Here is a 115,343-nt window from a genome sequence, read left to right on the forward strand (position 1 = left end):
CTGAACTGCCGCACAGCTTCGTTTACATCACTGCCCAAATCTACGATATTGGCACCGTCCTTTAACGAGATAGACAAAACCAGCGCCTCCGAGCCATTAATCTTAACCATGGATTGACGTGGAGAAGCATAAGCCCGCTCCACTTCCGTGATATCCCCCAGCATAACTGTTCCGCCCTTATTGCCTATGGGTATAAGCATTTTCCGTATGTCCTCAACGGACTCAAAACTACCCGATGGCTCCAGTATCAGGCGTTCGTCCTCATAATTTACTTCTCCGGCAGGTATAATAATATTGGTTGATGAAATAATGTTGCGTAGCTGGCTGCTGGTCAGGCCCAGCTGGGCAAGCCTGGCATTGTCGAACCGGATGAAAACGGGCTTCTCCTGCACACCAACAATTTCTACCTTGGCCGAGTTTTCGAGCTTTATGAGGGTGTCGCGTAAGCTTTCGGCGTAATCCTTCAGTTCGGTGTACTCGAAGCCATCGTTGCTAAGGCCCAGTTGGATGCCATAGACCACCCCGAGATCCTCATCGTTAACCGTGGGGCCGTGAATGCCTGCGGGAAAATCGCCCCTGATGGTTTCAATTTTTCGTCGCAAACGATCCCATATAGGCTGCAGGTCCCTGGCAGGGGTACTTTCTTTAAGCGATACCGAAACCACGGAGAGGCCGGTACGCGATTCGCTGGCAATGTAATCCACCTCGGGAATCTCCTGCGCCACCTTTTCAATCTTATCGCTGATCAGCATCTCTATCCGCTCCGGACTGGCTCCCGGAAATGCCGTAACCACAGTAGCCACCCGCACCGTATAGGGCGGCATGCTGTTGCGCGGCAAGTCGTTGTAACTCGCAATGCCCAGAGCGATAATTAAAAAAAGAAGCGTATAGGTTATCCTGTTTTTTTTTATGGCTACACCTGTAATGTTCATCCTGTATCGGTTATCAGTAATCGGTTATCATTAATCAGCCCGTCCGGCTATTGACGGTTAAACGGTAAAACGCCCGGGAAGGAACGGTTCTGTATGGCTGTTTTTAGAATCAGAACCGTTTCTTTAATTTCTGGCAAGCCATTACAGAACGGTTCTGATTTGCAGCTTTCCTATACAAAACCGTTCCCGAAACGCCTCGCTAATCCTTAATCAACTATAAACTTATCTACTTTAGCAACATCACCTTACGCCCGTCGTACAGGGAGTTTACGCCGGCAACGGCTACCACGTCGCCTTCGTTGAGTCCGGATAGGGCATGGAAACCGCCCGAAAAAAGAGCACCTGTTTCAACGATGGTTTTTTTGGCCACGTAATGGTCGCCCTCTGCCTTGAGCACAAACACAAAGTTTCCCTGAAAATCCTCTGATACGGCCTTAAAAGGAACCGTGAGTAAAGTTTTGTTGGTTTTATCGCCAAAACTAAAAGTTACATTGGCCGGCATACCCGGCCGAATATCGTCCGAAGGATTGGAGAGTTTAACCACAACGGGATAGGTAAGCGATTCGCCGATGGAATACCCCACTTCGGAGATGATGCCCTCAAACGATTTATTTTGTATGGATCTAAAAGTTACCGAAACGCTTTCGCCCTGTACTATTTGTGCAATATACACCTCGGGCACCCCCACGTTAATTTCAATATCATCAATACGCGAACTAATGACCACAACGGGGGTTCCGGCCTGCACAAACTCGTTCACTTCAGCATTTACCGCTGTTACAATGCCGTTGGCAGGTGCAATAATACGGGTGTATCGGAGTTGAGCCCCTTGCAGATCCAGGGTCTTTTGAGCTGTTTGAAAATTGGAACGGGCACTCGAAAATGCGCCTTTGGCCTGTTCGTAATCGCTTAGCGAGGCATTGCTGGTGGCGTAAAGCTGTTTGGCCCGCTCCAGGCCCGAGGCGGCGGTCTGCAATTGTATCCTGGCATTATCCAAACCCGCCCTGGCTTGCTCGTAGGCAATTTGCGTATCCTTAGCGTCGATACTCGCGATGAGCTGCCCTTTTTTTACTTCGTCGCCAGCCCTCACGCCCATGGCAAGTATAAGGCCGCTTGTCCTAAAGCTGAGTTTTGCCTCAGAGCCCGATTGCGATACTCCAATAAAAGTACGTTCCTGAATGCCCCCGGTCATTTCGACCCTGGCATATTTTACCGGTTTAAGTTGTTCATCCTCCTGCTTGTCCTTGCTGCCGCATCCCGACAAAAAAATTGCGGCCAGCAAAAGTGTATAGAGGGAATGTGGAAATGAGCTATTTTTTTTCATATGTTAGATAATAGATTGTTAGACATTAGACTGTTAGATAATACTTTCAGCCGACAGGTTGGGACTACTAACACAACTTGTTCCGCCTAAGCGAAAGAGGCACTATGACGCAGAGCTTTTTCCTTATAATTATCTCCTTGTGTGTCTACCCCAACAGATCATTAATTATTTAATAAGATGAAGCCAAGCTACGCATCCTAGTTCGCACCACTCGCAGTGGTACTATTCGTTCTGCACGTCATATTGTTCTATCATAGATTGGTTAAACCGTTGGTTGAGTTGGAATATGGCTTCCGGTGATTGCAACAAACTGAAAAATCCGATGGCATGTTCCATTTGGATATGTGCCACCAATAACTTGTATATGGAAAAGGCATAGGCCTGCTTGGTTTGCAAGGCTGCTTTTTGTGCATCGATAAGCTGAGTAATGGATACCGTTCCCTGCTTGTAATTTTCCTGAACCAGTTCAAAGTTTTGTTGCGCATTTTTCGACGACAGTTGCGAAAAATGTAAATTGGTATGCGCAACGGTTAGGCGAAGGGCTTTTTCGCGAACATTCAGTGCCAAGTCGTTGTTCAGGCGTTCTTCCTGCATCTCAATCTGCTCGCGGTCGATGATGGATTTTTTTAGGTTGATACGCCTCCGGTTACCACTAAACAGTGGGTACGAAACGCTAAGGCCTATGTTCCACGACAGATAGTTAAAGGAAGATCCCGGCGGTGCCGAAGATGCCTTGCCGCCGCGCCACCAAACATCGTCGGCTTGCGATTGGATGGCCACCGTGGGAGTATAAAACTTCCGTTGGCTGATGCTCCGTTGCCGTTCTATAACATCCATACTGGCTTCAATCTGCTTTTTGGCAGGATGGTTTTGCTGGGCTTCGCCGATCAAAAATTGCGTTACCATCTTTAATCTTTCGGGCGTATTAAAATACTCCTCCCCAAAATTACTCACATGTTTTTTGTAAAACTCGCCCCTAATGGACATATCCTCAATTTTAAAATCCTCCGCCAGCGTATTGTTCAACAAATTATTAAGGTTTAAGTGGGCCAGCATTTCGTTGCTACTTGCTTGTATAAGTGTTTGGTTGGCATTGGCTACTTCACTTTTCCAACGGAAAACATCGGCATTACTGCTCGAACCTACGTTTACCCTAATTTGTGCCAGCTCCAGGTTTTGCTTCGACGATTGATAATTCTCCTTTTGGATGAGCACGTTGGCCTTGGCCTCCAAAATATTGAAGTACGCCACAAAAACATCTAAAATCACATTGTTTATTTCTTGCTGGCTGGCATACTGTTGGGCCTCGCTAAGGTATTTTTGTATTTTAATGTTGGCGATAGCCTCGTCCGAATAAACCAGCTGGCGCAAACTTGCCGTACCCGAAACGCTTTGTTCCGATTGCCCTATCGCTGCCATGGCTCTTTCCTGGTTTATTTGCATGGCCGTGGCCGATAGGTTTATGTCGGGCAAATATTGCGATCGGGCGGCTTTTATTTCCTGGGCGGCATATTCATCATCCTTTTTGCTGATGCTTATATTCAGGTTGGTGGAGATGGCTTTTTCGATTACCTCTTCGATGCTGTATTCTTTCCGTCCATTCGCTAACCCATCTTCCAAAAGCTCGGCCGAAAACAGCACATCAAAAGAAGGTGAGAACCCGATTTTTTTTGCCGTGGACAGGTTCAGATAAATCTGTTCCCGGGTGTTCAGCGCCACGGGCATATTAGCCATATCCTCGCCCCGCAGCACCCCATCTACCATTACAGCCGTTTTCTTTAGTAACTGATCCATACCCGTATTGCCCGATATGGAAGCCATAAGCCCTTCGTTCACTTGCCATTTGGTCATCGTAAAAGAGGGAAGGTTCCTTTCTATCAGGTAATCGGCAATTTGCTGTATCTCATCGCCCGGAAACTTGTAGGGCATGGCAATATAGACCCCTTGCGTTTGTGCGGGCATCTTATTTAACGAGTTGTGAATATCGTTGAGCAAAACAGGGCTAATGTTTACTTTCAAACCTTCATCTTCCATAAGCAATTCAACCTCTTCGGAAGTCTTGTTATCGGCGATGGCGTTGTGGGTTGCACTATCGAAAAGTATGGTGATGTTATCGATACGGGCCAAATTTTTAAAAGCAACCAGCTCCTCCCTAATGTTTTGCGAGGCCAGCAAATAGCTAAAGTTGGAGATGCCGGACGTTCCTGTCAGCGAATGAGGAACACCTTGCACGTCAGGATCGATAACGCCCAAAACAAGAGTGGGTACGGGATAGTTTTTGATTTGCAAAATGCCGTTGAGGCTCACGGCCCCCATCACAAGTATGATGTTACAACGGGGGGTAAGTTTTTGGTACGATTGCACAACAGCTTCGGGTGTGCGCTGAGCCATAAAAAGGTTGTCGTCCTCTAACTGGATGCTGTATGCACTGCCCACCGTTTTTTGAATCTGACCGATTAATTCGGTGTGCAGAAAATCCGACATGACACCGGCCATCTCAAAATCAGATACCACCCCTATCTTAACCGTAGTTTGCGAGTGCGTAAAAATAGGAAACAATAATAGGAGGGTGGTCGTGAAAATTAACTTCATAGAAAGATGGATGACAGGTGCGATAGAAAGATAGTAGAATTTAATTTACGTTCAAATAATTTGTTGTTTTTATTATGTCAAAGTTGAAAGCACCATGAAAAAATAACAGAAAATAATTGTGCCCGGGTTTAGTATAACATTGCCTAATCAGTCCCAGATATTCTTCACTTCCGAGTTCTCCATTGACGACTCCATTTTTTCATCCGCTCAAATTACAGTTTACTAACGATACGTAGCATTATTTTCGCCCGTGAATGGACTCTCCTGTTTGTGAACAGACAAACTGCCACCCGAAATGCGTTCGGGACGACCTGTCCGGCCATATTTCGGGAACTTGTGGCAGACAAAACATCCGCTGAATAAAACAGAGGAAAGCCCTTGGTTTATCAAGGATAGTTTGTATTTTTAAAGCTCTGCAACAGTTTCCTACATTGAAACAGTTTTCCGATATTGTACTTTACTAATGAAGTAGGTCAGAACAGCTGCAACTGATGGTAATACTCGCTAAAAATGAAAATAATATCTTAAAATATTTTGAATAATTAATAATCTCAGCTATGTCGCAACTTACAAAAGAAATGAAAGAAATGATTGAATCTCAGCAATGCTTCCATGCTACAATTAGCAAAGATGGGATTCCTAATAACGCACCAAAGCGTTCTACTCGTGTATTCAATGATACCACGTTAATTTTTACGGAAGGGATTGGCGGTAGGACATATCAGAACATTCTGGATGGTTCAAAAATTGCGGTAGCAGTTGTTAACCGTGAAAACATGGATGGATACAGGTTTATTGGAACACCTGAAGTATTGACCAGCGGAGAGATTTACGACAAAACAGCAGAAATGTCTCTTCAGGCGGGAATGCCAAAACCCAAGGCCGCAATTTTAATAACAATTGACGAAATTCATAGCCTGAAACCCGGGCCAATGGCAGGCAAGATAATAGGCTAACAAATTCCTAATTTGTACGAAATACGGTTTTTATGGAGCTTCCTTTTAATAACGGAACCCAGTTGAAAGGACTCCTAAAAGCGAGCATAATCTTAATCATAAATTAAAAGACTAATCAGAATTAATAAACCTTGATAAGTCAAAACAGACAGTAAAATGAGACAGATACTTTTAATCACATTGACCTTTGGGCTTTTTGCCTGTAACCAGCAGACAGACAACACAAAAATTTTGCAAAACCGTATTGACAGTTTGGAAATAAAACTTGCAGACACGTACAAACCCGGCTTCGGAGATTTTATGAGTAGCATACAAGCACACCACTCTAAATTATGGTTTGCAGGACAAAACGAAAATTGGAAACTTGCCGACTTTGAAGTAGTTGAAATAATGGAATACTTTGAAGCCATTCAGAAATTTCAATCTGAACGAAAGGAAACCCAAGTGATAGGAATGATAATTCCTCCCTTAGATAGTGTCAATATTGCTATTCAACAAAAAAATCCCGCTTTATTCAAAAGTAGCTATATCTCATTGACAAATGCTTGCAACAAGTGTCATCAAGCTGTGGAATTTGGATTTAACGTAGTAAAAATACCCGATAGTTCACCTTTCAGTAATCAGGACTTTAGACCGGTTGAATAAAAGATGAGTCCTTTCATGATATCATTTCAATATTAAGCCTAAAGAAAAGAGTACATACACCTAATCGAATTATAATTTAAATGCGTCTCTCAAAAAAGCGTAAGAAGTAAGCCCTCATTGGTGATGTAATTAACAAATTGCAGAGCCTAATACTAGTCAAGCCGGGGCTGCCACTTTGCACCATAGCAGAGATGGATAAAAATAGCCTTAAAGCTGTTACCAGACTTATTATAATCCTTTGATGGCAGAATAAAATAAGCTATATTTAATCCAGAATCCTAGGTCGCTTACACAAATTATTGAAAGATACCACTCCAAAATAAGATAGGATTAAAGCGAATAATAAGGATTTAAAAGAAAGGATGATAAAGTGAAGAAATATAAATTAGCCATTGTAGGTAGTGGATCGCTGGGTAGCATTATTGGAAAAGTTATTTCGCAGGATTTGGATGATAAATATAACCTATTAGGAGTATTAAGCGGAAAAATAGAAAATGCAAAGAAGTTGGCATATGAGCTGGGTTGTAAGGCATATGGTACTTTAAATGAAACAATTGACGACAGACCAGATTATGTTATCGAAGCTGCCTTTCCGGATGTGCTCAAAGATATAGGGGTTAAAATATTAGCACATGGTATTAGTATCATACCATTGTCCGTAGGAGCTCTTGCCGACAAGGAATTTTATAATAAGGTTAAAGAAACAGCATTGGAAAATAATAGTCGCGTTCACATACCATCTGGAGCAGTAGGTGGTTTTGATGTTTTACGTGGATCCATGCTAATGGAAGATGCCGAAGTAAGTATTACCACAGAAAAATCACCAAGATCATTAAATGGGGCGCCATTATTAAAGGGCAGAAAGCTTTCTGAAGAAAAAGCCGAAGAAATATTCAGTGGCTCAGCGAAGGAAGCCATAGAACATTTCCCCGAAAATGTTAATGTTGCAGTAACCACTGCCATAGCAACAACCGGTGTTGATAATACCAAAGTATCTGTTAACAGTATTCCCGGATTTAAAAGCAACAAGCATACGGTAAAACTATCAGGAGAAACAATAAATGTTAATATAACAATAGAGACTACACCGTCTGAGGACAATCCTAAATCAAGTTCACTGGCTGCTTATAGTGTAATTAGCTTACTTAAAAACTTAGTATCACCCATCACTTTTTAATATTTTATAGCCAATATATTTATACAGTCCACCATAAAATAAGGGAAAAACATTAAGCCGGGTATAGAAACTTTTGTGTTTTCATATTTATCAAAGTTCTGGGTTTATTTCCTCCGCCTGTTAATGGTAAAAAATGCAACAGCGGTAAACATGAGCGTTACACCTATCCTAAACGCCATTGCCCCAACTGTTTTAACTTCGTACAGCCCCCCGGATTTGATGTGTGCAAACAAGCCGGCGTAGGCCACCATAAGAATAACAGCAGAAGCACCCAGCACCTTGGCAGTCCATTTTTCTTGTTTAACAAACCCGTAGGCCGAACTTAAATAGAGGATACTGCTAATAAAATTTGCCCACACCACAAACGGTACAAAATTGCCTTTCATCTCCCTAATCCCAAATAAATCGAGAATAATCGATGTGCTTAAAAACAGGGTAAGCAAACCAAAAATGGCCAGCACGGTAACGGAGGAATAAAGAATTATTTTTTTCATTTTGTGTATAAATTAGTAAGTTTTTCGCATCCGAGAAGCCATCGCCATAACGCATTCACCCCCATCCCTACCGCTGCGCGGCAGTACTTCCCCCTCCCATCAAAAGGGATGGGGAAGAGCCGCCGTTGGTGTTATTTTATCCATAAAACAAATCTAAGCATCTTGTCATTCCCCTCATTTTTCAAGGAGGGGTGGATGACATGAGGTACGAAATGTCAGACGGAGTGGTTATTAGGGAACAATCCGAAAGTATCCTATCTATAAAACCCTAAGCGTTTGTAATTCCCGAATCATCTCATTGATAAGGTGCTCATCCTCAACAAACGAACGAAAACTTAATATTATGCTATTAACCAACAACTGGGTCGACTGCTTCGTTTTGAATCGCTTTTCCCGTTTTCCTTCATCAATTATCTTCGATAGGTAATACTCCACGCTATCCCTTATGCGCATAAAGGTTTTAGCTATATTTTTATTTTTTCTATACAGGCTATCATCAAAAATAATGGATCGATAATGGGGATTTTTCTCAAATATAAAATACAAACGCCTAAAGAACAGTTGCAGCTCTATGTCGGGCGACTGGTTTTCATGGCTCAACTCCCGGGTTAGCTTAATGAAATTAGCTTCCAGGTCGAGAAGAAGCAACAGAAAAACATCATCATCCTTAGTAATAAAAGGAAGCAAATCATTTTCACCCACATCCAATTCACGGGCCAGTCTCACAACCGAAAGTCCCTTTGTTCCATGCCTTCCTACAATCTCCCTTGCTTTTTCTATTATTGTGTTGTTATCTATTCTCATCATGCTTTCATTTTTTGCCATCTACCATTAGACTATACAATTGATTGAAATTGAAATAGATCCGGGCGTTTACCTGCTAATTCCCATTATAATCTATATTCATTTTCAAGCCTCTAACATTTCTCGTTTAAATTCATACGCCTTAAATTTCACCTTATAAAACAGACTATAAATAACGGGCACAAAAAACAGCGTGATAATGGTGGCAAACAACAGTCCCGATATGATGGCCAGCGTAAGGGGTTCCCACAGCAATCCGCCACCAAAATACAGTGGCAACATACCCAATGAGGTGGTGAAAGTAGTAAGCAGCACCGGGCGGAAACGATTATGTACGGCCAACATAATAGCATCGCGGCGATCCACGTCAGGGTTCTCGGCGATCTCCACATCAATGCGGTCGATGAGTATAATAGCATTGTTCACCACAATGCCGGCCAGGGCAATAACGCCCAGTATGCCAAAGAAGCTCACGAACGATCCGCCGATAAACCAACCCGCCACCACACCTATCATGCCCAGAGGTATGGCCAACAAAATAATGGTCGTCTTGCGTAAGGAGTTAAACTGCATCACTAGCAACATTACGATTAGGAAAAATGCCAGTGGCAAATTTGAGAAGATAGCGCCCAGATTTTCGTTGGTATCTTCATCTTCACCCCCAAATTCATATCCGTAGCCATTGGGCCACGTGGCCTTTTGTTCTTTCATCCATGGCCCGATGGCTTCAAAAATGTCGTCGGCATTGTATCCCGGTTGCAGGTAAGCACCCACCGTCATGGTTCGTTTTAAATCTTTACGTATGACCTTGGCAAACTGCCAATCAACCTTTACATCGGCCACCTGAGCAAGCGCTACGTTTTGGCCGGTTGCAGCCGAGTAGATATTAAATGCCTTGATGGTAGCAATGTCGTGTTCGGCGCTGTTCCTGTCCTTCATATAAATGGGAATGCGTTCGTCTGTATCGCGGAAATCATCAATTTTAATACCTGACAATCCCGTGTTCAATGCCATAGCAATCTCCATATTGGTAAGTCCGGCACGTTGCGCTTTGTCAGGATCTATCTGCACCATCAGTTTTTGTATTTTCGGCCCCCAGTCATCGGTAATATTTCTGGTTCCTTTGATGGTCACCAGTTTACTTTTCACTTTATCGGAAATGAAAGCCAGCTGCTCGGGATTACGGCCCGAAATACGTATTTCGACGGGCGTGCCCGATGCGCCTGCACCCGTAAGGCGGTTCACGCGGATATCGGCATCAGGAATATGGTTAAAACAGAAACTATCTACCTTCGCAATGATGTAATCGTTATCGGTATCGCCGGTGGTGTTAAGCAGCATGTGTGCATAATGCGATACAGCTTCATTTTTAAAATAGCCCAAATCATAGGGTTCCGGGCCTTCGCCAATGAATGACGAAAAGTCGAGCACGCCGCGCTTGCCTTTATGTTTTTCGGGTTTTACCAGCAACGAATCCAAGATATAAGCACCGATGGCATCTACTGCTTGCTCGGTATATTCAATCTGCGTGCCTTCGGGGAATATGATATCCACCGTTACCAGGTTACGGTCACTATCAGGCACCAGCTTAAACGGAAGCAATGGCATAAGCGACAAGGCTACTACGAATAGTGCCACAATAATTCCAACAAATAAAAGCGGTTTTTTTAAAACCCGATAGAGCACACCATTGTACCATAAGTTTACTTTGCGCATATTCCGGTCGACGGCATTCTCCTTTTTTGTACCACCGGATTTATTTGTTTTTATAAGTACCAGCGCCAGCAGCGGGATAAAGGTGAAAGCCATAAACCATGAACTAAGCAAGGTAACGCTGACCACCCAAAACAGAGGCGACGATATTTCGCCCATGGGTGTTTCGGCCAATGCAAAAGGCAAAAATGCCGACGAGGTGGTCAGGGTTGAGCTAAGCAGCGGTACGATCAACACCTTGCAAGAGTGTACACCCGCCTGAAAGGTGCTCATCCCCTTGCCCATGGCCACCATCATGGATTCGGACATAACAATCCCGTTATCCACCAATAGTCCCAGCGATATGATGAGGGCCGCCAGCGATACTTTGTTGAATCCCAAATTGAGCACGCCCAAAAAGAAAAAAGCGGAGAGGATGACCATGGGTAACAAAGCGGCCACCAATGAACCCAGCCGGAAACCCATGAAAAACAACATGACGGCCAGCACAATAAGCACACTTTGCAGCAGGTTGATCAAAAAATCGTTTACCTGACCTTCAACTACCTTATCCTGAGAGGCTGACCTCACCACCTCCACCCCTAAGGGTAGTTTAGCGTTGATGCGGGGCAGCGCCTTGTCCACATCTTCACCCAGGCGCACAATATTAGCCCCGTCTTTAAGTGAAATAAAAAGTGCGATGGCCGGCTTACCGTTGATACCCACAATTTTTTGGCGCGGCGATACATAATCGCGATAGATGCGCGTGGTAATGTCTTCTAAAAAAACGGTAGCTCCTGTGGATGTGGGTATCAATATTTTTTTCAGGTCGTTCAGGGAATTAAAATTACCCGAGGGCATAAGCGAAATACGTTTGCGCCCCATATTTATCTCACCGCCGGGATAAAGTATGTTGGTGGCCGAGATGATATTCCGCAATTTTGCGGCATTCAAGCCGTAACGCGACAATTGTTTATCATCGAACTCAATAAAAATACGTTCGTCCTGCACGCCACCGAACTTTATTTTGGAGGCATCGGGTAGCAGCAACAGTTCCTCACGTACCTCTTTGGCATAGCCTTCGAGTTGGTTATAAGGCACCCCGTCGCCGGTAACACCTAGGATGATGCCGAACACCGTACCTATATCTTCCGTTTTTATCATCGGCCCCATAATACCCTGTGGCAGCAGCGGCTTAAGGTCTTCCACATTATTCCGCAGATGATCCCAAACGGACTGGAGTTGATTTTGGTTTACCTGAACCTTCAGCTCTACGGTAATGACCGATATTCCATCGCGCGATTCGCTCCCGATGGTTTTTACTTCGGCTATCTCGCGTATCACCTCTTCCAGGGGGTCGGTCACCAGCGCCTCTACCTGGCGGGCATCGGCACCCGGAAATTTTGTGACCACCGTACCAATGCGTATGGTATAAGGTGGCATACTGTCGCGCTCCAGTTTAAAATAATTGGCAACACCGATAATGGCCAATATTAAAAAAACAATGAGCGTAAAGCGCGTATTTTTTAAGGCGATATTTGTTAAGTTCATAACTATACAGATTTATGAAATAGTTCAGTCTTTATTTTTAAATAAAGCATATTAGATATCTATTATTTAAACTTCTCTACTCTCCTAAAGACGGAGGGGCTTTTACTTTTTTTCTACAGCCAAAAAAAGTAAACAAAAAAGCCCGCCGACCGCACCACTCGCTTACCCACTAATGTTTTGACGATGGAACAGAAAGAACTCGTTGCACTCAAACAGCTTTCTGTTCTTTCATCGTCTTCAACAAGTGGGTCCCAAGCTACGTTGCTGATGTCGGTGACCAGCCTTGGAGGGTGACTTAAAGATTCTTGAGCATAACAAAAACATGAAGTGAATTATCCTCAACATGTTAACATTAGTTGGTTTTTAAGAGCTTAATTAAAACAACTTGTGTCATTTACACTAATCATTCATTATCATCGATAAGCTTCACCTTCCGCCCTTCGTACAAAGCGCTAAGGCCGGCCGTAATCACAATGTCGCCTGTTGAAAGGCCTTCCAGAATACCGTATCCATCAGGAGTCAGCTCTCCGGTGATAACATCCTGCCTGGCGACCATATACCCATCTGATGCTGCATCCTTTCGAGCCAGATAAACAAAATCTTTGTCATCGGAATGGCTCACCGCATCGGTAGGTATTATCACGGTTCTCTTGCTGTTAGTTTGTGTATCCAAAGGGATATGGACCGTTCCTGTCATGCCCGGAAGCAGTTGATCCGTCGGCTCCGAAAGTCTGACTATTACCGGATAAGTGGAAGCCATGCCTGTACCTGTGCCTACCTCCGACACAGTTCCGTTAAACACCCTGTCGGCCAATGTGCCAAAGCTTACTGTCACCCCCTGTCCGCTTTTCACCTGCCCGATTACATTTTCGGGCACGGCCGTCCTCACCTCCATATGATTTGTGGAAGAAAACGCCACAACAGGATGCCCGGCTCCGGTCATCTCGTTTTCACCGGCCATGATGGCCGTTATGGAACCATCGTAAGGCGCTAAGAGAATAGTGTAATCCAGCTGGTTCTTGGCGGCACGTACCTGCGCATCGGCTGTGCTGGCCATGGCCACCGCCGACTCGTACTGTGCCTTGGCCCTTTCGTAATCGCTGAGCGAAGCATTATTACCGACATACAGGTTCTCAATCCTTTGGTATGCCGACCTGGCCGCTATCAGTTGCACTTGCGCATTTTTTTGCGACATAACGGCTTTGCTATAATTAATATGGTAGTCAGTGCTGTCCAAACGCGCAATCACCTGGCCTTTTTTTACACTGTCGCCCAGTTCAACGGCTATCGCTTCGATGTTGCCCCCTACCCTAAAGCTCAGTTTTGCTTGCTTGCTGGCTTGCGAAATACCGGCAAAGGAACGTACCTCGTTTACCGAACCCTTTCCGACAACCTGATAAAAAACCGGGCGTATCTGTTCCTCAGTTTCTTGTTTACCTCCGCAAGCCGTTAGTAGCAGAGCGCATAAAATGATAAGATATGTTTTCATTTTTTTAGATTATTAGATAAGAAATTAGAGGTTAGAGGTTAGAGGTTAGAGATAAAAAATTAACAGTTACTATTCGCAAGCCTGGATAGGCACAAACAGAGGGCTTGATTTACAACTCACTAATCATCGTAACTGCTTCTTTCTCTCCCCCTTTGGGGGAGCCGGAGAGCCTGCTCCGATGATTTCGGAGGGGCTTTTTTCTCTCAATTCCTGCACATAAGCATTTTGTTCTTCCTCATCTTCCAAAAATATAAAACGCCCGTATAAACGTTGGGTATGGATATGATCCAGTACATACTGATAATAGGAGCTCTGTGCCATAAGCTGTGTTTTTACCATCATATTTTGTGCATCGATAAGCTGCACTACGGTCGCCATTCCTTGCGAATAGGCATCGCGCACCACCTGCAGGTTATCCGCAGCTGCCTGTGCAGCATTTTGCGAGAGGTCCAATTCGCGGTACGAAGCTTTGAGCAATTGCACATTGGCTCGTATGCCCTGTTCCAGGGTACCGAGCAACTCCTCCTTTTGCCAGGTAATTTTGTCCTGTTCAATGGCGGAGCGTTTGACCTCGGTGCTTTTACGGCCTCCCGTAAATATGGGCAGACTCAGGCGTAGCCCTATGTTCCAGGTGATATCGTCGGGCGGCGGAGGAATGGGGAGCTGCGGGTTGCTGATGGTTCCATCGCGTACAAAAGCCTGATCGGCGCCACCAAATAATGCCAATTCGGGGATGAACATTTGCCGAATGTTCATGGCTCTTTTTCTATCCACCATACTACCCGCCGTGTGCAGCTGTTGTAACTCGGGCGACCAGTTTTGCATGCCTTCAATCAAAAAATCAGCATACTTTTCCGTGAGTTCCGGGCTCTCGAAAAACAGGGACAGCAAATCGTGGTCGGGCACCACCGTTCCATCCACATTGATTGAATCGGCGGTGGCAATGTTGTTGGCAATGGGATAATTCAGCAATTGATTAAGCTGATACATGGCCGCCCTGTATTTAGCCTGTGCATCGTTCAGCGTCATTTTATTTAAATTAAGCTCACTGGTCCATCTATTTACATCCGATATACCCCCTTCGCCGCTCTTCTCCTTTGCTTTGGCCATCTCAAGATTTTGCAGAGTAGCATATACATTGTCGTTGCTTATTTGCAACTTACTTTTGGCAAACAGCAGCGAAATATAGGCCTTGGATACGTCGGACACGATATTGAGCATGGTTTGCCTATTGTACTGGCGTGCTGTTTCGGCAGCCAGTTTTTTAATGGCAATATTAGCAAAGGCGGCCTCCGACCAGATCACCTGCTTAAGCGATGCCGAGCCGGTGATGGTGAACTCGCCCCTTTGCCCCATGGAGGCTTCCACCAGATTCCGGCTCAGTTGAACACCGCTACCCGAAACCTCTATTTGAGGCAATACATTGGAACGGGCGATGCGTACATCTTTTTGCGCTATCAACAAATCCTGATCAGCTATTTTACCTTGCAGGTTGTTCTCCAATGCCCGGGCAATGGCCTGCCGCAAGCTCAGCTCTTCACCGGGCATCTCTGCCACGTTCATCACTATGGCATTGGCCATGGCCCACCATTGGAGAAATTTGTTCATCTGCCTGAGACTCTGCATATTTATAACCGGAGTACGTGCTACTTTGTCATTCATACCATCCATCGCCACCGGTATATCCATCAAATTAGTGCCTTCGCTTACCTTTAATACGCACAAGGCTACCTGCCGTGCCATTTGCTGAAAGCTTAAATGTGGGGTAAGGGTAAGGGTGGCTCCCTGCTCCAGATAGTCGGTTCCGGCCAATGCCAGCGACGGAATACCGCTTTGGTTCAATTCGGTAAAAAAAGCTTGAATCTCTTTCCGCTTGTGCTGAACCAAAGGAAATAACATGGCCGCATCGGTATTTTCAGGCATCTTGGAAAAAGGGTCGCCCCCTTCCTCTGCCGTAACAAACGATAGTTCAAAAGGCAAAGCATCTTCGGTCAGGAAGCCCTTGATATCCTTAAACTCTTCATACAATGGCTTTGGCACCACAACGGTCAGATGGCTGATCTGGAACATCCGGGCAAATTCCAACATATCACTTTTAAAACGTACCCACGATTCGATATAACTAAAGTTGGAAATACCACTGCTATTATCCGGCTGCAAGGGCAAAGCCTGAAAAGTACGGTCGAGGATAGTGCCCGCAATAACGGGTTTACGGTAATCGTTCAAACGGGCGGCTGCCTCTGAGGATAGCAGACCAAGGGTAAGCACGATGTCTACCTCGGCATCATTTAAAAAAGCCTGTATATTCTCATCCACCTTGCCGGGTTTCCATTGCGCATTGAGCTCCTTAAAACGCACCCCATCCCGGGCGGAGAGCAAGGCTTCAATTTCTGATTTCACCTCGTTGCTGAGCGCTTCAAACTCATTACCGGAGGCATCCTTCACAATACCCACCGTAAACGGTTTTTGCGCCAAGACAGCAATGGGAACAGTTAGTGAAACTGTTATCACAATTAATATGGTACGAATTGTTTTCATTATTTTTGAATTTAAAGTTCCCGCCTAATTAAATTTTAAGTGGCGAGATGCCACTTCATGCCTGCGGCAGGCATGCGTTCCATTTGAGTTCAGGTTTGCCCTTTTAAATCGTTTAAGTTTGCGTTTATTAATCCCCATCCCCGCACCTGTGGTGCGGTACTTTCCTTCCGAAATAAATTCGGAACGACCTGTCCCGCAGACTTGCGGGAGGCTCTCCTTCAGTATAATGTGAGAGGGAAGAGCCTTCTCAGAGTAAAAAAACTCCATAAGTTAATTTTACTGCCTACTGATTATCTCTCTGGAGCTCGACAGACGGATTACTTTTTTTCCATGTAACTGTTTTTGAAAAAAACAACTTAGAAGCCTCTGCTATGGCGGCCGTATCACTTACCGATTTCACCTTCAGGTTCACCGTTATTCCCTTTTCGGGTGCGTACATGCTGCCATCGGTCCATTGTGCGATGGTAGAATTGTATTGCAAACCTTTAACAATTACTTTACCCAGGAGTTGCTTATGCCGCTCTCCCCTATCCGGATTATTCTCATCTTTAATTTGTCCTTTTTCAAAATTATTGAGCGCTACGATTTTACCTTCATACACTTTCATCCCTTCCGAATCGGTTTTGGGATAGATTTCAATTTCGAGCTGATTGGGCAAGCGGTAACGGCCAAGTAGGTCATCGCCTTGCTTTTGACTGTTAACTCTCATTTGTAGCAGAAATAGCAGCATCAAAATTGTTACAGATGTTTTATTGATTTGCATGCTTTTAAATTTTGCGATAGTTAGAATTACAAAATAGTGAATACTCACTAACTTTTGGTTTGTATTTTATTTACTCCTTTAGTTTACTCCTTTCATTATTTATATGATTCCTATTTTAGACTATGTAAATTGACTACTAGTTCTTTAAAAATAAACTTGTAGGTTTAGCTTAGCATCTTCAAAATCGTATGTATCAGCGTTTTTCCTTTATCGGCCAAATCAAAATCGTAATTACCCATCTTCCATTTGCGCACCAAAAGCCTCACTGAACCAAACAGCAAGGTGGTAAGTAGTTCCGGATCCGTACTTTTTAATTTATGGTTGAGCGCAACACTTTTAAGCATTGCCATTATTATTTTTTCATTGTCCTCCTGTATCTCAAGTACTTTTTCAGTAAGCGCTGGTTCGTTTTGAAATATTTCCTCGGCAAAAATTACCGAAACCAAAGCAGGGTTTAAACTAAACATCATAAACACCATACTAAAAAACTCCATTATTTGCTCTTCCGCCGAAACAGTTTCCTCTTTTTGTTTCCGTTGATGATATGCATTCATACCCTGCTTAAAAGTATCCAGTATCGTGCTCAATATCATTACCTTGCTGTCGAAGTGACGATAGATGCCGGGCTCCGATATACCAATTTCTTTTGATAAGTTTTTAATGGTAAATCCCTGTATGCCTTTTTGATCGATAAGTTCAATGGAGGCTTCTATGATTTGTTGCTGTCTATCTGTGAGCATACTGCCAAATGTTAGTTAGTGTTCGCTAACAAATTAAGGACATTATTTTCAATTTTGCAAATATCCATTAAAAAAATATCTGGTGGAATAAAAAAAACCTTCAATTTACCTTGCCCTTAAATATTCCGGTTGAGCTTGATACTTGTGGGAATTCAACTTTTTTGTACATTTGGTACACTTTAATAGAAAACACGAACACTTTCTACAAAAATTTTAAACTTGCAACTAGTAAATCCTATCGAATGACGCATATAGATAAATCCAAACCGGTAATGATAACAGGGGCAACGGGATATGTGGCCGGTTGGCTGCTCAAAAAATTGCTTAAAAAGGGTATCACTGTCCATGCAGCAGTCCGGAATCCGGAAGACGAGGAAAAACTGGTTTTTTTAAATGAACTGGCCGTAAATTCGCCCGGTAAAATAAAATATTTTAAATCGGATTTATTAAATTATGGCTCTTATGCCCAAGCTATGGAAGGGTGCGAATTGGTATTTCACACGGCTTCCCCTTTTGCGTTGGACGTAAATGATCCGGTAAAAGATTTGATTGAACCGGCACAGCTGGGTACCCGGAATGTATTGGAACAAGCCAATAACACCCTCTCTGTAAAGCGGGTAGTGCTAACCAGCAGTTGTGCTGCTATTTTTGGCGATAATGCTGATCTGATGCAAACGCCCAATCATATTTTTACCGAAGAAATTTGGAACACGAGCTCAACACCAAAGCATAATCCCTACTCCTATTCAAAAACATTGGCCGAAAAAGAAGCCTGGCACATCCACGATAAGCAGTCACGTTGGGATCTGGTAGTTATCAACCCGTCCCTTGTATTGGGGCCGGCCGTAAACCCGCTGGTCAATTCCTCGGAAAGCTTTAAGATTATCAAGCAATTCGGCGACGGAACTTTTAAAACAGGAGTGCCTAAACTGGGTTTTGGTATTGTTGATGTTCGCGATTTGGCTTTTGCCCATTATCAGGCAGGTTTTGTGCCCGAGGCCAAGGGACGACACATCGTATCAGGCCATAACACCTTCTTTTTAGCGATGGCCAAAACCTTGCTACCCAGATACGGCAACAAATATCCCATCCCCCAAAAGGAAGTTTCCAAATGGTTGATTTGGTTCATAGGCCCAATGCTAAACAAAGCCTTGACTCGTAAATTTATATCCCGCAACGTGGGATATCCCTGGATAGGAGACAATAGTAAAAGTAAAACGGCTCTTGGTGTAAGTTATCGTCCGCTGGTAGAAACCATGACGGATACTTTTCAGCAGCTCATTGATAATAAAATATTGTAAGAACCTCGTTCCACCCTTCAAAAAAAGGCCTTTGGGTATGCATACTATTTTTAAAACCAGTCAAAAAGTACATTCGAATACACGGTGCTTTTTTTATACTTAATTTTCGGCGTTTAAAATATGGGCCACATGTTCCGATAAGGCAGGCAACACCTCCTTGTTAAACCATGGATTTTTCTTTTGCCATCGGTTGTTCAATGGCGACGGGTGAGGCAAAGGAAAATATTGGGGCAAATAGTGTTTGTATTGCTTTACGGTTTCGGTTAGGTTTTTAGCTGTGTTTTCTTTTAAATAATATTTTTGCGCATACTGGCCTACCAGTAGTACTAATTTTACATTTTTCATATACCTAAACAACTGTTCGTGCCATTGAGGGGCACATTCCTTCCGGGGTGGTAAATCACCGCTTTTTCCTTTGCCGGGATAACAAAAACCCATGGGTATGATGGCAAAAAGACGGGTATCGTAAAATTGCTCTTCACTTACCTTTAACCACTTTCGCAGGTTATCGCCACTTTTATCGGCCCATGGAATACCCGACTCATGCACTTTAATACCTGGCGCCTGCCCCACTATCACAATTTTACTATCGCGATGAGCTGTTAAAATTGGCTTACAACCGAGTGGAAGGTAATCCTTACATATACAGCATTTTTTTATTTGTTGTAATAGATTTTCCATGTTAAAAACAAATTCAAAATTGTAATTACTCAGCCAGCACCGCTTCTCGATAATCAAGGGATATATAGTTCCTAGCTTTATGCGCACAAAGTGGTAAAAAAAGTAACCACAAAGGGCACAAGGTATGCACAGCGGACACTAAAAAACATGGTGAACATTGTGTTGCGTTTGTGTACATTGTGGTTGAAAATTACAAACAATTAATGACAAATTACACATTTATCAAAAGAACCTCAGCTGTAACCAAAAATTAACAGTAAAGATAATACTACTTAGGGATTGATTTTATTTACTAATATCCGCCAAGCTGCCCGCAACATTTTACTCAATTTTGTTAGTTTTGTGGCTCATTTAATAATCATAAAATAATAACAAGATGAAAATTATGAATTACATTACCAATGAAAGCGTAATGCTGTTTAAAAAATGGCAGGGAACCAATTATGCCATATTTAATTCCTTAAACCGATATGTACGGATAGGTATGCTGTCGGCGATATACTTTACCTTTTTAGGATATGGACAAACCTTTGCACAGACCGACACCGCCTCTGTTAGCAAAAAAATAAAGTTGGAAGAGGTAAAAGTGTCCGCCCGCAGGGTACCGGCACTTTATTCCGAAATAGGGAGGGTTGTCACGGTCATCACCAAAAAGGACATTGACGCGCTTCCCGTGCAAAGCATCGACCAGTTGTTGGAGTACGTTGCCCATGTGGATGTACGCCAACGTGGAGTTTTAGGGGTGCAATCGGATGTGAGCGTTCGAGGCGGGTCTTTTGACCAGGTGATGATTTTGCTCAACGGCATCAACATTACCGATCCGCAAACGGGACATCACAATTTGAATCTGCCGGTCGATTTTCAGAGCATCGAAAGGGTTGAAATACTCGAGGGCCCCGGAGCACGCATTTTTGGATCCAATGCTTTTAGTGGAGCCATCAACTTTATTACAGGTAGCAATAAAGACTCCCAGATTAATGCCAACATAATGGCAGGTGAGCATGGCTTGTATAAACTGGGGGCCAGTGGCACTATAGCTCACGGTAAAACCAAAAGCTTTTTGGCTGTTAACAAAAGTGCCACCGATGGATATATAGCTAATACCGACTTTGAAATTTACAACCTTTTTTATCATGGTCAGCTCCATACAGACAGCGAGCACTTAGAGTTGCAGCTCGGATACACCGATAAAGGCTTTGGTGCCAATTCATTTTATACTGCCCGCTACCCTAATCAGTACGAGCAAACCAAAACTACCTTTGCCAGCTTAAGCTTTGCATCAAAAACAAAAAATCCCATAAAATCATCCGTTTACTGGCGCCGTCATCACGACCGCTTCGAATTGTTCCGGGGAAACCAGGGAGCCGCCACATGGTACACGCACCACAACTACCATTTAACCGATGTGCTTGGAGCCAACCTCAATACCGTAGTTTCCTCTGCGATTGGCAAAACTGCTATGGGTGCCGATATACGCTCAGAAAGTATATGGAGCAATGTACTGGGCTTTGATATGAAGGATACCTTAAAAACCCCGGGCGAAAAAGATGGCTTTTTTACAAAAAAACACAACCGAACCAATACCTCTTTCTTTTTAGAACACAGCTATACCCTTAACCGCCTATCGGTATCGGCCGGTTTAATGAGCAATTTAAATTCCGATTTGGGATGGAGTTTTGATATATTTCCGGGGTTCGACATCAGTTATTGGCTCAATAACAACTTAAAAATATATGGTAGCATCAACAAATCGCTGCGCATGCCCACCTATACCGACCTATTTTATTCAAGCTCCACCATTATAGGGAATCCGGATTTAAAACCCGAAGAAGCCACCACCTACGAGGGCGGAATTAAATTTAAAAACAATGGGGGTATAAGTGCCAATATTTCGGCGTTTAGCCGCCGAGGTAAAAACATGATTGATTGGGGTAAACCTTCCGATGCACCCGATGGAACCAAATGGACCACTTCTAATATTAATGATATAAACACCTTTGGCTTGGAAGCCGTAATCAATGCCAACTTACAGGAAATGATAAAAGGACAACATTTTTTGCAGGGTATAAACCTCTCCTACTCCTGGTTAAACCAAGATAAATCCTTGCCAAGCGGGTATGATTCGCGCTATGTATTTGACTATCTCAAGCATAAATTCTCGGGGAGTCTGCAACATGCATTGTTTTGGGACATGCATGCATCCTGGGCTGTTCAGTATCAGGATAGGATGGGTAGCTATGGCGAATATGATATTAGTTCGGGTACCGAAATAACGAAGGACTACGAAGCATTTTGCACCTTGGATTTAAAGTTGACCTGGCAAAAACCCCGATACACTCTTTATGCCGAGGCCACTAACCTACTGGATAAAAAATATACGGATATCGGTCAGTTATATCAGCCGGGCCGATGGGTAAAGATGGGGGTAAAAATACACCTATCTCTGTAAAAGCAATAGAATGTTAGATATTAGAGGTTAGATATTAGAGATTAGACTTATTTACAAACACGATATTAATAAGGTGTTAGAAAAAAAATCATAACTCAGCATAAGCTCTACTATTCATATACTTACAAAAACACAACGAGGTGTTGTAAAAAAAATGGCATCCGGGTTTGTACCGGATGCCATATATCATTCAACTCTGCAAAAAAAAATTCGATTATATGATCATACCTGCTGCTACTGTTTCATTGGTTCCTTCGTCCACTAAAATAATGCTGCCCGTAAAACGGTTTCTAAAATAAGGATCTACATGTAAGGGCTTGGTAACACGCAGGGTAATTTTAGCTATATCATTCATTCCTATATTCAGATCATCGGTATCCTTTTCCAGGGTATTGATGTTCATCTTGTGCTGAACACCTGTTACCATGCAACGTGCTTCGGCTGAGGTGTGTCGAATAACATATTTTCCTCTTGGAACAAGGTTACGCTCGTTAAACCAGCAAATCATTAACTCCAAGTCCTGCGTTGTGTTGGGCAAATCGTCCGACTTCACCAACATATCGCCGCGGCTGATGTCTATATCATCTTCTAAGGTTATGGTTACCGATTGTGGAGCAAATGCTTCGTTCATGGTATCGGTAAACAAATCGATAGTCTTTACTTTTGAGGTAAAGCCCGAAGGCAGCACAGTAATCGGATCTCCCACTTTAACGGCTCCACTCATTATACGGCCACCGTAGCCCCGGTAGTCCGGAAAATCAGGCGATTGCGGGCGTACAACATATTGTACCGGGAAACGGAAATTAGTACGGTTTACATCGCTGCTAATATGGATATTCTCCAATAGGTGTAGCAGGGTTGGCCCCTTGTACCAATCATCCATCTTCTCCGAGCGATCCACTACATTATCGCCCTTGAGGGCACTGATAGGCACAAAACGAATGTCTTTAACACTAAGTTTTGATGTAAATCCGTCAATATCGCTCCTTATCTTTTCAAATGTTTCTTGCTTATAATCCACCAGATCCATTTTGTTCACACAAAATATCACGTGAGGAATTTGTAGTTGGGAAGCAATATAAGCATGCCTTAGGGTTTGCTCTAACACTCCCCGGCGCGCATCCACCAATATAATGGCCACATTGGCTGTACTTGCACCTGTAACCATATTACGGGTGTACTGAATATGACCGGGAGTATCGGCAATAATAAACTTACGCTTAGGGGTAGCAAAATAACGATAGGCCACATCAATGGTTATACCCTGCTCACGCTCGGCTCGCAAGCCATCCGTCAGCAATGCCAGATTTACCTCCTCGTTGCCCACGCGCTCACTGGCTTTTTCTATAGCCTCCATCTGGTCTTCAAAAATAGCTTTACTATCGTACAGCAATCTTCCTATCAAAGTACTTTTACCGTCATCTACACTACCTGCTGTGGTGAAGCGTAAAAGCTCCATATTTAAATATCCTGAATTTTTATCGCTCATATCAAATTGATGCTTAAAATAGTTTTAAAAGTACCCTTCTTTTTTACGGTCTTCCATCGCCGATTCCGATCGTTTGTCGTCGGCTCTACCACCGCGTTCTGTTGTTCTGGTAGCGGCTACTTCCTGTATGATGTCTTCAATGTCGTCGGCCTTTGAAAGGGTTAAGCCGGTACAAGTGATGTCGCCGATGGTTCTGCAGCGCACATCCAGCTCAACCAGTTCTTCGTCGGGTTTAAGTTGCATAAAAGGTGCTTTAAACATCCATACGCCATCCCGGTTAAAAACCTTACGTTTATGGGTAAAATACAAATTAGGTAAGTCGATGTTTTCCATGTAGATATATTGCCAAACATCCATTTCGGTCCAGTTACTGATAGGAAAAACACGAAAGTGCTCGCCCATGTTTTTACGTCCGTTAAAGATGTTCCACAATTCGGGGCGCTGGTTTTTAGGATCCCACTGTCCAAACTCATCTCTATGCGAGAAAAAACGTTCTTTGGCACGGGCTTTCTCTTCATCACGGCGTCCGCCCCCCATTGCTGCATCTGTTTTAAGCTCTTCTAATGCATCAAGCAGGGTTATGGTTTGCAGCTTGTTGCGCGAGGCACTTACGCCTTTTTCTTCAACAGCTTTGCCCTTATCTATCGAATCCTGCACATATCTGACAATGCATTTTGCACCGGTCTTTTTCATCAAATCGTCGCGATAATCCAATGTTTCCTGAAAGTTATGCCCGGTATCGATATGTAAAAGTGCAAAAGGTACTTTTGCCGGATAGAAGGCTTTGCGAGCCAGATGAAACATCACAATCGAATCTTTCCCTCCGGAAAAAAGCATCACCGGTTTTTCAAACTGGGCGGCTACTTCGCGAATCACGAAGATGGATTCGGCCTCGAGTTCCCTCAGGTGATTAATTTGGTATTTATCCATAATTGTACAATGATTTTAAACTTACTAAAAACGCTGCCAAAGTTAATGTTTTTAATGATACTTTAAAATTATACTTAAACCCCCAAAAACAAAAATCCCGCCTTTGAGGCAGGACTTTTAAAAGATATTTAAATAGATATTAAATCAACTGATTAAGATTAATAAAAACTAATCGAGTGATTCAATATCATCGGTATCAAAGCTTTTGTTGTACTGTGTCATGGCTCTTAAGCTCATACCCACGTTGGAAAACCCACCATCGTGGAAGAGGTTTTGCATGGTCACTTTCCGGGTCAAATCGCTGAACATAGCTATACAATATCCGGCACATTCCTCGGCCGTGGCATTACCCAATGGCGACATACGCTCCGAGAAATCCATCAGTCCGTCGAAACCTTTTACGCCACTACCTGCAGTGGTTAAAGTGGGCGATTGCGAAATGGTGTTGATTCTCACCTTTTTCTCGCGCCCGTAAATGTAACCGAAACTACGCGCTATGGACTCTAAAAGTGCTTTAGCATCGGCCATATCGTTGTACCCGTAAAACGAACGCTGGGCGGCAACATACGACAAGCCCACTACGGACCCCCACTCATTAATGGCATTCATTTTAAAAGCCACTTGCAACATTTTATGAAATGAGATAGCGGAAATATCCAGTGTTTTATTCAGGTAATTATAATCCAAATCGTGATATACTCTTTTTTTACGAACATTGAGCGACATACCGATGGAATGCAAAACGAAATCAATTTTACCGCCAAGCAATTCGGTAGATTTGGCAAATACTTCTTTCAGGTCGTCAACGCTTGTAGCGTCGGCAGGAATTACCGGGGCATTACACTTTTCTGATAGTTCGTTTAATGTTCCCATTCTACAAGCTACCGGAGTGTTGGTAAGCGTAAAAACAGCACCTTGTTCGTGAGCCATTTCCGCCACTTTCCATGCAATAGACATATCGTTTAATGCACCAAAAATAATCCCTCTTTTTCCTTTTAGTAAATTATATTCCATTTTAATTTTCTGTTTTGAGGGTACAAATATACACCATTAAGCCATTCGGCGAAACTATCGTATTCAAATTATTAAGAAATAAATGAGATAAGTATTTTTTAACAACCGAAAAAAGAGAATGCACCATATCGCAATCACCTGATACGGTGCAATTTACACTCTTAGCAATACTCATAACACTTAAATAAGACAATATTTTTTTATTCTTACTAAATTTAAATATCCCATACAAAGTGCCATTCAATTGAAAAAATCTTCAATTTAAACTTTAAAATTACTGAAAACTTAAGATGTTACGCAACGATTAATAATTGACGATACATTTATGCCTTGCATTGTGCTTATAAGGGTGAACCGGGCTATCAACGGACTTGTGTTGTGCATACGCCGCGCACTACATCACAAAATAAAAAGGTATACGAAAAAGTTTCCGGGAATGCACCTTGAAGACAAAAAAAACGGCACCCGGATAATAGTTCCGAATGCCGCTTTTTTAATTAAGATAATGACCAGTGCTAATCAATCTGATAAAAGCATTACTCAAACCAACTGTCAACCAAATCCTTGTGCTCCATGTACCATTCTTTGGCTGCTGCCGTTTCGTTACCTGAGTTCTCTTCTATTTTAATCATTAACGAACCCAAAAGCTCATCATTCATTTTAAAATTTCTAAAGAAAGTAGCCAACTCCGGGTTTTTTTCCGACCAACCTTTGGTGGCGATCACCGAAATGGTTTCGACAGCACCCATCGTTCCCTTAGGATCGTCTAATATTTTAAGGTCGAAACGGGCAAATTTAGTGTGTGGTTTCCAGCCGGTTACGGCAATCCACTCCTTTTTGTCGTAAGCCTTTTTTAAAGCTGCCAACATACCTGCTTCACTCGATTGTACCAATTCAAAATCCAGCTCATAATCTTTAATTACACTTTCTGTAATACCCATGATTCCGGCACCCGGGTTTATTCCTGTAATTTTGCCATCAAATTTTTCTTTATGAGCCTGAAGCTCATCAATTGAATTTATATCCACATAATGTGGCACTACAATTCCCAGTTGGCCATTATCGTAAACGGAACCTAGGTCTTCCACTTTACTTCCGTACTTCTCGAGGTACGATTTATGGGTAATTGGTTCCCATACCTCCATAAACACATCGGCATCGCCGGTGGCTACGGCCGAAAAAACAAGCGCTACTTCGGCATTAATCAAGTTGACGTTATACCCTCTTTCCTCGAGCACTGCTTTGGTTAAATGGGCATTGGCTATACATTCAATCCAATTCACCATGGCCAGATTTAACTCTTTGGCATCATCGGCTTTTTTGCTTGTATTACATGCGCTAAAGAGCACTACAAAAAGGGTAATAATAAATAATAATGTTTTTTTCATCTCTTTAAAATTATTTGTTGATATATGGTGTTTTCCTTATTAACGATTAATTATTTATAGCATTCGAAAGAGCTTCGTTTCGATAAAACCCGCCAGAAAATACTTAACACCTCCGTTATACGGTACAGGTTATATCAGCAGCTTTTCTTATAGCTTGCCGCCTTGTTCGGGGGATCGTTTTATCATTTCTAATGCTATTGTATAAGTGTATAAAACTTTACCTATGGCTGTATCAGCCATTTTTCTTACCCAGGCTTTGGGTAATCCTGTCCAGAATAATGGCCAACAGCACCACAGCCAAACCACTTTCAAAACCTAAACCAATTTTTAGCTGGCTAATACCTTGCAGCACTATCACTCCCAATCCTTTGGCTCCAATCATACTGGCAATAACCACCATAGAAAGAGCCATCATTATGGTTTGGTTTATACCCGCCAATATAGTAGGCATAGCTAGGGGTATCTGTACTTTAAACAACAATTGACTTGGGGTAGCGCCAAAAGCGGTAGTAGCCTCCACAATATCCTCAGGAACTTGCAATATACCGAGTGTTGTAAGGCGTACTACAGGTGGCATGGCAAAAATAATAGTGGCAAAAGCTCCCGGAACGGTACCCAAACCAAAAAACAACACGGCGGGGATTAAATACACAAAGGCCGGCATGGTCTGCATAAAATCCAACACCGGGCGTACAATGCTATTAACCGCTTTATTTTTCGCACTCCATATTCCCAGGGGTATACCCATTGCCAACGCCATTATCGCCGATGCCAGCACCAAAGCCAAGGTTTGCATGGTCTCGTCCCAGAAACCCGCAAAATAAATGTACACAAGTCCCAACAAGGTAAATAAGGCTGTTGATCTGCCGGCTTTCCAATAGGCCAGTACGGTAAACAGTGCTATAACAATATAAAAGGGTGTCCACAGCCAAAATGCCTCAATACCACTTACCAGTGCCGATACAAAATCGCTTATACCCTCAAACACTCCCGAAAAGTTCTCCGTGAGCCAATTGATAGCGTCTTCAATATATTCTCCTAAAATCATAATTCTATTGCCTTTTGAATGATACTGTTAATTTCTCCTTTATCTTTCCCGGTGGTTTCGGCAATCAGCGAGGTAAGACTCACCACACCCATTAGATAGTTCGATTCGTCCACAACCGGTATGGCATGGTTGGTTTTACTTAATAAAGGTAACATATCCTGAATAAGCGTATCGGGCGAAACACACATCACCGTTTCCTTAACAGCGGTCTCAATACTTTTTGCGCCCTCATTTTTTAACTTCAGTACATCCTCAATATGGATAAAGCCTAAAAAAGTCCTGTTGGTTCTAACCACGGGTAGAATGTTGGTACCGTTCTCGCGCATGGTTTTTAATACCAGCGAGGGACCGTCCTTTTTAAGTCGTGCCAATTTGGGTTTTGAGAACATGATCGAGCTTGCGGTGGTAATTTTGGTACGATCCACATTTTCAACAAACGACTTCACATAATCATCCGCCGGGTTGGTAACAATTTCCTCTGGTGTACCTATCTGAACCACCTCGCCATCTTTCATTATTGCAATTTTGTCGCCCAACTTAATGGCCTCTTCGAGGTCGTGTGTAATAAAAACAATAGTTTTTTTCATTGTTTCCTGCAATAGAAGCAGTTCGTCCTGCATCTGTGCCCTTATCAATGGATCCAATGCCGAAAACGCCTCATCCATAAGCAATACCTTAGGGTCATTAGCCAGCCCACGGGCCAGCCCAACCCTTTGCTGCATGCCTCCTGAGAGCTCACTCACTTTTAAATCTTCGTAGCCTTTTAGGCCCACCATCTCAATGGTATCGCGGGCATGTTTTTCTCTTTGTTCCTTAGGCTGTCCCTGCAGTTCTAAGCCAAAAGCTACATTACTCATCACTGAGCGGTGGGGCAAAAGTCCGAAATGCTGAAATACCATGGCCAGCTCTTTTCTTCTTGCATTAAGGAGTTCCTTGCTGTCCATTTTGGTTATTTCCTTATCATCTACAAACACTTTACCCATAGTGGGTTCTATCAACCTATTGATACACCGGAGGAGGGTGGATTTTCCGCTACCGGAAAGTCCCATCACCACATATATCTCGCCTTGTGCTATCGAAAGATTGGCATTTCGAACGGCCACGTTACATCCCGTTTTACTAAGTATCTCGCTTTTGCTTTTGCCCTCTTCAATCATTTTGGTGGCCCTGGCCTTGTTTTTGCCAAAAATGAGCGAGAGGTTTTCTATAGTAATTTTATTACTCATCACATTATTTTTTTGTTGAATTTAGACACGAAAAATATCGTGTAAGTTTCAACACATTAAAAATAATAACCTATATTAACATTAAAACGCTTGTTCCATTCCGCATTCGGATCGCCTGCACCCAAGCCCTTGCCAAAACTTGAATTTAACCAAGGCTGATTTTTACCCATCGCATAGTCAACATAGGTATAAACAGGTCCTGCCGATATCAAAACACCGGGCACTAAATGCTGCATATCTTCAAAGTCGGCCTTTGTTTTATCAACATAGGTGTAATCTACATAAAACTGCAGACTTTTTATGGGTCCAAAGTCAGTTTTAACCGTTTTTGCAATTCCGGCAGCATAAGTATTGGCTTTAGCCATAACGCCGTACGACGATCCGTAAGCACCCATAGGAACAATGTCTAGCACTCGTCCGTCATCGGCTTTTGCTTTGTAGTTATGGCTTATCCATGAGCCTTTAAAGTTCCATCCTTTACCCCAGTCAGCCACAAGGTGCGCAGCAACAGCTGTACTCCACTCCGATTCATTGTGTATTGAGTTGTAAATGCCACCCACTTGCGCCGATGCCCCAACTTCTAGGGCTTGGCTTAAATGATACGCGGCACGTAAATTAAACTGGTTTAACTCTCGGATACTTGCCTGAACCGTTTCGCCATCTATCATTACGGATCCCGGCGTTATATCGTAGGAATATCTTCCTGCGCCGGCATTCCCATAAGTTACCCCTCCGGCAGAAGGTCCCTCGGGTTCGGCCTGACGAAAGTAAGCAAAGTTTAAATCCAGTTTATCAATACCGGCGTAATCAAATTTAATACCCATATCGTAGTCGTCTTCCAATCCAAAATAGTATTGGCCTTGAAACCACCAGGAATGCGATGCGAATTTACTGATACCAAAAGGCACCTGCACCACCCCTAATTTCATATATAAGTCATCACTTAATCCATAGCCCAGATAACCGTGATGAATAAAATGCGTGTCAAACGTAGGGTAAAAACGATATTCAAAACTAAAATCGATACCTCCCTGGCTACCATCTACATTGAGCCGCCAGGTATCCCAGGTCATTTCGGGCTGTGTTTTGTTTTCTACCCAGCTTTTATTCATCAGGTTAAAGCGAACCGCTCCTCCTATTTTAAATGAATTTTCGCTTTGTTGAGCGTTGGAGGTATTTACCATTACAAACAGACCCAATAGCATTGTTAAACACTTAACCATTGGTTTGGTTAGTTCTTTTTTTTGCATAAAAAATTCTTGATATATATTAAAAAATTGAAAAGATTACGGCAAGAAGTAATTATTGTTTCTATGCGACAAAATAAGAAAAAATAAATGGAACGACCAAATAGTCTATTCTATTGAATCACTCCAATAGCTTGACTTTAAAGGATTTTTAAGAATATTTTTTTTACTTATTTTGCAATTCTTGCTACAGATATAGTTGTGTAGAATAGGTCAAGGAAGTAAGCGATTAGGTGCTAAAAAAGAAACCAGGGCCAATGGCTTCAAAAAGTCGGTATTTCTTGTCGTTTAACAGTACGGTAAGCTAATTACGAGAGTCAACAGCTATCGCATCAGGAGATATTATTAGAAAAAACACCTGGCTTTTAAGGTTTCCACACCACCGGCTCCTTTTAAACCGGCAGAAAACCAATCCGCTTTGGTTTTGATTTTATTCCGTGTAAAAAACAACATTACACCCTTACGCCACATTCATATCCGGCTGTAATTAAAAATATAAACTGCTCAAAATGCCTGTTTTATCAATGATTTTATCGAAAGATGCAAAGAAATGCAGTTACGTATTTTGAAATTTTCACAAAACAACTACATTTGCGTTGCAATATTAAATAATAATTCATGTCGAATAAGAAAAAGGATTATGCTACGGAGTCTAGCATGGAAAACGTTGAGCAAGCGTTAAGTAAAACAGAACAGTTTATTGAGGACAATCAAAAACTTCTGACTATTGTTATGTTTGCCGTTATTGTTGTAATTGGCGGATACTGGGCAGCAAAAAAATTATATTTTGCCCCACGTGCCCAACAGGCTCAGGTGGATATGTTCCCCGCACAAAATTATTTTGAAAAAGACAGTTTTAATTTAGCTTTAAATGGCGACGGTATGAACATGGGCTTTTTGGACATAGCCGATGAGTACGGCATGACAAAACCCGGAAAACTGGCTAAGTATTATGCGGGTGTATCGTTTCTGAACCTGGGGCAGTATGAGGATGCCATCGAGTATTTAAACAGCTTTTCGAGCTCGGATGAATTACTCGACGCAACGGCCAAAGGTGCGCTTGGCGATGCCTACCTCGAAAACGGCGATGTGGACGCAGCCATAAGTAACTACAAGAGCGCTTCTGGTATTGATAATTCAATTATAGCGCCTACCTATTTATTAAAATTGGGTTTGCTGTACGAAGAGCAGAATAAATATAGCGATGCGCTAAAGGCCTACCAAAAAATTAAAGACGATTACTCATCGTCCATGGAAGCACGCAGCATAGATAAATACATTACCCGTGCCAACATTTTGGCCAGCAAATAATCAATAAAATAAAAAACTCCATAGAAAGGGTTGCCAGTATTGGCAACCTTTTTTAATTTTATATCCAAAATTTAATTTTATGGCAACCAATTTAAAAAACCTTTCGGATTACAACAAAAGCAATGTGCCATCGGCAGCCAATATGAAATTTGGTATTGTAGTATCTGAGTGGAACGAAGAAATAACCGAAGCACTGTACCAGGGTGCTTATAATACCTTAGTGCTAAACGGTGCCAACCCCAACAATATTATTAAAAAATATGTTCCTGGCAGCTTTGAGCTTACCAAGGGGAGCAAATACATGGCCGAATGCACCGATGTGGACGCGGTTATTTGCTTAGGATGCGTTATTCAGGGCGAAACACCACATTTTGATTTTGTGTGCAACGGTGTTACACAGGGTATCACCCAATTAAATTTAGATTATAATGTACCATTTATTTTTGGCCTGCTTACCACGCTCGACCAACAGCAAGCCTTAGACAGGGCCGGTGGCAAACACGGCAATAAGGGCGATGAGGCCGCTGTAACCGCCATTAAAATGGTACAAATGGGGCGTAGCCTAAACAGATAATCCGTTTTTTATCAACATCAGGAGATCACAAAGTGCTTATGCACAAGCTACTTTAATTCCGCTGCTTAGCGGCGGACTCCGCTCTCCTCCTTACTGCCGACATACCATGAAATTAAAAAAGCTAATACCGGAACTGGTTTCCGGAATCATCAATGCCGGTTTCGACAAGGCGCCCAGAGCAATTCAGGAACAAGCGATACCTAAAATTAAATCAGGGGCCGATCTGCTCCTCCTCTCCCCCGCCGGATCTGGCAAAAGCACTGCGCTGGTCATGGGTACCATCCAGCAGTTGAAAAAACCATTTGAAGAGGCACCCCGCGCTATTATCATCACCTCAAGCAAGGAAAAAGCATTTGAAATGGAAGCGCAATTTGCTACCCTGGGCAAGGAATGCCAACTGCGCACTTTTGTGGCATTCGACAAAGGCATCATCCAATACCAAAAAGACGAAGTGTACGATGGACTGGACGTGCTGATATGTACGCTGAAAAGATTAACTGAATTGATTAACATCAACGGCGTACCCATGACCAAAATTAACCTGATTGTGCTAGACGATGCCGACAGCCTGATAACCAACCGCTACCATGCCATCATTTATCGCATTGCCGATGGCGTTAAAAAAGCTCAAATAGTGGTTGCGGCAGACCGTTGGCACCATAAATTAAACGATTTATCAGACAGGATAATGAAGACCCCACAAATAGTTGATTTGGGCGCCTAAACCCATAAAGCGCAATTGGAATAAAAAACATAAAAGCTTCCTTCGGATATATTGCAGCACAACAACCTATACCTAACCAATGCGGTATTGCCGACTATTGTTTTTTATGGCCAGCACCAAACAATACCCCAATATTTAAAGTTATTCGGACGTTTCCCTGCGAGCCGGGCTATCCGCTCTATCTTTTTTAAGCTTATATGCACCTATTCCCAGACGAATATATCTGGTATAGCTTATAACTATGCGAAGCGGAAAATTTTCCGTACCACCGTTCTCCAACTCGTTGATGTCGGTATCCCCAATTGGCCAGCTTGTGCTACCGGTTCGGAGTGCTATATTTCTTTAAAATCCCCGGCACGGCATCCCTACATTTACTGGCCTGCTCACAAAGCAACTTGTAATAGGCATAAATAATGAAAAACAAACTTTATTTCTTTTAACAACAATTTTAAGCTATAATTACCACGATCGAACAACTTATGCTTCCCATACAAAATTTTGTTTTAAACGCTATAAACACTTATTTTGGAAACGAAATGCTTTTAATTTAGAACTGAAACGAAGTACATTATTTTTTACCAATATTCTTCAGTATGAAAAATCTTACTTACCTATTAAAAATCAAGCTGTATTTACTGCTAGTATTTATTTCTTCACCTAATTTATTTGGGCAGGTAACTGCACTAAAAGTAATCCCCGAGGTGCAACAGTTTGTTGCCAAAAACGGAAACTACACCTTACCTGGTTCTATACAAATAAAGGTTCATACCGGTAAAAACGACAGCTTGATGCTCATTGCCACACAGTTAAAGGAGGAGTTGCAAAGTATGTTACAAATTAATGCCAGCATATCCGCTACATCTGCCCTAAAAGCCGCGTCAAAAAATGAAATTCTCATCAGCTACAGCCACACAGCACTTAAAAATACAGAAGCCTATACGCTGGAACTGGATACCAATACCGGTATCACCATTCAGGGCGCTTCCCGAAACGGTGTATTTTGGGCAACACGTACCCTGTTACAACTAGCCAAAAACCATGAAAAAACTATCCCCTGCGGCATTATTACAGACTATCCTGATTTTCCGAATCGTGGATTTATGTTAGATGTTGGCCGGAAATTTTTTACGATAGATTATTTAAGAGACTATGTAAAAATTCTGTCGTATTATAAGATGAATGAATTTCATGTTCACTTAAACGACAATGGTTTTAAAGCCTACTACGATAACGACTGGTCGAAAACCTATGCAGCCTTCCGCCTGCAAAGTGATACTTACCCCGGTTTGGCAGCAAAAGACGGGCATTATACAAAAGAAGAATTTCGCGACCTGCAACGCCTGGGCATGCAATACGGTGTTAATGTAATTCCCGAAATTGATATTCCTGCCCACTCCCTGGCGTTTACACGTTATAATCCTGATCTGAAAGCCTCGGCACCTTATGCTGATGATCATTTGGCTATACTTGATGATGAAAAACTGCCCCATATCTATCGTTTTTTCAATCAGCTTTTTGACGAATATATTAAGGGTGATAATCCTGTTTTTATAGGTCCCGATGTGCACATTGGTACTGATGAGTATATAAAAGAAGGCAAAGGCCGAGATGTGGATAATAACCAGGCAAAGCGCTTTCGTGAATTTACCAATTATTATATCAATTACATTGCCAATTCAGGTAAAACGCCACGACTCTGGGGCGGATTAGAGTGGCTCAAAGACAAGCCATTAACCGAAGTTAAACCTGCCGGGAATGCAGTGATGAATGCCTGGAGTAAAGATTGGGTGAATGCCGAAAAAATGCTTGCAGATGGTTTCAGAATAATATCTACACCCGACACCTGGTTGTATATAGTGCCAGCGGCGGGTTACTATAGAGATTTCTTAGATACGCAATGGCTTTATACCAATTACAGACCCGAAAAAGTGAATAGCGTGGTCACCTTACCCAACTTTCAACCGGGACTATTGGGCTCAACTTTTGCCGTGTGGAATGACATTTGTGAAAATGGAATTTCTCAATTAGACGTTCATTACCGCACTATGCCTGCCATAAAAGTAATGGGATCGAAAAATTGGAAAGTAGCACCTGCCAAATCCTTTGAAGCATACCAACTATTGGCTCATAATTCTTCCGACGGCCCTGATGTAAATTTAAGCGGTATTTATAGCCAGCATGAGCTACAGGCTATTGCCGCCAAATTAGGCAATAAGGCAATAAGTTTTAATGGTAAGAAAGAGGTGATCCTTGGAGGAACAGATTTAGGATACAATTATGACCTGTCGTTTGATATTAAACCCAAAAACAACAACAAAAATAATGCGATCCTTTTTCAGAGTAGCTATGGAACTTTGAGCGTTAACACCAATGGTTCGGAGAAATTAGGATTTTCGCGCGATGGTTATACCTATACCTTTAATTTTATACCCAATAACAACCGTTGGCAAACCATCCGATTGGTTGGCGATTATAAAAGTGTTACGCTTTATGTAGATGGAAAAAAAACAGATCATTTAACGGCCTACAAAAAAACCGAAGGCCTGCCCAAGGGGTTCAATTTTCAGCAAACTCTCACCTTCCCTTTAGAGAAAATAGGGGATGCTAAAAATGGATTTATAGGTGAGATTAGAAACTTACAGTTAAGCTATATCAAGGCGCAAATGTAATATAATTTAACCTTAGCTCATTTTTAAAAGTATGATATATAAGGGATTGACATGTGTCATAGTATTCTAATATAATAGTGACGTAATTTAATGTGGTTAAACCATTAATATAAGCGCTGCTATGAAAACTATTTTTTTTCCTTTGCTACTCTCTTGTTTGGTTATGTTTGCACTTGCCTGTAATAAGGATAATGAACCAAGTGCGCTTTCTCCGGAAGAATACCAAGTTAGCGGTAGAGTTGAAAAAGGACCATTTGTTAAAGGTTCGCAAATAAATGTGTACGAATTAACTGCCGACCTTAGTCCTACAGGTCGTAGCTTTACGGCCAGTATTACCGACAATAGCGGGAGCTTTAATTTAGGACAAATAGAACTGGCATCACCTTTTATAGAGTTGGTGGCACAGGGTTATTTTTATAATGAATTCAGTGGTGAGTTATCTGATTCGCAAATTACATTACGATCGGTGGTGGATTTAAGAAATAAATCCTCGGTAAATGTAAATATCATAACTCACTTAATGAGAGACAGAATTATAGCACTTTTTGCGAAAGGGAAGTCCTTTTCGGATGCCTACGTGCAAGCGCAAATGGAGGTAATGAAAGCCTTTGCCTTACAACAATTCAGTGATAAGGACGCAATAACTTTTTCCGTGGTATCTGGCACGGATCAAGCGGCTGCATTAATTGTTGTTTCGGCAACATTGCTCAAAGATAGAGCGGAAGGTAGCTTCACCGAATACATGGCAGAACTGCAGGCACAACTTAAAGTGGACGGTGCTTTTTCCGAGAAAAACAAGCAGGAGCTATGGTCCAACGCTAGTAGTCTTAAGTTGGATGCTATCGCAAAAAATCTTGTCAATCGTTATACCTCAATTGGAGAGCAGATAACTGTTAAAGATTTAAACTACTTTGTAGATTGGGATGGTGATGGTATTGCCGGCAACGAAATGGGCAATCCCAATGAAGAAAAACATCTTGCGTTCGAAACAGACACTTTAAGAATTGGCAAAGAGGGTGGAGACTTTTCTGTGAAGATCAGGGCAAATTTGCGCTATAATTTTAAGGGACCCCAAAATCAAGAAGAGTCTTTAGTGCTTATTGAGCCCAGCACTTTTAAGATGGGGATAGGCACAAAAGACATGAATCTTACCAGAACACTCAATATTGAGGATAACACACTGAATATTAAGATTGAACCGGCATCGAGCGCTTTTATGAATGATTCATCCATCACCGTCTACAGTAGCAATGGTCTGTTTTCTTCAACTCTTGTGTTAAGGCAGGAGGGAGATATGGATAAATTTGAGGTGACCGAAACGGTAAAACAACATAGTCATGGCTTACTGTTATCTCTGCGCAAAGCCACCGACAACCTTTATGCCATGGAGGCATTTTATAGCAGAAGCTACCCAGAGCCCGGTTACCATCTTTTCTATCCTTTTTACAACCATTCCAATGTGATTGGCACAAGTGTACTTCAAACCGCTTGGGGTCGCAGTTATGCAGCCATCAATCAAATTAATACATTCATCCGTATAATCGGTAACGAACATTACTCACCTGTTTATAAAACTATTTTTGGTAATTTAAGAGCAATGATTTACTACCAGCTGGCTATCCTCTGGGGCAATGTTCCTTATGTTGATCGTGTTGTTAATATGGATGAGGCATTCAACATCCCCCAATTGAGCGAGACGGAAATTTTGGATAAACTTGAAAATGAGCTTTCAGAAGCGTATAAGCTGTTTCCTGCACAAAGCGCCGACAAACACATATATCCCTCGCGCGATGTTCCTGCAGCACTATTGGCTAAAATACATATGCAACGAGGAGCATATCATAAGGCATTACAATATATTAATTACATTATAGATAGCGCCAATTATGCCCTTAATACAAATGCTTCGGATACCAAAAGTGAGCTGAGTACCGAGCTTATTTATGCTTTTGACATGAGACAAAGCAACAATTTGTATGTTAATTATGTAGAGAATATTGATTTCCTTCCAATTTCGCGATACAGCGAAATATTACTTTTGGCTGCGGAATGTAACTACCGCATAAACGATAAGCAGCAGGGGCTTGCATACCTCAATATGATTAGAAAACGAAATAAAATGGCTAATGCAACAATCAGCAATTTTGAATTGTTACTTAAACAGACCTGGAAAGTAGAATTGAAAGGTGAATTTTCGTATTTTGCATTCCTTAAACGTAATAACATAAGTCAACAAGAGTTAGGTATTGAGCCCTATCAGGAATTATTTCCTTTGCCCCAATCCGAGATTTATGCAAACCCGAATTTACACCAAAATCCGGGATATTAATAGGTCTTCGTTTGCTGGACTTTCATCAGCTTGAACCTTTAAGCTTGATAGCAGGTAATCATCGGACCATTTAAAATATAAACCATATGAAACGAGCCCTCTCCTACTTTTTATTGCTTCTGCTGGTGTTGCCGGCTTACGCGCAAGACCTGCAAAAACCCATCATAGGCTTATCTTCTACTTCGGGGGGTGGCACCTCTACATCGGTGCCCCTCACCTATGTTCAGGCGGTGATCAGGGCAGGCGGTGTACCCATGATACTTCCCATCACCCACGACCACGAATTGCTTAAGCGGATGCTCGATAACATAGATGCCCTTATCCTTACAGGAGGAGAAGACGTGGATCCTTTAAAATGGTACGGCGAAGAGCCACTGCCCGCATTGGGTGGCATCGCTCCGCGGCGCGATTCGTTTGATGTAGCTCTGGCTCGCTTGGCAGTGGAACGTAATATCCCGCTTTTAGGTATATGCAGAGGTCATCAGGTAATTAACGTGGCCTTTGGTGGAACGCTGTATCAGGATATCCCCTCACAGGTAAAAGATGCGCGGGTTAAACATAGGCAAAATGCAGCTGCCAATTATGGAACACACAGCATCCGTATAGAGCAAAACTCCTTGCTCCATCAGCAAATTGGCACACAACACATTGCTGTCAATTCCTTTCATCATCAAGCCGTTAAAGATGTAGCACCCGGGTTTAAGGTAACGGCCACATCCGTTGATGGCGTGGTGGAGGCCATGGAAAAAACAGATTCCGACCAGGTATATAGCGTTCAGTTTCATCCCGAAGGTTTTATCGCTAATGACATAAATACCTTTTTGGGTATTTTTGAATATCTGGTAAAAAAGGCGGAGCAACATGAAAGGAAGAAAAAGCAATAGCTACTCATTATTAGGCAACTACAAGGTTATAACAATAAAAGCACGCGAAGCTTCGCTTAGGATGCTACTAATTTTTTAAAAAACAACCCATCTACATATCTAATTATTTGCATATATCAATTATTGAATTTATATTTGTCCCATCAAATCATATAAACAAACAGTAAATCTGAGTATGACTATGCAAATAAAAGGAATTCTATTAGCCACCCTTATCTTTTATCTGGGAGCGCTACCACCAACAAAGGCGCAAAAGGGTGACACGAGCCATGTTTTTACACTCGACCAAATATTAACTATGGCCAACAATAATAACAGTGAGATACTAAAGAGCATGGCCGATTTAAAAAGCGCCCGGGCCGATAACCAGCAGGCCAATGCCATGTATCTGCCTTCGGTTGAACTATCCAACACCTATTATGCTACCACTGATCCGCTTAACGCATTCGGTTTTAAGTTGCAGCAAGCCACGGTAACGCAGGCCGATTTTAATCCTGCTCTGTTAAACGATCCGGGCACCATAAACAACTTTCATACGCAAATAAAAGTGGAGCAACCATTAATAAACGTGGATGCCTGGATGGGTAAAAGCGCCGCTGCCAAAAAAGTAAAAGCCATGGAGCTGAAAAGTGAATACACCCAGGCACACATCCATTTTATTATTAAACAAACCTATTATGCGCTGCAATTGGCCAAAGCGCGAAAAGCAGTAGTAAAAAAAGCATTGAAAGCATCGGACGCGTATTTACGTATAGGTGAGGACAATTTGGAGCAAGGCTATATGAAAGAGGCCGATTTGTTGGCTATTAAAGTGAGGAAGCTGGAGCTGGATGCGGAAATGAAAGCGACCGAAAATCAAGAGAAATCAATACAAGAAACACTCAACTTTTTAATTGGAAGGGATATTAACCTCCCCTTAGAGGTGACCGATTCCATCGAACAAGTTAGTTTTTCACTGGCAGGAATGGATAATGTAAGTAACCGGGCCGATGTGCTGGCCATGCAATATGGCATGCAAGCGCGCCATATGATGAAAAAAAGTGGTGCTTTTAGCTTTGCCCCGCGCATCAATGCTTTTGGCATGTATAATATGTACGATGCCGATTTTGGCGGATTCGATGCCGACAGTTGGATGGTAGGCATCAACCTCACCTGGAAACTCTTCAACGGTGGTCGTAATCTGGGTAAATTCAATAAATCAAAAGCCGAATTTATCCGATCCGAAATTGAATACCACGAGTACCTGAACAAAGGTAACATGGAACTGATGCAGGCCAAACGCGACATAACCGTAAACCAAAGCCAACTACTTACGTACCGGACAGCAGTAAAACAGGCACAGGAATCCTTGCGTATCCGCACAAATCGTTATAAGGAAGGTATGGAACGCACCTCGGATCTTTTAATGGCCGAAGCCAAAACCGCCGAGAACGAACTGAAACATCTGAACGCCATTTACAATTATAACGTATCCGTTTTTAAGTACGAGTTGCTTTCCTCAGAGGCCAATAAGTAGTGGCTATGAGAAAACGGAACAATTCTCTTTTAAATACCCTCTAGCTCCCTAAAGGGAGAACGATAACTCCCCGTGGAGAGCTAATTCCTCTTTAGGGCTTAGAGCCAACTAAAAAGTTTTCTTTCATACACTAAAAAGCGTACAACAATTTATTTCGTAAATAATAAAAACTCAAAATAACTATGAATCTTTCAAACACATTCATGCTTTTAATAGCCGGGGCAATGCTCCTCCAAGGCTGTGGCAACGATAAAAAAGAAACCGACCGGGAAACAGGTGTTCCCGTGCGCACATCTCAGGTAGTGGCTTCGCCGGTTCCCAACACTTATCAGTATTCGGGAACGGTATCCTCACTTAAAAAATCAACCTTGAGTACCCGCATCATGGGGCAAATTGACAAGGTATATGTAAGTGAAGGCAACAAAGTAAAGAAAGGACAATTATTACTGTCGATCCGCAGCAACGATATCATGGCCAAAAAAAGCCAGGTAGAAGCCAACATTGTTGAGGTAAGCGCCGGACTCAAAAATGCAGAGGCGGATTACAACAGGATAAGTGCACTCTACGAAACCAAGAGTGCCACAAAAAAAGAACTGGACGATATTACCACCCACCTGGATATGATGCAAGCCAGACTCAATGCGGCACAAAAGGCCAGGGCCGAGGTGGAAGAAATGATGACTTATGCCAATATACGTGCACCCTATACAGGTGTGGTAACCAACTTATTTGTTGATGCCGGCGACATGGCCAACCCGGGAATGCCACTCATTGCTGTGGAGGGACCCGGAACATTTGAGGTGATTACAAGAATACCGGAATCGGAAATTGACCTGATTGCAACAAACGATACCGTGTACGTAAATGTAAAAAATGTGGAACAGCTTATACAGGGAGTTGTAAGCGCGGTGAGCACCTCCAGCAGGCTATCGGGTGCCCAATTCGAAACCAAGATACTGCTTATGCCCAATGCGCGGCAGTTAAAAGAGTTACGGAGCGGAATGTTTGCCCAGGTTACATTGTCCAAAGGCGACACAAAAAAAATAATGGTACCTAAAGCATTAATTGTACACCGCGGACAGTTAACAGGTATATGGACCGTTAGCGAATCTAATACAGCATTGCTCCGCTGGGTGCGACTGGGCAAAAGCATCGACCAAAGGATAGAAATCCTATCGGGCTTATCCGTGGGCGACCGATTAATACTAAATAGCGAGGTGCGATTGCACGACGGAATGCGCCTGGAGCTTAAATAATAAAGTAGCAGGTAGCAGGATATGAGTATCAAATATAAATAATCAAGAACACATAATAATGAAACTATCAAGATAAAGCACATACCTATCAATTGGATGTCCTTTCGCTTTAGCGAAATAAAAAATATCCATCCATCTTGATACTTGACGCTTACGTGTTGATACTAATTTCATAATTTCAACTATATGAAAACAGGATTTGCAGGGTCTTTGGCCCGAATGTTTATAAACTCGAAGCTGACCCCCTTGTTAATGGTCGCGTTCGTGATAATAGGTATGTACAGTTCGTACCTTACCCCCCGCGAGGAAGAACCGCAGATAGATGTGCCTATAGCCGATATATTTGTGGGCTATCCCGGTGCAAGCCCCGAAGAGGTAGAATCGAAAATAGTAAAGCCGATAGAAAAAATTATCTCTAACGTAACTGGCGTGGAGTATGTTTATTCGCAGGCCATGCCCGAGCAGGCCATGCTAATCGTGCAGTTTTACGTGGGCGAAGATGTAGAGCGCAGCTTGGTGAAACTATACAACGAGCTGATGAAAAATATGGATCGTATGCCGGCCGGTATCACGCTCCCGCTGATTAAAACAAGGTCTATCGACGATGTTCCGGTAGTGGGGCTAACCCTGTGGAGTGAGAATTACAGCGACTTCCAGTTAAAACGGGTAGCACAGGAACTAAACTCGGAGATAGAAAAAATAACCGACATAGCTGAAACCAAAATATTGGGCGGAAGAAACCGTGAGATACAGGTTATCCTGAACAGAGACAAAATGACCGCTTACCAGGTAGACCCCCTGATGATAGCCCAACAGTTAGAGGTATCCAACACCCAGTTTTCGTCGGGATCCTTTAACCAAAACAACAATGAGTATGCGGTAAGCACCGGCAAATTTTTACAAACTGCCGAGGAAGTGAGCAACCTGGTGATAGGTGTAAACCAAAACAGTCCTATTTATTTACATCAGGTGGCCACTGTGGAGGACGGCCCATCCATACCTGATTCCTACGTTTCCTTCGGATACGGTCAAGCCAGCGAAAACAAGGAAATTCATCCCGGCGAATACGGTGCGGTAACCATATCGATAGCCAAACGAAGAGGTGCCGATGCCATGCGCCTGGCCGAACTGATTGAGGATAAAATAGAGATACTGCAAGGCGAACTGTTGCCCGCCGACATACATGTTGAGGTAACCCGCAACTACGGCGAAACGGCTTCGGAAAAAGTATCGGAATTGCTGATGCACCTTTTGGGCGCTATTATAGCGGTAACCATAGTGGTGATGCTGGCCATGGGATGGCGGGGCGGATTGGTGGTGTTTATCTCGGTGCCCATTACCTTTGCCCTCACCATGTTCAGTTATTACTTTTTAGATTACACCCTGAACCGCATTACCCTATTTGCACTGGTGTTTGTAACCGGTATCGTAGTGGACGACTCCATTATTATTGCCGAAAACATGCACCGCCACTTTAAAATGAGGCAATTACCCTTTTTTCAGGCAGCACTTAAATCCATCGACGAGGTAGGCAACCCTACCATACTGGCCACGTTTACGGTGATAGCTGCGGTTATACCCATGATATTTGTTTCGGGTATGATGGGACCCTACATGAGTCCCATGCCTATTGGCGCCTCCATTGCCATGATATTCTCGCTACTGGTGGCACTAATGATAACGCCTTGGTTGGCCTATCGTTTGTTAAAACATGATGATTCCAATGATAGCCAAAAAAACTACTCCCTGGAAGATTCACTGATCTACAAACTTTATAACAAAACCATGCGCCCCATGATTGACAATGCCATGAAACGATGGGTGTTCATTATAGGTGTTACGCTATTGTTATTTGGTTCGGTAAGCTTGTTTATGTTTAAAGTGGTAACCGTAAAAATATTGCCCTTCGACAATAAAAATGAGTTTCAGGTGGTAATTGACATGCCCGAGGGCACAACCCTGGAGCAAACGGCCAATGTTACCAAGGAACTGGCGACTTACCTGCGCGAACATGAGCTGGTTACCAACTATCAAACCTATGTGGGCACCTCGGCACCCATCAACTTTAACGGCCTGGTGCGTCATTACGACCTGCGCAGGGGTTCCAATGTAGCCGATATACAAGTGAATCTGGTTTCCAAAAACGAAAGGAGCCTGCAAAGTCACGACATAGCCAAACAACTGCGACCGGGATTGCAGGAAATTGGTAAAAAATTTAATGCCAATGTAAAAGTGGTTGAAGTACCGCCCGGTCCGCCGGTAATGTCAACTATGGTAGCGGAAATTTACGGTCCCGATTACGAAGCACAAAAAGATATTGCCCGTCAGGTCAAGGAGTTGTTTAAAACAACCGAGAGTGTGGTGGATGTAGACTGGATGATGGAAAGCGATCAGGAGGAATACCGTTTTGATGTGGACAAGGAAAAAGCCATGCTGGCAGGCATTGCCCCTCAACAAATCGTACATGCCATCAGCATGAACCTGAGAGGTGCCACGGCAACGCATCTATACGCCGAAAACGACCACGACCAGGTGGGCATCACCCTGCGCATGGCAGAGGAAGACCGTACCGGCATCCAGGATTTAAAAAAGATAAATCTGATGTCGCAAAACGGAAATATGGTGGCTATAGGCGATTTGGTAAACATTAAAAAAACCATCAAAGCAAAAAGCATATACCGTAAAAACCAAAAGCAAGTAGTGTTTGTTACCGCCGACGTGGCCGGAACACTGGAAAGTCCTGTGTATGCCATCATGGACATCTCGGACCGCATGGACGAGATACAATTGCCCAAAGGTTACGAGATAAGTGAATACTATAGCGCACAGCCTTTTTCGGAAAGCGAGTTTGGTTTAAAATGGGATGGCGAATGGCAAATTACCTACGAGGTATTCCGCGATTTGGGAACGGCCTTTGCCGTGGTGCTCCTTATCATTTACATGTTAATAGTGGGCTGGTTCCAAAACCTGAAAGTACCCTTTGTGATGATGATTTCCATTCCCCTGTCGCTGGTAGGTATCCTGATAGGACATTGGATGTTGAACGCCTTTTTTACCGCCACCTCCATGATAGGTATGATTGCACTGGCGGGTATTATGGTACGTAACGCCATACTGCTCATCGATTTTGTGAACATACGGCTGGCCGAGGGAGCACCCCTTAAGGAAGCTGTTATTGAGGCCGGTGCCGTTCGTACAACCCCTATCCTATTAACTGCGGGTACGGTGGTGATAGGCGCAGTAGTTATTTTGTTCGACCCCATTTTCCAGGGCCTGGCTATTTCACTGATGGGCGGAAGTATAGCATCCACCTTTTTAACCCTACTGATTGTTCCGCTGGTTTATTATATGGTAGAGAACAAGGCTGCTAAAAATAAAGAGGCGGCAAAAGTAATGGTAAAAACAGAAACAGAAACAACAGAACCTGATACAAAAGATTAATTTGAGTACGAGTGAGTTTTACCCTTCCCATTAGCTTCGGCTTTGGGAAGGGGTTTTAACCCCTCTTTTTTAGCTCAGCCCAATAAATATAAGGTTGGGTTAAAGCCCGATGTAAATGTAATTTAGGTACCCCGGGATAAATCCCGAGGCTAGTTATAATTAGCTTTTTTATAAAAATCCTATGACTCGCTTTAATAGTGATATGAATGTAGGTATTTATCTACTGACCTATAAAACTTTAAACTTTGTACTTGCAACTTAATTTTAAATCTCAAAAAAAATGAAACTATTAGTAGCTATCGCAGTAGCGGAATATCGCGAAAGGCTGGAGCAGTTTTTCAGCCATCAAAATGTAAAATCATACAATATGTTTGACGTAACTGGTGTTATCAAACCGGATAAAGCGCCTCACCGTGCCGGTAACTGGTTTGGCAGTAATGCCCCCACCATACAAAACGTAGCCTTCTTTACAGTGGTAAGCGAAGAACAGGCCAAAAACATCCTGAAAGAGCTGGACCATTGCAAACAAGAAATGCCCGACTGTAATATCAATGCGCACATCCTGAACATTGAGGATATGCTTTAGTAAGTTGCTCAGTTTTATTATTAAGGAGTAATACGTACGGTTAGGTACACCATATGGATAAAAAAAATCATTAAAACCATAAAATTATGCAAGAAAGAGTAGTAAGAGCTGTAGCCGGTATTTTTATATTGGCCAGCATTGTTTTAACCATTTATGTAAATATCAACTGGCTGTTCCTGACCGGATTTGTAGGCCTCAACCTGTTACAATCGTCCATAACCAAGTGGTGTTTGCTGAATCAAATACTAACTAAACTGGGGGTGCCTAAATAAATAAAGTAGATACAATAAAGGAACAAAGAATAATACCTCCATTATGCAGGATTATGGATGTTATTGACCGTGACATTTTTTTTAATCCGTCATTAATTGTTATCTTTGTGCCCTTAACAATACTACCATGGGGCTGACTTGGACTTGACAGCAGGCGAAAGTGGTATGTAAGCATGCAGAGCACAGGAATTCCGGCTCTTTAATCCTGGGTTTCAACTTTTTAATTGGCGAAAATAACTACGCTCTTGCTGCGTAACCGAAGTATAGTAGGTTAAGCACTCGTCCGGTATAAGATGCCGGAACAAGACACCTCCCGAATGCTATCGTCCTGAGGCGGTTCGACATGGAGGTGCTGGAAAATCGGGAATCGGCCTTGGCTTGCTTCGCGTCAAGGTTTAAATAAAGAAGATAAGGTAGCGGTCGGTGGCTTTGATCCAGCCGTTGCTCGAAAATCAAGTCAGAGCTAAGCATGTAGAAAGCATATGGCTTCCTTGACTGGACCAGGGTTCGAAACCCTGCAGCTCCACAAAAAAACCACTCTTAAAATTAAGAGTGGTTTTTTTTATTTTTACACCGTTTGTTTTTCCAGTGCTCTTTTCATAGTAATGCCCAATTCTGCAGGTGATTCCACCACATGAATGCCACATTCCTTCATCACCTTCATCTTGGCAGCAGCGGTATCTTCTGCCCCACCGATGATGGCACCGGCATGTCCCATCCTACGTCCTTTGGGTGCCGTTTGACCGGCAATGAAACCTACCACCGGCTTAGTGCCATGTTCTTTAATCCATAAGGCAGCTTCGGTTTCCATACCACCGCCTATTTCGCCTATCATGATGATGCCCTCGGTACCCGGATCGTTCATCAACAGCTCAACGGCCTCCCTCGTGGTAGTGCCGATGATGGGGTCGCCGCCTATGCCTATGCAGGTGCTTTGTCCCAGCCCTTGTTTGGTAAGCTGATCCACCGCCTCGTAAGTCAAGGTACCCGAACGCGATACCACGCCTATTTTTCCTTTGGCATGGATAAATCCGGGCATAATACCCACCTTGGCCATTCCGGGCGAGATAACGCCGGGACAGTTGGGGCCCACCAAGCGGGTATTCTTATCCTTTAAATAATCTTTCACTTTTACCATATCGGCCGTTGGGATGCCCTCGGTAATGGCAATGGCCACTTTAATGCCCGCATCGGCCGCTTCCATAATGGCATCGGCAGCAAAGGCAGGCGGTACAAAAATAACCGATACGTCGGCATTTACCTTTTCTACGGCTTCCAGTACAGTATTAAAAACCGGAAGATCCAGGTGTTTTGTACCGCCTTTGCCAGGCGTAACGCCTCCCACTACACTGGTTCCGTATTCAATCATTTGTGAAGCATGAAAAGTGCCTTCACTCCCGGTAAATCCCTGGACTATCACATTCGATTTATCTGTAACTAATACGCTCATAAGTCATTTTTATCTTATAAAATTTTGCACAACAAAGTAGGAATATTTTAGATAACTGCCAAGGCAAAATAATGTTTATGCTTATAGGCCCTCATAAATCATTAGAGCAGGCTCTCCTAACTCTCCGGCAACTGCCGGAAGAGCTAAAAACCGCTCTGTAAGCACTTCCGGCATGACGGTATCTACTCACGGGGTGATTATATAAATGCTGTAAATAATCACCCCATGAGTAAGACAACACGTATCAATCCCCATCCCTACCGCTATGCGGTAGTACTTCCTCCCGCAATTCTGCGGGACAGGCTTTTTTTGCCAAATAAAAAGGGGAAGAGCCGCGTTCCTTTAATAACTTCACCAAAGACCTAAATTACACGCCATACAGGTTCTTTCCCGGTTACTGAAATACTACCGACAAGCTATTTCTCCAAAAGAAAAGCGAAGAACTGATTTACAGCGGGGGAATATTTGACTTATCAGACAAAATCCCACATGCAACGATTCCCCACCTTTTTCAAGGAGGGGTGGATGATATTGAGGTACGAAATTTCAGACGGGGTGGTTGTGAGCCTTGCCGAATAAAGAGCCTCGCTCACAAAATACAAACTAAATAAATCCTCATCCCTGCAACTACGTTGCAGTACTTCCCCATTTTCCAAAAAAAAGGGGAAGAGCCGTCTCCGAGTGTAAACCGCTTCATTTTTTTAACGTGAAAAATGCACTCATTTTTCACTTCCGTACTATCCAACTCTAAGCCAAAAAAGGAAAGCATCTAATTTACAGCGGAGTAGGTTTCATATCACATAAATTATTACACGCACCGATTCCCCACCTTTTAAAGGCGGGGTGGATGATATTGAGCCACGAAATATCAGACAGGGTGGTTGTAAACCTTGCCAAATAAAGAACCTCACGCACAAAATACAAACTAAATAAATCCCCATCCCTACGGATTTAAAATTATCCTTTCATGCTCTGTTTGTTAAAAACAAAACACTTTTACGCATAAACACATTTATTTTGCAAATAGTCCTTCTTAATCATTGTATTCTGTAAATTTGCGGCTAATATAGAAATCCAATATTTAATTGAGGATTCTGAATATTTTCAAACATAAAGCTATCACTATGATAAACCTCAAAGATACCATCGTAGCCATATCCACCGCCCAGGGGGCCGGCGCCATTGCCGTAATCCGCCTCACGGGCCCAGATAGCATTACTATTTGCGATAAGGTGTTTCAATCTATACGCCACGGGAAAAAGCTCATAGACCAAGCTGCCCATACCGTTCACTTTGGTTCGCTCATGGATGGCGACAAGGAGCTGGACGAGGTGCTGGTGAGTATTTTTAAAGCCCCCCATTCCTTCACGGGCGAGGACACTGTAGAAGTATCGTGCCATGGCGCACCCTTTATTCAACAGAAGGTGCTGGAGCTCTTTATCCAGAACGGTGCCCAACTGGCCGCGCCCGGTGAGTTTACCCAACGCGCCTTCCTCAATGGCAAGATGGACCTGTCGCAGGCCGAGGCCGTGGCCGACCTGATAGCCTCCAAAAGTGAAGCGGCCCGACGCGTGGCACTGCAACAGATGAAAGGGGGGTTCTCCAATGAGCTGGTGCACCTGCGCGAGCGACTGCTCAATTTTATTTCGCTGGTGGAGCTGGAGCTGGATTTTAGCGAAGAGGACGTGGAGTTTGCAGACCGCGCACAACTCATTGCCCTGGTGGACGAAGTGGAACAACTGCTCACCAAATTGATCAACTCCTTTTCGCTGGGCAACGCCATCAAAAATGGTATCCCCGTGGCCATCGTGGGCCATACCAATGCGGGCAAGTCCACACTGCTTAACACCATCCTGCAAGAGGATCGCGCCATCGTGTCCGACATCCACGGCACCACCCGCGATGCCATCGAAGACACCCTTAACATCAAAGGCATCACCTTCCGCTTTATCGATACCGCCGGCATACGCAAAACCACCGACGCCATCGAAAACATCGGCATAAACCGTACGTACAGCAAAATGGGCTCTGCCTCCATCGTCATCCTGATGCTCGACATCAACGACCCCGACCCCAAGATTCATGAAGCCATAACAGAGGTGAAAGGAAAAATGAACCCCGACCAAAAATTGGTGGTGGCCATTAATAAGATTGACCTGATAGACAGCGGCGAGACAAATGCCCGCTTCACCCCCGAAAAGTTCCCCGAACTATCGGACAACGACGCCATCGTGCCCCTGTCGGCCAAAAAACAAACCGGCGTGGATAACTTGCTGAACGAGCTCATAGATACCGTGAACCTGCAGGCCGTTGACAACGACGAGGTAATCGTTACCAACGCCCGCCATTACGAAGCCCTGCAACGTTCGCACGAGTCCATACGCCGCGTACTCGAAGGTCTGCATAGCGGCCTCTCCGGCGACTTTGTGGCCCAGGACATACGCGAAGTGCTATACTTCCTCGGCCAGATTACCGGCGGCGAAATACAAACCGACGAAGTGCTCGGCAACATCTTTAAGAACTTTTGTATCGGAAAGTAACTTTAATTCATTGGTAATCAAACATATACATAAGTATAACACATCTACCAATTTACACCAACAAACTAATTAGTGCATCTAAGAAAACTCGAATAATTTTGTGTGGCTCGATAAGAAAACGCCAAAGACAAGGCATTCGAGTCTTGAAAATCAAGGAGTTTACTGTTGTAAATGACTGTTTTCAAGATGAGAATAACGTAGTATTTGGCGTTTTCTTATAGCCACTAATTATCAATCGATTAATCTATTAAATAGTATTTTCCGCGGTAATATTTTCAAATAATTTATTTTTACATCTTTGCTATATGAACACCTCTTTTATGTATGTGAGAATTTATTTAGAATTACCAACATAATTTTCAACTGACTCTTCTATATCTAATTTAATCAACTCCCAATGCTTATCTTTTAAGCAAATTGGGTCTAAGTCGGTATCCGCTTCTTTAAAATCAGTTAGTTTATTAATAATTTCCTCCCTGGTGTGACTGTAAGGGTATCTTTTTTCATAAAAGTTCAACATCTCATCCCAGGTAAAAGATTCCATTAGCTCGTGTAAATCCCAAAAGTCTTTTTTTCTGCCATTATTGCCAATAATTTCTAATTTCATGGCAACAACCTCTTCTAATTGAGATAATCTAATACCATTATAGTCTAAAATTGCGTATTGAAACGGGTCTGTATAAAACAAATCAACTTTTATAACTTCATCTTTATTATCACCAACAAGGTATGATTTCCCCATGCTATCATTACCACCAAAGCAATAATCTACAAATTGAAAATTTGCTAGAAACAAACTATCAATCTCATCAAAATCAATTGACTTATATTCGGCATCTGTAAATAAATCAATATCCACAGAAATTCTATGCCCAAGAAGCAAACTCAAAGACGTCCCTCCTACCAACCTAAAAGCATCCAGTTCTTTAAACTGCATTAATTTTATAAGAGTATCCCAAAGTAAATCCGAAACTGTTTCTTTATGGATAGTCATAATTTAAGATAAATATTTTGCCACATTCTTGCTAAACGAATCTAAATAACTGCTTCCTATATTGCGTATTTCATGCTTTACATCTGCTGTACCATAGAAATTTAACATTTCACGAATCTCAATATCGTTGCCTCTTTCGAAAATACGCTTTATAATAGCTCTTCTATTTTTCAACCAATCTATTTTGTCAAAATCGGTATCCCAAAAAATAGCCTTTCTAATCAATTTAAGATTAGGGATTCGTTTATTACTTGTTTCTAGGTAAGCCTTTTTAACATCATAACTGGCTTGCAAAAGCATAAAGTAATCTTCTTCTGTCCCTAATTGTTTTCCCAACCTAATAGATAGTTTAGGGTTGACACTTCTTTTTTCTTTTATTATGGCACTAATTGTTTGAGCATGCTCATCTACCATTAAAGCCAAATCCTTATTTTTCAGACCTCGCTTTTTAATCTCTCGCTTTAGAATGGCTCCTGGATGAATACCTTTTATCTTATTTATATCTGGTAACATATTCAACGTTTTAAATATTCAAAATTACAAAACCATTCGATTATAAACAAATCTGTTTATTTTTTAATTCTGATTGATAGCATTTAGAAAATTTTGTATCGGAAAGCAGCCACGCGACGGCAACGGATAATGATTTACAGCTTGCTTAGCCGTGCGGCCGTGCGACGGCAGCGGGTTAGGATTTACAGCTTGCTTAGCCGTGCGACGGCAGCGGATTAGCTATTTACAGCTTGGTTAAACAGGCCACGAGGTGGCTGCGGATAAGGAATTACAGATTGGTTAACAGAAAACCGATTTGCATGATCGATTGAATTTTATATTGCCCCTCAAATTACCTTACATGGGCATCCCCATTTACCTAATCTTTGTAATCCCAAACACCTACCCTAAACAACCAAGGGTCGATTCCAGTATGGCATCGACCCTTTCTCACTAAGCTACTTCAAATTGATCCCCCTTCAAATTAATCCCTTTCCTGATGGCATGGCGCCACCGAACAATAATTGATTTTACTTAACGGTAATACCTACCTTTTCCAGCTCCTGGTGATCGTTTCCATGGTAAAATAAATTCAGGCACTCACGCAAATCGCTACAATAATTCATAAACTCCTCGAACGACTCTTGCTTTTTAACGGTGGCCCTTTGGGCTTCCCCATCCTCTTTTTCGGCGCTTAGCCTAAGCTGCTCCAGTTTAGCAAGGTCAGCTTTCATGGCGGTAATCTGCTCGGATGGCAAATTTATTAAGGTCAGCTTTTCCTGAACAACAGGCTGAGCTTCAATCGCCGTCAAGGTTAAGTCAATCATAGTTCGCCATTGAGCATAGTTGGTAGGCATCTGTTTATTCATCTGTAATTTGTTCATCAGGGCAGGGTCGGCTTTAAAAAAATACCTTATCCCACCACGGATATTCATAAACCGGTCATGAACACTTCCCTTCAAGTCGTTAAACTGAAGTGTTGCAGCAGTACTCTCACTCTTTTCCACGTCCTGGTCTTTACTGGCTCCGTAGGCTGCCTGATAGAGTTCCGTACCATGGGTCAATTTTTTGTCGTTGTAAATTGCCGCAATGCGTGCTTTTATGGATGCATCTTCCGAAACACCATAAACCAAAATCCTTCCGTCTTCAAGACGTGCTTCAATTGTTCTGTTCATAATATCTGAATTTTAAATCCGGCAGAAAAAGTATAGCTCAGCTTGATGCACCGGAATGGTTTAAACTGTAATGGATCGTAATTTCTGGCATCTATATTATAATCATGGGGAGTTAAACACAACTGTGCCATATCATTGTGTCTTTGCTTGTTAATGAGTTGTTCAATTTACATATATTTATTTTTCTAAACAAAATAATAATTGAAATTTTTTGAATATTTTATTTAACTAAACACATTTTTGCCTGACAATGTGTCGCTTTTGTGCCTCCACGTAGCACTCCCGAGCCATTATGCAGCATTTTATCTGTCAATGTGTCGCCTTTAAGCCTCTGTGCAGTGCTTTTATCCCTTTATGTAGCACTTTTGAGGCTTTATGTAGTGCTTTTAAGCCTCCGTGCAGCGCCTTTGCGGTACAATGTAGCTCCCTTAAGCTTTAATGCAGCACGATTATAATTTATCGCGATGTATTTGAAGGTGTAAAATATACTTCTGAACCCCTATCACTTTCTTATTGGGATAAGGTGAATTATTTTCATTATCTTTAATAGCGGTAAAAACAGCATACTATGCCTAAAATATACGACACACCTCCACAGTACATCGCCGACGAAATAAATAAGCTCCGTATCCGTTTAGATACAACCATCCCCGGCAAACAAGATGACAATATCCTTATTGCAACATGGAATATCAGGGCATTTGGTAAGTTGACAAGTAAATGGGTAGCCGAACCGAAGGACAGCCCCAAACGCGTTTTTGCATTCCTTACTTTGTATTATCGAAATAATTAAAAGTTTTGATATCATCGCCGTCCAGGAGGTAAAGGATGATATAAAATGCCTGCGGGATACGCTGCGTATGCTGGGCGACGATTGGAGTTTTATAATGACCGATGTAACCAAGGGCGACCGTGGCAACGGCGAAAGATTGGCTTTTATATTCAACACCACCAGGGTAAAGCTCTCGGGTTTGGCTTGCGAAATAGTGGTTCCGCGAAAACAACTTGAGGATATCGGGATCGATGCGCTGGACAGGCAATTTGCCAGAACCCCTTATGCCGTAGGATTTCGGGCTAAAAATAAAACTTTCGTCCTATTGACGCTCCATGTTTTGTATGGAAACAACTCGGCACATCGCGTTCCCGAGCTTAAAGCCATTGCCGAATGGATGTACGCCTGGGCCAAACAACTTAAACGCTGGAACCAGAGCCTGATAACACTCGGCGATTTTAATATAGAGCGCCAAGGCGATCCGGCTTATAATGCCTTCGTTTCAAAAGGCCTGTTTATACCTCCCCAAATACGCGATTTGCCGAGCACCATTTTTAAAGACCTGAAACTGTACGACCAGATAGGCTGGTACAAAAACAGCCACGGAAAATCGCAAATAGCGCTGGAATTTAATACAGGCGGCATCTTCGACTTCCGCGACCACCTGCTCATAAACCGTAATTATTCCCTGTCGAAACTATCGCACCGGATATCGGATCACTTTCCGCTGTGGTGTGAGTTTATGGTGTAGTTAACCCATAGTAAAAATGGTAGTTCAATTAAAGAACCTATATCTTTTGCCAACCCAGCAGTTCAACAGTATGAAAAAAAGGAACTCCTCCTGCCCGCACCACTGCCCTACCCCTTACTTTCCGCGCCTGGTTTTCTGTATTTGTGGTATCTGTTTTTCTCCCATCTTATTGTTTTTAACCCTTGCTTGCTGTTGGTAACTTTATTTCCCCTTTTCAAAGCCAAATAGGCTTTTCTTTTGTATTTTAGTCCGATTATGACAAACAGTAATCGAGTACGCATTTTTTTAGGCCAATGATAATTGAAATTGAAGGAGGCACACAATCCGCTTTTTACAGCCAAAGTGGATGCCGCACGCATCTGCAAAACTGAACTTGGCGAACGAAAAGCGAAGCGCGTATAGGTCATATAGCTGGCAAAGATATTTGTGGTTGATAAAGAAGAATTGCTGACACTTTGCTTAGCAGGGCAAGTGTATGAGCTGGCAAAAGGACAAAGAGCAAAAGACGCATTAACATACCATAAAAGTAAATGATAGCTTTAACACACAACATTGGAATTAAAAGTTAGTAAGAGAAAATTAAATATGACAAAAAATAAATTAACCCTTTCCCAACTTGAGCAATACCTGTCAAAAGCGGCCTGGATTTTAAAAGGTCCGGTAGATGCTTCGGATTTTAAGGTATATATTTTCCCTTTGCTATTCTTTAAGCGATTATCTGACGTTTATGATGAAGAATATCAGCAAGCACTTGAAGAGTCTGATGGTGATGTTGAATATGCTTCGCTCCCTGAATTTCACCGATTTGAAATACCGGAGGGTTGCCATTGGAAGGATGTGAGAGAAACAACTACCAACGTTGGTGTAGCTATTGAAAAAGCATTACGAGGAATTGAACAAGCTAACCAGGATTTATTGTATGGTATTTTTGGCGATGCGCAATGGAGCAACAAAAACAAACTCGCCGACCGCTTGCTCCTTGATTTAATTGAGCACTTTTCGCAATATACTTTAGCCAACTCCATGGTTGAGTCCGATTTATTGGGTAATGCCTACGAATACCTGATAAAACATTTTGCTGACTTAACCAACAAGAAAGCCGGGGAGTTTTATACACCCCGCTCTGTGGTGCATCTTTTAGGACTTATTTTGGATCCCCATGAGGGCGAAAGCATTTACGACCCCGCTTGTGGTACAGGAGGTATGTTGCTGGAATGTGTGGACAATTTAAAAGAAAACAACGAAGATTACCGCACCTTAAAATTGTTTGGACAGGAGAAAAACCTGACATCCAGTTCCATTGCACGTATGAACATGTTTTTACATGGCATCGAAGATTTTCAGATTTATCGTGGCGACACCCTTCGCAGCCCGGCGTTTTTTGTGGCCGATGGTTTAAAAACTTTTGATTGCGTTATCGCTAATCCGCCTTTCTCGTTAAAGGATTGGGGAGCCGAAAACTGGGCCAACGACCCTTACGGACGTAATATTGCCGGAGTACCGCCCAAAGGGAATGGCGATATGGCCTGGGTACAGCATATGATAAAATCGATGAACAGTACCGGGCGGATGACGGTAGTATTGCCGCACGGTGCGCTTTTCCGAAAAGGAGCCGAGGGACGTATTCGTGAAGAATTATTAAAGCAGGATTTATTGGAAGCCGTGATAGGTTTAGGTTCAAATATATTTTACGGAACCCAATTGGCGGCTTGTGTGATGGTTTTTAAGCAAAACAAAGAAAGCCATAAGAAAGGGAAGGTACTGTTTATTGATGCTGCCAATCAGGTGCGGGTGGGCCGCGCTCAAAATTTCCTGGAGCCAAACCATGTGCAACAGATTTACTCCTGGTATGGTAATTATGCGGATGTAGAGAATCAAGTAAAGATTGCCACCCTCGATGACATCATAGAAAACGATTACAACCTGAATATTCCGCTGTATGTGGAAAAGATAATTGAAGACAATTTGCCTTCGGTTGAAGAAGCCATGAGTGATTTGAAGATAGCATGGGCAGAGAGTTTAAAAGCGGAAGAGAAGTTTAAAACAATACTAAAAAGGTTTACCACAGATAACGCAGATTAACACAGAATTAATCCGTGAAAATCTGTGCGAATCCGTGGTAAAAGATATGAAGCGTGGAAAGAAAGTATAAAGCAATACTCGAAAGGTGCACCACAGATAACGCAGATTAACACAGATAACAATTCGTGAAAATCTGTGCGAATCCGTGGTGAAAAATATTATGATGGAACTAAACGATATATCATACAAAATTATAGGATGCGTGTATAAGGTTCATACAGAACTTGGTCCGGGATTGCTCGAATCGAGCTATGAAGTTTGTTTAGCGCATGAATTACTGAAAGAGGGCTTAAAAGTAGAGCGCCAAAAATCATTGCCCGTGGTATATGATGGTATTAAACTGGATGCCGGATATCGGATTGATTTATTAGTTGAGAATTTGATTATACTCGAATTAAAGTCAGTGGATGAAATTGCACCGATTCATAAAGCACAGTTAATGACCTATCTGAAACTTTCCGGATTAAAATTAGGGCTTCTGCTGAATTTTAATGTGCTGGATATGAAAAAAGGAATAAACAGAATAGTAATGTAAAAAAAATCACCGCAGATAACGCAGATAAATAATCCGTGGTAATCTGTGTAAATCAGTGGTAAAAAATAAAAAGCATGGATAGAGAGTTTAAAACAATACTTGAAAAGTTCACCACAGATAACGCAGATTAACACAGAAAAATAATCCGTGTAAATCTGTGTAAATCCGTGGTAAAAAAATTAATATGACCCAACAACAACTCGAAAAATATCTCTGGGGTGCAGCAACGGCCTTGCGCGGTACCATTGATGCCGGCGATTACAAACAATATATTTTCCCTTTGCTGTTCTTTAAGCGTATATGCGATGTGTACGACGAAGAGTTTGAAAAAGCCCTGGAGGAGAGTGATGGCGATATGGAATATGCAGCCTTTGCCGAAAACCATCATTTTATAGTGCCCCGGCACGCCCATTGGAACACGGTGCGCGAAACCACCACCAATGTGGGTATGGCGCTGCAAAATGCCATGCGCGAAATTGAAAAAGCCAACCCCGATACCCTATACGGTATTTTTGGCGATGCCAGCTGGACCAATAAGAACCGACTGAGCGATGAAACCCTCATTAACTTAGTGGAGCATTACTCGCAGTATAAACTCAATTTGAGTAATGTAGCCGACGATAAACTGGGCAATGCCTACGAGTACCTGATAAAAGAGTTTGCCGACGATAGCGGACATACCGCAGCAGAGTTTTATACTAACCGCACTGTGGTAAAGTTGATGACCATGATAATGGACCCGCAGCCTGGCGAAAGTGTGTACGACCCTACTTGCGGCTCCGGCGGCTTGTTATTGAACTGTGCCTTGCATTTAAAGGAAGAAGGCAAAGAGTACCGTACCTTAAAACTGTACGGACAAGAAATTAACCTGATTACCTCGGCCATTGCCCGTATGAATATGTTTATGCACGGCATTGAGGAGTTTAGCATAGTACGGGGCGATACCCTGGCACAACCAGCATTTTTAGAAAACGACGAATTAAAGAAATTCAACGTCATTCTGGCCAATCCACCTTACAGTATTAAAGCCTGGGACCAAAAAGCCTTTACCAACGACCCGTATGGTCGTAACCTATGGGGAACACCTCCGCAAGGCTGTGCCGATTATGCCTTTGAACAACATATTCATAAGAGTATGGATGAATCAAATGGAAGGTGTGTACAACTTTGGCCGCATGGAATTCTTTTTCGTGATAACGATAAGAAAATGCGAAAAAAGATGATTGAAACAGATACCGTTGATTGCGTAATTGCATTGGGCAAAAACCTTTTCTACAACTCATCCATGGAGTCTGCCTTATTGATAAGGAGAACAAATAAAGAGGAAAAGAAGAAAGGAAAAGTGTTGTTTATTAATGCTTTTAATGAAGTTAAAGATGAAAAAACAATCTCACACTTGTTAGACAAGCATATTGAGAAAATATTTAATGCTTATAAGGATTATAAGGATATCGATGGTTTTGCAAAAGTGGTAGAAAATGAAAAAATATTAAAAAAAGATTCTTCTTTATTAGTTACAAATTATATACAATCATCAAGAGTATCAGTGAGTGATATTAAGCCTTTCGAAGAAGCTTACAAAGATTGGGAAGAATCATCTTCTGTTTTAAAAAATAGTATTTCTCAATTATTTAATGAATTAGAAAAATGAAGTTGAAGATTGATAAAAATAATTGGGAGAAGGTAAAGCTTATTGACGTTTTTACAAAGCGTGAAGAGAATGACAAAGTAAATGCAAAAAAAAGATTTGATAAGTTTTTGAAGGTTGAACATATGGATAAGGAGTCACTGCATATTAAAAGGTGGTCCAGTCAAGAGAAGGGCGATGAATTAAATCCATATTTCTATAAAATTTTCAGAAAAGGGCAAATACTCTTCCCTACCCGGAATCCACATTTAAGAAGAACTGCATTAGCTTCATTTGATGGAATATGTGGGGAAAAGACATTAACATTGGAACCGAATGAAGAGTTCATTATTCCGGAGTTTATACCTTTTTTATTTCATAGTGAAAGTTTTTATGCTCATACAACTGGTGTAATAATAGGCTCTACAAATCCGCATTGTAGATGGAGAGATGTTGCCAACTACGAATTCCTCCTCCCACCCAAAGACCAACAAAATCAACTGGCCGAACTCCTTTGGGCTATGGATGATGTGATTAAGAAGGAAAGGGAGGTGTTGGAGAGGTTGAATGAGGCAAGTCAAATAGCATTTGAAAACGAAATAGAAAAATCCTCGGGAGAATTAATCCCTCTTTCAGAAGTTCTTATACCCAAGAAAGCGAAAAGCCAAGTACCGCATAAAATTAATAGATATATCGGGCTAGAACATATTGAGTCAGGTGCTTTTTCATGCATTGAATTTGGTAATTCAAATGAAGTTTTGGCACAATGTAATATTGTTGAAGAAGGTGATTTATGCTATAGTAAATTAAGACCTTATTTAGATAAAGCCTTCATTGCAACTTTTCAAGCAGTTTCTACGACAGAATTACTTATTTATAACACTCATAAGCTTTCAAAAGAATTCGTGCTTTATCATTTACACAGTAAACCATTTATTCATTTTGTAACAGGGAAAGGGTTTGGAACAAAAATGCCTAGAGTAAGTCATAAAATAATTGGAGAGTATAAAGTAAAGCTGGTTGATGATGAAGATAAAATTTTAGGTCTAATGAGAAACTTTGAAAAAAGTAAAACTAATATGAATACTAAAATCATCAATTCCAAAGCCTTACAAAAGAGTTTAATTAATCAGATATTTTAGGCCTTCGCTAAAGCTTCGGCCTACACGGTAATGAGTACAAAACAAGACATAAAGCAGTATTTTAAGCCAGATAGCAGATGGGAGCTGTGCCGATTATTTTAAATCTGTGTTATCTGTGGTGAAGAGAAGAGGATGTAAAAAATATAGCCCATTGCAAATAAATACCAACCTGATATTCCATATTCCGATATAGAATAAAACTCTTTAATTTCTTGTACAACAGATTGCAAATGGTTAATATTGCATATTCGAATATGGAATAAATGAAAATGAAGCAACAAATAATGAGTCCACACGACATTGTAATTCTGCTAAAAATAGTGAGTTACGGTAATGAGCAGTGGTATCAAAAACCATTAGCAGAAGCCTTAGGCATTAGTCAATCAGAAATAAGCAAGTCGCTCAACAGGTCAAAATACGCAGGTTTACTGGCTCCTAACGGTAAAACAGTCATGAAAATGGCCTTGATGGAGTTTTTGCAATACGGTTTACGTTACGTTTTTCCGCAAAAACCGGGTGCTGTGGTGCGTGGTGTATCAACTTCACATTCGGCAAGCCCTTTAAAAGCAGATATTCAAAGCACAGAAGATTATGTATGGCCTTATGGCAAAGGAACTGTTCGCGGGCATAGCATAGTGCCGTTGCACCCTGCGGTACCAGAGGCGGCCTTGAAAGACGAAAAATTACACGAGCTGCTGGCTTTAGTAGATGCCTTGCGTGTAGGCAGAGCTCGAGAAAAAGAATTGGCCGTAATAGCACTTAAAAAACGTTTGGGACTTGGAGAATAGAACCATCAATATTGCCGTAGTGGCCGCAGTGGCCGCAGCCTTAAAGGATATCAAGCAAAACATGGTGTTTGTGGGTGGTGCGGTGGTGAGTTTATACGCCGATGATCCGGCTGCAGATGAGATACGCCCAACGCAAGATATTGATATAGCCTTAAACATAGTCAATCTTAGCCATTGGCAAGAGGTTCAAGAACAATTAGGTGCACTTGGTTTTCATCCCGATCCATTTGGCCATGCCATTTGCAGTTACAAGTACAAGGATATTCCTATAGATATTATGGCTACCGAAGCTGGCCCGCTTGGCCCGGCAAACCGTTGGTATAAAATAGGCTTCAATAATTTATGGACTGCTAAAGCCAAAGACCAAGAAATAAAAATTCTTTCCGCACCGTGTTATTTGGCCACCAAATTCGAAGCGTTTAACGATAGAGGCAGTGATTACAGAATCAGTCACGACATCGAAGATATTATCTATGTTTTAGACAATCGTACCACAATTGCAGAAGAAGTGGCTCAAGACGATAGTCGCATCGCCAATTTTATAAAAAAACAACTTCAAAACATAAGCTCAAAAGACCTAATGCAAGAAGTGCTAATGGCGCATATTCACCCACTAATGCTGGAAGAACGCATGCCTATTGTAGAAGAAAAAATTACCCAAATACTAAATCATAATTATGGCCTTCAACGAACTAAATAGCGTAGAGCACTACATTATTCACCAGTTAACAGGGGTAAATTTAAATGCTAGCGAGCGGGCAGCTGAACCGCCTGGTAGCTATGGTGCCGCCTGGAAATATGTGGCGCCGCAAAACTTACAGCGTAGTGTAAACGAAGTGTTGTTAGAGGGCCATTTAAAAGAAGCCCTGGTTCGTTTGAATCCCGAAATTAAGGCCAAGCCCGAGCTGGCCGATGAGGTGATTTATAAACTACGTGCCGTGCTTATTGCTGTGCCACAGGTAGGTTTAGTAAAGGCCAATGAGGAGTTTTTTAAATGGATGTGTGGCGATAAAACCATGCCCTTTGGCGAAGGTAACCGTCATGTGCCGGTGCGTCTTATCGATTTCGACGACCTGTCGCAAAACACCTACCTTGTCACCAATCAGTTCAGGGTGCATCACCGCGAAACCAAGATTCCGGATGTAGTCATGTTTATAAATGGTATTCCGGTGGTGGTGGGCGAAGCAAAAACGCCCATACGTCCATCCGTCAGCTGGCTCGATGGTGCCCACGAGGTGCGCGATATTTACGAAAATGCCATCCCACAATTGTTTGTATCCAATATATTATCCTTTGCCACCGAGGGCAAAAAATTGTTTTATGGTGCCATTCGTACGCCACTTCAATTTTGGGCGCCCTGGCGTTTGGATGGCGATGAGGATGCTTTAGCCAAAAGCCTGGGATTGGACGAGATAGGTAAAGAAATACACCACTTGTTAAGCCCTCAACGCTTATTGGATATACTGCTCAATTTTTCGTTGTTTACTTCCAATAAAAAGAAACAACGCATAAAAATAATTCCTCGCTTTCAGCAATACCACGGGGCCAATAAAATTGTGGAACGCGTAGAAAACGGCCATATTAAAAAAGGTTTGATTTGGCATTTTCAAGGTTCGGGTAAATCCTTATTGATGGTATTTGCCGCACAAAAACTACGACGAAACCCCAAGCTCAAAAGCCCTACGGTAATTGTACTGGTGGACAGAACCGACCTGGACACGCAGATATCCGGCACCTTTAATGCAGCTGATATCCCCAATGTGGAAACCACGGCCAACATTAGCGAGTTACAAAACCTACTGGAGCGCGATACGCGTAAAATAATCATTTCGATGATTCATAAATTTAGGGATGCCAAACCCAATATGAATACCCGCGAAAATATTATTGTGCTGGTGGATGAAGCGCACCGAACGCAGGAAGGCGATTTAGGACGTACCATGCGGGCCGCCTTACCCAATGCCTTTATATTTGGCTTAACCGGAACGCCTGTAAACAAAGCCGACAAAAACACTTATTGGGCCTTTGGTGCCAAAGAGGACCAAGGCGGTTATATGTCGCGCTATACCTTTCAGGAGTCCATCCGCGATGAGGCTACGCTGCCCTTGCATTTTGAGCCTCGCCTGGTAGAAGTGCATCTGGATAAGGAAACCATCGATAAAGCTTTTGAAGATTTTAAGGAAGAATCGGCCTTGAATGATGAAGAGGCTGATGCCTTAAACAAAAAGTCCGCAAAGATGGCAGCCTTCCTCAAGTCGCCCGAACGGGTGGCTAAAATTGTAACGGATATTGCTACCCACTTTAAGGAAAAAGTGGAACCGCATGGTTTTAAAGCCATGATTGTGACGCCCGACCGACATGCCTGCGTGCAATACAAGCGCGAATTGGATAAGTATTTCCCCACGGAAGCAAGCAGGGTGGTTATTTCTACCACTGCCAACGATCCCGAAGATTTTAAAAAGGACTGGGGCATAGATAAAAGCCAGCAGGAAAAGATTGTGGATGAATTTAACGATGCCCAATCCGAGTTAAAATTTATCATTGTAACGGCAAAGTTATTAACGGGTTTCGATGCGCCCATTTTACAAACGATGTACCTGGATAAATCCATCAAAGACCACACCTTATTGCAGGCTATTTGTCGTACAAACCGTTTATATACCAATAAAAATTATGGCCGGATTGTGGATTACTTTGGTGTTTTTGATGATGCCGCCAAAGCACTGGAATTTGATGAGCAATCCATGCGCCATATCATCACTAACCTTACGGAGCTAAAAGCAAAGTTGCCACAGGCCATGGCCAGTGCTTTAAGCCATTTTAATGGTGTGGATCGCTCCATAGAAGGATTTGAAGGTTTGGAGCTAGCACAAAACGCCATCAATACCGATGATAAAAAAGATGCCTTTGCCGCCGATTTTAAGTTTCTCGCTAAGCTATGGGAATCGCTCTCCCCTGACAGGATACTGGATGTGTATCAGCCCGATTACAAATGGTTGTCGCAGGTATTTGAATCGGTTCGTCCGGCGTCGGATGGTATCGGTAAGTTACTGTGGTTTGCCTTAGGGGCACAAACTACGCGTTTAATACATGATAATATTCATGTGGGCGGGGTGCATCAGTTGGAAGGGTTTTTATTGGATGCCGATGTTATTGAAGATATATTTAATAACCCCGATCCTAAAAACGCCAAAAAGTTGGAGAAAATACTCATCAGGCGATTTAAAAAACATGGCGATAATCCCAAGTTTAAAAAGCTGAGCGAACGCCTGGAGGAATTACGAGATAAAGCGGAAAGAGGGCTCATCACCTCCATTGAGTTTGTAAAAGAACTCTGTAAAATTGCCAAGGAAACCATTCAAGCCGAAAAAAAATTAGAGCAGAAGATCCAAGAGAAAACACCTAAGGCGGCACTTACAGAATTATTTCTGGAACTAAAAACCGATAAAACGCCTGCCGTTGTGGAGCGAATTGTTAGCGATATTGATGCTATTGTTCGTGTTGTAAACTTTCCGGGTTGGCAAACAACCACATCAGGAGAAAGAGAAGTTCAAAAGTCATTACGCAAGGCTTTATTAAAATATAAGTTACATAAAGACCAGTTGTTGTTCGATAGAGCGTATGCGTATATCAAGGAGTATTATTAAAACTATTTGCGCTTTGGTACGTGCCACTCCCCTATCTTTCATTGCTGCCTTAGCGTGGATTTAGATAAGCCACCGCCATAGATGCAATTCTACCAAATGATTCCTATCTTCGCATTTGGTTCAATTGATTGCTTCGACAGGCGCGGCAAGCCCCTGCGCCCGCCAAAGCGCCGCAACACATAAACAGAACAGATGTACACCTTCCACTCCATAAAAGAACTGCTCAATGCCCTTACCATGGGCAAAGACCTGCTGGGGGAGCTGTTTGGCAAACGCAAATCCTTCGATTACCGTTACGAGCAGGCCATTGAGCTGTTGGACGAAGGCAAGGTGCAGTCGCTGATAGAGAAAGGCCTCCTGGTGCGCAATGGGCGTTATTTGGAGATTGACGATCAGCTCCTTACTTTTTTTGAGCAGATACTGGATGTAAATGAGGAGATTAACACCTCGCTCATTAACGAGCATCTGACCCAGTTGAAGCAAAACATCGATTACTATCTGGCCGAGGACAACGAATACCGTCGCCACAAATACCTGAAGTTGGTGAAGGGCGCCTTGCGCAAGGTGGGCATTATCTGTATTCGCAATATTGTGGATTTGAACCGCAATATCGACAATGCCTTTAAAACGGAACCCAACTACCGCATCAAAATCAAGAAGCTCGAAAACTACGATCAGCGTCGCCTCGACATCAAACAACTGATTAGTCGTACCGATAAACTGCTGAGCGGCGATGAGCTCACCTTTTTTGCGACGGCGCGCGACGAGGAGCTGCAAAACATCACCACCGGGCTGCGCCTGCTGTTGCAGGAGGCAAGGCATAACCTGATAGAAACGGAGAAGCAGATCATCGATTTCCTGAACCAGGTGAAGCACCAAAGCAAGGTGATGGAGAAGATACGGCAGGTAAAGTATTTAAAGGATCAGTTTGAGCTGGAAACCAAGTCGGATATTGTGGAGCAACTGCGTAATTCGAATGCCCTGGCTTTCGAGACCCGCCCCGTCTTCCCGCTAAAGCTGGGGCTCGACATCCTGCAGGAGGACGACACCTACGCCCTCATACAAGCGCTCAATCAAAAGATAAAAAGCAAGGTAACGCTCAAGGTGCCCCTGGCCGGCGCCATCGGCGCTTCTTTCTTCAGTGATACGCAGGAAACGGGTGTTTTTATCGATATGGAGGTGATGAAACAGCATTTTGCCGCCTCGGGTTATCACCTGCTCCATTTTGTGCTTCGCTACGATTATCCCAAGCCGGTGAGTTTCGAGGAAATGGTAACTTGCTATTGTCAGCTCATATCGCTTTACGAAGCGGAATTTCGTTTTACCGATGAATATATTACCCATAAAAACACGGAGTTTTCGGTGGTCTATCCAAAATAAAACATAATCAAAGATGGCAACACACAATTTTAAAAAAGATGTTTTTGAAGCCCTCAGCAAGGGCGGTTTTATTTGTTCCAACAGCTCAAAGCCGTCCATGCAAAAACTCTATACCTATATCGACGAGCACTTCGAGCACCTGTACGATTATTTCGTCGAGATAAACTACCTGTTGACCGCCGGCGACGAGTACTATCATTTTACCCGTCCCGAGCAGAAGGTGGATATTTCGCGTAAGCTGGAGCAGGCCTTCCGTTGGATCGATATCGTTGATTTTTTTAAAAGCTACGATGCTTCCTTTGGCTCGGGATATCGCTTTGAGCCCCACGAGATAGCCGTGAGCCTAAAGGTGAATGCCACCCTGAAAAGCAAGCTGAAAGCCCTCCGGAAATACACGCAGACGGACAATGAGCTGGAGGGCATCCGCAAATTGGTGGAACGCCTGCGCAGCGACGGTTTTGTGGAGCTGGAGAGCGATATTTCGGATTCGTACAAAGTGCTGGCTGCCTTTCAGTACCTCGAAACCCTGATTATGAACATTAACCTGAGCGAAGAGACAGACCATGAGATACCTGAATAAAATCGTGTTTATCAACAGTGCCACCATCCCCTATGCCGAGGTACTGCTGGATGGCAACATCCATTTCATCGGTACCCAGGGCGTGGGCAAAAGCACCATCCTGCGGGCTATTTTGTACTTTTACAATGCCGATTCGCGCAAGCTGGGCATCCCCAAAGGGCCCACGGTAAAGAGCTTTGCCGACTGGTACCTGCGCTATGCCAACTCCTACCTGGTATATGAGGTAGCCCGCGAAACGGGGGCCTACTGCGTGCTGGCCTTTAAATCGCAAAACCGGGTGTGCTACCGTTTTATCGACACGGCCTATCAAGCGGCTTATTTTATGAACGAGGCCGGCGAGGTACACGGCAGTTGGGATGCGACACGCCAAAAGCTGGATGCTGCCCGCGTAAATGTATCGCCCATAGTAAACAGCTTTGAGCAGTACCGCGATATTCTGTACGGCAATTTTATGGGCAAAAGCACCTTTAAAAAATATGCCCTCTTAGAGGCCCGCCAGTATAAAAACATCTACCGCACCATTCAAAACGTGTTTTTAAATACCAAGCTGGATGCCACGGAGATTAAGCAAACCATTATCTCCTCCATGGAGGACGAGCAGATCAGCATCGACCTGGACCAGTACGATCATCACTTAAAAGATTTTGAAACCAACCTGAACGACATCAGGCGCTTTCGCTACCCATCGGTACAAAAACAAGCCGCAAGGGCCATTGAGATGCGCTCGGCCATACGCCATTTAAAGCGGGAGCAGGAAACACTGGCCGGCCAGTTGCGCTACCGGCTGGATGCCATGGAAGCGCAAAAGCCGCAACTGATATCGCAAAAAACCCGGCAGGAGGATGCCTTGCGAGCCGAAAAACAAACACAGCAGTACGAGAGCAGCCTTTACCAAAAACGCAAGGACCGGCTAAACGATCAGGTGAGCCAGCTCAACGGCAAGCTCAAAGAGGCCGATGCACAACGGAAGTATTACGCGGGCAGGAATATAGATGATGTACTGCGACGGGTGGAGCGCAACCGGGATTATAAAACCGAGCTGGAAGCCCTGCGCAAGGAACGCGACCTGCTCACCCACCAGTTTAGCGACATCCGCCATACCTACGAGGCCCTGATAGCCCAGCAATCGCAGCAGATGCAAGGCTATACCAATCAAAAGGCGTCCGAAAAAGTGGTCATTGAAAAAGAGGAGCTGCATTTTATTTCGTCCCTGAACGGCGAATACGAAAAGCTGCTCATCGCCCTGGAGCAGGAGCACCGGGCCCGCATAGAAGAGCTGGAGGCCACCCTTCGGCAGGCAGGCGAAAAGGTACACCGCCTGGATAAACAGCAGCTAACGGCCCGCCACCAAAAACCCTATGAGCAGGAGATGGTACAGGCGGCAAATACCTTGGGCAACCTGCGTTTGAACCTTAAAGAGGAGGAGAACAAGCTTCCCGTCAAGAAACAACAAATAGAGGCGCAGCAAGGCAAATGGAATTACGAAAAAGCCGATGCCCAACATAACAACAAGCAGCAGCGCGAAAAAATACAAGCCGCGCTACGCGAAACACAAGCGCGCATCAACGACATCGAAGACCGCATTACGAAGAGCCGCGATTCGCTTTATGGATGGCTGAACCAACACAAGCCGGGCTGGGAGCAAACCATAGGCAAGGTGGTGGATGAGCAGTTGCTCTTCCGCGATGGCTTGTCGCCCAGCATGCAGGATGAGGGAAGCACCCTGTATGGCCTTAGCATCAGCCTGAGCGATTTGGAGTGCAAGGTGAAGTCCATGGACGATTACCGCTTTGAGCTGGAGCAACTGAACGCCACGTTGATCCGGCAACGCAGTGAAGAAAACCAGTTGGCTGCAAACCTGGAAAAAGAACTGGATAAATTACAGCGGCGCAACCTGCCGGGCATCAAAGCGCTCAAGGAAGAAATGCGCCAATCCGAATACCACTGCGAGCAGTTAGGGCGCGAGATAGAAAAGGCGCTACTAAACCAAAGTGAGCTGGAAGAAAAGGCCCGAAAAGAGCAGGACGAGAAGTTGGAGCAGCTTCAACAGGCCCTGGATAAAGCCGTGACGGAACGTGGCGAGGCAGCCGGCAAACTGCAAGAGGCCAAACGGCAACTGCAAAAGCAAAAGGACAACAAACAGCGCGAGAAGAATCGCCGCATCAAACTAACGCAGACCGAGAATAAGCAAAAAACAACGGCACTGGAAACGCAGGTCGCAGCAAAGCAGGCACAGGTTGACGAGAAAATACAAAGCCTAAAGGATGAACGCAACAATGTGCTGAACCAACGGGGTGCCAACACCGGCCGGCTTACAGACCTGGAGAAACAGATGACCACCATAGAAAATGAGCTGGCCTACATTGAGCAGCATCGCGACCTGGTGAGTGAATACAAGAAGGACAAGCGGGAACTGTTCGACCGGGAAAAGGATTTTAAAAATGAGAAAAACCTGCTGGCGGATAAACTGGAACAGCTCCGGCAGACTTTTGCCACGCAACAAGAAGCCTTAGCCCAGCAGGAAGCGCGCCTACAACAACAGATTAAGGCCACCGATGAGCAGCTCCGGAAAATTACTGCCGACGAGGAGAAATTTCAGCATTTTGCCAAGTCGTCGGCCTACCGGGCATTTGAGGCTGCCCCCGATACAAGCCCGGCCGAAAATGAGTACACGGCCATCTTCCTGATCGATGCCATCGGCGACCGATACTACCAGGGCAAAGAAAAACAGGAGGAATTGAAGATCAGTATCGACAAGTTCCTATCCCATTTTTCCGAGGGCAATATCTTTCAGTTCCCTACAAAGTTGATTGAAACCGATGCCTACCTGAACTGGGCCGTAGAGCTGAACGACTTTATCGAGGAAGATAAAATCGACGAGTTCGAGAAGCGCACCAACGAGCGTTTTGCCGACATCATCAGCACGGTAGGTAAAGAAACCACTTTGTTGATATCGAAAACCGGCGAGATAAAAAAAATCATCAATAAAATTAATGCCGACTTCAAGGGCAAGCGTTTTTTGGAGGCGGTAACCAACATAGAGCTCGACATAAAAGACAGCAAGCACACGGCCGTGCTGCTGCTCAAACGAATCAAGGATTTTAACGATGATAACTTCCAGAGCCTGGGCGCCAGCAACCTGTTTTCGGGTACCGACCACGATAAAAACAACAGCAAGGCGGTGGAGCTGCTGCGGCAGTTGGTGAAGGAAATAAACCAAACGCGCGATTCCGTGGTGCGCCTGGCCGACTCCTTTGAGCTGAGCTTTCGGGTGGAGGAGAACGGCAACGATACCGGATGGGTGGAGAAACTGTCCAACGTGGGATCGGAAGGCACCGATGTGCTGGTGAAAGCCATGATTAACATTATGCTGCTGAATGTGTTTAAAGAAGGGGCCTCGCGGCGGTTCAAAGATTTCAAGCTGCATTGCATGATGGACGAGGTGGGCAAGCTGCATCCCAATAACGTGAAGGGAATATTAAACTTTGCCAACGATAGAAACATCCTGTTGATTAATGGCTCCCCTACGGAAAGCACCCCACTTAATTATCGCCATATTTATAAAATAAGTAAGGATGCGAATAAGAATTCAAGGATAAAACGTATTATTTCAAATCCTGTTTTGGCCCAATAAGCATGGAAAAAATATCCCTCAACATAGCGAAAAGAATACAGTTGCTGATTCAAGGCGAAAGCATACCCCATGGCCAATTGAAAGCTAAAGTTATCGACCAGATGCTGGAGGAAGGGATACTACATTTGAAATTGCAAGGCAGGAGCAGGAAAACTGTATTTGCCACAAATGCAGGGGCTATCGCTAATTTTTTAAGCAGCCACCTGGGAATAAACGACCTGAACAATTATATCGCCAACCTGGAGCATGGGACTTCCCGGAGCGAAAACATTGTTGCTTCCTCCGATTCCAAATCATCTGCAAGAAGAACATTTAAAGGCTTCCTTGTGAATTGCTTTTCTCCGGTAAAAACTAAAATGAACGGCCAGGATTTTTTGATTAAGCCACAAGAAGGTGCATATACTTACATCCATGATTTTGAAACGTTCACCATTCCTCCCGATACACTTATTGTTGGCGTAGAGAACCCTGAAAACTTCAGATTTATTCGTAAGCAAGCAAAGCTATTTAATGCTGAGTCCATTCTCTTTGTGAGTCGCTACCCGCAATCCAACGATTTAATAACCTGGCTGCAGGGCATCCCCAACAGCTACCTGCATTTTGGCGATTTCGACTTCGAGGGCATACGCATCTTTAAGGACGAGTATTATCAATACCTGCAAAGCCGGGCCTCTTTTTTTATTCCGGAAAACATCGAGGTGCTAATCCGTACGTATGGCAACAAAGCCTTGTACGACAAACAGTACAAAACCAATACCACCGAGACCTTGGGCTTCAATGCAGCGTTACAGGAACTCATAGCCCTGTATCATCGTTACAAAAAATGTTTGGAGCAGGAGGTTTTGATCCAAGTAAACTCAACTCATTAATATAGTGTGAAGTCAAATGTAAAATAAAAAAAGATTACTGAACTGAAAATCGACATCCTGCCCGCTAATTTTATTCCTGGATGTCAAACATTAAAGAAGTTAAAAAAGCAGCCAAGCAAACCATCGACGAACTGAAAGCAGAGAAACTAAAGATTGAACGCTGGCGCGAGAGCCGCCAAATAACCGCCGCCATAAAAGGCATGATATACAACCGGCTCCTGTGGCTGCCCCAAGAAGCCTACACCGAAGAGGAAGTCAGCCAGAAAACAATAAGTGTATATCAGCACATCTATAGCAACTACAGCGGCGGTGGGGTGAGTGTTTATGCGTAGTAAAATTTAAAACCAATATAATGAATGAACTAAAGGAATTTTATGGAGAAAGTGCTAGATAAGCAATGACCTACCATACCTTACTCAATGAATATACTATCTGCAGCACTATCTAAATGCATTATCTGAAAACATTCGATACCCATTTTTTAAATTTTGAAGAATCAGAAATTGCAATCTCAACTAAGTTATTCTTTGAACCAAAGCTATGAGTAATTATATCATTCGTATTGCGCTGAACAATACCATTGTCGCAAACCAAATTGCTTTTGTTTACTCTTATGTGGCTCACGTTATTCGTAATCAATATATCTTCGGCTTCTTTTAATAAAATCTTAAGTCCTTTTATGGGCGCACTATCAATAAAATGCCAATTGGTATATTTTCCTTCAGAGCTTACGTAGGACAATTTATGTTTTGAAATAAAAAACTGATTTCTTATACCATCGTTAAGTATTATTTTATCCCTTGTGCTTTTCTGGATTTCCTTAGTAGGAATAAGTTTCAAACAAATTTTTTTCAAAACCTTTTTATTTATTGGTTTTGATAGATAGCCCTGAATTATGGCTGGTCCATCATGATTAATGATATCTTGAATTGGGCTAAAATGGCTTGTTATAAAAATAACTTGGGCCTCATAATCCAATTTACGAAGAATATCTTTGCCTGATATTCCGGGCATCTCATAATCCAAAAAAATTACATCAGGTTGTTTGTTGATAATAAAATCTAAGGCCTCAAAAGGATCGGACAAAAGAGCTAACTTAGTTAAAAACGGGTACGTCTGCAGGTTTTCTTCTATTTGTTTTAAGTAAATAGGTTCATCGTCAACGGCAATGTAATTAACAGTAGTCATATGGCAATTTTTAGTTTAGCGATATACGTATTCATCTTAATTTCATTTGTAATAGTAAAATTAGCGTTAACATGCCTTTGTAATAATTTTTCAAAATCATGATTACCTATACCCCCCAAGACCTTCTTATCCATCTTCGGATGTATAGGAGATACAACCCTATATTCGAGCATTTTATCGGCATAACTCAGGTGTACATTCAATGTCTTATTTGTATGGAAATATCCATGTTTCAAGGCATTATCGATAAAATTGAAAAATATTGATGGCGGGATATCGAACTCAGATTGATATATCGCATTCTCTATTTCTATTTTTATTCCTTTATTAATTTCAATTAATTTACAAAATTTTGTTAAATGAGCAATTTCCATATCAACATGCACCTTATCGGCAGATATACCATAAGTAAGATAATTTAGTATTTCGACCAATAATGAAAGGCTTTCGTTTAAATCGTTATTGAAATATTTAATATTTCTTTCTAATCGTTTTGCGGAGAAATACTTATTGCCAAAAAAACTAAATGATGCTTTTGTGCTATGGATATCAAAATTGACTTTAGACTCTAAAAATACCTTGTTTATTATATTTTTTAAAAGGTGAGGTGACAATCTATATCCCAAAAATTGCTGTTCTTTTAATTGTGATTTTGTATTGTTTTCATTGAGTTGTTGGTATAAAGCAGAGTACTTTTCTTGATACTTGGTTATTTCTTCATTTAGTTGCTGATTGCTAGCATATAATTTATCTTTAGCACAGATAAGCTTCTTTATCTCTCCACTCTTCTTCTCCACTAGTACATCTCTACCTTTTACAATTTCAATCGTTTTACTTAGTTGAAAAGCTGTTTTTTCTAATTCCTTACTCACATCAACTAATTCATTTTCCAACTCCTGATTGGCTCCTTCAACAAACAGCTTTCTGAGGTACGAAATAATTAATAGCACGATGGCAACAAGAGCCACGATGGCATATCTATTTCCATCAAACGCATCAACAAATATTTCCTTTATTACTTTCAAAATTGCCATTTCATTACTTTTTACTGTGAGTTCATTTCTTTTTCTCTATACGCAACTGTGTAAGCATTAGTTTTGATTAATCATTCAAAAAATATAACTATGGAAATATCAAATCCCATTTTACCATCAGTAAATTTTCATTTATGGAAATCCTGTAACATGCGATGCAATTTTTGCTTTGCCACCTTTCAAGATATTAAGGAGAGCATCTTGCCCAAAGGCCATCTTACAAGGGAAGAATCCTTAGGAGTAGTGCACGAACTAGCTAATGTAGGGTTCAAAAAAATCACTTTTGCTGGTGGCGAACCTACCCTGTGTCCTTGGTTACCAGATTTAATTAAAACTGCCAAAAATTTGGGTTTAACAACTATGATTGTAAGCAATGGCTCCATACTCAACAGTAACTTTTTAGAAGACAACAAAAATCATCTTGACTGGATAGCGATTAGCGTAGATAGCCTAAATCCGGAAACGAATAGAAAAATTGGTCGCCTGGTGAATGGAAAGGAACCTATGAGCATCGATACCTATAAATCGATGGCCAATATGATTAAACATTATGGATATGGTTTAAAAATAAACACCGTTGTTAATAATGCCAATAAAACAGAAGATATGAATACGTTTATCCGTTACACCAAACCCCAAAGATGGAAGGTCCTCCAAGCCTTATCTATACAGGGACAGAACGATAGGAATACAGGAAGGTTTGAAGTAAGCAATCATGAGTTTAGCGGCTTTATAGATAAACACAAAACACTTGATGGCATTGTAAATATGGTGGCAGAATCAAACGACGCCATGATAGGCTCCTATGCCATGGTTGATCCGGAGGGACGATTTTTTGATGATGTTGACGGTAAGCATGGCTATAGCGATCCTATAAATAAGGTGGGTGGCTTAAAAGCGTTAAAACAAGTACGTTACAATTATGATAAATTTATTGAGCGAGGTGGCCAATATGAGTGGGAGAAAATAACAACTAAACCTAAGCACATAACTCTTTCTGGTGAAACAGCATAAGGCAAGAGTACAATTAAGAAATCGCATGGCAAAAAATTAAATGATGTGAACGTCTAAACTTACATCCAATCATCGCTCAAATACAAAGCGAAATTATTTACATAGGAATATAGTAATCAATCAAATAGTACTTATTAATCTTTAAAATTAAAAATCATGGCAAAATCAAGTGGACTCAAAAATGCACCAAGCACAACAGGTAAACCTTCTGGCGGAGGAAGAGGTAATAATCCTAGTGGAGGTTCAAAAGGCGGCTCCAAAGGAGGAGGCAAGAAATAATTAGTTGGTCAATAAAAAATCGGATTGAAAAATACAATCCGATTTTTTTCATTTCAATTCTGTAAAGCTATTCATACTGTTGAGACAGAATTCCAATAAGTGGAGAACTGAATGGGTTGACTGTGGAATTAAAGCGATAAACGTAACGGCTAAATAGCCAAAAGATGATTGTGGGCTGGAGGAAAAACTTTTATAAAACACCTTTCGCTTTCATGCATGATTCGCCTGCCAGCCACCCGGTAGAATAGGCAATTTGCAGATTGTATCCTCCCGTCTCGGCATCAAGGTCAATCATTTCCCCCGCAAAATAGAGTCCTTTTACAATTTTGGATTCCATTGTCTTTGGATATATTTCCTTGGTGCTTATGCCTCCGGATGTTATGATGGCTTCGTTGAAAGAGCGATGATTTGCTATTTCAAATGAGAGATTTTTTAAAAGATGGAGAATCTTTTTCCGCTCTTTTGAAGAAACCTGATTACATTCCTTCTCCGTATCCATATTCAGCAAGTCGGCATAAACAGGAATCATACTTGCCGGTAACCAAAGCTTAAAAACATTAATAAGCTTTTTGTTTCCATGCTTATTTAAGTCGTGTATTAATTTGTTATCCAACTTCTTGTCATCAAGCGCAGGTTCCAGGTCAATGACTACCTGGACCTTGTTTTTATCCTGTAATTCACTTACCACTGCTCTGCTTAAAGTGAGTATAATGGGTCCCGACAGGCCAAAATGCGTAAAAATCATCTCTCCAACGGCCTCTGCTTTTTTCCTGCCATTCACCCATACCATGGCCTTTACATCTTTCAGGTTCAGGCCTTGCAGTTTTTGGGCCACATCACCCTCGGTCTCCAGACCTACCAGAGCCGGCCTTACCTTTACAACAGCATGTCCAGCCTGTCGCGCCAGTTCATACCCTTCGCCATTTGATCCGGTTTTAGGGTATGATTTCCCTCCTGTTGCCATAATAACATGATTGCTCATGAATTTTTGCCCGTTTGCCTGAACCCCTTTGATGGACTTGTCTTCAATGATCAACGCTTCTACTCTAAAACCGCATCGTATCTCTACACTACAACGCTTTAACCATAGTAACAGTGCATTTAGTACATCTTTAGAACGATTGCCGGCCGGAAAATAACGACCATCACTATTCAATACAGCTTCAACACCATGCATTTTAAGCAGTTCGATGATATCTTTAGAAAAAAAATGAGAAAAAGCGGGGCGCAGAAAACGTCCGTCGGGATATACATGTTTTATAAATTCACTGATAGGTGAGTTATTGGTGATATTACATCGTCCTTTACCTGTAATAAGCAGTTTACGTCCTTCCTGCTTCATTTTTTCAAGCACCAGCACCTTGCCGCCCAACTCTGCTGCCCTGCCTGCTGCCAATACCCCTGCTGGTCCCGCTCCTATAACAATCACGTCAAAATAGTTCATCCTTAAAAATGTTGTGATTAATATGCACTGTGTAATGCTTGTTTTTGCTTCATTTTTGAAAAGCGCACAAAATACAACTTTCCTGTTAATGGAGTATAGAAGTATTCCTGTTTATCTTCTTTTATCCGTAGTGACCGGCTAATATTTTAAAAAGTTCCTCTCCGGCAACAGCCGCTCGAAATATCCGGCTTGTGCCGTTAGTGTCAAGTCAAGCATAGGCTGATGGCCCAAACCTTGCTCTTTCTGCCTTGTGCTTCTCAAAAAAAAGACTCACGTAGCTCAGGCTATGCTCACTTTTTTGTTGATTTGCACAAGGCGAGAGATAGCGGCGGCTTAACCGACACCCTACACCTGACTTGACACTAGGATACGATGAAGGATTGATTTTTTATAACAAATAAACCATTAATCATAAAATTTAATCCAATCCAGGCATAACTCAAAGCTGCCCGCTTGCTTATCGGCAATTAAAAAACCCATTTGCGCCATATCGCCCGAAATCAAGGGCGGTTTATTTTGTAGGGTTCTGCCCCGGTACACAGGCACGAAATCGGTAAAAGGAATTTTGAACGCTTTCCATTCCTCCTTTTCAGTTTTTATCTTGGCCTGATAGGCGTACCCATCGAAACTCCGATTGGTCCTGAAACGGATGTTGTATATATTTCCATCTCCTTTTAAACGCACCATTACACCTTTAAATTCTTTGGGGGGTATTGAACTTAATGCAGTCCTAACGGAAGCGAAGCCACCCTTATTTTCCAAAGATACCTCACCGCTGAAAGTGGCTATGCCGTCGGCGTTTAAAGTTATGTTGCTTTGTGATATACCACCCATCACACCATCATTTACAATGTTCCATTGCCCCGATGTTTCTGGCGAATTAAAATCGAACAGGGTAGTTTCCCCTTTAGGTATCATTAATCCCATAAGTACAAATATTAAAAACTTCATTTTAAATGTTTAATTAAATAGCCTTAAACATTAAACATTATTCCTTCAAAAAAGTTAACCGTAAGCAAGCGATTTTTAATCATTAGTAAAAAAGCAATATGGATTTAGTTACACAAACAGTTTTAGGCGCCGCAGTTGGAGAGGTAGTGCTGGGCAAAAAAGCAGGGAACAAGGCCATATTATGGGGTGCTGTAGGTGGTTTAATCCCGGATTTAGATGTGCTTGTTTCGCCATTGTACAACACGGTAGATGGTCTTTTTGTGCACCGTGGCTTTAGCCATGCCTTGCTGTTCTCCTTTTTGTTGGCCCCGCCGCTTGGCTGGCTCATCCATCGTATCCATCGAGAAAAAGAAAGCATAACGGTTCGCCAATGGGCTATGCTCCTATTTTGGGCGGCCTTTACACATCCCCTGTTAGATTACTTTACGACCTACGGCACCGGTGCTTTTCTGCCTTTTTCCAACTATAGGGTTGAATTCGGCACCATCGGCATTGTAGATATATTTTATACGCTCCCATTTATTTTTGCACTTTTTGTTATTCCTTTTTTTAAGCGCAGCTCTTTGTTCCGTCGAAGGCTTATCCTAAGCACTGTATTTGTCACCTCGTTTTATTTGTTGGCGACGGTAGCCAATAAAATGCATGTAAACACTGTTTTTAAAGCCGCGTTTGCCGGGCAGCAGATTAATTATGACAGGTTTAAAACAGCACCTTTGCCGCTGAGCAATTTTTTATGGATGGGAATGGCCGAAACCGATTCGGGGTATTACATGGCTTTGTACTCCAACTTTGACTCCGAAAAGCCCAAGTATTTTATGTATATCCCCCGAAACGAAAAAAAGCTAAGGGAAATTTCAGGAAATGAAGATCTAAAAAAGCTCATCCGCTTTACCAAAGGGTATTATCATGTTGATGAAGATAAAAACGGGCTGTACCTGGCCGATTTGCGTTTTGGTAAAATGGGTATAGATGAAAACGCGGATTATATTTTCAAGTTCTATCTTAAGGATAAAAACGGTAGGGTAGATATTCAAAAATCCACGCAATCGAGGTCTGTGGAGGATGCAGCACTGTCTCAATTAATTTCTCGCATTAAAGGCATATAAATTACATCTAAAACCCTACCGTGCAATTACTTAAGCGTTTATTTAATCACAATATAACTTCGCAAATATTACGCAATGCTACCTTTAACTGCACCAATTTCAGGCATTCTGCATTCTAATTTCGAACTAATTATTGCGCAAAAGGACCGTTGTTAATGTTCGAAAGTAGCTCGTTAATTTCAAAAATGCGGCCACGAATTTCTGAATATCCCATTTGGCTCAGTCTTTCCGAGTGCATAGCTAAATATTTTTCGGCATTCTCCCGGCTGTTAAATAAATATACTCCACCAGCTGTTTTATCTGCCTCATTTTGCGTCCAGATTTTCCAAATCATGCCTGGTTCATTGTTAATACTTTTTGCAAGTCCGGACATTTGCTTTGCCATTTCCTCTCCAAACGGTCCTGCATGAGGAAAATCAACATACATAATTACTGTCATTGTTATAAAATTTAGTTATAGTCTTAAAAAGTTGCATTACAAAGATAGCACTTAAAAGTGCACTTCTTCTAATCGAATTAGAATACTTTACCAACACCCTAAGCTCCAGCACAAAAAAAGGAGGATACATTATTTGGCTTATCTAAGCTACCAAATACACATAAAGGCGATGAACAGAAGCATATATCTGTGGGTTTATTTTTATAAAATATTAAACAAAAAATGCTAAAATGATACTAATGATGCTTAACTTACATCTTTTTCTGTACTCATGTAACCCGAATTTTTAAGGCCAATGCAATACATACTATTAATATACCTGTTATTCGCTTTGGGAATATTTGTTATACCCAGCCGTTTAAAAAAGCATTTGGGTGTTATTTTAGCCTTAATTCAAGCGGTATTTTTTGTTTTCTTCTTTTCTAAAATATCTGAAGCAACAAGCATAGGCGGCATATTGATTGTTATTCATTGGATACCTCAGTTAGGACTCAATCTTGCGTTTTGGTTGAATGGTTTAAGTTTAGTTTTTGCCCTGCTCATAACGGGCATTGGCACCTTGGTGTTTCTGTATGCATCGGCCTATATGAAAAGTTACGAGGGTACAGATAAGTTTTATTTTTACCTTTTTCTTTTTGCGGGTGCCATGTTAGGTTTGGTACTGTCGGCTAATCTAATCCAGCTTTTTGTTTTTTGGGAACTCACCAGCTTTCTTTCATTCCTTCTCATTAGCTTCTTTCATAAAAAAGAATTGGCACGCAAGGCTGCTTTCCAGTCACTTTTTATCACCGCAATTGGTGGTTTGTTGCTGTTGTCGGGTTTTCTGTTGTTGGGTAGTATTGTGGACAGTTATTCGGTTGCCGATTGGTTAAAGAGCGCCCAAGCTATAAAAAGTAGTAAGTTGTACCTGCCGGGATTGCTTCTGATATTGGCAGGTGCATTTACAAAATCGGCTCAATTTCCTTTTCACTTCTGGTTACCCGGAGCCATGCAGGCACCAACGCCTGTGAGCGCCTATTTGCACTCGGCAACCATGGTAAAAGCCGGTGTTTTTTTATTGGCATTGCTTAATCCCGTGCTTGGCGGAACAAACGAATGGATATATATTATCACCCTGGTAGGTGTTATCACCTTTTTTTTAGGAGCCTATTTTTCCGTTACACAAACCGATTTAAAAGCCATACTGGCCTACACCACCATCAGTGCCCTGGGCATTTTGGTACTTCTTTTAGGTATCGATACCACACTATCGATAAAAGCGGCTATGCTGTTTTTATTTGTACATGCCTTTTATAAGGCGGCATTATTTATGGTTGCCGGTTTAATCGACAAAAAAACCGGCACAAGGGAACTAACTAAACTGGGCGGACTGTATAAGCACATGCCCATTACCTTTATAATCAGCATTCTGGCTTTGCTATCTATGGCAGGCCTGCCACCCATGTTGGGTTTTATGGGTAAAGAACTCATTTACGAAGCCAAGGTACAATCGCCCGGTATTGCCTCGTTGGTGCTCATATTGGGCGTGGCCGGCAATATACTTATGGTTACTATTTCCATGTACTTTTTATTTAAAGTATTTTTAGGTAAACAAAAAAACTATCCCAAGCTGCCAAACGAAAAAGGATATCTGTATTTATTGGGGCCGGGCGTGCTTACCCTGCTTAGTCTGCTCTTGGGACTCTCGCCTAACCTACTGGGTAATTACCTTGTAGAGCCCGCACTGAGCAGCATCCGAAAACAATGGATTGATGTGGAACTTAAATTATGGCATGGATTTAATGATGTTTTATTGCTGAGCCTATTTACGGTAATAATGGGCATGATTATTTTTATTATTGCCCTCAATAAAAAGCATTTTCTTGCAAAGTGGCGGTCTGTTAACAAGCGTATTTTTATTATTAAGTTTACCGATATATTTAGTCAATTATTAGATGATTTTTTAAATTTTTCTGCCAATAAAACCAAACGATTACAGCACGGTTATCATCGCTTTTATCTTCTCACCGTAATTGTATTTACTTCTCTGTTTCTTTGGTTTCAGATTTACATTACCCGCAACTGGGTATTTGACAGCCAATTTAGTTTAACCCCATTATATATTTCAGGTTTGGTTGTTATCATTGCCTGCTCTACCTTATATGCCGTGCTCGCCCGATCGCGCATTGCCACAATCATTGCCATGGGAGTTACCGGATATGGTATTTCTTTAATATACCTTTACTACAGCGCTGTTGATTTAGCCATAACGCAAATATTAGTCGAAACACTTATTGTAGTCATGTTTGTTTTGGTGTTGCAACGTTTGCCGCGTTTTGCCACACTATCCTCTAAACTAACCCGATTACGTGATTTGATAATCGCTCTTGTCTTTGGCAGTGCAATGGCTGTACTGGCACTCAAAGCCTTGCATGTGGAGTTCAATCATCCCATATCTGATATGATGTTGGAAAATAGCTTAATTAAGGCCTATGGTAAAAATGTGGTTAATGTAATATTGGTAGATTTTAGGGCACTGGATACCTTGGGTGAGGCTACAGTGCTGGTTATTGCCGCTATGGGTGTTTTTGTTTTACTTAAAACCAAAAAAGCATGAATTCAGTGATACTTCAATTGGCAAGTCCCTACGTAAGGAGCTTATTGATATTTTTTTCCCTTATAGCCCTGTGGCGTGGACACAATAGTCCGGGTGGTGGCTTTATTGGTGGACTTCTGGCGGCACTTGCTATCGTGTTTTATAGTTTCGCCTTTGACCGGCGCCAAATTCAAAAAAAATTAAAAATTAAACCCGAGGGATATGTTACTATCGGCTTAGCTTTAATACTAACCAGTATTTTGCCCAGTCTTTTTACCTCTCAAGCGCTCATGAAAGGCATATGGATAAATATTCCGATGGGCTTATTGGGGGAGCTTAAACTAGGATCACCCCTACTTTTCGACGTAGGGGTATTTATGGCCGTGATAGGGGTTACCTTAATGCTTTTTTTCATCTTAACAAATCGTAAGTAATGGAAATATTATTAGCCGTATTGGTTGGAATACTATATACTGCCGGGGTGTACATGGTTTTGCGTCGCAGTATTTTAAAATTTATTATCGGTATTATGTTTATAAGTAATGCGACCAACTTAATTGTATTTTTGGCTTCAGGCATTGTTGCGGGTAAACCTGCTTTTGTTGATGATACGGTAATAAATGCAGGCGAGATAGCCGATCCACTTCCACAGGCCTTAGTGCTAACAGCCGTTGTAATAGGCTTTGGCATAGTAGTTTTTGCCCTGGCACTGAAGCTCAAATTTTTTGAACTTACCGGTACCGATGATTTAGATCAATTAAAAAAAACTGATAATTAGTTCTATGACAGCCATAGCTTTACCTATATTATTACCCTTTTTGCTCCTACTGTTATTTGTAGTGATCAAATCGAGTCGCATGGCACAGATCATCGGCGTTATTGGCAGTGCTGCCTTGCTGGCTATTGCGGTGTATCTGTTTATACAGGTTAAAAATCATGGCATTTTAACATTGAATATGGGTGGCTGGGAGACTCCCATGGGCATAACCTTAGTGCTGGATTACCTGAGTGCTATCCTGCTTATTGTTGCATCTTTAATTGTTTTTGCCCTATCCATCTTTGCCATTGGCTTTATGATTGGTACGCATAAAAAAAATAAGTTTTATATATTTTTCTTTGCCCTTACCATGGGAGTTAATGGTGCTTTTATAACCGGCGATGTATTTAACCTTTATGTATGGTTCGAGGTAATTCTTATATCGTCTTTTGTGCTTGTCACCATCGGAAATTCAAAAGAGCAGTTGGAAGGGGGCATTAAATACATGGCCTTAAACCTGCTGGGATCCATGCTGTTTTTAGCCGGATTGGGTTTATTATACGGCCAAACCGGAACTTTGAACATGGCTCATTTGGCTCAGATACTGCGAGAGGATGAACAGTCGATACTAATTAACTCCTCCACGGCTTTGTTTTTTATCGCCTTTGGAATAAAAGCGGCAGTATTTCCCTTATTTTTTTGGTTACCCGCCTCGTACCATACTCCCAATATAACTGTCAGTGCTCTTTTTGCCGGCTTGCTAACCAAGGTGGGTGTATATGTCCTCATCCGTTTTTTCACCCTCTTTTTTGTTCAGGATCAGGATTTTTGGCTTACTCTTTTGTTAGTGGTGGCAGGCCTTACCATGGTAATTGGAGGCATGGCCGCCTCGGCACATTACGATATCAGGCGTATCCTTTCCTATCATATTATAAGCCAAATAGGATATATGATTATGGGTCTGGTTATTTTTACGCCCTTAGCCATTGCAGGAGCCCTATTTTTTATGATTCACAATATGATCGCTAAAACCAACACATTTTTAATAGCCGGTATGATCAATAAATTAAAGGGTACTTTTTATCTCAAAGATACAGGCGGCTTGATAAAGCAGAGTCCACTACTGGCAGTGCTGTTTATTCTCCCCGCATTCGCTTTAATGGGTGTACCTCCCCTATCCGGATTTTTCGCAAAATTTATTCTGTTTAAAGCCGGTATACAAAGTCATCATTATCTTATTGTGGCAGTGGCTGTGCTCACCGCCATGCTCACCTTGTACTCGATGGTTAAAATATGGAGTGAAGCTTTTTTAAAGGATGTACCCACAACGGTATCAAGCAATAAAATTGTGCCATCACAAACCATTGCCCAATTGAGGTTTTTACATTTTTTACCGTCTGTTCTCTTAGGTTTGAGCAGCATATTTTTAGGCTTATTTGCCGAATCGGTATATCACTTCTCTGCCGAAGCAGCTAAGCAGCTTATCGATCCGCAGGCCTACATCAATAGCGTATTAAACAATAACATGCCATGAAGTTGCTTTTAAAATTATATTATACGATTTCCTTTATCTTGTTTTACTTGATAAAACTGGTAGAAGCCAACTTGTATATTGCTTATGATATTTTAACGCCAAAGTTAAAAGTCAATCCGTGCTTTATCAAAGTTCCATTAACTTTAAAGTCAGATTTTGGCATGTTACTTTTTAGCAATCTACTTTCTATGACACCCGGCTCCTTATCTATTGATATTACGCACGACAAAAAAAACATGTGGGTACATGTGCTTTACCAAACCTCCGAAAGCGATATGCTAAGAGAGTTTAAGAGCATACAAGATAAAATTAAAAGAATAAGTGAATAAGACATGGAATATCCATTTTATAATTTGATAATAATTTTGGCATTTGCTATGCTATTAATAGCTTTTGCTCTTGCCTTTGCGCGTATTGTAAAGGGGCCAACGGTGAGAGATCGGATCGTGGCTATGGATTTAGTGGCATCCATCACTATGGGGTTTATTTTAGTATATAGCGTGGTAATTAACAAGGCCATGTATTTTGATATCGTCATTGTTATTTCACTCATCTCGTTTATAGGCACCGTTGCCATCTCCACTTTTTTAAAACAGAACTAATGGTAGATATTATATTGGTTACACTCATTTTTTTAGGTTCTGCATTTATTTTATTGGCTGCCATCGGCCTAATCCGCTTCAATGATTTGTACAGCCGACTGCACGCCACAACAAAAGCTACTTCCTTTGGCCTTTTACTGCTTATAATAGGGGTAGGCTTATTTTTTAATACTGGTACAGTATGGCTAAAAGCACTTATGGTAATCGTTTTTATATATCTTACGGCCCCTTTGGCTGCCCATTCCATTGCCAAGTCGGATAAAACAAAAGACCTGTAAATACTTATAAAATTAACTTCAAAAGCAAGGGAAAAACCGCTATTGCTTTAGGCGGCGAAAGGCGCAAAAAACCCAAAGCAAGAGGAATGCGTATGTGAACTATCCGGCAGTTATTGCAGCGATTAGTAAACGCTTGTACGCATTAACACAAAATGGCAAAAGGGGATGCCAAGCTGGTTGCAGGAGACTGTCACCCATTTAACAAGCGCAGGCCTTAAGGGCATGTTCGGGAAATAATCCACGATGTACAGACAGAAGCTACTTATGCCTGTGAGGTAAAATAACCGATACACATTACTTATTACTACGCGATGGATAAGGAATAAAATCTGTTTCGTCTCCTTTAATTTTCGGAAAGGATTGTGTTTCCCATTTCTGTTTGGCTTCTTCAATACGCTCTTTGCTTGTTGAAACGAAGTTCCAATCAATAAAACGCTTTTCGGGAAACGGGTAGCCACCAAAAATATAAATGGTGCTATTTTTATGCATGGTAAATTCACAAAGCTTGCTGTCCCTGGCGATTAATAGTTTTTTAGGCCCATAAATATTTTCCTCGCTTTCAATGGCTCCTTCCAGAATATATAAACCCGATTCGCCATATAGCTGATCTCCAATATTGACCACTTGCTTTGTAGTACTCTTTATTTCAATCATATACAGCTTGCTACACACCGGAACGGGTGATTTTTTGGCAAAGGCTTCACCTGCCACCAGCTTAAATTGCAGATCTCCCTCAGTCCACTTTGGAATCTGTTCTTTCTCAACATGAAAAAACTCCGGATCCATTTCCTCATGTTGCTTTGGCAGTGCCACCCATATTTGCAATCCGTGCATGTTTTTTCCGAGCTGCGTAAGTTCTCCGGGGTGCGTTCAGAGTGAACTATCCCTTTTCCTGCTGTCATCCAGTTTACTGCACCGGGCTTTATCTCCACTCTATTGCCAAGCGTATCCCGATGCATAATGCTGCCTTCAAATAAAAAGGTAAGGGTTGAAAGACCGATATGTGGATGCGGCAATACATCAAAATTTTCCTGTTCACTTAATCTAACCGGGCCCATGTGGTCAATGTAAATGAAAGGCCCCACCATTCTTTTTTGTCGGAAAGGCAATAAACGCCCCACCATAAACTTCCCTATGCTGGCGGCTCTTTCTTCTATTATCAGTTTAACATTCGACATAATTAATGAAAGTATAGTTTATTCTTTGTTTAATTGCTTATTGATATCCTTCAGTTTAATCCTGCTCATAATATTTATAGCTATTGTTTTTTATTGATCCATACAGCCCCGTTTTTTGTTGATAATTTTTCCAATGTTCCTTCGTTGGAAAGTCCATCTAATACTTTTTCACTTTCCACTCTGGGTACACCGGATAGTACCGAAAACTCCTTTGCTGTAAGCGAGGGATATTTTAAGAAGAGGGTTTGCCAATTTTTGTTGTATTCACTTTTTTCTATATCAGGATGAAGTGTTAAAATGGCCGCTTCGTACAGAGCATAAGGTCGTGCACCATACACCATTTCCTGATTGCCTGCATCATCCTGTATAAATACGGTTGGAAATCCCCGCACACCGAATGATTGAGCGGTATGCAAATCTTCTTCGAACAGTTTTTTTGCATTTCCTTCATAATCCATTTTTAACTGCTCAACATCCAGTCCTACGTTTTTTGCAGCAGTAGCTAAGTGCTTCCATTTGGCAATATTTTTCTTCTTCAAAAACACCATTTCACGTATTTCTCTCATAAACCAATAGGCCTTCTCCTTATCCTGCAATTGTGCTGCCTTAAATGCAATAGATGGTGGGTACGACGAATCTAAAGGATCTTCTAACCATAAATCGCCATCAATCGGCATATCATAATGGATACTCACTTCGTCCCAGTGATGTGCCACATCTGCCGGTTTGCTGATACCGCCACTATTGTAATTCCAATCGGGTAATAAGCCGCCCATCCGGTATTCAATTTCAATGGCATCGCCATATTCCAATTTGAGTTTCCTTAGCTGTGGCTCTATGCCCCAACAGGAAGAACAAATAGGATCGGTAAAGTAAATCAGTTTTAAGGATTTCGCACTGCTTTTAATATTGCTTTGTGTTGCTGTATGGCTATTTTCTTCGGGTGTTTGGCACATTCCGGTTTCTATATCACATATAAGGGGATGGCTTTTTTTAGTTTCATGATTCATATTTTGCAATTTTGATTGTCCCTGACACGCTGTAAGGCAGAACAGGGAGGTGATTAATACTATAAAATTGATTTTAAACAGCATAGAATTAATTAAATTACTATTCCGGAAGTGGTCTTCACGCAATCAAGGTATACTACTTTAAACAATACAAATATACAACTAAGTTAGTGTATAATTTTTAAACAGATTATTTTTGGGGGAAGTGGCGCTCCGGAGGCACCCCCTAAACGCGATTTAATTCACCCTATTTAATGTTTTTTCAATTACCCGCTAAAGACCCCATTCGCTTGAGTTGAGTGGCGGATCAGGCTTCTATATAATTGTATTACGCTAAGCGCATTTTCGCCTGTACCAACGATATGTAACAAACTTATGGATTTTATCCGGTATAAGCCGCAGTGCATCATTTTTAACTACAGAAAAGAATGAAAAGAAATAAGTAACAATGAATACGTTAGTATTACCCGGTCATTTAAATGTACACACTTTACAAAGTTGCTCATAAAGCCTTGGGACCAATGCTTTGCTTAATCATGGTGAAAATAAAAAAGGGAAATACAAGGGGAAAATGGAAACCGCATCGTAAAATGAAAAAACCACCTGTTTTTTTTGAGATAAATGGGATTTGCAATAAATCCTATATTTGCATATAAAACGATCTACCTTGAGCACTGCAACAACTTTTATTTACGAGCATATTAAGGAGCTACAACAGTTCTTGAAAAGCGTTAATTTTTCAAGAGCCATGCGGGTTGGAATGGCGGTTACCCTGCCTGTGGTAGCGGGCATACAACTGGGGTGCCTGGAAATAGGGCTGGCACTCAGCTTTGGTGCCTTTTGGAGTTCGCCCAGCGATGTCACCGGTAGTTCACAACATACAAAAATAGGCATACTTATTTCTGCAACATTGATAATGCTCGTCAGTTTTATTAAAGGCTATCTGCATTTCGACCTTTGGTTATTGCTTCCTTTATTGGGATTACTCACTTTTGCCATTGCTTTCCTTTCGGTCTATGGTTTTCGCGCCTCGCTTGTTAGTTTTTCGGGGCTTATCGCTTTGGTATTAAGCTTTTCCCACGATTCCGAAGTGCTTGAAGTGTACCAATATGCTGCCTTGTTAGGTGCTGGCGGACTTTGGTATTTACTCTTGTCAATGATTTGGTATCGTTTAAATCCAAAGGCAGAGACCGAAGAGTTTTTGTCGGAAACTTATATGCTTACAGCTGAATTTTTAGAGACACGCGGAAAGTTAATTAACCCACATGCAGACCATAAAAAATTACAGGCTCAATTACAACGTTTGCAGAGCCAGCTTACCGAGAACCATAAGACTTTAAGAGAAATTTTGATCCTTTCCAGACGAACTTCCGGTTTATCAAATTATCAGGATAAGCGCTTACTGATATTCGTGCAATTGGTGGGAATGCTGGAAACGGCAATTGCCAATCCGGGAAGCTATGACAGAATGGACGCATTGTATAAAGACCATCCTCAATTTATTAAGTTATTTCAGCATCTTATTTTTGAAATATCTTATCAGTTACGAATGATTTCTCTGGCAGGAACCGACAAAAAAAAACTGCCAAAAAACGATAAATTAAGGCAGTGTTTTAAAGATATTAAGCTTGAGATAGATGTGTTGCGTGAAACACTAAATTATGCAGAATATCTTATGCTTCAGAATTTACTGGAATATCAGGAGAAGCAATTCGAAAAAATAAAAAGAATAAAATGGCTGTTAGGCGAGCCCAATAGTACCGAAATAGATGCTATTGACAGGAAAGTAGCTAAACGGTTTGTAGCACTTCAGGAATATAATCCCATTCTATTGCTGCGTAACTTTAGTTTTAGTTCCACTATCTTCAGGCATTCGGTTCGCTTAGCACTTACTTTTATGATTGGATATGCCATTGGTTCGCTGCAGCCCTTTCAGAACCCGCAGTGGATATTATTAAGTGTTATTGTAATTATGCGGCCCAGCTACGGACTTACAAAGCGCCGGGCTAAGGACCGTATTATTGGCACATTTATTGGCGGAGCCATTGCCACAGCTATGGTTTTCTTGATACGGGATTCCTATGCATACGGGGTTATGGGTGTGGCATCCCTGGTTATTGCACTTTCCATGCTGCAAAAGAACTTTAGGGCTTCGGCTACTTTTATTACCTTAGGTGTAGTTTTTATCTATGCTATTCTCCAGCCCGATATTTTTACAGTAATAAAATTTCGCATAGTAGATACGCTTGTGGGAGCCGGACTGTCTTATGCGGCTATGCGATGGCTTTTGCCTACCTGGGAGTTTGTTGAAATCAAGGAAAGTATTGAAAAGAGTGTGAAAGCCAATAAAGATTTTCTCCATCAAATAACGCAATACTACCTGTATAAGGGAACTATACCCACCTCCTACCGTATTGCGCGTAAGAAAGCATTCCTGGGAACTTCCGCTTTAAGTTCGGCCTTTCAGCGTATGACACAGGAGCCCATGTCGAAACAAAGGGGTACGGATGAAATTTACGAGCTGGTTGTATTAAACCACACGTTTTTAGCTTCATTGGCTTCGCTAAGCACCTATATACAGCACCATAAAACATTAGAGGCATCCGAACAGTTTAAGATCGTCAGCGATAAAATAGACGAAAACCTGCAGAAAGTACTCCAATGCTTAAGCAACAATAAGTGCGGTGGAAAGTGGGTGCATGCTGAAACTGACCCTAACCTTAAGCCCCTGTTGCCTAAGCTTAATTTATTAGAAGTTAAAAATCTGCCTTCCAAAGACAAAGAAGCCATACGTAATTTACAAGAGACCCATTTGGTTTGGGAACAACTACAATGGCTGTTTTCAATAAGTGCTACCATGCTTAAAATGGCTGCATCAGTTAAGCTGGATGGATAACCGAGCCAACAGAACAGCTTACTAATCAACCACCTGGGCTATTCTACGCTAGTAATTCACATAACGCATTTCTATTTTTAATATCTGTACAAAGCATTAATTCTTGAATTAGGATTTGGCATCTCTTCCTTATCCAATAAATATACGTCGCCACCATTTAAAAATGTTTTTATCGCTGCCACATTCATTAATGATTTTGTATTGGCAACTTCCTCGCTTTGAGTAACAACTATTGCATTATTTTCCTCTTTGTAGTTACCAAAAATATCCGACTTATTTTCGCAAAACAGGGCATCAATTCTGCCATCGATAGCCGCCGGTATTATTTTATCTATCCCAATTGCTGTTTTACCCGTTCCTTGAACCTCAAAGAAAAGTGCTATTTTATCTTTTCTTTTCTGGTCGAATACCGGAGCAACCATCTCCCAAGCCAACTCATGGGCTTCAAAAATGTCGGTATCGCTAAAATCGACATTTAAATTTTCTTCCATCACGTTGGGGTAAGTATTTACTTCCCTATAGGTATCAAAAAGCGGTCTTTGCGCTGCAATTACCATAGGTTTGTTTTCTTCTCTAAAAAGCGGAGCCAAGCCATCGTTTATGGCTCTCATATACTTTTTAATTTCATTTTCCCTTTTACCAGTAGCTGCTTCCTGACCATGATACATGGCCTGTCCGGATCCTCCCTGGCCCGTTCTGAACTGCAGATTTTTCTGCTCATAATCATAGCCTACACGGTCTTGTTTCGTTTCAGGAATAAGATCTTCAATACGGATTTCTGTTAAGCTGTGTTGGGTACATTCGTATAATTTCACATTGCTTCTTTCAAGCATCAACAAGTAAAAACTTCCATCCCCAACAAACATGGGCATTAACGGTTTTAAATAGAACGAATTGGAAATGTAGTTAAACTCCTTGAAATAGATGGGAAGGCTGTAAATTTTTAAAAAGCCATCCGCAATAAAAATCGCCAGGCCATCTGATTGCTCGCGCCAAAACGAAGTATCATCGATTAATTGCTGAACAGGTGCCGTTATGTTATCAATATCATCGGCGTGAATGCCTTTTTTTTCTAACTTGATTTTAACCTCTTTTAATTGATTTTTCAGTGCTAATGCATCTTCTTGTTGCAGTACCTTTTTACCTGCTCTATGTGTGGGGATAAAAATAGAGATACAGTTTTCCTGCTGAACATCGTGCAACTCGTTTATTTCTTTTTTGGATATCAATTTCATGCTTTTATATTTTTTAGTGATGAATAATTACTATGATTATTGTAAAATAAAATACCATCAGAACAATTTACCTGCTTGCAAAAAAATCTATCCAAAGTATCAACACGGATTGTTCATGTCTAACTTTCCATCCCGGGCAAATTCCGGATTAATAGCTGTTCATCCTACTTCAATAGAGTTTTTTGCTTTTACCAGGTCTGTTGAAATAATATTTCCTATTGCTCCCACTCCATTCACCTATTACTTCATTTAATTTCCCCGGTATTTCAATCTTAAATAATCAATCAACTTCTACTAATATAGCAAAATTTATTTAAAATACTAAATATAAGCAATTTAAGCTAGGCGTTGAAACATTCCTTTAGCTTACTCTCACCACCATACAGGATCCTGTGCCCGGCATAAAAAAAGAGGTTGCCTGAACTTTTCAGCCAACCTCTTTTTATATATTAGAAACAATAATCGTTAATCCATGATTTGCGTTCCGTCCGTGTTATAAATATACATTACTTCCCAAAGATTTACCGCATCCGCTGTTGCATATAGCACATTTGAAGCTTCCTGGTTGATTGTTACATACTTATTATTGTATGATGACTTAAGCGCAAATTGAGTACTTGTTATTTTTTCGATGTAAAATTTCTCCCAGGCTCCTATTCCTGAGCTCCTGGCTATTAGGCGATTGTCCTCATCGTGCACCGCACAAACGTATTTACCGTTTGCCTCTGATTTAAGCGAAATAGTGCCATCGCTGTTATGCACTACGGTAAAAGTTTCCCATGCTCCTCCATACGAACTACGGTTAGCCACCAGTGGGTCGTTACCTCCGTTATCGGCCGAAATAATTTTGTTGGTACTCACTCCCTTGAAGTAATACTCCCCATTGGGAACCGCTGTACCCTTTAGTCCCTCAACCATTGCATCGTAAACTGTATTGTTACGCCAGCTATTAGAAGCACCTACCTTGCGCCATTTATTCCGGATGGTTTTTTTAGAATTATTATAAATATCAACACGACTAGGGTTATGGTTATATATACCCCACGATGTATTATTGCCTAAGGCTTTGTAAGTCCATGATGTATAATGCCATCCTTCATTATTATAAGCATTAAGTGTGTACTCCCAGGCATTGGCTAATCCAAAACAATTGAATTCACCTACATAGGTGGGCACATTATAACCTGCATTGGCAATGTCATTTATCTTGCTATTTACAAAATTAACCTGCCCATTGTAATCGTTAACATAGTCCCAGGGATAATAATGGTATTCATAAACAACATTAGTCCATCCATACACGTTTGGATGAGGCAGTTGGGCAGCATCCCAGCACGATTCCATAATAATAATATGATCTGAATCCACACTACGGATTACGTCATAAACCTCATCATAAAAATCCCATTGCAAACTAGTAGTCAGTCCGCCCTTGATACCCGGCTCGTTTAAAATATCATAAGCTGCCACAGTAGGATTCCCTTTGTAACGGTTAGCAATTTGCCACCATAACCACTTGGTCATGGATTTATGGTAATCATTCCAATAAAACTGATATCCATCGTTTACTTCACCTGAATGATCCATTCCGTTTTGCGAACCAAAAGCACCATGAAGATCAAGAATGACATACATACCACGTATACGACAATTCTCAATAAACCAATCCAGTCGGTCCCAGCCACCCGTCTTGATATCAGACCAATCGTCTTTCATCAGGTTCATATAGGTAAAGGGTAGTCGGATAGCGGTCATCCCCATATTGGCGCAATTATCGAAATCCTGACTGGTCCAGTAATTATTTTCATAAATACTAATCAAATTATTACGCGCGCTTTTACCAAATCTTGATTCAAACGTATTCATCATAGTTTTCTGATCCGGAGCGTTGGTTGCACACATCCATTCTTCCTGTACAAGCCATCCTCCTGCATTGGTTCCTCTCAAATAAACATTTGAGCCATTACCATAATTGTTTCTAATAAATGTTCCGTTGGTCTTTAAAAAGTCAGCAGAAGTAATAGCCCCCCCGCTCTTAAGCATTTCCACAGACGTATCTGCTTCCATTTCCTCAACAATTAAATGCTCATTGCACGCTGAAAATGCCAAAAGGAAAATTCCAAATGCAATTAGTAGTGTTTTTTTCATAATACAAATGAATTATAAATTAAAAAAAAAGTCTTGGAATTTGTAGTAAGGGTAGAGTAAGTAATAGCTTGGTCAACGACACAGTAAATTCCAACACCCATAATTAAACTTTACTCATGTCAAAAAAAGTTAAAACTTGTTGGCAAGCAAAAAAAACAACTACGTCTTATATACGTCAGGATTAAATGTTGCAACTTTTATACTACGCCACAACTGTAAACCTTTGTTTAAGAGTATATTTAGCCCAACAATACCTCATTTTTCCTACTGCTAATAAACAAATTTATGAAAACACCACAGTACACCATAGTAGATTTACCAGCCCCAAAAGAGTCTGTAGGAGAGTCTACTTAGGCATTTCATATCCTAAATAATTGACTATTCACTTTTGAATACGGTAATCCTGTTTATACCTATTGGGGCAGTGTAAGAAAAATGATAAAACAGGGGTATAATAAATACAGGAACCAATTAATTGTATAATTCTGTTATTTTTACGCATTAAAACTAAATAAGAGAAACCGTGCTGTTAAGATGAAAAGTAATAATATGAGTTCTTTCGATTACTTTAAGATAGTTCACGCCATACCCTCGGTAAAATGGTTAAAAGTTCTTTCGTTTTTCCTTTTACATTTTTACGGGCAAAGCCTATTGCGGGCAGGTGAACTTGTTATCAACGGGACTCCCCCAATAATTCATTTCTCCCACGCAGATTATAACGGAGATCCGCAGTTTTGGGCTGCTTGTCAGGATCATAACGGTGTAATGTATTTTGGCAATAACGATGGCGTATTGATATTTGAAGGAGAAAATTGGACTAAAGTACACTTACCCAACAACAGCTCTGTGCGAAGTCTTCTTGTGTCGGAAGATGGTGTAGTCTTTGCCGGAGGCTTCAACGAATTTGGCCGAGTTGAACGCGACATGTATGGGCAATACCATTATGTATCTATGGTACACCTGGTTAGGCCCGAAAACAGGAATTTTACTAATATATGGTCAATTCACGAACTCAATAACACACTCATATTTAGGAGCTTTAGTCAAATAATAACCTTCCAAAATCAGAAAGTTAGTATTATACAGGCAAGCAATAATTATCACCACTCCGAGGTTCATCATGGGCAACTTTTCATCCATGACGACACAAGTATTCAGCTTTTGGATGTTGCAACTACCTCTTATACCAAGCTTTTTGAAACGTCGAAACTAGGTGGAGAAGACTACTTAGCCATGCTGCCCGCCGATAACGATCAAAGCTTTTACATTCTCACTAAACAAGGAAGCATCTATGAGTGGAGTTTTAATCAGGCGAGCCCGCATTTGATAACAAGAGTATTGCCAAAAAATGCTACAAACAGGCTTACCTGTGCTATAAAAACTAAATCCAAGGATATCTATATCGGAACATTAAGCGAAAATATACAACGATGGACCATCCATAAGGGACGGTTGAAATACAACACTAATTTTCCTGAAACGCAGGACAATACCGTACTGGCACTTTACGAATCGCAAGAAGGAAACATTTGGATAATGCTCAATCAAGGCTTAGACTACGTTAATCTTAAATCTCCACTGACCAACTTGTTTAAAAATGCCTCTATAAGCGATGTCCTGTTTTATAAAAATAAATTATACCTCGCCACCAATCAAGGTGTATTTGTTTCTTCAGAAAAGACGCTCCCCTACAATTTTTCACAGAATGATTTCACAAAAATTCCCGGTGTCGAGGGTCAGGCATGGCATTTACAAGTAATTAACGAGCAGATATTATGCTCACATGACAGAGGGATTTTCATTATTGACGAAACTTCTGCAACACAAATTAAGAGCGACAATGGCGTATGGAAACTACATCCGGTTACTGATACGCCTATGCATTATTTCATATGTGAGTATGATGGCTTATCACTTATTGAAGCCACAGAGCAAAACAATTTTATTTTTAAGCAAAAAATTCAGGGCTTTGAGGAGTCGGGCAGAGATATTATGAGTACAGATGAAAAGAACGTATATTGGATTTGCCACGGATACAAAGGTGTGTTTAGGATAAAAACTGATGCAGATCACACACATATTGTTAGTTTAGAGCATTATACCGATAAAAATGGTTTGCCTTCTTCCTATAATGTCAATGTTCATCAATGGAAAGATGAATTGGTGTTTACGACCAACAAGGGCATTTTTAGTTTTAACGAAAACAATAAAAATTTTGAACCTCACGCCCGCTTAAATTCCATATTAGGAACCGAAAAAAATATTCGTCAGATTATTACTAAAGGAGCTATTGTTTGGGTAATTATTGATACCGAACTGGCCTATTTTAATTCGAGTTTGGATACACCTGTCATAATCCGGGCTCCATTTCTGTCTTTAAAAAATACTTTCAACAGGAGTTTGGAATGCATTGTCCCGATTACAGAAAATAATGTGCTAATTGGAACGTCGTTGGGCTTGTTTGCATACCATGAGCAAAAGGAGGCTGCTAAGGATACGGTAGCCCTGCAGTTTTCAAGTATTTCCTGTACCATTAAAGATTCTACTTTTTTGTTGCCCATTGAAAGCCTAGAAACTCCGGAGCAACTCCCATTCAATAGCACGGAAATCAAATTCTGTTATTCTTCACCCTTGTTTCAGGATAAAACAAACGTTCAATACAGTTATTTGCTCGAAGGACATAAACGGAGCTGGAGTGAGTGGAAAAACGCCTCTACCATTAACTTTAATCATTTAAATAGCGGAAATTATACGCTTAGGGTTAAAGCCCGCAGCATGTCGGGAGAGTACAGCAGCGAAACGCAATATAATTTTACCATTGCCCCTATTTGGTACAGAACGCCCACAGCCTATTTTATTTGGGTTATTACAATCATTTCCTTGCTCTTTTGGCTGCTTCATATTATAAAAAGAATTATACGATACGAGAAAGAAAAGACGCAAAAAGAGGAGCGAAAACTCCAGCGGGTTTTAGAACTTGAACTGCATCAGCTAAAATTAGAGAAAGAACACCAGATCGTTCTAAAAAATAAAAAAAAGCTCGAAGAAGATGTTATTAATAAGAGTAAAGAACTTGTTAATTATACGATGCTATTGTCAAAAAAGCACGAATTGATGACAGAAATACAAAAAGAACTCAAAGAGATAAATAATATAGCCCGAAATGAAACCATCAAAACACATCTGAAAAAATTATTCAGGCGAATTGAAACCAGTTTAAATGACGAACAATTTTTATTACTGTTTGAAACCCATTTTGAACGTGTTCATGAAAACTTTTTCAAGTCGCTAAAAAAAGTTTGCCCTGACTTGACACAGAAAGAACTGAGGTTAAGTGCTTTGATAAAAATGGAGCTTTCAAATAAAGAAATAGCCAATATCCAAGGCATATCAGTAAGAGGTATTGAAACAGCTCGTTACAGACTTAGAAAAAAAATAAACATTAGCAGTGACGAACATTTCGCCAGCTTCTTCAATAAAATATCAGATAATATTTAAGTTTCCCTGCGGCGGTATAAGCCTCCGTAATTTAACAGAGCAGGCTCCGGGTTAAAGGATACAGCGCAAGCATGTCAGATGACGCTTACTTCCCTTGCTCTACTTTGTTATAGCCACAGGGAGGATTCTTCTTTTTGGTTCCGCTACATCAGGAACTGCCCAAAAAAACATCTCTCCGATAGCGAAAATATTGGTAATACATTCTCGTCAAGCTAATCTGTACCGACCTAACGGAAGCCACCCCTAAGGGAGGGGGCAGGTTGTACCGATTTTTCCTCGCCATGGACTTAGTTGACTATTAAAATCCCAAAGCAACATTAGTAATTATAGTTGCAATGAAGCATTTCAATAACAACCTAACTATAAAGTACTTGTACCCATTGACGTAATTATGACGTATTAATACAACGCAATGTAGTATTAAAGCAGTATAAAAAAATTGCGCCTTACAGCATCGTGTTTATATGTTTGTTGCAGTCACAGGAGAGAGGCAAAATGCCCAGTTCCCGTTAAACTATTTTATTTTATCATTTAAAAAACAAATTTTATGAGAAAAATTTACTTTTTAATCGTTATGACACTTATGTCGTTTGGTGTATATGCACAAAATGTTGTTAATGATGGCGACATGAGCAATGCGACTGCATGGAATATTAATAATATTGTTAATGATCCGGGGAAAGAGACTACCGTATCATTCAACAATTCAGTTATGACCATCTCAGCCACCAACGGTGGCGGTAATGCAGGTACCAATGTTATGGTATGGCAAACAGTACAATTAGAAGCGGGCGTAGAATACCAACTAAATGCACGTATTAAAGGCAATTTACCCGTTGAGGCCTTTTGGTGCCAGTGGTTTGTACATAAGAGTGTACCGGTAGATGGTGAGGACTACCTGCAGGAAAACGACGCTATAGTGCAGGTAAATACATGGCAAGGCTGCGCCAGCGGTTACAACATGGACACATACCTTCAATCATGGCCATGCGCAGATTTCAAGACGATTCAATTTGCTGAAGGCGGAGCCTATACTTTAGGAGTAAAAGTAGGTATATGGAATGGTGGCGTTTTATCGTATCAGGTTGAACTGGATGACTTTAGCCTTACCCCAAGTGCCACAGGAATCAAAACACGCAATGCAGCCAACATTCAGTTGTATCCAAATCCTGCTAAAACTGAATTAGGAATCAACACCCCGACATCTATTAAAAGTGTTTCGATATTAAACCTTACCGGACAGGAAGTACTTAGAGCAAACAAGGTAGAAGGTAAAATTTCTGTTGCTTCCCTCCCATCAGGAATATACGTGATTCAAATAACTAATGTTAATAACGAAAAATCCGTATTGAAATTTGTTAAGGAATAATTCAACAATAAAGAATACAGGCCGTATTTATTAGCCTCTTTATCACTTTTATAGCAAATACAACAAAAGAGCTTGTCTATTCGAATAGACAAGCTCTTTTTTGCTGTTGGTTCTTTTAGTTTTTTTTCAGCTGATTATAAACACGTTAAAATAGTGATATCAAATTATATCTACATATATCCTCTTCCATTTTGCCACCATATTTTTTCCCGTGCAAGTCAGGATAGGTTCTTTTGAGTTAGTTACAACATTTTTCCCAGCCAAATCCTTATTTTCTCCTCTCCTTTCACTACATATCATTTGCTTTACATCTGCTGCTATAAAACGTATGCTCACTATGTATTGCGGTAGTTTTAGTACTCAACAGCTACAACGTGTGGCTATCCAAGGTATTTTTTCAGGACGTCAAACAAGTGGTTTGTATTTATTGGCTTGGTAATATAATCGTCGAAACCAGCGTTAAAGTATGCTTCACGTTCTGTCCCACCCGAATAGGCTGTTTGAGCAATAATAGGCAGGTGGGGATAAACTCTTTTGATTTTCTTTGTTGCTTCATAGCCATCCATAAAAGGCATGCGTATATCCATTAGTATGAGATCGTAAGAATTTTTATTTACCATATCAACCGCTTCTTTTCCATTTATGGCATGCGATATCTGTACGCAACTAATTTTTAGGGCGAATTGAAGAAATCTAAAATTTGAAATCTCATCTTCAACAATTAGTATACGCTTACTTGCCCATTGCAATGATTGTGCTTCATCAGGCTGCTGCGAATGCCTTCCCTCATATTCTGATGAAATAATTGAAGTGGGTAAAGCAAGAGTAAATTGGGTCCCTTTTCCTATCTCCGACTTAACGCTTAAAACACCTCCCAAAAGTTCAGACAAACTTTTTGCAATGGCTAATCCCAGGCCTGTGCCACTGTACAGGCGCGAGCTGTCATCTTCTATCTTATAAAATCTTTCAAAAATCTTCTCCGTATTCTCCTCACTAATTCCTATACCGGTGTCCTCTACACTAAATATTATTTGATCTGATTTTTGCGTTGCTGAAAGTCGAACAGTACCTTCCTCTGTAAATTTAATAGCATTATTTAGCAAATTGGAGATGATTTGGTTCAGCCGAATGCCATCGGTAAAGAGTATTGTATTTGGGCTCAAGGTGTTTTCAACAACAAACTTAACCTTAGGTTTCTCTACAAATTGCGAATAGTAAATACTATTCATTTCGGATAGGAAATCCTGCAGGTAAACCTTTGTTGGAGCAACATTCATTCCACCAGACTCTATTTTTGCCAAGCTTATGATGTCATCAATAAGTCGCAGAAGAACCTGATGGCTATTTTCAATAACCTTCATAAAATGCAACTTCTCTTTTTCCGTAAACGACTTGTTTTTAAGAAGATTAATAAAGCCTGAAACAGCATTCATTGGGGTACGTATCTCATGGCTCATATTAGCCAAAAATGCTGACTTGAGCTTGTCGGACTCTTCGGCTTTAACCTTTGCTTCCACAAGATCCTTAGTGCGTTGCGCAACCAGTGTTTCCAGATTACTCCTATGCATTTCGAGTTCGGCACGTTGTTTAAATATTTTAACATACTGGTCATTTGCAATATCTCGTTGTTGGCGCAACTCTTCTTTTTGAATACTTATCTCTTCATTTCGTTCCTGTAGTTGCGAAGTGCGCCTGCGCACCATAGCCTCCAACCTACTGTTTATTTTTTTTACCGCCGTAATACGATAGTAATAAATAGAAGAAGCAATTAACATAATCAACAACACTATGCCAAATATAAAAGTCCAGGAGAGATAAAAGGGAGACTTTACCACTATATCGATAGAAGCCCCCTCCTCATTCCACACGTTATCATTATTTGAGCCTATAACCACAAATTTATATTGACCCGGATTTAAATTTGTAAAGGTTACACTATGTTCATTATTCGCGTCTATCCAGTCATCATTAAAGCCTTCGAGCTTATATTTATATCTGTTACGTTGTGGTATAGAATAGTTTAGAGCACTGTAATTAAAACTGAAAAACGAATGATTGTAATCGAGTTGGAGCGATTTGGCTATTACTATGTTCTCATGTAAGGGACTATCTTCCTGATTGATGTCAACCTCTTTATTAAATAGCTTAAAGTTAGTAAGCACTATGGGTGGAATAAATGAATTCTCTTTAATTTTTGAAGGATTGAAATAAGTTAAACCACTTATTCCGCCAAAATACATCCATCCATCCTTATCCATAAAACTGGAGGGTAGAAAATGATTGCCTTGCAAACCATCATTCAGGTCGTAATTATGAAATAAATTCTTTTCGTAATTATATTTTACCAATCCATTATTGGTGCTAATCCAAAGGTTATTTAAGCTGTCTTCAAGAATTCCAAAAACATTGTTATTAACAAGCCCATTATTGGTATTAAAGGGTTCAAATGTATCCGTTTGTTCATGCCATAAGTTAAGCCCTCCGCCATTCGTCCCAATCCAAATTCTTTTTTTTGAATCTTCTAAAAATGCGGTTATCCAATTTTTACTGATGGTAATACTATCATTGGGATCGTGCTCATAGTAATCAAATCTATCTTTATCCGGGTGATAGACGTTTAAACCGGAACTTGTAGCTAAAAGAATTCTATTTTTACTGTCCTTGTATATTTTCCATATCTCACCATTATTCGTCCCTTTATGATCACGAACGTTAAAAGAAAAGGCCTTAGTTTGATACGTTTTTATATCAATCGTGTATAAGCCTAAATTTGTTCCAACCCAAATTTTATTGGAGTCGGCTAAAAGGCTCCACACATGATAAATAGGGCTTTTACTATTTTCTCTTGAAAAAAATCGTTTTACCTTAAGTGTTTTTTTATTGATAAGATTCAATCCTCCATCATACACACCGGCCCAAATATTACCCGCTATATCTTCCGCCAAGCTAATAGGTTTATCGTTGCTCAAAGAGTGTGGATCATGCTTGTCATTTTTAAGTAATTTAAACTCATTTTTAGTAGCATCATAGCGATTTAGGCCACCGCCATCTGTTCCAATCCACAGTATTCCCTCTCGATCTTTAAGCACTGAGGACACTTGGTTATTACTAAGCGTATTGGGCTTAGTAGGATTACTTTTAATAACATTAAAGGCTTTTTGATGCGCATTTATAAAATTAAGCCCTTCATTAAATAATCCCAACCATAAATTTCCGGCCGTATCTTCATAAATCGAACGAACAACATTTCCGCTTATACTTTGCGGATCAGTTCTATCGTTTAAATAATTATAAAAGCTGTCGCTCCCTCTAAGGTAGAGGGACAAACCTCCATCCTGGGTACATACAAGAATATTTTTGTTAGAGTCTTCAAAGATATCCCATATTACATTGCTTGCCAACGAGTTGATTTGATCCGGATTAGAGCGGTAAACCTTAAAATTATTATTCGCTTGATTAAATCGAGCTAAACCCGCTCCATGGGTTCCAATCCAAATCTCCCCATTTGAATCTTCAAATATGGATCTTATATCATTATTTGGTAATGAAAATGGGTCTGCACTATCGCTCGAATAATGGCGCCATCTGTTATTTTTATAATCAAGCACATCAACACCTTTATCCCGGGTACCTACCCAAATATTTTGCTTCGAATCAATCAGGATGGTTCTTAAATTATTGCTTGACAAACCGTTGTCGATGCCGGGCTGATGCATTATATTCGTAAATGAATTACTTTCCGGATCATATATTGCTATTCCATCGGTGTAGGTTACTATCCAAATCTTTCCATCGGCACTCTCGGCCATTTTATATATATTATTGTTGCGCAATTCCCTTTCATGTGCAGGAAATAACCGAAAAAAATCAAAATTATCTTTCTTATAATTATAACGATTCAGCCCTTCAGGAGTTCCGGCCCAAATAGTACCTTGGCTATCCTTAAACAGGCAAGTAATAATATTATGACTGATACTATTCGCATTGTTGTTATCCGGACGATAAATTTTAATTTCATGGCTATCATAACGCCCCAGCCCATCTTTGGTAGCAATCCACATAAAGCCCTTGTCATCCTGAATGATTGACTCTATGGTTCCATACTGCAAAAAATCGCAATTCTGTATTTTAGTAAAGCTGATGTTATCATATCTTTTCCCGGCTACTATTTGTGATAATACGGGCGATATACAACAATAGCAATTCAAAAAAAACAGTAACGATAAATATATCAATCGCTTGGGCATATGATGAATGTATAACTTATTTGAAAACTGAATACTAAACTTAAATATATCAATTTATGCCGTATCGTAACTTGAAATGGACTGAAATTTTAAAAAAAAAAGCTGTTTACCACACATCTGCAGGCCTGTTCCGGAACTAACATTTTATGCCATTGATAGAGTGTAAGAAAAGTTGTAAATAATGAAACAGAATACATGTATGCGTGATGTACCTACCCTTTAGCAAATCTTATATATTTTAGTCTGCTGAATATTTTTTATTATACAAACCAGTTAATATACGGTCTCTACCACCTATTTAAGCAGTTTTACCGCCACTGAGAATAGACTGTAAGCAGTTTTGATACTTTTCATAATCATGGCCGACATTCCTATTACATTATTACCTTGTGCAAGGCTGAATAGTTTTATTGCTGCACCATGCGTAATTTTAAATCATTGGTAAAATCATATCTTTCGCGGAAGAATTTCTATACCCTGGTAGTGCCCAGCGATTCTTTAAATATACTTAGATAAGCAACTCCTGTAATAAACCTATTTTAGATATTAATATTACTTAAGTTATCGCTATGTTAAGCAACAGGTGCTTCCCCTATTTTAATCATGTTAAACAGCAATCGCAGGAAATGAAAAACTAACTTCGCCGCAACCTAAATAGAATTAGAACAACTTTCTATTTAAGAAACTACTACAACAAAGTTGCCTTCTTGCTTGATTTAAATAAATTCTGGAATACATAAAATTGTTATATACCAGAAATATACATATATTTGAATTTAACTAAAAAAATAAACCATGAAGAATTTAGTAGGAATAGATAAAAAAAAGGCGGAAAAATTAGCTGTTGAATTGAATATTTTATTAGCAGATTATGAAATCTTTTATCAAAATTTACGCGGGTTTCATTGGAATATAAAAGGAAGGGATTTTTTTGAATTACACGATAAGTTTGAAGAATTATACAATGATGCTTTTGTAAAAATAGATGAAATAGCAGAACGTATTTTAACACTCGAGGGCGAACCTTTGCACACTTATACCGACTATCTTAAAACAGCGGAAATTCCAGAAGCAAAAAGCATCAAAGATGGAACCAAATGTATAGAAATTGTCGTAAAAAACTTTTCTACTTTAATAACAAAAGAACGACTCATTCTATCCCTGGCAACCGATGCAGATGACGAAGGTACGGTAGCTTTGATGAGTGACTACATTGCCGAAACTGAAAAAACGCTTTGGATGCTTAACTCTTATTTAAAATAAATTTTTACCGAAGATGAGTTTTGGCAGTATAGATAATGCAGAATTGCCACCTTTATCACTTCTAAATTTTAAATAGAGTAAATAATTATCATGAGTGAACAAAATACTACAGTAACAGCAAAAAATTATTTTCCCTGGGGAATTATGATTTTAATGTCATCGGTAACTTTTGTTGGTATACTTTCGGAATTAATGCCGTCAGGAGTGCTTCCGATTATGATGCAGGAATTGCACTTAAGCGAAATTCAAGGCGGTAATCTTGTTGGATATTATGCTTTGGCATCAGCCATTTTTTCTATTCCGCTTATTTCGGCAACTATGCATTATAACCGTAAGGTATTATTGCTTTTGCTTTTGGGCGGATTTGCAGTTTCTAATGTTATTGTTGCCTTAGTTAGTAGTTACTTTGTAATTATTTCAATGCGTGTTGTGGGTGGTATTTGTGCCGGGATAATGTGGCCCATGATTGCCGCCTATGGAATGCGTTTGGTAGCCCCAGAACAATACGGGAAGGCCGTTGCAGTTATAATGGCAGGAACTACTTTAGGCATTAGCTTAGGCATGCCCTTAATGACATGGATTGGGGATAATTATGGTTGGAGGACTGAATTTGTAGTTATTGGCTTAATCATTGTTGGAATTGCTGTTTTAAGTATGATTTTTCTACCCTCGCTTAAGGGAGAGAAATTAACGCAAGACACATCTCCATTTGCCATGTTAAAAATAAAAGCGGTGCTAATGGTATTGCTTTTCACGCTTCTGGGCGTTGCTGCGCATTATGGCGTATATGTATATATTGCAAGCTTAGTTGAATCGATGCAAATGGCAGGAGGTATTGAAATAGCTTTGGTGATGTTTGGTATAGGTTCTTTACTTTCTGTTTTAATAGCGATTAAATATACCGACGAGTATTTGCAATTGCTAACCATTTTAATGTTTGCACTGTTAATTATTGCCATGGCTATTTTCCTTGTTTTTGGTGGTTCTATTGGCATAGCTCATTTTGGATTTTTCCTTTGGGGTGTTTCATTCGGGCCTTTAGTTGCCCTGTTTCAAACTGCTGTTGGACGTCAAGTAGAGAAGGCAAAGGATATAGCCACATCTATTCAATCGTGTACTTTTAACCTTTCTATCATGATTGCAGCTTCCGTTTGTGGAATTTTGCTTACCAAATACCTGGTTATGAGCCTTCCTGTTTTCGCCATAGCATTAGCTGTTCCGGGGCTTATATTAGCATTTGTTGCTAAAAAAACACTAAGTTAAGTATAAGCTTTGCATCACCCTATTTTATAGAAAATAAAAAAAGGCTGCCAATTGGTAGCCTTTTTTTATTGGTGAGTGATAAATAAAGATTATAATGATAATTCAACATCGTAGGCTGTTTCTTTACGCTTAAATAGATACTCTCCATTACGAACCGAAGCCAACACATCCACTCTTTTACGAATAGCCTCATAAACAGAACTCTCATTTAAAACAATAAAGTTGGCTTGTTTTCCTACATCCAAACCATAACTGTCCTGAATATTTAAACAACGGGCTCCATTATAGGTGATTAAATCAAAATTTGTTTTTACTTCTTGCGGCGACATAATTTGAGCCAGGTGAATTCCATTATCCAAAATATTCATCATATTGCCATTCCCCATGGGGTACCAGGGATCGTTTATTGAATCTTGTGCAAAAGCCACATTTATCCCCGATTCAATAAATTCTTTCACTCTGGTTAATCCACGACGCTTAGGATAGGTATCCTGGCGACCTTGAAGATAGGCATTTTCAGTGGGGCAAGAGATAAAATTCAGCTTGCTCTTTTTAAATAAATCCATCATTCTAAAAGCATAAGAATTATCCGCCGAACCGAAGGAACAAGTATGACTTGCCGTAGTTTTACTACCATAATCCTCCATAAGGACAAGGGCATTCAATAACTCCACAAAGCGCGAATGGGTATCATCTGTTTCGTCGCAGTGAACATCAATCAGTTTATTGTATTTTAAAGCCAGCTTAACGATGTCGTGAACCGACTTTTCTCCAAATTCCCGGGCAGGTTCATAGTGTGGAATACCTCCTACCACATCAGCCCCCATTTTAAGCGCCTCCTCTACTAAATCAACGCCGCCTTTGTACATGTACATCCCTTGTTGCGGGAAAGAAACTATTTGTATATCAACAACATCCTTTAACTCTTCCTTCATTTCCAACATGGCTTTTAGTGCCGTAAATTTTGGATCTGTAACGTCAATATGCGTACGGATATGTTGTACGCCTTGCGAAACCTCATCTTTAATTCCCTTCAGGGCAAGTCTTTTTACACTTTCAACGGTTAGTGTTTCTTTAAATTTTGGCCATAATTCAATCGCTTCAAACAAAGTCCCCGAACCTGCTCCTTCTTGTCCAAGCTCAGATAATGTATATACATAATCCAAATGTAAATGCGGATCTACATAGGGAGGCAACACAAGCTTCCCTTGGAGATCAATTTCCTCCTCACACTTAGGCAAATTAGTTCCAATCTGTGTAATTTTTCCATTTTCTACAATCATTTCGCTTGCTGCATCGTTGCGATAAATATTCGCATTGAAAAACTTTTTTTTCATCTTAGATTAATTTTTATGTTGGTTATATAATAAATTCTGAAGCTTCAGGTTCCGGCTCGTCTTAAATTTAAGAATATTTTAGCCGCTGTTCACGTGCTGCTTGTTTTTTTTACATAACCCCTAATATACATTATTTTACAGACATGTATAGCTAACAGCTAACAGATTAATAGGTAAAGCTGTGAAGGGGAAAATTTATTAAGGCTTATTTACGTTGTTAGCGTACTAAACGACACGACTGAATTGGAATTTTGCATCATGGCTACACCTCACTATTTTCATAAATAGCTCCTCAAGCATAGTTGTTAAACAAAAAGGCCTAAGTAAAGGATAGGAAGCCGGAGTGCGAGAAATATTTAAGGTGAACATTGAAGAAACAAATAAACTTGGCCTTTATAATATATAGCACTGTATGCATTAGGGTATAACAAAAGACTATAAGACAGTTAGCCCTAAAATTACGCTACTTTTAGCCCAAATAATTGGCTGCGCTAGCGACTAAGTTTGACTCCGTCGATTTTCAATTCAGTAAAAGTTATTTTCAAAAGTTTAACTTCAGCTATATCGCCTGCCTGCCGCAGGCAAGGGGTTAACTGATCGTAATTCATAATTTTGAAAATTTATGAATAGTTCAGCTTAACATTCCTGGGTTAGTTTTCTTGCTGCGTAAACTCGCTCTTCCTTTGGCGGTGCGGGTTGCGCAAAGCGGCTGGAAGGTTTAAAACGAACCAAGCGAATAGCATTTAATATGACCACAAGCACGCTGAACTCATGAATCAACATACCCGAGGCTAAGTTCACATTTTTAGTCAATACACCGGCCAGTAAAAGGGCAACCGTTCCGACAGCGATAAACATGTTTTGTTTCATATTGCGCACTGTAGTTTTGGCAAGCTTTAATGCATGGGTCAGTTTTTCCAGGTTGTCGGCCATCAGCACAACATCTGCCGTTTCCATGGCAACATCGGTACCTGCCACTCCCATTGCAATTCCAACATCGGCGGAAGCAATGGCAGGGGCATCATTTACACCATCCCCAACCATGGCCAGTTTTATACCTTTACCCATGCAATCTTTAACTTTCAGCGCCTTGTCTTCGGGAAGCAATTCGGCATATATACTATCCATACTCAATTGCTCGCCCACTATTTGGGCAGTATGTTTATTGTCGCCGGTAAGCATTACCAAATGTGCAATGCCCACCGATTTGAGATGGTGGATAGTATCAATGGCTTTGTTTCTAATGGTATCAGCGATAGAAATTATGCCCATTACCTGTTTATCATCAGCAATAAATACGGCGGTGTTCCCGGCTTTCTCCTGCTGCGTGGCATAGGCTTCCACTTCAATTTCTATGGGTATATTATGCTGCGTAAGTCCCTTTCGATTGCCGATATAGAGTGGTTTTCCATTTAAATTTACCTCAATACCACGACCTTTGAGCACTCTTACATCTGTAGGTTGATTCCGAAGTTTTAATCCTTTCTTTTCGGCTTCTTGTACAATAGCTCTGCCCAAATGATGTTCCGAAACCACTTCGGCTTCTGCCGCCATCAGCAGTACTTCTTTCTCGCTAATGCCAAATCCTTTTATGGCGGTAACTCCGGGCTGGCCTTTTGTCAATGTTCCCGTCTTGTCGAAAACCACTGCATTAATTTTCGCCAGGTTTTCCATCACTTCGCCACCTTTAATTAAAATGCCGTTACGGGCACCATTCCCGATTCCGGCAACGATAGATACAGGTGCAGAAATCACCAAGGCACCCGGACAGGCGATCACCAAAAAGGTAAGTGCCAGGTGCACATCCTTTGTTAACACCCATACGAGGAGGGAAAGAACCATAATTCCAGGCGTATAAATAGTAGCAAATTGCTCTAAAAACCGTTGGGTTTTGGCTTTTCCTTCCTGTGCTTCCTCCACCAATTCAATGATTTTAGAAAAAGTAGTATCCGCTCCTACACTTTCTGCTATTACCTCCAGATATCCACTGTCCAGAATACTTCCGCTAAATACTTGAGCATCCACACCTTTGCTTGCGGGAATGGATTCGCCGGTAATCGCTGCCTCATTCACAGAGGCAGACCCTGAGATTACCCGACCATCGATTGGAATCTTTTCGCCTGTTTGAATAATGATCAAATCATTTTTAACGACTTCATCCGCCATAATTTTGGAACGTACGCCATTTCGGACTACCGTTGCTTCCAACGGAGCCATTTCCATGAGGGATTTAAGGGAGGCACGGGCTTTTTCCAAAGATCGTCCCTCCAAAAAAGCACCGAATAGAAACAAGAAGGTTACCGCGGCTGATTCTACATATTCGCCGATAATCAGGGCGCCAATAACGGCTATGGTTACTAAGAGTTCGATACTGAACATTTTTAACCTTGAGGCTTTCCAGGCTCTAATAAAAGTTGGGATTCCGGCGACTATTGAGGCTATGATTAAAAGCGCATCCAATAACGGCCTGCCCCAGTTGAACAAATAGCTTGTAAATGCAGCTAGAAGCAAAATTCCTGCTGCATACATTATCCGATTTACTTGTTTAGCTGTCATAGTTTTAGTGATTTTTTTATTTAGTGGCTATAAGAAAACGCCAAATACTGCGTTACGCTTGTCAGGAAAATACTCATCCCGATTATGATTTTTGTTGGTTTTAAATAAAAACCTTACAAAATCTATTTCGGGACTCCGTTTTTCCTGACTTCACAAGCCTTGTCTTTGACGTTTTTTATCGAGCCACTCAGAATTTTCCGAGTTTTCTTAGATGCACTATTTAGAGGATAAAATGGGATAGCCTACTTTTTTTATCAATTCGGCCAACTGCTCAGGTGATACCTTTTCTTCGTCATGTTCTATTTTAACCTTGCTGGAGTTGAAAAGCACTTTTGCCTTCTCTACGCCTGGTTCCTTGTTAAGAACACCTTCTATACTGGTAATGCAACTTGGGCATGTAAGGGTCTCCAACTGAAATCTTGTCGTTTTCATTTCTATTGTATTTTTTAATATTTAACAGTAGTGACCGGGTAAAAAAAAAGATCCCTCCCTGCCTGTTGCAGACAGGGAAAGAATCTATTATTCTAAGTCGGTCAGTAGTGATTTATTGTTATTATAACTATGCAGTCTTTATCTCGTGCATGATGCCCTTCTTAGTGAGAAATATCACCGTGTAGTATGTGCTCCAGGGCTTCTAAGGTATGCGTGTATTGTACGTAAGCATGTACATAAGCTCTTCCTTGCTCAACGGATTCATCTTTTGTTTTACCAAGTTTTGCTACGGTGGCATATCGGTCTCTTAGCACTTGTTCCAAATGGGTAGTCACGGTATTAATTACTTCCCCTACATCATTTTTTGCTATTGAATTATCTGCCATTACAACCAAAGGAGTCGTGGATCCTGCCGGTTTTAATCCGGTATAAGGTGCGCCTTCGGTCTCTCTGTGCAATCGTACAAGGGTTTCCAGAAAGTGCTTTTCAACAATTGAATACACTTGTTTGTCTCCTTTTTTTAAGCGGTAGGTTTTGTCGAACAAGGAAATGATTTCCTTTTCTTGTTGTGGTTCAATCCACTTCAAAACCAGCTGCACATTATTTTTATCCAATGCCTTTAATGCATCTTTAATAACGGGGCCGTCATACGAGTCGCAATGCGCAAATCCGGGAAGGCTGACCAACATCAATGCGAATGTCAAAAGAAGCGATCGCATATTGAGTTTAAAAGATTTGCCAGGTTTTAAAGCACCGGCAACAATTGCTTTTCTTTCTTGAGTTTTCATAACATCTGTTTTTTAAAAATTGATAATCTATTTGTATTTTCTGGAAACAAAAGTATGGATCAACTCACAACTGTGCGACCTATTTTATAATATGGCACTGGTTTAAAGAGAATTACACGTGCCACTTTATAAAGTAGGACGTGTGAAAGGTAATCTTATGAAGTGGAAAGCATTGGTTATCAGCCTATTGTTGGGAGTTCCGAAATTCGCTGGGGGTTTTTCCCGTAAACTTCTTAAATACGCGGTTAAAGGCCGATTTAGAGTTAAACCCACTTTCGAATGCGATACCCAGTAAGGAATAATTATCGAATTGGGGATCCACAATTTTATTTTTTACTTCTTCGACCCTGTATTTGTTAATGAAATCAAAGAAGTTCTGTCCATACACTTCGTTGATGACCTGCGAAAGATGATGATGAGGAACATTTAGGCTTTTGGCTAGCTTGGGCAAAGTCAAGTCGGGTTCTAAATAAGGTCGTTCCGTTTTAAAATAATCGTCTATTTTACAAAAACACTTATCCAAATCGTCATCTTTTAAACTGGGAATAGAATTTTCAGTTTCGATAATAGCTTCTTTGGGTTTTTCATCGGTATAGCTGATAAATACGCCTATTTGCTTTAAACCAAAATACCCGATCAAGATAATAAATGCTGAAAGTGACAGCATGAGACCATTGATACAAAAATCTATGGTGAACAGATAAAAAATATGATGAATGACTGCGATAATAATTAAAGCGGTCCATATTATACCAAAAGCAGGAATCAATTTCCCCAACCAGTCCAATTCAATATCACTGGAGGAAAAATTATGGTTAAACACTTTGGTTTTGCGTAACTGCCTTTGTGCCAGCACAAAATAAACCGGTCCGGAAAGTGCGGTTAAAGCAAGGAAAAACAAAAATAGTATGGGTTGTCCACCTCCCCCCTCAGCAACATGATCTACCCTAATCGCCGCGGAATAGGCGGGAAAGCCCGATGCAATTAACAAATACAGAATAAAGGCCACAAAAGGGGCAAAATGCCAGCTATTTTTGATTTTAAGTTTGTTGTGGTTAAAAGCAAGTGTAGAAACATACAGATATAAAAAAGGGCCGTGCAATAGGAACAAAGCGATAATACCTCCGGATAAAACAGGGGTACTGGCGAAGGATTCCATTGAGAAAGCATAAATAGCCGTGATACCACCCAAATAAAAAAGCCAAAAAATAAAGATGCGATCGTGCAGTAATCTTGGTTTTTTCTGAAGAAGAAGCACCAAAAAGAAAAATGCATTGAATGAGGCTATAAAGAGAATATATTTCATCGTCGTGATATTTAGTACAATACAGCTAATAAGCTGATTAATTCATATGCTCAAATATTAAAAAAAATTTCATGTAAAACCAATTTGATTTTTTCACCTATACAGGGGTAAGCTATTCTGGCTAAGTTACACACTAAGCTATTGTATTCATGTTGCTTAATATTATTAACATCCGGATTACTCAAAATAGGACGGCTGCTTTCTGGTTGGTTACAGAATTATTTTTTATTATTGCTAATGAGATGTTTGATTTGAACCCGCTGATAATATGAACACTTTAGCGTATTTCAGGAGAATAACATCCCCTTTTCAATAATAATTCAGGCCTAATAACGCATTCAATGAAATGGTTCTTATTATTCGAAATCGTGTACCTTATTACCATACTCGTGGTTGTTTTCCGGGTACTGTACGATACACGCAGCGGAGTCAAAGCACTGGCTTATATTCTACTCATTATCTTAGTACCATTTTTGGGTATGTTTTTTTATTTTTTCTTCGGTATAAACTATCGAAAACGCAAATTGTACAGCCGAAAGATAGTTGAAGACGAAATACTCCATCAAAGAATCCTTAGCCATATTTGGAATTATTCGGAGCAGGTGATACATTCAGGTTTGTTATCTGCTGAGCACTTTAATTTAACCCGGTTTATACGCAACTCAAGTACGAGCCCATTAACGGGGAACAATGCTGTAAAACTGCTTTTAAACGGGGAGGAAAAGTTTCCGGAACTTTTGAATGCCATAGAAAATGCAAAATCGCACATCCATTTAGAATACTATATTTATGAAAATGATGATACAGGAAACGCCATAGCAGATATGCTGATTAAAAAAGCACAACAGGGCGTAGAAGTACGTTTTATGTACGATGATTTTGGAAGCCATAATCTGGGCAGAGATTTTATTAGAAAATTAGAGGAAAATGGTGTGGAAACAGCACCGTTCTATAAAATAAAATGGTATGCCTTAGTCAATAGGCTGAACTATAGAAACCACAGGAAGATCATTGTAATTGACGGTGAAAAATCCTTTATCGGTGGTATTAATGTAAGCGATAAATACAGAAATGACAATCCGGCTAAAAATGATTTATACTGGCGCGACACCCATTTAATGATTGAGGGCCCTGCTACCTTTTACTTGCAATATATTTTTCTGTGCGATTGGAATTTTTGTGCCAGAAACAAGATGCAGTTTGGAGTAAATTATTTTCCTATAGACTCCCAAAAAGCAAAAATAACGGATGAATTGGTGCAGATAGCACCCTCCGGTCCCGACTCTAAATTGCCTGTTATTTTTTATTCTCTCCTGGAAGCCATTGGGTCGGCAAAAAAACAAGTACTTATAACAAGTCCGTATTTTATTCCGGGCGAAAGCTTGATGGATGCCCTGCTAATTGCTGCAAAAAGTGGCATTACAATAAAACTGCTGATACCGGGAAAATCAGACTCGAGGATTGTGAATTCCGCAGCACGTTCGTACTACAAAGAACTACTGCGCCATGGGGTAAAAATATTTGAGTATAAAAAAGGCTTTGTACATTCTAAAGTGATGATTATCGACGATAGTCTGTCCGTTGTAGGATCGGCCAATATGGACTACCGAAGCTTTGACCTTAATTTTGAGGTTAATGCAATGCTGTACAGTAAAACCCTTACACAGCAGCTACAACAGGCGTTTAACAATGACCTAAAGCAATCGAGTGAGATCAACCCAATGGATTGGATAAACAGACCCAAGTACATCCATCTTTATGAAAAGGTGGTGGGGCTCTTTGCTCCTATATTTTAGTTTTTGTTTAACTTACCATCGTTGTTAAATGTTTTTAATCATCTCCATCTACATAGCCAGATAAGTATCGCAGACCTCAATTCGTAATATTGTGTCATATTGTTTTCTGTGGCTAAAGTGATAACTTCAAACGATCGGCCTCCTCCAACTTTGGTAAATGCATTTGTTTTTTATAGCCATGTTTTTGCATTTTTTTCAAGATACTATCCAGCACGTTCACAGTTTTTTCGATATAAGCCCCTTTGTTTAACATCACACATTCGGCACGCTGCGCCAGTACGGCATCAGTTATTTCTGACCGGGTGGGCACGCCATTTTTGGCCATGCTCTCCAGCACTTGTGTTGCCCATACGGCGGGAATGTGAGCCGCATCCCCCACACGCATAATCTCCTCCTGGATAGATGCAAAATTCTTCCATCCTGTTTCTATGGCTAAATCACCACGCGCAATCATAATACCCACTGGGTATATTTGCATGGCACAAAGCAGTATCTCCGGCAGATTTCTGAATCCATTAAAAGTTTCAATTTTTACGATAAGACCAGGCTTTTCCTTTATTTTACCTAATACGGTAAGATAAGCTTCCACATCGGAAGCTTGGTTTACAAACGATAAGTTGACTACATCGGCCCATTGTCCCACAAAATTCATATCTTCCTTATCCTTTGCTGTTAAGCCATTTATATTAAGATGGCTATCCGGAAAATTAATGCCTTTACCCCCTCTTAGCTTGCTGCCCATTTTTTTGGCATGGGTAATTTTCACCCGGAGCCTCCCCTCCTCTTTGGCTTCAATGACACCTTCTATTTTACCATCGTTAAAAAACACAGCTTCACCCGGTTTAACATCATCAAATACTTCGGGCAGAGTACACGAAATGTGGGCATGCGCTATTAATTTACCTTTGCGGTCATATTTGGCGGGTTCGCCTGGTATGGGTTCTTTGTGAACAATTAGCAGGTCGTTCTTACAAAGTAAAATAAACTGTTCCAGGGCCAACAGTTCACCCACAAAACTCTTTTCGCGTCCGGTTTGCTTTACCTTGTTCAGCTTCAACTCGGTACCTGTTTTTAAATAAGCTGAATAATGGCATAATCCCCATTTTCCTTCGCCTTGCTTTCGGTCTATCAAAATCTGATTCTTTTTACCCCGTGCATCGGTAAAATGAATTGTGTCGCCCCGTTTAATTTTTTTAAGCAGACGTGCATCCACCGGAATTATGGCATCCGCCGTGTCATCAGGTGGAAACACATCAGGTGGAGCAATCCACAATTTGGCCGGTTTAGTCACCTTCCCCGAGAGATCCCGCTCGGGTTTAAAACGCAATATCTGCGGTCCCGGCTTCATGGCTCCGGTACGTAATTTCGGACCCGCCAGATCCATCACTATTTTACAGTTTTTTTTGGAAGCTTTATTGGATTGTTTAATATGATTAATCATTTGAATCCAAACAGCCGGGTGGTCATGGGCACAATTAATCCGGGCACTGTTCATGCCCAGCTTAACCAAACGGTTTATAAAAGTATAATCCCGTGCGGCAATCGTTGGTAAGGTGACCATAATACGTGTCCACCGGTTGGTCGATTTATAGCCAAATAGTAAATTGGTATTAGTTTTAAGTAGATTTTCGCTTTTTTTTATGGAGATAGTACCCGCCGGGTTTTGAGCAACCGGCATACCACACATTAACCGTACAATGGTTTGCACCGATAGCAGACTGCTCATCACATGTGCCTCGGCATTATCCATACCGGGCAATCCCAAGTAGCGCAATTGGGTCTGCAATTTCTCTATATCGAAACTTCGCAAGGCCAAATAATGCACTAAGTTGAGTGCACTCTTGCTATAAATGGGATGAACGCGACCAATCAAGTCGCTATATATGTTTTCCATTTCGCGGGCTTTGACAATAATATCCCGTATCTGATGGCCTATTTGTCGCAATTTATCCTGTCTGTTCATTACAATATTTTATCCTATATTTGATGAAAGTGCGCATTGTAAATCTACACAAAAAAACCCGATATCCCCTGCCTGTTAATAAACAAGTACTTCATATTTTGAGTAATACAAAAAATATTAATGCAACCCACAATGTGCCTTTTAAAGCATTCACTGTTAATAAGGCTTCTACTTAACCAGATACTTTGTATTTATAGATAAAATTAAGTGCGATACTAAAGCAATAAGGTACCAAAGCCCAATGGAGTATACGGCTGACGGTCTTTTTACCATCATTGCGCCTCGCACAACACCGCACGTAAGGGTAGTTAGCTTGGTCCTCTGCTACAAATACTCCACCGGAATATTCATTGGAGTATATACGGTAGTTCCCTGCACCAGGGAGAATTGAAACCTGATATATATCAATAGATTATTAAAATTTAAACTAGCTAAGATCAACACGTGGTCCTAAAACATTGCATGCATAGTTGTGCTTTGAACGAAATAACATTTAATCAACTGCTTTAATATTATCCATATTAAAGTATCTTCGTAAGCACTCATGTTTAAAAAGATACATTGATTATGAAAAATTATATTATAGTATTTATTGGTCTGTTTTTGTTTCAAAACATATTATCTCAGCATAAAAAAATTCATGGTTATGTTTATTGGGACGAGAATATAAATGCCGTTTTCGACGAGGGGGAGAAACCCATTCCCAACGTGGCTATTTCCAATGGACGGGATGTGGTGTTGACGAACCATAAAGGAAGGTACAGTTTGAAAATTAGCAATGGCGAAACCGTGTTTTTAATAAAACCAGCAGGCTACATCGCCAAACTTTCGGAAGACAATGTGCCGTTAAACTACGCTTTCAACAAGCCAGAAGGCTCACCCGACTTCTTCTTTCCGGGCATTGAACCGCAAACAATAGAAAAGCCTTTAAATTTTCCACTTTATAAGAATGAAGGTGAAAACAACTTGAAAATTGCACTTTTAGGAGATATCCAACCCAAAACAATCGATGAAGTGTATTATATGAGTAAAGTGGTTTCGGAGAAAATGCTTGGCGAGGACTATGATTTTATCGTACCCCTGGGAGATATTAGCTATGATAACCTGCGTTTGTTCGATCCCATAAAAATAGTGCTGGGCAAAATTGGTGCACCGGTTTATTACGTGTACGGTAACCACGATAGAAACTACGATGCAAAGGAATTGAAATATCGGGATGAGACTTACAAATCACATTTTGGCCCGTCGTATTATGCCTTCACCTACGGAATGCATAGCTTTATAACGCTCAATAACGTTTTCCCAAAACCGCACCATCGTTACAAGGCCTTTATTGATGAAGATCAAATGCAGTTTGTAAAGGAATT

The 115,343-nt window shown here is 41.2% G+C and carries 86 protein-coding genes, 1 other RNA gene and 1 pseudogene (2 of these 88 running past the window's edge); 49 read left to right on the plus strand and 39 right to left on the minus strand.

Features of this window, described 5'->3' with window-relative positions:
* From FN809_RS02255 to FN809_RS02265, 3 genes are all read right to left on the minus strand, one after another.
* A protein-coding gene (locus FN809_RS02255) for an efflux RND transporter permease subunit (protein WP_142531842.1) crosses the window boundary here: on the minus strand, window positions 1-932 show its 5' portion. It extends 2,161 nt beyond the left edge of the window; 932 of the gene's 3,093 nt are visible here — the first part of the coding sequence; it begins with the start codon at window positions 930-932; its stop codon lies off the left edge, out of view.
* Window positions 933-1,158: 226 nt separating this feature from the next.
* Entirely contained in the window at window positions 1,159-2,256 is a 1,098-nt protein-coding gene (locus FN809_RS02260) for an efflux RND transporter periplasmic adaptor subunit (RefSeq protein WP_142531843.1), read from the minus strand.
* A 222-nt stretch (window positions 2,257-2,478) separates the two neighbouring features.
* Window positions 2,479-4,848 (minus strand): ABC transporter substrate binding protein, encoded by a 2,370-nt coding sequence (locus tag FN809_RS02265; protein WP_142531844.1) that lies wholly within the window; start codon window positions 4,846-4,848, stop codon window positions 2,479-2,481.
* Between the two features lie 557 nt (window positions 4,849-5,405).
* On the opposite strand from FN809_RS02265, the gene FN809_RS02270 reads away from it, so the two are divergent.
* From FN809_RS02270 to FN809_RS02280, 3 genes are all read left to right on the plus strand, one after another.
* Window positions 5,406-5,804, plus strand: coding sequence for a pyridoxamine 5'-phosphate oxidase family protein (locus FN809_RS02270; protein ID WP_142531845.1), 399 nt, complete (start codon window positions 5,406-5,408; stop codon window positions 5,802-5,804).
* A 156-nt stretch (window positions 5,805-5,960) separates the two neighbouring features.
* Complete coding sequence (locus tag FN809_RS02275) at window positions 5,961-6,449, plus strand: hypothetical protein (protein WP_142531846.1); 489 nt, start codon at window positions 5,961-5,963, stop codon at window positions 6,447-6,449.
* Between the two features lie 370 nt (window positions 6,450-6,819).
* Window positions 6,820-7,626, plus strand: a complete 807-nt coding sequence (locus FN809_RS02280) for an aspartate dehydrogenase domain-containing protein (protein WP_142531847.1) — start codon at window positions 6,820-6,822, stop codon at window positions 7,624-7,626.
* Between the two features lie 104 nt (window positions 7,627-7,730).
* Here the strand turns inward: FN809_RS02280 and FN809_RS02285 are convergent, their stop codons facing one another.
* The 7 genes from FN809_RS02285 to FN809_RS02315 all read right to left on the minus strand — a co-directional run bounded on the left by FN809_RS02285 (window position 7,731) and on the right by FN809_RS02315 (window position 17,697).
* Window positions 7,731-8,120, minus strand: a complete 390-nt coding sequence (locus FN809_RS02285) for a hypothetical protein (RefSeq protein ID WP_142531848.1) — start codon at window positions 8,118-8,120, stop codon at window positions 7,731-7,733.
* 258 nt (window positions 8,121-8,378) lie between these two features.
* Window positions 8,379-8,927 (minus strand): hypothetical protein, encoded by a 549-nt coding sequence (locus FN809_RS02290; RefSeq protein WP_142531849.1) that lies wholly within the window; start codon window positions 8,925-8,927, stop codon window positions 8,379-8,381.
* Between the two features lie 102 nt (window positions 8,928-9,029).
* A complete protein-coding gene (locus FN809_RS02295) occupies window positions 9,030-12,167 on the minus strand; it encodes an efflux RND transporter permease subunit (protein WP_142531850.1) in 3,138 nt (1,045 codons plus the stop codon).
* Between the two features lie 403 nt (window positions 12,168-12,570).
* Window positions 12,571-13,656 (minus strand): efflux RND transporter periplasmic adaptor subunit, encoded by a 1,086-nt coding sequence (locus tag FN809_RS02300; protein ID WP_142531851.1) that lies wholly within the window; start codon window positions 13,654-13,656, stop codon window positions 12,571-12,573.
* A 123-nt stretch (window positions 13,657-13,779) separates the two neighbouring features.
* Window positions 13,780-16,194, minus strand: a complete 2,415-nt coding sequence (locus FN809_RS02305) for a TolC family protein (RefSeq protein WP_142531852.1) — start codon at window positions 16,192-16,194, stop codon at window positions 13,780-13,782.
* 283 nt (window positions 16,195-16,477) lie between these two features.
* Window positions 16,478-16,957 (minus strand): DUF2147 domain-containing protein, encoded by a 480-nt coding sequence (locus tag FN809_RS02310; RefSeq protein ID WP_142531853.1) that lies wholly within the window; start codon window positions 16,955-16,957, stop codon window positions 16,478-16,480.
* Window positions 16,958-17,121: 164 nt separating this feature from the next.
* A complete protein-coding gene (locus FN809_RS02315; RefSeq protein WP_142531854.1) occupies window positions 17,122-17,697 on the minus strand; it encodes a TetR/AcrR family transcriptional regulator in 576 nt (191 codons plus the stop codon).
* A gap of 242 nt (window positions 17,698-17,939) precedes the next feature.
* On the opposite strand from FN809_RS02315, the gene FN809_RS02320 reads away from it, so the two are divergent.
* Window positions 17,940-18,998, plus strand: coding sequence for an NAD-dependent epimerase/dehydratase family protein (locus FN809_RS02320; RefSeq protein ID WP_142531855.1), 1,059 nt, complete (start codon window positions 17,940-17,942; stop codon window positions 18,996-18,998).
* A 99-nt stretch (window positions 18,999-19,097) separates the two neighbouring features.
* Here the strand turns inward: FN809_RS02320 and FN809_RS02325 are convergent, their stop codons facing one another.
* Window positions 19,098-19,679 carry a uracil-DNA glycosylase family protein gene (locus FN809_RS02325; protein ID WP_142531856.1) on the minus strand — a complete coding sequence of 194 codons (582 nt, stop codon included), beginning with the start codon at window positions 19,677-19,679 and terminating at the stop codon, window positions 19,098-19,100.
* Between the two features lie 376 nt (window positions 19,680-20,055).
* Between FN809_RS02325 and FN809_RS02330 the strand changes: the two genes are divergently transcribed.
* Window positions 20,056-22,128: a TonB-dependent receptor gene (locus tag FN809_RS02330; protein ID WP_142531857.1), complete on the plus strand. Its 2,073-nt coding sequence runs from the start codon at window positions 20,056-20,058 to the stop codon at window positions 22,126-22,128.
* 214 nt (window positions 22,129-22,342) lie between these two features.
* On the opposite strand, the gene FN809_RS02335 is transcribed toward FN809_RS02330, so the two are convergent.
* The 7 genes from FN809_RS02335 to FN809_RS02365 form a co-directional block, all read right to left on the minus strand.
* On the minus strand, window positions 22,343-23,617 hold the full coding sequence (locus tag FN809_RS02335; protein ID WP_246095398.1) for a sulfate adenylyltransferase subunit 1: 1,275 nt from the start codon (window positions 23,615-23,617) through the stop codon (window positions 22,343-22,345).
* Between the two features lie 24 nt (window positions 23,618-23,641).
* Window positions 23,642-24,547, minus strand: coding sequence for a sulfate adenylyltransferase subunit CysD (gene cysD / locus FN809_RS02340; protein WP_142531858.1), 906 nt, complete (start codon window positions 24,545-24,547; stop codon window positions 23,642-23,644).
* Between the two features lie 168 nt (window positions 24,548-24,715).
* The gene (locus FN809_RS02345; RefSeq protein ID WP_142531859.1) at window positions 24,716-25,561 is read right to left on the minus strand and encodes an enoyl-ACP reductase FabI; all 846 of its coding nucleotides are present in this window, start codon (window positions 25,559-25,561) and stop codon (window positions 24,716-24,718) included.
* Window positions 25,562-26,097: 536 nt separating this feature from the next.
* A complete protein-coding gene (locus FN809_RS02350) occupies window positions 26,098-26,949 on the minus strand; it encodes a glycine betaine ABC transporter substrate-binding protein (RefSeq protein WP_142531860.1) in 852 nt (283 codons plus the stop codon).
* 232 nt (window positions 26,950-27,181) lie between these two features.
* On the minus strand, window positions 27,182-27,997 hold the full coding sequence (locus FN809_RS02355) for an ABC transporter permease (RefSeq protein ID WP_221929335.1): 816 nt from the start codon (window positions 27,995-27,997) through the stop codon (window positions 27,182-27,184).
* The gene (locus FN809_RS02360) at window positions 27,994-29,223 is read right to left on the minus strand and encodes a quaternary amine ABC transporter ATP-binding protein (protein WP_142531862.1); all 1,230 of its coding nucleotides are present in this window, start codon (window positions 29,221-29,223) and stop codon (window positions 27,994-27,996) included. The genes FN809_RS02355 and FN809_RS02360 overlap by 4 nt, the downstream gene beginning before the upstream one ends.
* A 56-nt stretch (window positions 29,224-29,279) precedes the next feature.
* Window positions 29,280-30,473 carry a hypothetical protein gene (locus FN809_RS02365; protein WP_246095400.1) on the minus strand — a complete coding sequence of 398 codons (1,194 nt, stop codon included), beginning with the start codon at window positions 30,471-30,473 and terminating at the stop codon, window positions 29,280-29,282.
* A 615-nt stretch (window positions 30,474-31,088) separates the two neighbouring features.
* On the opposite strand from FN809_RS02365, the gene FN809_RS02370 reads away from it, so the two are divergent.
* The 12 genes from FN809_RS02370 (at window position 31,089) to ssrA (ending at window position 46,561) form a co-directional block, all read left to right on the plus strand.
* The gene (locus FN809_RS02370; protein WP_142531863.1) at window positions 31,089-31,781 is read left to right on the plus strand and encodes a tetratricopeptide repeat protein; all 693 of its coding nucleotides are present in this window, start codon (window positions 31,089-31,091) and stop codon (window positions 31,779-31,781) included.
* Window positions 31,782-31,860: 79 nt separating this feature from the next.
* Complete coding sequence (ribH, locus tag FN809_RS02375; RefSeq protein ID WP_142531864.1) at window positions 31,861-32,355, plus strand: 6,7-dimethyl-8-ribityllumazine synthase; 495 nt, start codon at window positions 31,861-31,863, stop codon at window positions 32,353-32,355.
* Window positions 32,356-32,461: 106 nt separating this feature from the next.
* Window positions 32,462-33,079: a DEAD/DEAH box helicase gene (locus FN809_RS02380; protein ID WP_142531865.1), complete on the plus strand. Its 618-nt coding sequence runs from the start codon at window positions 32,462-32,464 to the stop codon at window positions 33,077-33,079.
* 593 nt (window positions 33,080-33,672) lie between these two features.
* Window positions 33,673-35,748 carry a beta-N-acetylhexosaminidase gene (locus FN809_RS02385; protein ID WP_142531866.1) on the plus strand — a complete coding sequence of 692 codons (2,076 nt, stop codon included), beginning with the start codon at window positions 33,673-33,675 and terminating at the stop codon, window positions 35,746-35,748.
* A gap of 121 nt (window positions 35,749-35,869) precedes the next feature.
* Entirely contained in the window at window positions 35,870-38,077 is a 2,208-nt protein-coding gene (locus FN809_RS02390) for a RagB/SusD family nutrient uptake outer membrane protein (protein WP_142531867.1), read from the plus strand.
* An 86-nt stretch (window positions 38,078-38,163) separates the two neighbouring features.
* On the plus strand, window positions 38,164-38,961 hold the full coding sequence (locus FN809_RS02395; protein WP_142531868.1) for a gamma-glutamyl-gamma-aminobutyrate hydrolase family protein: 798 nt from the start codon (window positions 38,164-38,166) through the stop codon (window positions 38,959-38,961).
* Between the two features lie 181 nt (window positions 38,962-39,142).
* Complete coding sequence (locus FN809_RS02400) at window positions 39,143-40,477, plus strand: TolC family protein (RefSeq protein ID WP_185957408.1); 1,335 nt, start codon at window positions 39,143-39,145, stop codon at window positions 40,475-40,477.
* Between the two features lie 182 nt (window positions 40,478-40,659).
* The gene (locus FN809_RS02405) at window positions 40,660-41,733 is read left to right on the plus strand and encodes an efflux RND transporter periplasmic adaptor subunit (protein ID WP_142531870.1); all 1,074 of its coding nucleotides are present in this window, start codon (window positions 40,660-40,662) and stop codon (window positions 41,731-41,733) included.
* 186 nt (window positions 41,734-41,919) lie between these two features.
* Window positions 41,920-45,174 (plus strand): efflux RND transporter permease subunit, encoded by a 3,255-nt coding sequence (locus FN809_RS02410; protein ID WP_142531871.1) that lies wholly within the window; start codon window positions 41,920-41,922, stop codon window positions 45,172-45,174.
* Window positions 45,175-45,454: 280 nt separating this feature from the next.
* Window positions 45,455-45,760 carry a hypothetical protein gene (locus FN809_RS02415; protein ID WP_142531872.1) on the plus strand — a complete coding sequence of 102 codons (306 nt, stop codon included), beginning with the start codon at window positions 45,455-45,457 and terminating at the stop codon, window positions 45,758-45,760.
* An 86-nt stretch (window positions 45,761-45,846) separates the two neighbouring features.
* Window positions 45,847-46,032, plus strand: a complete 186-nt coding sequence (locus tag FN809_RS02420; protein ID WP_142531873.1) for a YgaP family membrane protein — start codon at window positions 45,847-45,849, stop codon at window positions 46,030-46,032.
* A 129-nt stretch (window positions 46,033-46,161) separates the two neighbouring features.
* Window positions 46,162-46,561, plus strand: a transfer-messenger RNA (tmRNA) gene (gene ssrA, locus FN809_RS02425).
* A 39-nt stretch (window positions 46,562-46,600) separates the two neighbouring features.
* Here ssrA and sucD read toward each other — a convergent pair.
* Window positions 46,601-47,482, minus strand: coding sequence for a succinate--CoA ligase subunit alpha (gene sucD / locus FN809_RS02430; RefSeq protein ID WP_142531874.1), 882 nt, complete (start codon window positions 47,480-47,482; stop codon window positions 46,601-46,603).
* Window positions 47,483-48,567: 1,085 nt separating this feature from the next.
* Here sucD and mnmE point away from each other — a divergent pair.
* On the plus strand, window positions 48,568-50,022 hold the full coding sequence (mnmE, locus tag FN809_RS02435) for a tRNA uridine-5-carboxymethylaminomethyl(34) synthesis GTPase MnmE (protein WP_246095402.1): 1,455 nt from the start codon (window positions 48,568-48,570) through the stop codon (window positions 50,020-50,022).
* Window positions 50,023-50,356: 334 nt separating this feature from the next.
* Here the strand turns inward: mnmE and FN809_RS02440 are convergent, their stop codons facing one another.
* From FN809_RS02440 to FN809_RS02450, 3 genes are all read right to left on the minus strand, one after another.
* Window positions 50,357-51,016 (minus strand): nucleotidyl transferase AbiEii/AbiGii toxin family protein, encoded by a 660-nt coding sequence (locus FN809_RS02440; protein ID WP_142531875.1) that lies wholly within the window; start codon window positions 51,014-51,016, stop codon window positions 50,357-50,359.
* A gap of 3 nt (window positions 51,017-51,019) precedes the next feature.
* Complete coding sequence (locus tag FN809_RS02445; protein ID WP_142531876.1) at window positions 51,020-51,529, minus strand: HigA family addiction module antitoxin; 510 nt, start codon at window positions 51,527-51,529, stop codon at window positions 51,020-51,022.
* 509 nt (window positions 51,530-52,038) lie between these two features.
* On the minus strand, window positions 52,039-52,683 hold the full coding sequence (locus FN809_RS02450; protein WP_142531877.1) for a hypothetical protein: 645 nt from the start codon (window positions 52,681-52,683) through the stop codon (window positions 52,039-52,041).
* Window positions 52,684-53,251: 568 nt separating this feature from the next.
* Here FN809_RS02450 and FN809_RS17845 point away from each other — a divergent pair.
* The 14 genes from FN809_RS17845 to FN809_RS02515 all read left to right on the plus strand — a co-directional run bounded on the left by FN809_RS17845 (window position 53,252) and on the right by FN809_RS02515 (window position 70,822).
* Window positions 53,252-53,476, plus strand: a complete 225-nt coding sequence (locus tag FN809_RS17845; protein ID WP_221929336.1) for a hypothetical protein — start codon at window positions 53,252-53,254, stop codon at window positions 53,474-53,476.
* On the plus strand, window positions 53,442-54,206 hold the full coding sequence (locus tag FN809_RS02455; protein ID WP_221929337.1) for an endonuclease/exonuclease/phosphatase family protein: 765 nt from the start codon (window positions 53,442-53,444) through the stop codon (window positions 54,204-54,206). Before FN809_RS17845 ends, FN809_RS02455 begins: the two co-directional genes overlap by 35 nt.
* Window positions 54,207-54,791: 585 nt before the next feature.
* A complete protein-coding gene (locus FN809_RS02460) occupies window positions 54,792-56,288 on the plus strand; it encodes a type I restriction-modification system subunit M (RefSeq protein WP_142531878.1) in 1,497 nt (498 codons plus the stop codon).
* A 160-nt stretch (window positions 56,289-56,448) separates the two neighbouring features.
* Window positions 56,449-56,823: a GxxExxY protein gene (locus FN809_RS02465; RefSeq protein WP_246095404.1), complete on the plus strand. Its 375-nt coding sequence runs from the start codon at window positions 56,449-56,451 to the stop codon at window positions 56,821-56,823.
* Between the two features lie 184 nt (window positions 56,824-57,007).
* Window positions 57,008-58,474 (plus strand): type I restriction-modification system subunit M, encoded by a 1,467-nt coding sequence (locus FN809_RS02470; RefSeq protein WP_142531879.1) that lies wholly within the window; start codon window positions 57,008-57,010, stop codon window positions 58,472-58,474.
* Window positions 58,471-59,592, plus strand: a complete 1,122-nt coding sequence (locus tag FN809_RS02475; RefSeq protein ID WP_142531880.1) for a restriction endonuclease subunit S — start codon at window positions 58,471-58,473, stop codon at window positions 59,590-59,592. Before FN809_RS02470 ends, FN809_RS02475 begins: the two co-directional genes overlap by 4 nt.
* Before the next feature lie 269 nt (window positions 59,593-59,861).
* Complete coding sequence (locus FN809_RS02480; protein ID WP_221929338.1) at window positions 59,862-60,380, plus strand: hypothetical protein; 519 nt, start codon at window positions 59,862-59,864, stop codon at window positions 60,378-60,380.
* Window positions 60,370-61,080, plus strand: coding sequence for a hypothetical protein (locus FN809_RS02485; RefSeq protein ID WP_142531882.1), 711 nt, complete (start codon window positions 60,370-60,372; stop codon window positions 61,078-61,080). Before FN809_RS02480 ends, FN809_RS02485 begins: the two co-directional genes overlap by 11 nt.
* Window positions 61,058-64,027 (plus strand): type I restriction endonuclease subunit R, encoded by a 2,970-nt coding sequence (locus FN809_RS02490; protein ID WP_142531883.1) that lies wholly within the window; start codon window positions 61,058-61,060, stop codon window positions 64,025-64,027. Before FN809_RS02485 ends, FN809_RS02490 begins: the two co-directional genes overlap by 23 nt.
* Before the next feature lie 192 nt (window positions 64,028-64,219).
* Window positions 64,220-65,407, plus strand: coding sequence for a hypothetical protein (locus FN809_RS02495; RefSeq protein WP_142531884.1), 1,188 nt, complete (start codon window positions 64,220-64,222; stop codon window positions 65,405-65,407).
* 13 nt (window positions 65,408-65,420) lie between these two features.
* Entirely contained in the window at window positions 65,421-65,987 is a 567-nt protein-coding gene (locus tag FN809_RS02500) for a condensin complex protein MksE (RefSeq protein ID WP_142531885.1), read from the plus strand.
* On the plus strand, window positions 65,971-69,621 hold the full coding sequence (locus tag FN809_RS02505; protein WP_142531886.1) for an ATP-binding protein: 3,651 nt from the start codon (window positions 65,971-65,973) through the stop codon (window positions 69,619-69,621). The genes FN809_RS02500 and FN809_RS02505 overlap by 17 nt, the downstream gene beginning before the upstream one ends.
* Before the next feature lie 2 nt (window positions 69,622-69,623).
* Window positions 69,624-70,490 carry a hypothetical protein gene (locus tag FN809_RS02510; protein ID WP_142531887.1) on the plus strand — a complete coding sequence of 289 codons (867 nt, stop codon included), beginning with the start codon at window positions 69,624-69,626 and terminating at the stop codon, window positions 70,488-70,490.
* Between the two features lie 80 nt (window positions 70,491-70,570).
* Entirely contained in the window at window positions 70,571-70,822 is a 252-nt protein-coding gene (locus FN809_RS02515) for a hypothetical protein (RefSeq protein WP_185957409.1), read from the plus strand.
* A gap of 121 nt (window positions 70,823-70,943) precedes the next feature.
* Here the strand turns inward: FN809_RS02515 and FN809_RS02520 are convergent, their stop codons facing one another.
* The gene (locus FN809_RS02520) at window positions 70,944-71,678 is read right to left on the minus strand and encodes a LytR/AlgR family response regulator transcription factor (RefSeq protein WP_142531888.1); all 735 of its coding nucleotides are present in this window, start codon (window positions 71,676-71,678) and stop codon (window positions 70,944-70,946) included.
* Window positions 71,675-72,712, minus strand: a complete 1,038-nt coding sequence (locus FN809_RS02525) for a LytS family sensor histidine kinase (protein ID WP_142531889.1) — start codon at window positions 72,710-72,712, stop codon at window positions 71,675-71,677. The genes FN809_RS02520 and FN809_RS02525 overlap by 4 nt, the downstream gene beginning before the upstream one ends.
* Window positions 72,713-72,802: 90 nt before the next feature.
* On the opposite strand from FN809_RS02525, the gene FN809_RS02530 reads away from it, so the two are divergent.
* Entirely contained in the window at window positions 72,803-73,726 is a 924-nt protein-coding gene (locus FN809_RS02530; RefSeq protein WP_142531890.1) for a viperin family antiviral radical SAM protein, read from the plus strand.
* A gap of 156 nt (window positions 73,727-73,882) precedes the next feature.
* Window positions 73,883-74,005 carry a hypothetical protein gene (locus tag FN809_RS18050; protein WP_262709409.1) on the plus strand — a complete coding sequence of 41 codons (123 nt, stop codon included), beginning with the start codon at window positions 73,883-73,885 and terminating at the stop codon, window positions 74,003-74,005.
* Window positions 74,006-74,195: 190 nt separating this feature from the next.
* On the opposite strand, the gene FN809_RS02535 is transcribed toward FN809_RS18050, so the two are convergent.
* Together FN809_RS02535 and FN809_RS02540 are read right to left on the minus strand one after the other, a co-directional pair.
* Window positions 74,196-75,449: a BaiN/RdsA family NAD(P)/FAD-dependent oxidoreductase gene (locus FN809_RS02535; RefSeq protein WP_142531891.1), complete on the minus strand. Its 1,254-nt coding sequence runs from the start codon at window positions 75,447-75,449 to the stop codon at window positions 74,196-74,198.
* A gap of 405 nt (window positions 75,450-75,854) precedes the next feature.
* Window positions 75,855-76,400, minus strand: a complete 546-nt coding sequence (locus FN809_RS02540; protein ID WP_142531892.1) for a CIA30 family protein — start codon at window positions 76,398-76,400, stop codon at window positions 75,855-75,857.
* A gap of 98 nt (window positions 76,401-76,498) precedes the next feature.
* On the opposite strand from FN809_RS02540, the gene FN809_RS02545 reads away from it, so the two are divergent.
* Window positions 76,499-77,506: a metal-dependent hydrolase gene (locus tag FN809_RS02545; protein WP_142531893.1), complete on the plus strand. Its 1,008-nt coding sequence runs from the start codon at window positions 76,499-76,501 to the stop codon at window positions 77,504-77,506.
* Between the two features lie 130 nt (window positions 77,507-77,636).
* Here FN809_RS02545 and FN809_RS02550 read toward each other — a convergent pair whose 3' ends face one another.
* Window positions 77,637-77,945: a monooxygenase gene (locus tag FN809_RS02550; RefSeq protein WP_142531894.1), complete on the minus strand. Its 309-nt coding sequence runs from the start codon at window positions 77,943-77,945 to the stop codon at window positions 77,637-77,639.
* Window positions 77,946-78,240: 295 nt separating this feature from the next.
* Between FN809_RS02550 and mbhE the strand changes: the two genes are divergently transcribed.
* The 7 genes from mbhE to mnhG all read left to right on the plus strand — a co-directional run bounded on the left by mbhE (window position 78,241) and on the right by mnhG (window position 83,691).
* On the plus strand, window positions 78,241-80,541 hold the full coding sequence (gene mbhE / locus FN809_RS02555; RefSeq protein ID WP_142531895.1) for a hydrogen gas-evolving membrane-bound hydrogenase subunit E: 2,301 nt from the start codon (window positions 78,241-78,243) through the stop codon (window positions 80,539-80,541).
* Window positions 80,538-80,954, plus strand: a complete 417-nt coding sequence (locus tag FN809_RS02560; RefSeq protein WP_142531896.1) for an MnhB domain-containing protein — start codon at window positions 80,538-80,540, stop codon at window positions 80,952-80,954. The genes mbhE and FN809_RS02560 overlap by 4 nt, the downstream gene beginning before the upstream one ends.
* Window positions 80,954-81,298 carry an NADH-quinone oxidoreductase subunit K gene (locus FN809_RS02565; protein WP_142531897.1) on the plus strand — a complete coding sequence of 115 codons (345 nt, stop codon included), beginning with the start codon at window positions 80,954-80,956 and terminating at the stop codon, window positions 81,296-81,298. The genes FN809_RS02560 and FN809_RS02565 overlap by 1 nt, the downstream gene beginning before the upstream one ends.
* 79 nt (window positions 81,299-81,377) lie before the next feature.
* Window positions 81,378-82,811 (plus strand): proton-conducting transporter transmembrane domain-containing protein, encoded by a 1,434-nt coding sequence (locus tag FN809_RS02570; RefSeq protein WP_221929339.1) that lies wholly within the window; start codon window positions 81,378-81,380, stop codon window positions 82,809-82,811.
* Complete coding sequence (locus tag FN809_RS02575) at window positions 82,808-83,140, plus strand: Na+/H+ antiporter subunit E (RefSeq protein ID WP_142531899.1); 333 nt, start codon at window positions 82,808-82,810, stop codon at window positions 83,138-83,140. The genes FN809_RS02570 and FN809_RS02575 overlap by 4 nt, the downstream gene beginning before the upstream one ends.
* Before the next feature lie 48 nt (window positions 83,141-83,188).
* Window positions 83,189-83,413 carry a monovalent cation/H+ antiporter complex subunit F gene (locus tag FN809_RS02580; RefSeq protein WP_185957411.1) on the plus strand — a complete coding sequence of 75 codons (225 nt, stop codon included), beginning with the start codon at window positions 83,189-83,191 and terminating at the stop codon, window positions 83,411-83,413.
* On the plus strand, window positions 83,413-83,691 hold the full coding sequence (gene mnhG / locus FN809_RS02585) for a monovalent cation/H(+) antiporter subunit G (protein WP_142531901.1): 279 nt from the start codon (window positions 83,413-83,415) through the stop codon (window positions 83,689-83,691). The genes FN809_RS02580 and mnhG overlap by 1 nt, the downstream gene beginning before the upstream one ends.
* A 294-nt stretch (window positions 83,692-83,985) precedes the next feature.
* On the opposite strand, the gene FN809_RS17935 is transcribed toward mnhG, so the two are convergent.
* From FN809_RS17935 to FN809_RS02595, 3 genes and pseudogenes are all read right to left on the minus strand, one after another.
* Window positions 83,986-84,525: a pirin family protein gene (locus FN809_RS17935; RefSeq protein WP_246095406.1), complete on the minus strand. Its 540-nt coding sequence runs from the start codon at window positions 84,523-84,525 to the stop codon at window positions 83,986-83,988.
* An 80-nt stretch (window positions 84,526-84,605) separates the two neighbouring features.
* Window positions 84,606-84,869 (minus strand): annotated as a pseudogene (locus FN809_RS18120) (pirin family protein); the annotation flags it as partial.
* Between the two features lie 80 nt (window positions 84,870-84,949).
* Window positions 84,950-85,879: a ClpXP adapter SpxH family protein gene (locus tag FN809_RS02595; protein WP_142531902.1), complete on the minus strand. Its 930-nt coding sequence runs from the start codon at window positions 85,877-85,879 to the stop codon at window positions 84,950-84,952.
* Between the two features lie 667 nt (window positions 85,880-86,546).
* On the opposite strand from FN809_RS02595, the gene FN809_RS02600 reads away from it, so the two are divergent.
* Window positions 86,547-88,775 carry an FUSC family protein gene (locus tag FN809_RS02600; RefSeq protein WP_221929340.1) on the plus strand — a complete coding sequence of 743 codons (2,229 nt, stop codon included), beginning with the start codon at window positions 86,547-86,549 and terminating at the stop codon, window positions 88,773-88,775.
* Window positions 88,776-88,852: 77 nt separating this feature from the next.
* Here the strand turns inward: FN809_RS02600 and FN809_RS02605 are convergent, their stop codons facing one another.
* Together FN809_RS02605 and FN809_RS02610 are read right to left on the minus strand one after the other, a co-directional pair.
* Window positions 88,853-90,010, minus strand: coding sequence for a baeRF7 domain-containing protein (locus FN809_RS02605; protein WP_142531903.1), 1,158 nt, complete (start codon window positions 90,008-90,010; stop codon window positions 88,853-88,855).
* Window positions 90,011-90,475: 465 nt separating this feature from the next.
* Entirely contained in the window at window positions 90,476-92,158 is a 1,683-nt protein-coding gene (locus tag FN809_RS02610; RefSeq protein WP_142531904.1) for a cellulase family glycosylhydrolase, read from the minus strand.
* 534 nt (window positions 92,159-92,692) lie between these two features.
* On the opposite strand from FN809_RS02610, the gene FN809_RS02615 reads away from it, so the two are divergent.
* Window positions 92,693-95,656: a triple tyrosine motif-containing protein gene (locus tag FN809_RS02615; RefSeq protein ID WP_142531905.1), complete on the plus strand. Its 2,964-nt coding sequence runs from the start codon at window positions 92,693-92,695 to the stop codon at window positions 95,654-95,656.
* 547 nt (window positions 95,657-96,203) lie between these two features.
* Window positions 96,204-97,025: a T9SS type A sorting domain-containing protein gene (locus FN809_RS02620; RefSeq protein ID WP_142531906.1), complete on the plus strand. Its 822-nt coding sequence runs from the start codon at window positions 96,204-96,206 to the stop codon at window positions 97,023-97,025.
* Window positions 97,026-97,405: 380 nt separating this feature from the next.
* Here the strand turns inward: FN809_RS02620 and FN809_RS02625 are convergent, their stop codons facing one another.
* Window positions 97,406-101,272, minus strand: coding sequence for a hybrid sensor histidine kinase/response regulator (locus FN809_RS02625; protein ID WP_142531907.1), 3,867 nt, complete (start codon window positions 101,270-101,272; stop codon window positions 97,406-97,408).
* Between the two features lie 795 nt (window positions 101,273-102,067).
* On the opposite strand from FN809_RS02625, the gene FN809_RS02630 reads away from it, so the two are divergent.
* Together FN809_RS02630 and FN809_RS02635 are read left to right on the plus strand one after the other, a co-directional pair.
* Window positions 102,068-102,535, plus strand: coding sequence for a Dps family protein (locus FN809_RS02630; RefSeq protein WP_142531908.1), 468 nt, complete (start codon window positions 102,068-102,070; stop codon window positions 102,533-102,535).
* 90 nt (window positions 102,536-102,625) lie between these two features.
* Window positions 102,626-103,798 (plus strand): MFS transporter, encoded by a 1,173-nt coding sequence (locus tag FN809_RS02635; protein ID WP_142531909.1) that lies wholly within the window; start codon window positions 102,626-102,628, stop codon window positions 103,796-103,798.
* 89 nt (window positions 103,799-103,887) lie between these two features.
* On the opposite strand, the gene FN809_RS02640 is transcribed toward FN809_RS02635, so the two are convergent.
* The 5 genes from FN809_RS02640 to FN809_RS02660 all read right to left on the minus strand — a co-directional run bounded on the left by FN809_RS02640 (window position 103,888) and on the right by FN809_RS02660 (window position 110,217).
* Window positions 103,888-105,135, minus strand: a complete 1,248-nt coding sequence (locus tag FN809_RS02640; protein ID WP_142531910.1) for an amidohydrolase family protein — start codon at window positions 105,133-105,135, stop codon at window positions 103,888-103,890.
* Window positions 105,136-105,771: 636 nt separating this feature from the next.
* Window positions 105,772-107,691 (minus strand): heavy metal translocating P-type ATPase, encoded by a 1,920-nt coding sequence (locus tag FN809_RS02645; protein WP_142531911.1) that lies wholly within the window; start codon window positions 107,689-107,691, stop codon window positions 105,772-105,774.
* A 216-nt stretch (window positions 107,692-107,907) separates the two neighbouring features.
* Window positions 107,908-108,123, minus strand: coding sequence for a heavy-metal-associated domain-containing protein (locus tag FN809_RS02650; protein WP_142531912.1), 216 nt, complete (start codon window positions 108,121-108,123; stop codon window positions 107,908-107,910).
* A 161-nt stretch (window positions 108,124-108,284) separates the two neighbouring features.
* The gene (locus FN809_RS02655) at window positions 108,285-108,911 is read right to left on the minus strand and encodes a DUF6448 family protein (protein ID WP_142531913.1); all 627 of its coding nucleotides are present in this window, start codon (window positions 108,909-108,911) and stop codon (window positions 108,285-108,287) included.
* Window positions 108,912-109,095: 184 nt separating this feature from the next.
* Window positions 109,096-110,217, minus strand: a complete 1,122-nt coding sequence (locus FN809_RS02660; RefSeq protein WP_142531914.1) for a helix-turn-helix domain-containing protein — start codon at window positions 110,215-110,217, stop codon at window positions 109,096-109,098.
* Between the two features lie 341 nt (window positions 110,218-110,558).
* On the opposite strand from FN809_RS02660, the gene cls reads away from it, so the two are divergent.
* Window positions 110,559-112,013, plus strand: coding sequence for a cardiolipin synthase (cls, locus tag FN809_RS02665; protein WP_142531915.1), 1,455 nt, complete (start codon window positions 110,559-110,561; stop codon window positions 112,011-112,013).
* A 112-nt stretch (window positions 112,014-112,125) separates the two neighbouring features.
* On the opposite strand, the gene FN809_RS02670 is transcribed toward cls, so the two are convergent.
* Entirely contained in the window at window positions 112,126-113,976 is a 1,851-nt protein-coding gene (locus FN809_RS02670; RefSeq protein ID WP_142531916.1) for a pyruvate kinase, read from the minus strand.
* Window positions 113,977-114,543: 567 nt separating this feature from the next.
* On the opposite strand from FN809_RS02670, the gene FN809_RS02675 reads away from it, so the two are divergent.
* Window positions 114,544-115,343: the 5' portion of a calcineurin-like phosphoesterase C-terminal domain-containing protein gene (locus FN809_RS02675; protein WP_142531917.1), read on the plus strand. It continues 790 nt past the right edge of the window; 800 of the gene's 1,590 nt are visible here — the first part of the coding sequence; its start codon is at window positions 114,544-114,546; its stop codon lies off the right edge, out of view.

The sequence above is a fragment of the Saccharicrinis carchari genome, assembly GCF_900182605.1.
In the GTDB taxonomy this organism is placed as follows: domain Bacteria; phylum Bacteroidota; class Bacteroidia; order Bacteroidales; family Marinilabiliaceae; genus Saccharicrinis; species Saccharicrinis carchari.

What these genes read in the sequence shown, in the direction of transcription:
- FN809_RS02405 (WP_142531870.1), top strand. Translation starts at nt 40,660, where the DNA reads ATGAATCTTTCAAACACATTCATGCTTTTAATAGCCGGGGCAATGCTC.
- FN809_RS02540 (WP_142531892.1), bottom strand. Translation starts at nt 76,400, where the DNA reads ATGAAGTTTTTAATATTTGTACTTATGGGATTAATGATACCTAAAGGG.
- FN809_RS02370 (WP_142531863.1), top strand. Translation starts at nt 31,089, where the DNA reads ATGTCGAATAAGAAAAAGGATTATGCTACGGAGTCTAGCATGGAAAAC.
- FN809_RS02630 (WP_142531908.1), top strand. Translation starts at nt 102,068, where the DNA reads ATGAAGAATTTAGTAGGAATAGATAAAAAAAAGGCGGAAAAATTAGCT.
- FN809_RS02605 (WP_142531903.1), bottom strand. Translation starts at nt 90,010, where the DNA reads ATGAAATTGATATCCAAAAAAGAAATAAACGAGTTGCACGATGTTCAG.
- FN809_RS02670 (WP_142531916.1), bottom strand. Translation starts at nt 113,976, where the DNA reads ATGAACAGACAGGATAAATTGCGACAAATAGGCCATCAGATACGGGAT.
- FN809_RS02355 (WP_221929335.1), bottom strand. Translation starts at nt 27,997, where the DNA reads ATGATTTTAGGAGAATATATTGAAGACGCTATCAATTGGCTCACGGAG.
- FN809_RS02640 (WP_142531910.1), bottom strand. Translation starts at nt 105,135, where the DNA reads ATGAAAAAAAAGTTTTTCAATGCGAATATTTATCGCAACGATGCAGCA.
- FN809_RS02400 (WP_185957408.1), top strand. Translation starts at nt 39,143, where the DNA reads ATGCAAATAAAAGGAATTCTATTAGCCACCCTTATCTTTTATCTGGGA.
- mnhG (WP_142531901.1), top strand. Translation starts at nt 83,413, where the DNA reads ATGGTAGATATTATATTGGTTACACTCATTTTTTTAGGTTCTGCATTT.
- FN809_RS02285 (WP_142531848.1), bottom strand. Translation starts at nt 8,120, where the DNA reads ATGAAAAAAATAATTCTTTATTCCTCCGTTACCGTGCTGGCCATTTTT.
- FN809_RS02365 (WP_246095400.1), bottom strand. Translation starts at nt 30,473, where the DNA reads ATGCAAAAAAAAGAACTAACCAAACCAATGGTTAAGTGTTTAACAATG.
- FN809_RS02510 (WP_142531887.1), top strand. Translation starts at nt 69,624, where the DNA reads ATGGAAAAAATATCCCTCAACATAGCGAAAAGAATACAGTTGCTGATT.
- FN809_RS02450 (WP_142531877.1), bottom strand. Translation starts at nt 52,683, where the DNA reads ATGAACAGAACAATTGAAGCACGTCTTGAAGACGGAAGGATTTTGGTT.
- FN809_RS02275 (WP_142531846.1), top strand. Translation starts at nt 5,961, where the DNA reads ATGAGACAGATACTTTTAATCACATTGACCTTTGGGCTTTTTGCCTGT.
- FN809_RS02610 (WP_142531904.1), bottom strand. Translation starts at nt 92,158, where the DNA reads ATGAAAAAAACACTACTAATTGCATTTGGAATTTTCCTTTTGGCATTT.
- FN809_RS02310 (WP_142531853.1), bottom strand. Translation starts at nt 16,957, where the DNA reads ATGCAAATCAATAAAACATCTGTAACAATTTTGATGCTGCTATTTCTG.
- FN809_RS02315 (WP_142531854.1), bottom strand. Translation starts at nt 17,697, where the DNA reads ATGCTCACAGATAGACAGCAACAAATCATAGAAGCCTCCATTGAACTT.
- FN809_RS02270 (WP_142531845.1), top strand. Translation starts at nt 5,406, where the DNA reads ATGTCGCAACTTACAAAAGAAATGAAAGAAATGATTGAATCTCAGCAA.
- sucD (WP_142531874.1), bottom strand. Translation starts at nt 47,482, where the DNA reads ATGAGCGTATTAGTTACAGATAAATCGAATGTGATAGTCCAGGGATTT.
- FN809_RS02415 (WP_142531872.1), top strand. Translation starts at nt 45,455, where the DNA reads ATGAAACTATTAGTAGCTATCGCAGTAGCGGAATATCGCGAAAGGCTG.
- FN809_RS02580 (WP_185957411.1), top strand. Translation starts at nt 83,189, where the DNA reads ATGCTATTAATAGCTTTTGCTCTTGCCTTTGCGCGTATTGTAAAGGGG.
- FN809_RS02300 (WP_142531851.1), bottom strand. Translation starts at nt 13,656, where the DNA reads ATGAAAACATATCTTATCATTTTATGCGCTCTGCTACTAACGGCTTGC.
- FN809_RS02655 (WP_142531913.1), bottom strand. Translation starts at nt 108,911, where the DNA reads ATGAAAACTCAAGAAAGAAAAGCAATTGTTGCCGGTGCTTTAAAACCT.
- FN809_RS02650 (WP_142531912.1), bottom strand. Translation starts at nt 108,123, where the DNA reads ATGAAAACGACAAGATTTCAGTTGGAGACCCTTACATGCCCAAGTTGC.
- FN809_RS02470 (WP_142531879.1), top strand. Translation starts at nt 57,008, where the DNA reads ATGACCCAACAACAACTCGAAAAATATCTCTGGGGTGCAGCAACGGCC.
- FN809_RS02625 (WP_142531907.1), bottom strand. Translation starts at nt 101,272, where the DNA reads ATGCCCAAGCGATTGATATATTTATCGTTACTGTTTTTTTTGAATTGC.
- FN809_RS02565 (WP_142531897.1), top strand. Translation starts at nt 80,954, where the DNA reads ATGGAAATATTATTAGCCGTATTGGTTGGAATACTATATACTGCCGGG.
- FN809_RS02535 (WP_142531891.1), bottom strand. Translation starts at nt 75,449, where the DNA reads ATGAACTATTTTGACGTGATTGTTATAGGAGCGGGACCAGCAGGGGTA.
- cls (WP_142531915.1), top strand. Translation starts at nt 110,559, where the DNA reads ATGAAATGGTTCTTATTATTCGAAATCGTGTACCTTATTACCATACTC.
- FN809_RS17935 (WP_246095406.1), bottom strand. Translation starts at nt 84,525, where the DNA reads ATGCACGGATTGCAAATATGGGTGGCACTGCCAAAGCAACATGAGGAA.
- FN809_RS02330 (WP_142531857.1), top strand. Translation starts at nt 20,056, where the DNA reads ATGAAAATTATGAATTACATTACCAATGAAAGCGTAATGCTGTTTAAA.
- FN809_RS02420 (WP_142531873.1), top strand. Translation starts at nt 45,847, where the DNA reads ATGCAAGAAAGAGTAGTAAGAGCTGTAGCCGGTATTTTTATATTGGCC.
- FN809_RS02345 (WP_142531859.1), bottom strand. Translation starts at nt 25,561, where the DNA reads ATGGAATATAATTTACTAAAAGGAAAAAGAGGGATTATTTTTGGTGCA.
- FN809_RS02490 (WP_142531883.1), top strand. Translation starts at nt 61,058, where the DNA reads ATGGCCTTCAACGAACTAAATAGCGTAGAGCACTACATTATTCACCAG.
- FN809_RS02660 (WP_142531914.1), bottom strand. Translation starts at nt 110,217, where the DNA reads ATGAAATATATTCTCTTTATAGCCTCATTCAATGCATTTTTCTTTTTG.
- FN809_RS02350 (WP_142531860.1), bottom strand. Translation starts at nt 26,949, where the DNA reads ATGAAAAAAACATTATTATTTATTATTACCCTTTTTGTAGTGCTCTTT.
- FN809_RS02620 (WP_142531906.1), top strand. Translation starts at nt 96,204, where the DNA reads ATGAGAAAAATTTACTTTTTAATCGTTATGACACTTATGTCGTTTGGT.
- FN809_RS02465 (WP_246095404.1), top strand. Translation starts at nt 56,449, where the DNA reads ATGATGGAACTAAACGATATATCATACAAAATTATAGGATGCGTGTAT.
- FN809_RS02560 (WP_142531896.1), top strand. Translation starts at nt 80,538, where the DNA reads ATGAATTCAGTGATACTTCAATTGGCAAGTCCCTACGTAAGGAGCTTA.
- FN809_RS02575 (WP_142531899.1), top strand. Translation starts at nt 82,808, where the DNA reads ATGAAGTTGCTTTTAAAATTATATTATACGATTTCCTTTATCTTGTTT.
- FN809_RS02645 (WP_142531911.1), bottom strand. Translation starts at nt 107,691, where the DNA reads ATGACAGCTAAACAAGTAAATCGGATAATGTATGCAGCAGGAATTTTG.
- FN809_RS02305 (WP_142531852.1), bottom strand. Translation starts at nt 16,194, where the DNA reads ATGAAAACAATTCGTACCATATTAATTGTGATAACAGTTTCACTAACT.
- ribH (WP_142531864.1), top strand. Translation starts at nt 31,861, where the DNA reads ATGGCAACCAATTTAAAAAACCTTTCGGATTACAACAAAAGCAATGTG.
- FN809_RS02500 (WP_142531885.1), top strand. Translation starts at nt 65,421, where the DNA reads ATGGCAACACACAATTTTAAAAAAGATGTTTTTGAAGCCCTCAGCAAG.
- FN809_RS02505 (WP_142531886.1), top strand. Translation starts at nt 65,971, where the DNA reads ATGAGATACCTGAATAAAATCGTGTTTATCAACAGTGCCACCATCCCC.
- FN809_RS02635 (WP_142531909.1), top strand. Translation starts at nt 102,626, where the DNA reads ATGAGTGAACAAAATACTACAGTAACAGCAAAAAATTATTTTCCCTGG.
- FN809_RS02545 (WP_142531893.1), top strand. Translation starts at nt 76,499, where the DNA reads ATGGATTTAGTTACACAAACAGTTTTAGGCGCCGCAGTTGGAGAGGTA.
- FN809_RS02395 (WP_142531868.1), top strand. Translation starts at nt 38,164, where the DNA reads ATGAAACGAGCCCTCTCCTACTTTTTATTGCTTCTGCTGGTGTTGCCG.
- FN809_RS02320 (WP_142531855.1), top strand. Translation starts at nt 17,940, where the DNA reads ATGACGCATATAGATAAATCCAAACCGGTAATGATAACAGGGGCAACG.
- FN809_RS02595 (WP_142531902.1), bottom strand. Translation starts at nt 85,879, where the DNA reads ATGAATCATGAAACTAAAAAAAGCCATCCCCTTATATGTGATATAGAA.
- FN809_RS02295 (WP_142531850.1), bottom strand. Translation starts at nt 12,167, where the DNA reads ATGAACTTAACAAATATCGCCTTAAAAAATACGCGCTTTACGCTCATT.
- FN809_RS02615 (WP_142531905.1), top strand. Translation starts at nt 92,693, where the DNA reads ATGAAAAGTAATAATATGAGTTCTTTCGATTACTTTAAGATAGTTCAC.
- FN809_RS02460 (WP_142531878.1), top strand. Translation starts at nt 54,792, where the DNA reads ATGACAAAAAATAAATTAACCCTTTCCCAACTTGAGCAATACCTGTCA.
- FN809_RS02290 (WP_142531849.1), bottom strand. Translation starts at nt 8,927, where the DNA reads ATGATGAGAATAGATAACAACACAATAATAGAAAAAGCAAGGGAGATT.
- FN809_RS02265 (WP_142531844.1), bottom strand. Translation starts at nt 4,848, where the DNA reads ATGAAGTTAATTTTCACGACCACCCTCCTATTATTGTTTCCTATTTTT.
- cysD (WP_142531858.1), bottom strand. Translation starts at nt 24,547, where the DNA reads ATGGATAAATACCAAATTAATCACCTGAGGGAACTCGAGGCCGAATCC.
- FN809_RS17845 (WP_221929336.1), top strand. Translation starts at nt 53,252, where the DNA reads ATGCCTAAAATATACGACACACCTCCACAGTACATCGCCGACGAAATA.
- FN809_RS18050 (WP_262709409.1), top strand. Translation starts at nt 73,883, where the DNA reads ATGGCAAAATCAAGTGGACTCAAAAATGCACCAAGCACAACAGGTAAA.
- FN809_RS02495 (WP_142531884.1), top strand. Translation starts at nt 64,220, where the DNA reads ATGTACACCTTCCACTCCATAAAAGAACTGCTCAATGCCCTTACCATG.
- FN809_RS02440 (WP_142531875.1), bottom strand. Translation starts at nt 51,016, where the DNA reads ATGACTATCCATAAAGAAACAGTTTCGGATTTACTTTGGGATACTCTT.
- FN809_RS02260 (WP_142531843.1), bottom strand. Translation starts at nt 2,256, where the DNA reads ATGAAAAAAAATAGCTCATTTCCACATTCCCTCTATACACTTTTGCTG.
- FN809_RS02515 (WP_185957409.1), top strand. Translation starts at nt 70,571, where the DNA reads ATGTCAAACATTAAAGAAGTTAAAAAAGCAGCCAAGCAAACCATCGAC.
- FN809_RS02410 (WP_142531871.1), top strand. Translation starts at nt 41,920, where the DNA reads ATGAAAACAGGATTTGCAGGGTCTTTGGCCCGAATGTTTATAAACTCG.
- FN809_RS02550 (WP_142531894.1), bottom strand. Translation starts at nt 77,945, where the DNA reads ATGACAGTAATTATGTATGTTGATTTTCCTCATGCAGGACCGTTTGGA.
- FN809_RS02570 (WP_221929339.1), top strand. Translation starts at nt 81,378, where the DNA reads ATGGCACAGATCATCGGCGTTATTGGCAGTGCTGCCTTGCTGGCTATT.
- FN809_RS02335 (WP_246095398.1), bottom strand. Translation starts at nt 23,617, where the DNA reads ATGAGCGATAAAAATTCAGGATATTTAAATATGGAGCTTTTACGCTTC.
- FN809_RS02445 (WP_142531876.1), bottom strand. Translation starts at nt 51,529, where the DNA reads ATGTTACCAGATATAAATAAGATAAAAGGTATTCATCCAGGAGCCATT.
- FN809_RS02525 (WP_142531889.1), bottom strand. Translation starts at nt 72,712, where the DNA reads ATGGCAATTTTGAAAGTAATAAAGGAAATATTTGTTGATGCGTTTGAT.
- FN809_RS02480 (WP_221929338.1), top strand. Translation starts at nt 59,862, where the DNA reads ATGAAGCAACAAATAATGAGTCCACACGACATTGTAATTCTGCTAAAA.
- FN809_RS02390 (WP_142531867.1), top strand. Translation starts at nt 35,870, where the DNA reads ATGAAAACTATTTTTTTTCCTTTGCTACTCTCTTGTTTGGTTATGTTT.
- FN809_RS02530 (WP_142531890.1), top strand. Translation starts at nt 72,803, where the DNA reads ATGGAAATATCAAATCCCATTTTACCATCAGTAAATTTTCATTTATGG.
- FN809_RS02360 (WP_142531862.1), bottom strand. Translation starts at nt 29,223, where the DNA reads ATGAGTAATAAAATTACTATAGAAAACCTCTCGCTCATTTTTGGCAAA.
- FN809_RS02380 (WP_142531865.1), top strand. Translation starts at nt 32,462, where the DNA reads ATGAAATTAAAAAAGCTAATACCGGAACTGGTTTCCGGAATCATCAAT.
- mbhE (WP_142531895.1), top strand. Translation starts at nt 78,241, where the DNA reads ATGCAATACATACTATTAATATACCTGTTATTCGCTTTGGGAATATTT.
- FN809_RS02475 (WP_142531880.1), top strand. Translation starts at nt 58,471, where the DNA reads ATGAAGTTGAAGATTGATAAAAATAATTGGGAGAAGGTAAAGCTTATT.
- FN809_RS02325 (WP_142531856.1), bottom strand. Translation starts at nt 19,679, where the DNA reads ATGGAAAATCTATTACAACAAATAAAAAAATGCTGTATATGTAAGGAT.
- FN809_RS02385 (WP_142531866.1), top strand. Translation starts at nt 33,673, where the DNA reads ATGAAAAATCTTACTTACCTATTAAAAATCAAGCTGTATTTACTGCTA.
- FN809_RS02520 (WP_142531888.1), bottom strand. Translation starts at nt 71,678, where the DNA reads ATGACTACTGTTAATTACATTGCCGTTGACGATGAACCTATTTACTTA.